Source organism: Pseudomonas sp. Os17 (genome assembly GCF_001547895.1).
Taxonomy (GTDB): domain Bacteria; phylum Pseudomonadota; class Gammaproteobacteria; order Pseudomonadales; family Pseudomonadaceae; genus Aquipseudomonas.
In genome coordinates this window covers 5709299-5819934 of sequence record NZ_AP014627.1, presented here as the reverse complement: position 1 = coordinate 5819934, position 110636 = coordinate 5709299, and the positions used below count along the sequence as shown (strand labels likewise).

Below are 110636 nucleotides of genomic sequence, written 5' to 3'. Positions count from 1 at the left end.
TTTTTCCAGATCCCGCAGGCGTTCTTCCAGGTCTTCGGCGGAGAACTGCCGGGACTGGGCCAGGGCGCCGGCCAGTTCATCGTGGGCATCCTTGGCCGCCAGCAGTTGCTGTTCCAGGACCTTGACGTCATCCACCAGGGCGAAGCGGTGCTTGAGCACCGACAACTCACCGAGCCAGCGCTGGGTGCCGGTGATTTCCCGTTCCAGGCGCATCATTTCCTGGGTGCTGCTGCGCTGGTCGTTCTGCAGCGCGTCCTGCTCATTACGGTAGTGCTCGGCCTGGATGGTCAGCTCTTCCTTGCGCGCGCCGGCGTAGTCCGACCAGGTGCCCAGCAGCGAATCCAGCAGCGGCGACAGGCGGTGCAGCTTGCCCCGCAGAATGTCCCGCTGCTTTACGCCGTTGGCCAGGGCTTCCACCAGAGGGCCGGCGGCCACCAGGGAGTTGTAGTCCTGCTCCATACGCCGCACATCGCGGAAGGCTTCGTCGCAGGCGGCGATGTAGTCGACGCTGCCGGAGCGCAGGCTGTGCTCGAAGGCATCGAGGAACAGCTGCTTGAGCTTGGCCGCGGTGATTTCGCGCATGTGCAGCAGGTTGATGAACAGCGCGCGGAAGGTTTTCAGGCTCTGTTCGCTGGTGGAGCGCAGCGGGATCAGGGTCAGGTCCAGGGGGATCGAGGTGTGGCCGCCCACCAGCAGGCGTCGCAGTTCATCGGGCTTGAGCTCATAGGCCTTCAGGCCCTGGCGCTCCAGGTTGGTGAACAGCTCTTTCTGCCGCAGGCAGGTGTCGTCCTTCTGGTAATGCGCCAGGTCCAGCTGGCCGGCGTAGGCGAAGAACTGGTGGCCGAAGCCGCCGCCCGGGCCGCGTCCGACCACGCCGATCACATGGGGGCCGTGGGGCAGCGAGACTTCCACCAGGATGTAACTGGTGTCGGAGGCGAAGTAGAAGCGCCGGGACTGTTCCAGGCTGTACTTGCCGAAGCTCATGTCCGACATGCGCGCCAGGATCGGGAATTGCAGGGCGTTGATCGACGCCGACTTGCCCAGGTTGTTGGCCCCGTAGACCGACAGCGGCTCTTCCAGGGGGAACAGGCCCAGGCTGTAGCCGGCGGTGTTCAGTAGGGCAAAGCGGCGGATGCCGTAGCGTTCCTTGCTCATGCGTCGAGCTCCTGTTCTTCGGCGATGGCCCGGGCCAGCGCGTCTTCTTCACTTTCTTCGGACTCGTCGAATTCGCTCAGGTCCAGCGGGTCATCGGTCTGCAGCAGTTTTTCGTCGCTGTCGTCGTCCACCAGTACCGGGGTCGGCAGCGGCAGCACGCTGTGCAGGCTGGCGGCCAGGTCGCGGTCCTGCTGCACCGACAGGCAGACATCGAGGAAACGGTGCATCGGCGGCAGGAAGCGGTAGATGCCCGGCTCCTCGGCGGCGAAACCCAGCTGGGTCATGCGGCGCATGATTTTCTCTTCCAGCTCTTCCTGGGTCTGCACTTCGGCCTGGATGAACAGGTCACGGTATTTCTCCAGCAGCGACGGCAGTTCGTCACGGCCGAGGCTGCCGCCATCGAGCACGGCGATCGGGTCGCGGCCCTGGTCGGCCAGGTGCTCCACCAGGATGAAGGTGAACAGCGCCAGGCGCTGCGCGGTCTTGTTCACCTGGGCGGCGGCGTTGTCCGGCACGAAGTAGTAGAAACCCCGGGTGTCGCACACCAGCTCGAAGCCCAGGGCCTTGAACAGAGTGCGGTACTGGTCCTGGAAGTTCGACAGCTGAGCGTACAGCTCCGGGTCGCGGCGGCTGACGTGGTAACCCTTGAACAGCTCGCGGAAGATCGGCGCCAGCTGGGACAGTTCGGAAAGATCAAGATGCATTGGCGTTGCTCGCAGAATGCTCGGCGGCGTCATCGCGGGCCGAGAGCAGGGCGAAGGAGCGCAGGCTGACCTGATGCTCCTGGGTGTGGTAGTCGCGGCGTTCGAGGCGCTCGCGCTTGAAGCGTTTTTCCCGCGACAGGCGCGAGAACCAGTACAGCAGTTCGTCGGTGGCGCCATCCGGCTCCTGGTCCAGCAGCCAGCTCATCAGGTCCGGCATCGGCAGGGCGTCTTCGCAGCGTTCGAGCATTTCCCGAACCGTGCGCGGCGCCTTGGGTGCCAGGCCCTTGTGGGTCTTGTGGGCCTTGGGGAAGCGCGCCGGCTTGGGCTCGAAGCGGGCCAGGGCGTAGACATAGGCTTCCACCTGGCCGGAGCTGCCGAGAAAGGTGCTCTGCGGGCGGGTAAACATCGGCATCGCCGCCTGGGGCACCGCGTCGATGCCCTTGCGCCGGATGGCCGCCAGGGCCAGGGCCGCGCCACGGGTCACGGCGTTGTGCCGGCGGGCTTCCTCACGCAGCGGCAGCAGCAGTTCCCGGGCGTGGCGCAGGGTCAGCTGGGCGCTGGTCTGCATTTCCAGGATCCGCGCGTGGGTGCGCAGCAGCATGTCGTCGTCCACCAGGTGGCCCAGGCGCTGCTGCTCGGTGAGCAGGCGCAGCAGGACGTTTTCCACCTTGCGCACGCCTTGTTCGAAGGCGCCGTCGGCGTTCACCAGCTGGATCATCGGTTCGACGTATTCGTCCCAGGTGGCCAGCACCTCGGCGTAGCGCTGGCGCAGGGGAATCTGCCGGTCGCTGGTCTTGGCCCGCTCGGCCACGGCCACCAGGGCCTGTTCGTCGTTGGCGAGCTTCTTCAGGACATCGCGCACGCGCATGTCCAGCAGCCGCAGCTGGCGCGCCAGGTCGTTGCCGTCGCGCACGTCGAAGGCGTCCTGGATGTACCCGGCCAGACGCTCCAGGTGGCGCAGGTAGGCTTCGATCTCCAGGCACAGGCCCAGGCGGTGCTCACGGCGCAGGTAGGCGAGGAAGTCGTGGATCTGTGCATTGAGCTCGAAACGGTTCGGGCTTTTCGCCACCGGGACCAGGATGTCCAGGCGTATCCATACGTCCAGCAGGTGGGTGATGTCCTGGGGCGTGCTGTCCAGTTGTTGGGCAGCCAGCTGTGAACGCAGTTCGGCAAGACTCAGGGTGCCTTGGTCGAAGTGCTCGCACAGCGGCTCCAGAAGTGCCCAGTGTTCGGCGAGGGCGCGCAAGACGCGCTTGGGTTCGATCATCGGAATGGCCGGCTGGTTGGCAATGAAAAGCGGCGATTGTACTGCATCAGGGGGCCGACGATTCACCCCCGGACCCAGGTATGAGACGGACTGTCGCTTTTGCGCGCAATCAACAGCAGGCGATCTTTGGCGAAGGACGGTAGAATCCCCCACCTCAGTTATCCACAAGTGGCCGACCTTTGCTTATCGAGTCCCGTCGTCGCGCTTATCTGTCCGCCATGCAGGTGGTCAGCTGGCTGCCGCGCAGCGAATTGCCCTTTGCCGCCCCTTCGCGTCCTGAATTGCTGACCTTGCCGGAACCCGAGGTGCAGGCCCCGCCTGCCCCTGTGGTCGAGGCCAAGGCCCCGGCGGCGGCTGCAAGGACCGTCGAACGGCCGAAAATCGAGGTGCCGCGTCCGTCCACCGCGCCTGCAAAGTCAGCCAGCAAGCCAGTGGCCGAGGGCGAAGAAGCCCCGGCCCCGGTGGTCAAGGCGCCGGTGGTACCGCCGCCGCGTTTTGCCTTGCAGTTGCTGCGGGCCGGCCGTTGCCTGCTGCTGGTGGAGTTACCCACAGGCGAAGCCTTCCAGAGCCGCGACCCGGTCTACTTGCTGCTCAAGGACATGCTGCGCGCCGCCGGCCTGCCGGACAGCCCGCAGATCCTCGCCGAGCCGGTGCGCTGGCCGATGCTGACCCGGGGCAACCTCGACCAGGGGCCGGAAGCCGCCCGGGATTTCGTCCAGGCCTTTGTCGGCGTGCGCATCGAAGAGGAGCCCTGCGTCTGCCTGTGGCTGATCGGTCTGCCGGCCGTACGTTTCGCCGGGGAAGCCAACGCCGAATCCTACAACCGTGAACTGCAGGTCGAAGGCCTGGGGTCGGCCTGGGCCTTGCCCGGCCTGGAACTATTAATGGAAGAGCCACAGCGTAAGGCTGATGTCTGGCAAGCCATGCGTCGGCTGATGGCGCGCTGGAAACACACTGATGAGCAGAATGACCGATGAGTGACGCGTTGACCTTCCGTCTGGCCACCGAGGCGGACCTGGATGCCATCCTGAAAATCGAATATGCCGCGTTCAGTCACCCCTGGACCCGGGGCATTTTCATGGATGCCTTCAAGTCCTACGAAGTCTGGCTGATGTTCGAAGGCAGCCAGCAAGTGGGCCACGGGGTCATCCAGGTGATCATCGACGAAGCCCATCTGCTGAACATCACCGTCAAGCCGGAAAGCCAGGGCCGCGGCCTGGGCCTGCGGCTGCTGGAAGAGCTGATGAAGCGCGCCTACCAGAAGAATGCCCGGGAGTGCTTCCTCGAAGTGCGCTCCAGCAACCAGACCGCCTATCGGCTGTATGAGCGTTACGGCTTCAATGAAGTGGGCCGGCGCCGCGACTATTACCCGGCCGTGGGTGGCCGCGAAGATGCCCTGGTGATGGCCTGCACCCTGGTCGACTGAACCTTGAAACGGCACGTGCTGTAGGCGACGGCGCCATTCCCGGCGCTGCATGGCTTGCGGGCCTCTTCGCCAGCAAGCCGGCTCCTGCGGGAGAGGGCGTCATTAAATGTGGCGCCGAACTCAGGGTTTGCCGTCCAGCGGGTCGCGACGTGCCAGTTCGGCTTCATCCAGACCGCTGCCACCGCCAATGTCCGTGGCATCGACAATACTCAAGTCCCAGTCGGCGGGTTTATCGGCCCCGACTTCCCGGGCAGAACGGGCCCCATCCTCGCGGATCAGGGTTTCCGGGCTCAGGTCGTCGTCGCTGGAGCCGTCGCTGGTGAGGCCGGTGCTGCTTGCGGGGCCGGGTTCGTCGTCATCGAAATGCAACTCCTCCATGGACCCCATGCGATCCTGATCATCGTCGATCGGCTCGGGCTGGGGCGCGCTGAAGGGGCGTCGTGATTCGGTCATGGCGATTGCTCATACTTTTAGGGGCTTGCAGGGTGGACCCACAGCCCCGGCGAAGATTCCCCGGCAGGGATAACCGGTATCTGCAGTCATTGGCGTGACCCCGACGGGCACTCGTCTGTCAAAGCTGCGCATCATTCTTGAGGCTTCACAGCATGAACGAACTACAAGATCTGATTGATAACAACGCGCGTTGGGCCGAAGCGATCAAGCAGGAAGACCCGGAATTCTTCTCCAAGCTGGCCCGCCAGCAGACTCCGGAGTACCTGTGGATCGGCTGCTCGGACGCCCGGGTGCCGGCCAACGAGATCGTCGGCATGTTGCCGGGCGACCTGTTTGTGCACCGTAACGTGGCCAACGTCGTGCTGCACACCGACCTCAATTGCCTGTCGGTGATCCAGTACGCGGTGGATGTACTCAAGGTCAAACACATCCTGGTCACCGGCCACTATGGTTGCGGTGGCGTGCGCGCCTCGATGCAGGATCGCCAGTTTGGCCTGATCGATGGCTGGCTGCGTTCGATTCGTGACCTGTACTACGAGCACCGCGAGGCGCTGGCGCAACTGGCCACTGAAGAAGAACAGGTCGACCGCCTGTGCGAGCTGAACGTGATCCAGCAAGTGGCCAACGTCGGCCACACCAGCATCGTGCAGAACGCCTGGCATCGCGGGCAGAGCCTGTCGATCCACGGTTGCATCTACGGGATCAAGGACGGTCGCTGGAAGAGCCTGAACGCGACCATCAGTGGTTTCGAACAGCTGCCACCGCAATATCGCCTGCGTCCCCTCGGCGCGGTCTGAACGCGCCCTGGCCGCTGCGTGAAGGCGCAGCGGCCAGCGGCGGACCTCAGAGGTGCGGCACCTCGGTGCTTGGCGCCGGTGCCGGGGCCTTGAGCTGGTTGAGCTGGGTCTTGACCGGTGCACTGGTGCACTTGGCCGCGGCCTGCTGCTCGGTCAGCTTGCGTACCGAGGTGTAGAACAGCTCGCAGGTCTGCTCTTTCTGGGTCACCTGCCAGGTCTGGGTGCAACTGCTGAGCAGGGTGCTCGGATCTGTTCCCGGCTTGCTGCCCATGCCGGCCTGCCAGCAGGCCGCGCTCAAATCCTGCCCCATGACTTTCAACCCGGCGGCGTCGGCCTTGGCCTCGTCGTTGTCATAGTTGGCCGGGTCCGCCGCGTACCAGATGTAGCTCGGGTGGTTGGCACCCAGGACCGGCACCTTCACCCCTTCGCTGGGGCTGATCTGCGCCAGGCCCAGCACATTCACCGTCACCCCGTATTGCTGCTTGAGCCAGTTACGCACCGGCGCCCCGAAAGCCACCATCGGCAGGGCTGCGCCGCTGGCGTTCTGGCTGACCTGCTTGACCATGCTGGTCTGGTAGCTGTTGAAGTAGCCGTAGACCCCTTCCAGGCTCTTGCCGGCGCTGGAGGGCGCGGCGATCGGCGCGATATCGACGATGGTCTGGTAGGCCGGAGTCTGCTCGGCGGCGATGCCGTTGACGGTGAGCAGCGAAGCCCAGCGGTCGGTGGTGGCCGACTCCAGGTAGTCCTGGTAGTGGGTCAGCGAATAATCCGGCGGGAAGTGCAGCAGCTCCACACTCTTGCGGTTTTCCAGGGCCATGCCCAGGGGCAGGAACAGGTACCAGCTGAAATCCCAGTGACCGTCCTTATTGAGCTGGCTGGCGCCCTTGTAGGCCAGGTCGCCGGCATCCAGCAGGGCGCTCAGGGGCTTGTCGTAGCCCTGGGGCACGCCGCTGATGGAGGCCAGGACCTTGTCGCCGGCGGTTTTCACGCTGACCTTGGCCGCGCTGTAGCCATCGCGCTGCACGCTTTGGGTCAGGTAGTGAGCCACCGTCTCCTCCAGGGTCCAGTTGCGATAGCAGATCACGTTGCAGTTGTTGGGGTAGGCGAAGAGTTGGGTGACGCGCTGGGGGCTGCCCAGGTCGACCTCGACATCGGCCATGACGCTGGTGCTCAACGCGGCGGCCGCCAGGGCCAGGGAGATTCCTGCGAATTTGAACATGCTCAGATCCTTTTCAGCGTGAACCCCTCCACGGGGGCTGTTCATACTGAAACACCGCCGTGGATAGAGAAAGACAGCGGATAAAAAATCTGCCCCCCTTGTGCAGGCCTCAGCCCGGTATCAGCCGGGTCAGCGGGAAGGCCGGGTAGAACACCTGGCAAGCCCGGATGACAGCCACCATCAGCACCAGGAAAACCGGTTGCCAGGGACTGAAATGCGACCAGTGCAAGACGCTCAGCCAGGGATGCTTGAGCCTGAATGCTTCGCTGACATGGCCGATGCGCTTGTGGTGCAGGACGCCGATCAGGGTAAAGCCCAGGTACGTCAGCATCCCCAGCAGGCCGAGCAGGCTGGCGAACAGCGCCAGCAAGGCCAGGAAAGGCACACCGTGGCGCAGCAGTCTTCGAGAAGGAGGCCTGTGCAGCTGTTTCGGTAGCAGGCGTTCGCTCAGCCACAGGTCCAGATCCAAGAAGCGCAGCGCCACGGCGTTCCAGGCGCACAGGGCCGACAATCCGAGCACCGCCACCAGCCAGCCGCACAAGGCCGCCATGATGGCCGCCAGCACCGGTGGGTCGTGGCGTTCCTGAATGAAAAAGAGGGTGAACGCCAGCGCGATGCCGGCCCAGGCCCGCACCCATGTTTCCCCTGTGGTGGAGGGTTGGGGCATGAATTTCTGCCAATAGAACACGTCACTCTGGGGCAGGCGCTCGATCAGTTGCGGAAAGCGCCAGGTCAGGGTCTGCGCCAGCTGCTGGCAGGCTTGCCATTCATTCTGGGTAAAACCGCGGGTGAGATTGCGCTGCTGGCGCGGGGACAGCGGCTTGGCGAGCAGTTGCGCCGCCAGTACCTCAGGTGCCCAGCTGTGTTCCTGCTGCAGCTTGTTTTGCAGGTCCTGGTAGAAGGTTTCCTGCTGACAGCGCTGGACCAACTGGTGCCAGATCCAGGCCGGCTCCGGGATGGCGCCCCGTTGTTCATCCCAGCCGAACGCCTGGCACACCCGTTCGAACAGGGGCACGCTCCACTGTTGCTCGTTGAGTAGCATCAGCACCGTGCTTTGCCATTGCAGGCGGTGATCGAAAATCTGCAGCCACAGCTGTTCGCTGTAGTGGGTCAACTGCGCGAGGAACGCCCGTTCCTGGTTGGCTTGCAGCGGCTCTTCCAGGGTCTGGCGGTAATGCTCCAGCAGGGCATCGACCAGCGAGCACTGTTGCGCGTCGCTCATCGACAGGCTTTGCCAGGGTGTCAGCCATTCCAGATGTTGAACCGCCCACTCAACCAGGGGCGCGCGTTGTTGGGGGTGGCTGCAACAGTGCTCCAGCAGCCGGTTCTGGAAGTCCTGGGCGCAGCGTTGAGCCTGAGCTTGCGTCCAGCGTTGCGGCAGGTTCTCCAGGGTCAGGCCCTTGAGCAGGGCCTGTGCCGGCGTTGGCGCGACAGCGGCTGTTGGCTGCGGCACCAGGGACGGGCTCATCTCAACCAGCCCCGACCAGGCCTGCAGGTTGTCCCCAGGCAGAGCCGCGGCGACGGGCTCGGGACAACCGTCGTCGGCTTCGTCCTCCCGCCAGCGAGCCAGTTGCAGCGCCCGCTCATAAGCCTCGCGCAGGCGCTGGAAGCCTTCGGCATCCTCATCGGGGCGGGTGCTTTTCAGGCGTTTGGCATAGCTGCGCTTGATGCTGCGCTCATCGGCATCGTCCGGCAGTTCCAGCAGGGCCCAACAATCCATGTCGCCGCTCCTCAGTGCCAGTGGCCGTTTTCCAGTCTCTGCAGCTGTTCACTGAGCTGGTTGCGCACTTCGCGGATCTTGCGCTCGTCCTGGGTGTCCAGCACTTGCTGGAACTGCCCGGCCCAGTAGCCGATCTGTTCGCGCAACTCCCCCAGGCTTTCCTGATACAGGCGTTCCAGGCGGGCACTGAGCAAGGTGTTGACCTGCTGGTCGCGGGGATGAACCTTGAGTTGCTCCAGGGCCTTGAGCCGCTCCTGGATTTCTTCCGGGGTCAGCACGCCGGGGTTGTTCTCGATCACCAGGGAACGGCTTTCACCGGTCAGGGGAATGCTCACCTGGGCTTCCAGCAGGCCGTTGATGTCGTAGGTGAAACGCACGTCCAGCGAGACTTCGCCGGCCGGGCGCTTGGGCACCTGCATTTCCAGCTGTCCGAGGGCGACGTTGTCGCGCACCAGGCGGCTCTCGCCCTGGAAGATCTTCAGCAGCACCTGCTCCTGGTTGTCGTGCAAGGTTTGCACGGTCTTGACCCGGCTCACCGGCACCACGCTGTTGCGCTCGATGATCGGCAGGTAATGCCCGCCCTCGATCTGGTTGCCGTACTGCTGGGAGGTTTCGATGCCCAGGGTGTAGGAGCAGACGTCGGTCAGCACCACTTCCTCCAGGGCTGCGGAGCGTGCCTTGAGGGCGGCCTGGACCGCCGCGCCCTGGGCCACCACTTCGTCGGGGTCGAGGCTGATGGACGGAAAGCGCCCGAACAGCCCCGCCGCCAGCTTGCGCACCAGGGGCATGCGGGTGGCGCCGCCCACCAGGAGGATTTCATCCAGGTCGCTGACGCGGATCCGCGCATCGCGCAGCGCCCGCTCGATGGGAGCCCGCAGGCGTTCCAGCAGGGGCGTGTAGAGGGTCGCCAGCTGCGCCTGGGTGATGGTCTGGGTCCATTGCCGGCCATCGACGCGCAGGCTGAACTCGGCGCTGGGCTCCTGGCCCAGGGCACGGCGTACCCGTTCGGCTTCGCGGCGCAGGGCCTGGAGCACGCTCTGGCGCTCGGGAAAGTCCGCCGCCCGGCCTTGCTGTTCGATGAAGTGCTCCAGCAGCAGGCTGTCGAAATCCTCGCCGCCGAGGAAGTTGTCGCCGGCGCTGGCGCGGACTTCCATGACCCCGTCGAACAGCTCCAGGATCGACACGTCGAAGGTGCCGCCACCGAGGTCGAAGACCAGGAACGAGGTTTCCTTGTCGCGCTGGTGCAGGCCGTAGGCCAGGGCCGCGGCGGTGGGCTCGTTGATCAGCTTTTCCACCTTGAGCCCGGCCAGCTCGCCGGCGATCCGCGTGGCCTTGCGCTGGGCGTCGCTAAAATAGGCCGGCACGCTGATCACCGCTTCTTCCACCGGCTCGCCGTAGCAGCGCTCGACGTCCTCCTTGAGGCTCTTGAGCACCAGGGCCGAGAGTTCTTCCGGGCGAAACAGACGATCCCCCAGACGCACTTCGGTGGCGCTGCCCATGTAGCGCTTGAACAGTGCGGTGGTCAGGTGCGGGTGGGTGTGCAGGCGCTCCTTGGCGGCTTGCCCCACCAGGACCCGGCCCTCATCGTCCAGACCCACCACGCTGGGGGTAAGGAGCTGGCCCAGGGCGTTGGGCACCAGCTCGCTGGCGGTGTCGCGCCAGACCGCCACCAGACTGTTGGTGGTCCCCAGGTCGATGCCTACGATCATGACGACGAACTCCCTTTCCAATCGGAAAACTGATGAAACAAATAAGTGGCGCGCAGGATATTACCCGCCGGGTGGATGGGTAAAGTGCGTGATGTCACATGGCTATTATTGGCGCCGTTGCCGCAGAGCCGAAGCCGGTCTTGAGCTTCGGTCCTGCGGGGGCTGGTGGGCCCGTTGCGGGCCCTTCCGGGGTCAGACGTTGAAGTGCAGGGCGTTGGTCAGGTCGCCCATGGGCTTCTGGCCGCGGGCGATCATGGCCTCGTCGCGTTCCTTGATGCCGTCCAGGGTCTCCAGCTGGAACACCCGGGTGATCAGCCGCAGGATCGAGGCGGTGTCATACACCGTGTGATCCACCGTGCCCTTGCGGGCGAACGGCGACACCACCAGTGCCGGAATCCGCGTGCCCGGACCCCAGCGATCGCCCTGGGGCGGCGCCACGTGGTCCCACCAGCCGCCGTTCTCGTCGACGGTGACGATCACCACCATGTTTTTCCATTGCGGGCTTTCCTGCAGCACTTTCAACGCCCGGTCGATGTGCCGGTCGCCGGCGGCCACATCGGCATAGCCAGCGTGCAGGTTGAGGTTGCCCTGGGGCTTGTAGAAGGTCACCGCCGGCAGCTTGCCGGCCTCGGCATCGGCGAAGAACTTGTTGGTGCTCGACTCATCCCCCAGGCCGCCGTCACGCAGGCGCTTGGCGCGCTCAGCCGGATTCTCCGGGCCCTGGCGCACGAAGTAGTTGAACGGCTGGTGGTGGTACTGGAAGTTGGGGATCTTGGGAATCCCGCCGGAGTCCTTGAACTGCTCCAGGGTCGCCTGCCAGGCGCCGCCGTACCAGGCCCAGTCGACGTTCTTCTTCGACAGCTTGTCGCCGATGTGCTCGTGGGTCTGTGGCACCAGCACGCTGGGCAGGTCGGGCTTGGCGTAGTCCGGGCGCTCCGGGTCGCGGATCCAGGTTGGCCAGTAGGGCGGGGCCATGGTGTTGACCGCGTAGCCGTCCGGGGTCAGGGCGCTGGGGCCGAACTGCGGGGCGCCGTCCAGGGCGCTGGCCGGGGATTTGTCCAGGGGCTTGAGGCGGGTGCCCTTGGGGTCGTCGCCCTGCAAGGTGGCGATCTGCGACTTGGCCACCGAGTTGGCGGCGTCCGGGTAGAACGGCACCTTGGCGCTGATCAGGTACTGGTGGTTGAGGAACGAGCCGCCGAAGGCACCCTGGAAGAAGTTGTCGCAGAGCACGAACTCCCGGGCCACATCCCACAGGCGCAGGGAATAGCGGGTCTGGGCGTAGTGGCCCATGGTCAGGGCGCCGGAGTCGGCCCAGGCCACGAAACCGTCGTTCTTGCCGCCGTTGATCTGCATCTGGTTCTGGTAGAACAGGTGCCACAGGTCGCGGGTCACCAGGCCCAGGGGCAGGTCCTCGCCACTGGGGCCCTTGAGGGCGAACGGCGCGTTGGGCAGGTTTTCCTGGAACTGGGTTTCCACCGGGTAGGTGACGCCGTCCAGGGTTTGCGGGCCAACCTGGAGAATGCCGCCCCAGACCGGTGGCAGTTTCGACAGCAGGCTGCCGTCACGGTCGCGCTGCTGGAACGCCTCGGGCTTGAGCGCCGACAAGGGCTTCTCCACCCCGGGGAAATTGGCGAACAGGTTGTTGAAGCTGCGGTTCTCGGCGAACAGCACCACCACGTTCTTCACCTGCTCGCGCAGCGCCTTGTCCAGATCCGCCGGAGACAGCGGCCGTTCCTGCGGTTTGCCCGCCGGCTCGTCGGACTTGGCGCAGGCGCTCAGGGTGGCGCCGACCCCAAGAACGGCAACGCCGCCGAGGAAGCGGCGGCGGCTGGTGTCGGTGGGCTGGTCGGCGGTGGTTTCGGGGAGGTCGCGCTGATCGGTATCGTCGCTCATGTCGGGTCCTTGCTCGTCGATCTGAGAATTCGTTACAAAGTATTTCGGTCGCACGGTAGCAATCGAATATGACGCAAAGGCTACAGGAAAGCTGCAGGAGCCTGCTGGCAAGAGCCTGGAAAAATCTGAGATCCAGGCTCGGGGAGAATGATCCTCAGGCCCGCTGCGGTAGTGCGCAGCGGGCCTGTGGACAGCTCAGGGCATGACCGGCGGCAGGTACGCCAGGGTGGTGCCCAGGGCCCAGAGCAGCACCAGCACCAGGGGCGCATGCACCAGCAGCTGGACGAAGGAAAAACCGATCAGGTCGCGGGCCTTCAGGCCCAGCACCCCCAGCAACGGCAGCATGTAGAAGGGGTTGATCAGGTTCGGCAAGGCCTCGGCGGCGTTGTAGATCTGCACCGCCCAGCCCAGGTGGTACTGCAGGTCATTGGCCACTTGCATCACATAGGGCGCCTCGATGATCCACTTGCCGCCGCCGGAGGGAATGAAGAAGCCCAGCACCGCCGAGTACAGGCCTATCAACAGGGCGTAGGTGTCGTGGGAGGCGATCTGCACGAAGAAGGTCGAGATGTGGTGGGCCAGGGTCTGGCCGTCCACGCCCTTGACCACCGTCATCAGCGCGGCGATCGAGCCGTACAGCGGGAACTGGATCAGCACCCCGGTGGTGGTGGGCACCGCCCGGGCCACGGCGTCGAGAAAGCTGCGTGGGCGCCAGTGCAACAGCGCGCCGGTCATCAGGAACAGGAAGTTGTAGGTGTTGAGCCCGGAGATCGCGGTGATCGCCGGCTTGGTGGCGAACTCGTGGTACAGCCAGCCGGCGGCCAGCAGCGCCAGGAGAATGGTCAGCAGCGGGCTGTACTCCAGCCACTCGCCGGGGCGGGTCCGCGGTTGTGGCTTGGGCATGCTGAAGCTCGGGTCGACCCCGCAGGCCTGGGCATCCCGGGCGCTGTTGGGCCCCGGTGCGGTGGTGTAGGCGACGATCAGCGAGACGACGATCAGGGCCAGCAGCAACACCCCCGACTGCCAGAGAAAGAGGGTCTGGGTGAAAGGAATCACCCCGGTGATGGCCAGGATCGACGGCGGCAGGCTGCCCGGGTTGGCCTGCAACTGCGCGGCCGAAGACGACAACCCCAGGGCCCACACCGCGCCCAGGCCCAGGTAGGCGGCAGCGCCGGCGGCGCGGTAGTCCATGCGCAGTTCGCTGCGTCGCGCTAGGGCCCGTACCAGAAGCCCGCCGAACACCAGGGACAGGCCCCAGTTGAGCAAGGAGGCGACCATGGAAATCAGCGCCACCCAGGCCACGGCCGAACGGCCGTTCCTGGGAAGGCGCGCCAGCTTGTCGATCAGCTTCACCGCCGGCGGCGAGCTGGCCACCACGTAACCGCCGATGACCACGAAGGCCATCTGCATGGTGAAGGGGATCAGGCTCCAGAAGCCGTCGCCGAAGGCCATGGCGGCGTCGGTGGGCTTGGCACCCATGGCCAGGGTGGCCAGGGCGACGATGATCACCGCCAGCGCGGCGAACACCCAGGAGTCGGGAAACCAGCGTTCGGCCCAGTTCGAACAGCGCAGGGCGAAGCGGGCGGAGCGGCTATCTTGAATATCGGCGGCCACGTGAGTACCTCGGGTTTCTTATGTTTATAAGGAGGTCGGCCGCCCCAGGCTGAGGCGGCCGAGAACTGTGCAAGAATGCGGCAATTGCCACGGACTGCAAAGGATTCAACCGACATGTCATTTTCCCCCGAAGAACGCGCCGCACTGCTCAAGGTCAAGGGTGTTGGCCCGACGGTGGTCGGTCGCCTGGAACAACTGGGCATCACCTCCCTGGCCCAGTTGGCCGCCGCCGATGCCCTGGACATCGTGACCCAGGCCTCGGCCCTGGTCGGTTCCAGTTGCTGGAAAAACAGCCCTCAGGCCCGCTCCGCGATCCAGGCGGCCATCGCCATGGCCAAGGGCGCACCTATGGCCCAGGTCGCCAACGACTGATGGTTGTCCCTCGGGACGATTGCATAGACCATGTGCAGCCTTGCTGATTGCCACCCTCCGAGTTGCTTTTATGACCCCTTCCACCGAGTCGTCGCCGGCGCGCTTTTCCCGCGCCGACTACAAGACCCTGGGCCTGGCCGCCCTGGGCGGAGCCCTGGAAATCTACGATTTCATCATCTTCGTATTTTTCGCCCTGACCCTGAGCCAGCTGTTCTTCCCCCCGGAAATGCCCGAGTGGCTGCGCCTGCTGCAAAGCTTCGGAATCTTCGTCACCGGCTACCTGGCCCGGCCCCTGGGCGGCATTCTCATGGCGCATTTCGCCGACCGCCTGGGGCGCAAGAAGGTCTTCAGCCTGAGCATCCTGATGATGGCGCTGCCCTGCCTGCTGATCGGCAGCATGCCGACCTATGCCCAGATCGGCTATTTCGCGCCCTTGCTGTTGCTGGCGCTGCGGGTGCTGCAGGGCGCGGCGGTGGGCGGTGAGGTGCCCAGCGCCTGGGTGTTCGTCGCCGAGCACGCGCCGCGGGCCCATCGCGGCTATGCCCTGGGGTTTCTCCAGGCCGGGCTGACCTTCGGCTACCTGTTGGGCGCGCTGACCGCGACCCTGCTGGCGCGGGTCTTCAGCCCCGAGGAAATCCTCGACCACGCCTGGCGCTATCCCTTCCTGCTGGGCGGGGTGTTTGGCGTGATCGGCGTCTGGCTGCGCCGCTGGCTCAGCGAAACCCCGGTGTTCATGGCGTTGCAGGAGCAGCGCGAGAGCGCCGCCGAGCTGCCCCTGCGCACCGTGCTGCGCGAGCACCGGCTGGCGATCCTGCCGGCGCTGATCCTGACCTGCGTGCTGACCTCGGCGGTGGTGGTGTTCGTGGTCATCACCCCGACCATGATGCAGAAGAGTTTCGGCATGAGCGCCAGCCACACTTTTGCCCTGAGCAGCCTGGGCATTGTCTTCCTCAACATCGGCTGCGTGCTGGCGGGGCTGATCGTCGACCGCCTGGGCGCCTGGCGCACGGTGATGCTCTACAGCCTGCTGCTGCCTTTGGGTATCGCCGTGCTCTACGGTTGCCTGATCAGCGGCGGCACCTGGATCGGCCTGGCCTACGCCATTGCCGGCCTGGGTTGCGGCGTGGTGGGGGCGGTGCCGTCGGTGATGGTCAGCCTGTTTCCCCCGCGGATTCGCGTGTCGGGGATCTCCTTCACCTACAACATCGCCTACGCCCTCTGGGCCAGTACCACCCCGTTGCTGCTGATCGCCCTGATGCCCTGGAGCCCGTGGATCTGCGTGATCTATTGCGCGCTGATGGGCGCGGTGGGCGTGATCAGTGCCGGTTACTTCGGCGGACGCGTGGGCGAGGAGCGGCCGCTGGCGGATGGCGCCTGCGCCGTGGATCAGCATTAGGACTTTTCTTCATCGGCCCGTGAACAAGCGAAACAGCGAGCTAGAGCCTTCGCCAAAAGGCCGGTGAATCCACCCTGAAAACGGGCTGAAAAATGGCTTTCAGCCCTCGGTTTTTTCCCGCTACTCTCTCGGAAAACGCGGCCCGCACCAGGGTTTCCGGGAGCTGTCTTGATTCGTTCGACGCTGTGTTCCTTGCGAAATTTCTCTGCCCTCGACCCGCTGCTGCAAGCGGCGCTGGTGAGCTTTGTGCTGGGGCTGGTGTTTGTCCTGATCGAGGCCTGGAGCAGTACCCTGGTGGACTATGGCCTGGAAGGCGCCAGCCCCGACAGCCTCAGTGCCCGGGTGGTCGCGGTGGAGGCGGGGGCGCTGCTGGTCGAAGACCTCGATAGCGGCGAACGCCAACGCTTGCGCTTGAGCCCCGAGCTGACCCGGCTCCAGGTGCCGCTCACACAACTGTCCGGACAGCCCCTGCTGCTGAGCCACCTGCGGGGTTACCTGCTGGGTTGTACCCGCGACGATCAGCCCTGGTGCGTCGCTCAGTGTGACAGCGCCGAGCTGTGCCAGCAGCGCCTGCGTGAGCGCGAATCCTGCCTGGGCATGCTGGGTTGTGCCTGGCTCGCCAGCCTGGTGTGCCTGCTTGCCCATGGCGTTGGCCGGCGCCCGTTCTACCGGCGTTCGCGGACCTGATGGCGCTTTTGCCGGGCCTGGCAGCGTTGCACATGCCCCGGCAGGCGGCTATTGGGGCAGCAGTTGCTCCAGGTAGCGGGAGCGTTCGTTGCTCAGGCGGGTCACGCAACGGTTGATCAGGGTGACGTGGGCCGGTTTGCCCGGCGCCACTTCGAAGGCCTCCAGCACGCAGGTGCTGTCGCGGTACTTGATCCAGGCCCGTTGCGCGTTCTTCAACTTGCCAAGGTATTCCTGCTCTTGCAGCAGGCTCCTGGGATACAGGTTGTGAACCCGCTCCAAAAGCGCCTGATAGCTCTGATTGAGGGCGTTGTCGGCCCGTTCCTTGTCCTGCTGGGCGCAGCGGTCGACCTGTTCGCTGAGCTCGATGTGGCTGCAGTCCAGCGGGGCGGCCCGGGCTGCAGACGATCCGCCGCCCACCCCGAGCAGCAGGGTCACAGCGAGGCCGAAGATCCAGGGCTGATGATGCATGGCGGTCCCTTCGCGCTGAGAGTGAAGCGGGCATTCTACAGCGCCGCGGTCGATGCAGAAGAGCGCGGCCGCCGCGCCGAGGCTCGTGCTGCCGGGGCCGGGCTCGGGCTTCGGTGCCGGGCCTGCTGGGTACAGCCCGGCCGCAGATGTCCGGCGGATGAGCGCAAGATGACAATTCGCTTATCCAGCCGCGGCCCCACGGACAATCGAACTATCATCAGGCCGACGCTTTTCAGCCACAGGAGCATGTTCCATGGGCGCAGGACACCAACACGGCCAGGCGCGGGCCGGGCATGAGCGCAAGTTGTGGATGGCCCTGGGGCTGACCGCCAGCTTCATGCTCGCCGAAGTCATCGGCGCCTTTGTCACCGGCAGCCTGGCGCTGTTGTCGGATGCCGCGCACATGCTCACCGACACCCTGGCCCTGGCCATCTCCCTGGTGGCGATCCAGGTCGCCAAGCGCCCGGCAGACCGCAAGCGCACGTTCGGCTACGCGCGTTTCGAAATCCTCGCGGCAGCCTTCAATGCCCTGCTGCTGTTCGTGGTGGCGTTCTACATCCTGTTCGAGGCCTGGCAACGCGTGCAGGCCCCGGCCGAGATCCAGTCCACGGGGATGCTGGTGATCGCCGTGCTGGGGCTGATCGTCAACTTGATCGCCATGGGCCTGCTGGCCTCGGCCAGCAGCCAGAGCCTCAACGTCAAGGGCGCGTACCTGGAGGTCTGGAGCGACATGCTCGGTTCGCTGGGGGTGATTGGCGCGGCCCTGGTGATCATGTTCACCGGCTGGGGCTGGGTCGACTCCCTGGTGGCGGCGGCCATTGGCTTCTGGGTGCTGCCGCGGACCTGGAGCCTGCTCAGGGAGAGCATGAACGTGCTGCTGCAAGGCGTGCCGGACGGGGTCGACATCGAGCAGGTGGAGCAAGCCATTCGCGGCGTGCCGGGGATCGGCGATGTGCACGACCTGCATATCTGGGCCCTGACCAGCGGCAAGAACGTGCTCAGCGCCCATCTGGTGGCGCACCTGCCGGGACGGGACGAGCAGGCGATCCTGGCCGAGGTCACCGAGCTGTTGCAGGAGCGCTTCGACATTGCCCACGTCACCTTGCAGGTCGAGCAGGCGGGGTTTCACCAGCAGGTGCATGAACATTGAAGGAACAGTGCATGCGCAGGAGCCGGCGCACCGGCGAACCCGGCCTCGCGCCTCAGTCGCGTTCTTCGAGGACGTAACCCACGCCGCGCAAGGTGTGGATCAGCTTGCGTTCGAACGGGTCGTCGATCTTCGCCCGCAGGCGGCGGATCGAAACTTCCACCACATTGGTGTCGCAGTCGAAGTTCATGTCCCAGACAAAGGAGATGATCTGGGTTCGCGACAGCACCACTCCGCTCTGGCGCATCAGCAGGTGCAGCAGGGCGAACTCCTTGGTGGTCAGGTCGATACGCTGTTTGCCGCGAAAGGCCCGGTGGCGGCTCTGATCCAGCTCCAGGTCGGCGACGCGCAACACATCCGGCACCGGCTTCTGTTCGCTGCGGCGCATCAGGGTGCGGACCCGGGCCAGCAACTCGGGAAACTCGAACGGCTTGACCAGGTAATCATCGGCGCCCAGGTCCAGGCCGCGGATCTTGTCCGCCAGCCGGCCCTGGGCGGTCAGCATCATGACCCGGGTGTTGCTGTTCTGGCGGATCTGGGACAGCACTCCCCAGCCGTCGATCTGCGGCAGGTTGACGTCGAGAATCACCAGGTCGTAGGCGTGCTGACGGGTCAGGTGCAGGCCATCCGCGCCGGTATTGGCGCAATCGACCACATAGCCGCTTTCGGTCAGCCCCTGATGCAGGTACTCGGCAGTTTTGAGTTCGTCTTCGATAACCAGGATTCGCATGCGGGTGAGGTTCTCGGTGAATAAGAGGCAGTAAGGAAAGTTGCTGGAAACGGCGCTGAAGATGGGTAGCGAGTGTGCTCGGTTCCCTGCACCTGGAAGGATCTGAAAGTTGATTGGCGAATGTTTTAAAACGGGCAGTGCACTCGCTTTCAGTGCCCGGATATTAATACAGAACCTTGAGCCAGAGCCTTGGCTAACGGATTTGTAATCTTTGCGCCACCCTGCTGATAACCGGTGAAAGTTACCCTGAGTTGAACTTGAAACTCTTTCTGCCAATGGGCGCAGTGTTGCAGTTTCATATCGGCCGGGGGCCTCTTTGTATATCCCGCGATATGTTCCGCGCCGCTTCGCAGAAACTTTGCCTCACCAGGGGCCGGAACCTGTTATGCCAACTTTCCCGAGAACACCCGCCCGGGCTGCGCCGACCTGCCGCTGGATGCTGTGGCTGGTTCTGGCAGCCGCGCCGCTGAGCGTTGCCCAGGCTGCCGTCCTGAGCCTGGACAGCGCCCTGGCCAAGGCCTTTGCCAACAACCCCGAACTGGCCGCCGCGCGCTGGGAGATCGACATCGCCCAGGGCGCCCGGCAGCAGGCCGGGCTGCTGCCCAACCCGGTGCTCTCGGTGGACGCCGAGGACACCCGCCGGGACTCGCGCACCACCTCGGTCAAGCTCAGTCAGGCGCTGGAGCTGGGGGGCAAGCGTGGTGCCCGGGTGGAGGTGGCCAGTCGTGGCCAGGAGCTGGCCGCCCTGGAGCTGGAGCGGCGCGGCAATCAGCTGCGGGCCGATGTTCTGCAGGCTTACTACGCCGCGCTGCGGGCCCAGGAGCGCACGCAACTGGCCGGGCGCTCGCTGGCCCTGGCCGAACGCGGGGTGAGCGTGGCCCAGGGGCGGGTCAATGCCGGCAAGGCCTCGCCGGTGGAAGCCACCCGGGCCCAGGTGCAACTGGCCGAGGTTCGTCTGGAGCTCAGCCGTGGGCAGATGGAGCAGGACACTGCCTATCAGCAGCTGGCCAGTATCACCGGCAGCGCCGCCACGGACTTCTCGGCGGTGCAGGAGCCTGAACGGGCGCCGAGCACGCTGCCGGCCTCGGCGCAGTTGTTGAGCCGCTTGCCGGAGACTGCGGAGTTGCGCCTGGCGGAGCAGGAAATCGTTCAGCGCGAAGCGTCCCTGGGGCTGGAGAGGGCCCAGCGCATTCCCGATCTGGACGTCAGCATCGGCAGCCAGTACGACGCCGGCGCCCGTGAGCGGGTCAACCTGGTGGGCCTGTCCATGCCGTTGCCGCTGTTCAACCGCAACCAGGGCAACCTGCTCTCCGCCGCGCGCCGCGCCGATCAGGCCCGGGACCTGCGCAACGCCACGGAGCTGCGCCTGCGCAGTGAAACCCGCCAGGCTCTGGAGCAATGGAACACCGCCAGGGGCGAAGTGCAGGCCTTCAACCAGACCATCCTGCCCGCCGCCCAGCGCGCGGTGGACAGCGCCACCCGGGGCTTCGAAATGGGCAAGTTCAGTTTCCTCGAAGTGCTGGACGCCCAGCGCACATTGATCGGCGCCCGCAGCCAGTACCTCGCCGCCGTGGCGCAAACCACCGATGCCCGGGTGCGGATCGAACGCATCTACGGCGACCTCAGCCGCTGGTGAGAGCCGGGCTGCGGGGCCTGGTCTGCCTGCTTGCCCTGCTGGTCAGCGATTGCAGCAGCGTGCCCGGGACGCCACCTGAGGAGCCGCCCCGGCACTGGTGTGTCCATGAATGGCATCGGGCCCTCGACGACTTTTTCTTTTCGCCTACCTCGTAAGGCGCTTCGTGCGCTGCCGAACCTCGATTCTCAGGAGTACCCATGGATAAGAAACGCAGCCTGATAATGGCCATTACCGCGGTGGTGGGGCTGGGAGCGGCGGCCCTGCTGTTGCCGGGCCTGTCCTCCCCCGCGGCGCCTGCCGACGCCAAGCGTGCGGATGTGGCCGAGCCGGCCGGACACGGCGCCGAGGAGCCCGAAGGTCACCTGGAACTCAGCGCCGAGCAGATCCAGGCCGCCGGGATCGAGCTGGCCGAAGCCGGTCCGCGGCAGCTCAAGCGGGTGCTGAGCCTGCCGGGGGAAATCCGTTTCGACGAGGATCGCACCTCCCACATCGTGCCCCGGGCCGCCGGCGTCGTGGAGTCGGTGCAGGTCAATCTGGGGCAGTCGGTCAAGCGCGGCGAGCTGCTGGCGGTGATCGCCAGCCAGCAGGTGTCCGACCAGCGCAGCGAGCTGGCGGCCGCCGGGCGGCGGGTCGAACTGGCCCGTACCACCTTCGAGCGCGAGCGGCAGTTGTGGATCGACCAGATCTCCGCCGAACAGGATTACCTGCTGGCCCGGCAGAACCTGCAAGAAGCGCAAATCGCCCTCAACAACGCCCGACAGAAGATGAATGCCCTGAGTGGCAGCGCCCAGCTGGCGGGGGGCAACCGCTATGAAATGCGCGCGCCCTTTGATGGCGTGGTGGTGGAAAAGCACCTCAGCGTCGGCGAGGTGGTGAGCGAGAACAGTGCGGCCTTCACCCTCTCGGACCTGTCCCGGGTCTGGGCCACCTTCGGTGTGTTCCCCAAGGATCTGGGCAAGGTCCGGGTCGGCCAGCCGGTGAGTGTCAGCTCCAGCGAACTGGGGACCCAGGTCCAGGGACAGGTGGCCTACGTCGGCAGCCTGCTGGGGGAGCAGACCCGGACCGCCACGGTGCGGGTGACCCTGGCCAACCCGAATGACGCCTGGCGTCCGGGGCTGTTCGTCGCGGTGCAGGTGGCCACCGAAGCCTTCGAGGCGCCGGTCAGCGTGCCGCTGAGCGCGATCCAGACCGTGGAAGACCGGCCGTCGGTGTTTGTCCGGGTGGCCGAGGGCTTCCAGGCCACGCCGGTGGTCACCGGCGCCGCCGATGACGGTTTCGTCGAGGTCCGCGAAGGGCTGGCGGCCGGAGCCCGGGTGGCCACCCGCGGCAGTTTCACCCTCAAGTCCGAACTGGGCAAAGGCGCGGCCGACCACGGCCATTGATCGGTCACAGCAGAGAGTGCTTTCCCATGTTTGAACGCATCATTCAATTTGCCATCGAGCAACGCATCATCGTTCTTCTGGCGGTGCTGCTGATGGCCGGCGTCGGCATCGCCAGCTACCAGAAACTGCCGATCGACGCGGTGCCCGACATCACCAACGTCCAGGTGCAGATCAACTCGGCGGCGCCGGGTTTTTCGCCCCTGGAAACCGAACAGCGCATCACCTTTCCCATCGAAACCGCCATGGCCGGCCTGCCGGGCTTGCAGCAGACCCGTTCGCTGTCGCGTTCGGGCCTGTCCCAGGTCACGGTGATCTTCAAGGACGGCACCGATCTGTTCTTCGCCCGGCAACTGGTCAACGAGCGGCTGCAGGTGGCTCGCGAGCAATTGCCTCAAGGCGTGGAGGCGGTGATGGGGCCGATCTCCACCGGCCTCGGGGAAATCTTCCTGTGGACCGTGGAAGCCGAAGACGGCGCGCGCAAGGAGGACGGCACGCCCTACACCCCCACCGACCTGCGGGTGATCCAGGACTGGATCATCAAGCCGCAGTTGCGCAACGTGCAGGGCGTGGCCGAGATCAACACCATCGGCGGCTTCGCCAAGGAGTACCAGATCGCCCCCGATCCCAAGCGCCTGGCGGCTTACCGGCTGACCCTGAATGATCTGGTGACGGCCCTGGAGCGCAACAACGCCAACGTCGGCGCCGGCTACATCGAGCGCAGCGGCGAACAGTTGCTGATTCGCGCGCCGGGACAACTGGCGTCCATCGAGGACATCGCCAACATCGTCATCAGCAGCAGCGACGGCACGCCGATCCGCGTGCGCAACGTCGCCGAGGTGCAGATCGGCCGCGAACTGCGCACCGGCGCCGCCACCGAAAACGGCCGCGAAGTGGTGCTGGGCACGGTGTTCATGCTGATCGGCGAGAACAGCCGCAGCGTGTCCCAGGCGGTGGCGAAAAAGCTCGAAGAGATCAACCGTTCGCTGCCCGCAGGGGTGGTGGCGGTCACGGTCTACGACCGCACCAACTTGGTGGAAAAAGCCATCGCCACGGTGAAGAAGAATCTCTTCGAAGGCGCGTTGCTGGTGATCGTGATTCTGTTCCTGTTCCTCGGCAATATTCGCGCCGCGCTGATCACCGCCCTGGTGATTCCGCTGTCGATGCTGTTCACCTTCACCGGCATGTTCAGCAACAAGGTCAGCGCCAACCTGATGAGCCTCGGCGCCCTGGACTTCGGCATCATCGTCGACGGCGCGGTGGTGATCGTGGAGAACGCCATCCGCCGCCTGGCCCACGCCCAGCAGCACCACGGGCGCATGCTGACCCGCTCCGAGCGCCTGCACGAAGTCTTTGCTGCAGCCAAGGAAGCGCGGCGGGCGCTGATCTTCGGCCAACTGATCATCATGGTGGTGTACCTGCCGATCTTTGCCCTGACCGGGGTGGCCGGGAAGATGTTCCATCCCATGGCCTTCACCGTGGTCATGGCGTTGCTGGGGGCGATGATTCTCTCGGTGACCTTCGTCCCGGCGGCCATCGCGCTGTTCGTCACCGGCAAGGTCAAGGAAGAGGAAAACCTGCTGGTGCGCAGCGCCAAGCGGGGCTACGCGCCGGTGCTGGACTGGGTCATGGGCCATCGTGCGGCGACCTTCGCCCTGGCTGCGGCGATCCTGCTGGGCAGCGCTGTGCTGGCCAGTCGCATGGGCAGCGAATTCATCCCCAGCCTCAGCGAAGGCGACTTCGCCCAGCAGGCCCTGCGGGTGCCCGGCACCAGCCTCACGCAGTCGGTGGACATGCAGCAGCGCCTGGAGAAAACCCTGCTGGCGCAAGTGCCGGAGATCGAGCGGGTGTTTGCCCGCACCGGCACCGCGGAGATCGCCTCGGACCCGATGCCGCCGAATATTTCCGACAGCTACGTGATGCTCAAGCCCAAGGCCCAGTGGCCCGATCCGGGCAAGTCCCGCGAGGCCCTGATCGCCGATATCCAGCGCGCCAGCGCTCGGGTGCCGGGCAGTGCCTACGAGCTGTCGCAGCCGATCCAGCTGCGCTTCAACGAGCTGATTTCCGGGGTGCGCAGCGATGTTGCGGTCAAGGTGTTCGGCGACGACATGAACGTGCTGAACAAGACCGCCAATGACATCGCCGCAGCGTTGCAAGGCTTGTCCGGCGCCTCGGAAGTCAAGGTTGAACAGACCTCGGGGTTGCCGGTGCTGACCATCAATATCGACCGCGACAAGGCCGCGCGTTTCGGCCTGAACGTGGGCGATGTGCAAGACACCATTGCGGTGGCGGTGGGCGGGCGTCAGGCCGGCACCCTGTACGAAGGCGACCGGCGTTTCGACATGGTGGTGCGTCTGTCCGATCAACTGCGTACCGACATCGATGGCCTGTCGCGGCTGCTGATCCCGATACCGGCGAGCGCGGGCACGGGCAACGGGCAGATCGGGTTCATTGCCCTGTCGGAAGTGGCCAGCCTCGATCTGGTCCTGGGGCCCAATCAGGTCAGCCGCGAGAACGGCAAGCGCCTGGTGATCGTCAGCGCCAACGTGCGCGGCCGCGACATCGGCTCCTTCGTCGAGGAGGCCACGGCCTTGATTGCCGGCAAGGTCAAGGTGCCCGCGGGATACTGGACCACCTGGGGCGGCCAGTTCGAGCAGTTGCAGGAGGCTTCCCAGCGCCTGCAAGTGGTGGTGCCGGTGGCGCTGCTGCTGGTGTTCGGCCTGTTGTTCATGATGTTCAACAACCTCAAGGATGGCCTGCTGGTGTTCACCGGCATTCCCTTCGCCCTGACCGGCGGGATCATGGCCCTGTGGCTGCGGGACATTCCGCTGTCGATCTCGGCGGGAGTCGGATTCATCGCCCTGTCCGGTGTCGCGGTGCTCAACGGCCTGGTGATGATCGCCTTTATCCGCAACCTGCGGGAGGAAGGCCGTTCGTTGTCCGTGGCGATTCATGAAGGCGCGCTGACCCGCCTGCGCCCGGTGCTGATGACCGCGCTGGTGGCGTCCCTGGGGTTCATCCCCATGGCCCTGGCCACCGGCACCGGCGCCGAAGTGCAGCGACCCCTGGCCACCGTGGTGATTGGCGGCATCCTGTCGTCCACCATCCTCACCTTGCTGGTCTTGCCGGCGCTGTACCAATGGGCGCACCGCAGGGAAGAGGACTGATCGCGCGCTGCTTCTGGTAGCCGCTGCCGCAGGCTGCGAACGGGCTGGGCGGCACTCCGTCGAAGGGCGCGGGGCTCTTGAGGCTGCTGCGGGTTTGGCGGGAGATCGTCAGGCAAGGTCCTGCGGACCTTTGCGCAGCTTCGCCGTGGCTCAGCAGCGGCTACAGGCTCGGTGGCGATTGGGGATTTGTGTAGCCGCTGCCGCAGGCTGCGAATGGGCTGGGCGGCACTCCGTCGAAGGGCGCGGGGCTCTTGAGGCTGCTGTGGGGTCGGCGGGAGATTGTCAGGCAAGGTCCGCAGGACCTTCAGCGATCCTCACAAGCAGCGCCTGCTTCGCGGTCGTTCGCCGCCTGCGGCAGCGGCTACAGGTGCCAGTCCTGCGGCAATTCCTGGGCAAAAAAAAGCGCCCCATGCGGGACGCTAAAAATTCATCTCTTTCCAAAGGAGCATCAGAAAAAACGCTTCAAGAGATGAATGTGCTCTGTGGGCAACGGCGCTCAGATGTCTTGTGCGGCCGCGTTGGACGATGACGCATCACCGGGGGCTTTGCCGGTGCCGTCGGTGCTGGCGGTTTCCTGGTTGGCATCGCCGTGAATCTGTTCCTGGCTGGCCAGGAAACCTTCACGAACCTGTTGCGGGCGTTCGCCGCCGTCGGCCGCCAGGGCGGTGAAGCTGGTGCTGGCCAGAAGGCCGATCAACAACAATTGGGTTGGGCGCATGGATGGACTCCTGACAAGCTCTCGAGCCGGGGAAAGTCCGGCGGATTTGAGTGTGTCCGGGAGTATAGGGAGGCCAACCTAACGAGAAGGTGAGGCCGATATTACAGTTCTGAAAGGCGCGAGTCTGTGAAGAAGTTTTAACACCGGGCAGGCCGCAACCTGCCCGGCCAGACGCTTTAGAGCAGGGCCAGCGGGTACTCGACGATCAGCCGGAATTCCTCCAGGTCGGATTCGAACTGGCTGGAGCGGATGGTCGCCTGGCGGATGCGCAGGGACAGGTCCTTGAGCGTGCCGTCCTGGAACACGTACTTGGCTTCGATGTCCCGTTCCCAGCGACGTTGATCGGTCAGCGGATCACCCGCCGCGTCGCGGCGCATGTACACCGCGTTGGCGTGGCTGTAGTCGGCGTCGCGGCCTCGGGCGTAGCGGGTCATGAAGGACAGCCCGGGAATGCCGAAGGTCTGCATGTCGAGGTCGTAGCGGACCATCCACGAGCGTTCCTTGGGCGAGTTGAAGTCGCTGTACTGGATCGAGTTGTCGAGAAAGATCGAATCCGACTGGCGCAGGTAGTCGAAGTCGTCATTGCCGTTGTTGCGCTGGTGCGACAGGGCCAGGGTGTGGGCGCCGTAGGTGGCGCCGACCTTGGCGCTCCAGATGTTGTTGTCGAACTCGCCCAGCAGTTTCTTGCCCTCGTCCACGGCCTTGTAATAGTTGAAGCCGCTGAACAGGGTCAGGTCGTCGGACACCGGATAGTTCACCGCCGTGCCGAAGTAGTACTGATCCCAGGCGTCTTTCAGGCGGCTGCTGTAGAGGCTGAAACTCAGGTTGGGATTGAGCTTGTAGTCGCCACCGAAGTAGCCGACCCAGGGCGAGTCGACCTTGCCGGCGTAGAAGGTGGCGAAGCCGTCGCGCATGCCGCTGCTGTCGGGCTGGCTCATGGCGTGCAGGCGCCCGCCCTGCAGGTTGAGGCCGTCGAGGCTGGTGTTTTCCAGGGTCATCCCGCGAAAGCTTTCCGGCAGCAGGCGCGAGTCGCCGTAGTGCACCACCGGGGTCTTGGGGAACACGTCGCCGACTTTCAGCACGGTGTCCAGGGCCCGCAGTTTCACCGCACCGCCGGCCTTGCCATAGCCGTCGGCGGGCTCGTTGTCGTGGTTCACCGGCAGCATGCCGAAGGAGCCACGGCCGCCGCTGCGCCCGCTGCCGGAGTCGAGCTTGAGGCCATACATGGCGAAGGCGTCGATACCGAAGCCGACCGTGCCCTGGGTGAAACCGGATTCGAACTGGCCGATCAGGCCCTGGGCCCAGGCTTCGGAATAACCGTTGCCGGTGGGGCTGGACTGGCCTTTGCGATCGTCGCGGTTGAAGTAGTAATTGCGCAGCAGCAAGTCGAGGCGGCTGCCTTCGACAAAGCCTTCGGGGCGTTCCTCGGCGGCCACGGCGGCCACGGGACAAAGCCCCAGTACCGCGGCGAGCACGGACAGGGACAAGGGGGGATTGATACGCATGGGGTCGCTCCTGAGTGTTGGCAGCTATCAACTTTGATATCGCCAGAGGCGTTCTTATTGGGCTCGACCAACAGGCGTGGTTACGCCCTGAAAGTCGCCGTCGATAGTTGCAAACGGCAGATAACGGCGCGGTGACCCGCTGATTACAATTGTGCAAGAAAGGCTCGTCGACAGGCGTCGGCGGCGGCCCTGAAACCCCGATGAACCGGGGGTTCGATGGCGCACCGGGGCCGCGCGGGCAGGTGCATTACAGATAAGTAATGTGCCCGCGATCATCCTGAAAGGGTCGGTTGCTTATCCTCGTCGCTGTCAACTGGACGAGGAAACTGTCATGAAAGCTGTCAACCTGAGTATCGCCGCGCTGCTGTTGTCCCTCTCTTCCCTGGCCCTGGCCGAAGGCGGTGGCGACCGCACCTTTGCCCGGGCCATGGTGGAGAACCAGAAGGCCATGGAGCGCTATGCGGCGAGTCAGGGCAAGCCGGCGCCGGTGGTGCAGAACTACCGCTACGGCATGGATCTGGATATCGCCAGGGTGGTCAGCGTCACCCCACCGATCAAGTCCTGCAACGTGGTGCCTTCGCGCATGACCTACGAAGACTCCGCCGGCCAGCTCAAGACCATCGAGTATCAGGTCATGGGTCAGTGCCGCAACAACGGCAGCTGATCCATGGGCGGGCTGGCGCGGCCTTCAGTCGTTGCCGGGTTCGGGGTGCAGGGCGACGATCATGTCGACTTCCACCGAGGCATTTTTCGGCAATTGATAGACCCCCACCGATGTGCGGGTGTGCACCCCGGCGTCGGCGAAGATCGAATAGAGCACCTCCGAGGCGCCGTCCGCCACCTCGCTCTGCTGGGTGAAGTCCGCCGCGCTCTGCACGTAGACGTTGATCCGCAGGATGCGCCGGATCCGTTGCAGGTCGCCGAGCATCTGCTTGAGGACCGCCAGGGCCCGCAGGGTACAGATCTGTGCCCCGTGGCGGGCCTGCTCCAGGCTGGTTTCGGCGCCCACCCGGCCGACCACCATCACCTGGTCGTCGATACGCGGGATCTGTCCGCTGACGTACACCTCATCGCCATTGCGCACCGCCGGCACATAGTTGCCGCCAATGCGCATCTCGCCCTCGAAACTGTGTCCGACTCGTGCAGCCTCTTGCTGAAAAAGCGCCTTGCGTGATGCGTCCATAGTCCAACTCCGTCGATCGCCTGGGATTTCCCGATGCCGACTATACGCGCTCCAGGGCGCCGGTAAATCCTCGCTCAAAGTCCCGCAGGCAGGGGCTTTGCCCGCGCTTGAATTATTTTTGTCGGACAAGCCCGGGCTGCTATTAAGAAAAGACTTTCAGGGCCGATGTTAGGCCCACAGCAGCCTATTTTTTATGTCCTCCCGGTGCCTCCCCATGTTCAATAAACGCTTGAAGCAAGAGCTGGCGGCTCTTCGTGAAGAACTCTCGAGCCTTCAGCAAGTGAAGGAAAGTCTTGAAAGCGAGATGCTCGTGATCAATTTGAGCGCCGATGGACGGATTCAATCGGTCAACCACAACTTCGCCCAGGAAATGCTCTACAAGAGCGGCGACCTGCTGGGGCGCTCCCTGGAAGACATCGTTCCGGCCCACGTCAAGCACGACGAATTTCACCAGCGTTTCAAGGCGACCCTGGCCCGGGGCGAGCACTTTGCCGGGGCGGTGCGCCTGCTGCGGGGCAACGGCGAGGAGGCCTGGCTGCGCTCGATCTCCCAGCCGGTCCACGACTCCGAGGGGCGGATCAAGTACTTCGCGATCTTCTCCAGCGACCTGACCCGCACCATCGAGGCTTCCCGGGAGCACGAGAACCTGATCGGCGCCCTGATGCGCTCCACCGCACTGATCGAGTTCGACCTCAATGGCCATGTGCTGATGGCCAATGAGCGCTTTCTCTCCGGCATGGGCTACAGCCTGGCGCAGATCAAGGGCAAGCATCACCGCATGTTCTGTGAGCCCGAGGAGTACAACAGCGCGGCCTACCAGGCGTTCTGGAAACGCCTGAATGCCGGGGAATTCATCGCCGACCGTTTCAAGCGCATCGATGCCCATGGCCGGACAGTCTGGCTGGAGGCGTCCTACAACCCGGTGCTGGACGCCAACAACAAGCTCTACAAGATTGTGAAGTTCGCCACCGTGATCACCGACCAGGTGAATCAGGAACTGGCGGTGGCCGAAGCGGCCAACATTGCCTACAGCACCTCGTTGCAGACCGACAACAGTGCCCAGCGCGGCACCACCGTGGTCACCGAGGCGGTGAACGTGATGCGCGATCTGGCCAAGCACATGCAGGACGCCGGCGAGGGCATCGGCGCCCTGAACGAGCAGTCCCTGGTGATCGGCAGCATCGTCAAGACCATCAGCGGGATTGCCGAGCAGACCAACCTGTTGGCCCTCAACGCGGCCATCGAGGCGGCCCGGGCCGGTGAGCAGGGGCGCGGTTTCGCCGTGGTCGCCGACGAGGTCCGGCAACTGGCTTCGCGTACCAGCAAGGCCACCGAGGAGATCGTCGGCGTGGTCCGGCAGAACCAGGACATGGCCCGTGACGCCGTGGAACTGATGGCCGAAGGCAAGCTGCAGGCCGAGCAGGGCCTGGCCCTGGCGGCGGAGGCCGGCACGGTGATCGTCGAGATCCAGGACGGCGCGCAGAAGGTGGTGAGCGCGGTGGGGCAGTTCGCCAATCAACTGTCCAGCTGAGCCTGGGGCCCCGGTGACGGGGCCCGCTCACCGGGACGGTATGGCTCGGCAGCAGGAATTCTGAGGAGCTTTCCTAGAGAGTCTTAGGAAAATTCTGAAAGGGCGGGCAGGGCGTGGAGAAAGGTCAGCCAGCGCCGATGGCAAGAGAGATCGTTGTATTCACTCTTAGTCTGTCGGTGTATCCATGTTCAATAAACGTCTGAAACAACAGCTTGCCTCACTGAGCGACGAGCTGAGCGCTCTGCAGCAATTCAAGGCCTGCCTGGAAACCCAGGTGCTCAGCATCGAACTGGACAGCGAGGGGGTGATCCGTCGGGTCAACCAGAACTTCACGCGGACCCTGGGCCTGGATGGCCAACAGCTCTGCGGGCAACCCCTGGAGCAGATAGTGTCGAGCCATGCGCAGGCGGTGCAGCTGTATCGCTCTCTCAGGGCAGCCCTGGGACGCAACGAAGGCTACATCGGCCAACTGCGCTTGCAACGTGGCGACGGCCGCGATGCCTGGTTGCATACCTGTGTCCAGCCGATACACGACCAGGCCGGGCATCTCGACCACTTCTCGCTGATCTGCACCGACCAGAGCGCCGCGGTGCAAAGCGCCTGCGAGCATGAAAACCTGATGGCGGCGTTGCTGCGCTCCACCGCGGTGATCGAGTTCGACCTGCAAGGCCGGGTGTTGACCGCCAACCCGCGGTTTCTGGCGTGCATGGGTTACCGCCTCGATGAAGTTCAGGGGCAGAACCACCGTCTGTTCTGTGATCCCGAGGAGTATGAGGGGCCGTCGTATCAGGCGTTCTGGGCGCGCTTGAACGCCGGTGAATATGTCGCCGACCGCTTCAAGCGAATCGACAGCCAGGGCCGGGTGGTGTGGCTCGACGCCTCTTACAACCCGGTGCTGGATGCCAACGGCCACCTATACAAAGTGGTGAAGTTCGCCACCGTGATCACCGAGCAGGTGAACCAGGAACGCTCGGTGGCCGAGGCCGCCGACATCGCCTACAGCATCTCCCGGCAAACCGATACCAGTGCCCAGCGCGGCTCGGCGGTGGTCACCGAGACCCTGGACGTGATGCGTGACCTGGCCAAGTGCATGCAAGAGGCCGGTGACGGTATCGAAGCCCTGAACGAGCAGTCCCTGGTGATTGGCAGCATCGTCAAGACCATCAGCGGGATTGCCGAGCAGACCAACCTGCTGGCCCTCAACGCGGCGATCGAGGCGGCCCGGGCCGGTGAGCAGGGGCGCGGCTTCGCCGTGGTCGCCGACGAGGTCCGGCAACTGGCCTCGCGTACCAGCAACGCCACCGACGAGATCGTCGGCGTGGTCCGGCACAACCAGGACATGGCCCGCTCGGCGGTGGAGCTGATGGCCGAAGGTCGGCAGCAGGCTGAACAGGGCCTGACCCTGGCGGCGGAGGCCGGCACGGTGATCGTCGAGATCCAGGACGGTGCGCAGAAAGTGGTGGACGCGGTGGGGCAGTTCGCCAGTCAGCTGTCCACCTGAGTGGCGTGCCGCAGGTTCAGGCTCCGCGCCCGTGGGCGCGGACCGGCTCAGCGCGGCAAGGGGGCGTGGCACTCGTAGTGCAAGCGGTCGAACCACCGTCCGTGCAGCAGGAAGCTGCGGCGTGAATGGCCGTAGCAGGAGAATCCGGACGTCTCCAGGACCCTGACCGAGCCGAGGTTTTCCGGGCGGGCGTTGGCTTCGATGCGGCTCAACTGCAACTCGCCGAAGGCCCGTTGCAGCACCTGCGCCACCGCCGCCCGGGCGATACCCCGGCCGTTGAATTTGGCGCCCACGCGATAGCCCAGCTCGGCGCAATTGAAGTAGGGGCGCTGCACCCGGTGCAGGTTGATGCGCCCCACCAGTTGTGAATCCTGTCGAATCAGAAACTGATAGCCGCGATCCGCGGCGGCGTCCTGTTGCGCCTGGGCGATGGCCTCGGCGACCCCTTCGGCGCAGTAGTACGCCGCCGGGCGGGCGTTGATCGAGGCTTCGAAAAAGGCGCGGTTTTCTTGTTCAAACGCCAGCAGTTCCTGCCAGTCGTCCAGTTGTGGTGCACACAGGTGCAGGTGGCTCATGGTCCGGGGATCTCAATCCGTTGAAGGCGCTTTCATCTCACGATTGCCTTGTGCGCATCAAGCCTGCAGATGCGGATCGATCAATTCGGCGAACCATTCGATGAACACGTTCAGCCGGCGCGAACGGTGGCGACGGTCGGGGTACAGGGCGCAGATGTCCATCGGCGCCACCGGCAACTGCTGGAGCACCTGCACCAGCTCGCCGCGATCGAGCAGGTGCTGCACGTCGAAACGCGGCACCTGGATCAGCCCCAGGCCCTGGCGACAGCAGGCGATGTAGTTCTCGACGTTGTTGACGATCACCCGGCTGGGCAGCCCCAGAAGGTGCTCGCGACCTTGCAGCAGGTACTCCCAGGGCTGTTCGCGACCGGTGTCCGGGGAGGCGTAACCGATCATCCATTGGCCGTTCTGCAAGTCCTGGGGGGTGTGGGGCTCGCCGTGTTCGGCGAGGTAGGCGGGGCTGGCGCAATTGATCATGGCCAGTTGCCCCAGGGGGCGGGCGATCAGGCTGCTGTCCGCCAGGCTGCCGACGCGGATCGCGCAGTCGATGCCTTCCTGGACCAGATCGATGCTGCGATCGCTGGCGCCCAGGGCCAGTTGCAGGTCGGGGTACTGCGTCAGCCACTGGGGCAGGGCGGGCACGATCAGGCGCCGGGCGATGCGGCTGGGCACGTCGATATTCAAGCGCCCGCTGACATCCACCAGGCGATGGTGGAACAGCTGGTTGAGCTCCGAGGCATCCGCCAGCAGGCGTCGTGCCCGCTCCAGGAGGATGGTGCCATCGGCGGTCAACTGCACCTGGCGGGTGGTTCGGTGCAGCAGCCGGGTGCCGAGGCCGTTCTCCAGTTGCTGCACAGCGGAAGAGACAGTGGCCCGTGGCAGTTCCAGGGCATGGGCGGCCTTGATGAAACTGCCCATGTCGGCCACCTGGATGAACACGCGGTATTGCTCAAGCTTATCCATCGTATGAACGATCCTGGTTCGGGGGACGCCTGACGGCGGTGGAACGCTGCATCGTCCGAGGCGATCGATGCAGCGTCCCGGCAGGCCAATTTACCCCTTGGGCGCCAGGATTACTTGGTGGTGTAGCCGCCGTTGATCAGTAAGGTCTGGCCGGTGATCCACCAGCCTTCGGTCACCAGATGGCGAATGAACGGCACCACGTCCTCGATATCGGTGAGCCCGGTCTTGCTCGACGGCGACAGGGCCGCGGCGCTCTTGTGGTAGGCCACGGCGTCGGCGCCTTCGGCAGGGTAGAAGAACGGCGTGTCCATGGGGCCCGGTCCCACCGCGGTCACCGAGATGCCCCGGGCGCCGAACTCCTTGGCCGCGGCCCGGGTGAAGTGTTCCACCGGTGCCTTGGAACCGCCGTAGGCGGCATAGAACGGGGTGAAGGCCCCCAGCAGCGACGTCACCAGGGTCACCAGCTTGCCGTTGTCCTCCAGGTGCTTGCCGGCTTCCTTGATGAAGAAGAACGCGCTCTTGGCATTGACCGCGAACATCTGGTCGTACTCGTCTTCGCTGATTTCGATGATGGGTTTCTTCAGCACCTTGCCCACGGTGTTGATGGCGATGTCGATCTTGCCGAAGCGTGCCTTGACCTCGCTGAACAGACGCTCCACCGCACCGGCGCGGGTGAGGTCGGCCTGCCAGGCGTGGGCGTCGACCCCCAGGGCCCCGAGCGCCTCCAGGGTGCTCTGGGCATCGGCCTGACTGGCATCGCTGTTGTAGTGCACGGCCACGGCCCTGGCACCGTGGCTGGCCAGATCCCGGGCAAGCAGGCCACCGAGGTTTTTCACCCCGCCGGCGATCAGCACGACTTTGTTGTTCAGGGAATGATCGGCCATGGCATGGCTCCTTCGACAATTGCGGTGAAGGCTGAGTCTAGTGGCTGCCATGGGATTGATAAGCCGTCGACGCCTGGACGGACTGTCCAGAAAAACCGCCCAATTCCTGTGGCTGCACAGGTGGCGGATAGGTCTACAATCGGACTTTTTTCAGGAGCCTGCCATGCCTGCATTTCGTCATCCGGTGCCATTGGAAAAAGCCTACCGCCTGCTCAATCACGGTCCGACCGTGCTGGTCAGTGCCGCCCACGGCGGGCAGCGCAATATCATGGCGGCGGCCTGGGCCATGCCCCTGGATTTCGAGCCGCCGAAAGTCGCCGTGGTGCTCGACAAGTCCACCTGGACCCGGCAACTGCTGGAAGCCTCGGGCACCTTTGTCCTCAACGTGCCCTGCGCCGCCCAGGTGGACATTGTGCAGACCCTGGGCAACAGCTCCGGGCTGGAGCTGCAGCAGGCCGGCAGCGACAAGTTCGCCGCCTATGGCTTGTCCACCTTCACCGGTCAGGCCCTGGAGGCGCCCCTGCTGGAAGGCTGCGTGGCCTGGCTGGAATGCCGGCTTTTACCCGAGCCGCACAATCACCAGCAGTACGACCTGTTCCTCGGGGAAGTGATCGCCGCTCAGGCCGATACCCGGGTGTTCAGCCAAGGGCGCTGGCACTTCGACGGCCAGGATCGGCTGCGCACCCTGCACCATGTGGCGGGCGGGCATTTCCTGACCATCGGCGGCGCGCTCGACGGTCGTCAACTGCCCCAGTCCGGCGACGCCTGAGGCGAGCCGCCGCTACTTTTTCAAGGATTGAACATGCACGAAGTTTTCCAGCGTCTGGTGAACCTGATGGACAGCCATCAGGCCCGTTATCGGGTGATCCTGCACCCGGCCGAAGGGCAATCGGCGCGGGTCGCCGAGATCCGTGGCACCGAGCCGGGCCAGGGGGCCAAGGCCATGCTGTGCAGCCTCAAGGGCACGAGCGATGTGTATGGGCTGGTGATTCTCTCTGGCGACCAGAAGCTCGACATGAAGAAGGTCGGTGCGGCACTGGGGGGCAAGAAGGCCCAGCTGGTCCCGGCGGAGCTGGCCAGGGAACTGACCGGTTGCGTGATCGGCGCCATTCCTCCGCTGAGTTTCGATCCGCGCATTGCCCTGATCGTCGACCCGCCACTGATCGAGCGCTACGCTGAAATCGCCTTCAATGCCGGACGCCTGGATGCCTCCATGGTTCTTGATACTCAGGACTACCTGAGGATCGCCCGGCCGCTGCTGTTGAGCGTGACCCAGGAGACCGAGGGCGTGCAGGTTCCTACCAGCTGACCCGGCCCAGGGCGTCGGCAAAGGCGGTGAGCTTCGGCGAACACTGGCGCGAGGGGGGATACACCAGCGACAGCTGCCGACTGCGCCCGGCCTGCGCGTGCAGCACCGGCAGCAACAGGCCCGCATCCAGGGCATCGCGCACGGCGAACTCCATCAACTGGGCAATGCCGAACCCACCGAGCACCGCATCCACCAGGGCATCGCCGATGTCGAAGATCAGCCGCCCCTGCACCGCCAGGTCCAGGGGCTTGCCCTGGTCCATGAACTGCCAGTCCACCAGCCGGCCGCTGCGCAGATTGCGCACCGTCAGGCAGTTGTGCTGTTGCAGGTCCGCCAGCTGCCGCGGCGTGCCGTGGCGTTCCAGGTAGGCCGGTGCCGCCACGGTGACCCAGCGCAGGGGCGCCAGGGGCCGGGCGATCAGGCGCTGATCCTGGATCAGCCCGGTGCGCAGCACCGCGTCAAACCCTTCGTCGATGAGGTCCACCACCCGGTCGGTCATCACCGCCTCGATGCTCAGCTCGGGATGCTGGGCCGTCAGCTCGCCAATCACCGGCATCACCACCTTGCGCCCGAACAGCGACGGCGTGCTGATCTTCAACATCCCGCTGGGCGAGTCGCGGCGGTCCAGCAGCAGGTGCTCGGCATGGGCCAGCTCCGCCAGTAACGGCGCTGCCCGCTCTACCAGCATCTGCCCGTCCGGGGTCAGGCTGACACTGCGGGTGTTGCGTTGCAGCAGGCGCACGCCGAGCTGTTGCTCCAGGCGCGATATGGCGCGGGACAGGCCGGACTGGGTCAGCCCCAGGTCACCGGCGGCGCGGGTAAAGCTGCGGGTTTCGGCGACCCGGACCAACAGCCGAAGGGCGTTCAGATCCATGATTAAAGTCATTACTGAAAGAGTGAGGGTCGTATTTATCATTTAAAGCGCATCGATGACACTGGCCGCCGCTTATTTCCACACAAGGATTCTCGCGATGTCCGCGACCCCGTTAGCCAAGCCGTCGGGCTGGATGCTGTCACTGCTGGCCACCGCGCAGCTGATCATTGCCCTGGACGCCACCATCGTCTTCGTGGCGTTGCCGGAAATCGGCCTTCGCCTGGGCTTCTCCGCCCAGCAATTGCAATGGGTGGTCAGCGCCTACAGCGTGGCGTTTGGTGGATTCCTGCTGCTGGGCGGACGCGCGGCGGACCTGCTGGGCAAGCGGCGTTTCTACATCGTCGGGCAGTCGCTGTATGCCCTGGCATCCCTGGCCGGCGGCCTGGGTGGCAGCGCGCTGTTGCTGGTGCTGTCGCGGGCGGTACAGGGCGTCGGCGGGGCGATGCTGTTCCCCGCGACCCTGGCCCTGATCAATACCTGGTACGCCGAAGGGCCGGCGCGCAACCGGGCCTTCGCGGTGTGGAGCGCGGCCTCGGCGGCGGGTCTGGCCCTCGGTGCCTTGCTCGGCGGGGTGCTGACCCAGTACTGGGGCTGGGAGGCGGTGTTCCTGGTCAACGTGCCCCTGGCCGGTGCCTGCGCCTTGCTGGCCCGGCGCTGGATTCCCGCCGACCCGCCACGCCAGCGCAGCCGCCAGTTCGACCTGCGCGGCGCGCTGACCGTTACCCTGGGCGGCACCCTGCTGGTGTTTTCCATCGTCCAGGGCCCGGAGTGGGGCTGGAGCGCACCGGGGACCCTGGGTTGCCTGGCGTTGTCCCTGGCCTTGCTCGGGCTGTTCGTGCGCCTGGAACAACGCTGCCGCGACCCGCTGATGCCGCTGCGCCTGCTGGGTTATCCACAGCTGCGCATGGCCATGCTGATTACCGCGCTGTTCATGAGCAGTTTCGGCGTGCAGTACTACTTTCTCAGCCTGTATTTCCAGCAGGTCTATCAGTTCAGCGTGCTGCAGAGCGGGTTGGCGTTCCTGCCCTCGACCCTGCTGTGCACGCTGGGCATCTGGGTCGCGGAACGGGCGCTGCTGCGCGTGGGCCTGCGGGCGACCCTGGTCAGCGGCCTGCTGGCGGGGGCCGTGGGCATTGCCATGATCTACCTGGCCTTGCCCGGCAGCCGCGGTTTTGTCGGGCTGCTGCCGGGCATCGTGGTGATGAGCATTGGCCAGGGCATGACCTGGACTTCAATGTGGGTTTCGGCCGGGCAGGGCATTGCCGCCGCCGAGCAGGGGGTGGCGGCGGGCGTGGCCTCCACCAGTCAGCAGATCGGCGGGGCCCTGGGGCTGGCGTTGCTGGTGTCGCTGGCCAACACCTTGAGCCCGACCGGCAATCAGGCCCATGGCATTGAACTCGCCACCGCCGCCAGTGCCTTGCTGGCCTTGCTCGGAGCCTTGCTGGCGCTGCGCTTGCCTCGGGTGGCGGCCTTGCCCGCCGGTTCGGTGGCCCAGGGCTGAGGCCGGTTCAGTGGGGCCGGGGCAGGTGGCGGCGCACTGCCCACAGCACCCCGGCCAGCAACAGCAGGGCCGCCGAGCTTTGCAGCAGGCTCGGCAGGTGCTGCAGGCTGATGAAGCCGTAGAGCAGGGCGAACAGGGTTTCGAAGACGATCAACTGGCCGCTCAGGGTCAGCGGCAGGCGCCGGGTCGAGGCATTCCACATGCGATTGCCGAACCAGGAGCCGAGCACCGCACTGGACAGGCTCAGGCCCCAGAACAGCAGCCAGCGCTGCTCCCCGGCCTCGACCTGAGTGCCGGGCAGGGCAAGGCCGTCCGCCAGCAGCCAGACCAGGGCGCTCATCAGCCCGGTGGTGATGCCCCACAGGGTCGACCACTGGCTGCTGTTGAAGCGGCTGCCTTTGAGGTAACGGGCGTTGTCGGTGGCGAACCAGGTCCAGCACAGCAGGGCGCCGAAGGCGCAGAGCAGGCCCAGGGCCCGTTGCCCCAGTTCCACGCTGCCGCTGTCGGCGGTGAGCAGGGTGTCCAGGTTGATGCAGCAGATGCCGGTGAACACCAGCAGCAGCGGCCAGCGCAGTCGGCGCAGGGGCAGGGCGTCGGCATCGCCGCGTCCGGCCAGGGTGATGGTCAGTGGCAACAGGCCGACGATCAGCGCAGTGCTGGCCACCCCGGCCCACTGGATGGCGCTGGCCAGCAGCATGAAGTAGACCAGGTTGCCGGTCAGGGCCAGCTTCACCAGCAACGCCACGTCACCCCAGGTCAGGCGCTGCACGAGCTCCCGGGCCTGAGGCACAGCCAGGAGCAGGGAGAATGCACCGTACAGGCTGAAGCGGGCACAGCTGAGCATCAGCGGACTGAACTCCGGCAACAGGCTGGGCGCCACAATGGCCAGGCCCCAGACCGCACCGGCCAAGGCTGCATAAGCAACTCCGCGTTTCATGCACACACTCGCAGCAATTCATCAAAGCGCGCAGCCTAGTCATTGCTGACCGAACGGACAAAGGATATATAGGCACCTACCTATTCTTCTGGGGAATGCCTGATGAGTCGTTTCGCGCGCCATTTGCCGCCGTTGGAAACCCTGGTGACCTTCGAGGCGGTGGGGCGCAACGCCAGCTTCACCCGCGCCGCCACCGAGCTGTGCCTGACCCAGAGCGCGGTGAGCAAGCAGATCCGTGCCCTGGAGCTGTCGCTGAAGACCGAGTTGTTCGAGCGCCAGGCCCGGGGGGTGAAACTCACCGCCAGCGGCGCTTCGCTGTTTGCCGAGGTCAGCACCCAACTGGAAGCCTTGCTGCGCAGCGTCAGCCGCCTGCGGGCCGGGCGCGACGCCAATACCATCACCGTGCAATGCACCCACGCGGTGGCGCAGTTCTGGCTGTTTCCGCGCTTGCTGGCGTTCAACAAGCAGCACCCGGACATCACCGTGAGCATCCACGCCAACAACGACATGGACGAATCCAGCGTGGCCGAGCACGACTTGGCCATTCTGTATGGCGCCGGGCACTGGTCCTCCCTGGTGGCCACGCCGCTGTTCGCCGAGATCGTCTATCCCATCGCCAGCCAACAGCTGGTGTTGCCGGCCATTGGCGAGCTGGCGCAACTGGCCGAGCTGCCCTTGATCCAGCTGGACGCCTCGGCCTGGAACTGCATCGACTGGCGCGACTGGTTCCGCCATTTCGGCCTGGACTACAGCGCGCCGCCGGGCGCCATGGGCTTCAACCAACTGACCCTGATGTTCAGTGCGGTGCAGCAGGGCATGGGCGTGGGCCTGGGCTGGGATTTCATGGCCAGCGAGCGGGTGGCCCGGGGCGAGTTGCAGCGGGTTGGCCAGTGGGCGTTTCGCACCGGTCAGGCGGATTTTCTGGTGCACCCGCGGCACAAGCGCCTGTCTGTCAGCGGCCAGTTGTTTCGCGACTGGTTGGTGGCGCAGGCGAGTGAATGAAGGGCCGGGGCGGCGTGGCCGCCCCGGGGGCACGCTTCAGAGGGTGGCGCGGGGCACGCTGAAGCGGAACTCGCTGCCCTTGCCCGGTTCACTGTGGGCCTCGATCTTGCCGCCGTGGGCCTGGATGATGCCCTGGGTGATGTACAGCCCAAGGCCGGTGCCATTGGGGTTGCCTTCCTTCATGGTCCAGTAGCGGTCGAAGATGAACGGCAACTGGTCGGCGGGAATGCCTTCCCCGCTGTCGCGGACGCTGAAGACGATCTGCTCGCCGTCGGACATCGCCACCACCCCGACCTTGCCCTGCATGGGGGTGAACTTGATGGCGTTGCCCACCAGGTTCGACAGCACCTGGAACAGCCGCTCGGGGTCGGCATGGATGGTCAGCTCCGGCTCGGCGTGAAAGCTGATGTCGATGGCCTTGTCCAGGGCCAGGGGCGCCAGCAGCGAATAGGCCTCTTCGAAGATCTGGCTGACCTCCAGCGGCTGTGGCGCGATGCTGTAGCGCCCGGCTTCGATCTTCGAGGTGTCCAGCAAGTCCTCCAGCAGGTTGTTCATGCGGCTGGCGGCCTGTTGCATGGTGTCGATGGCCGAGGAAATGCGCCGTGAAGTGTGCGGGCCATCGGAGCTGAAGGCCTTCTGCATCATGCCGCAGAGCATGGAAATCACCGTCATCGGGTTGCGCAGGTCGTGGGACACCACCGCCACCAGTTCATCCCGGGCGCGCACCGCCTGTTGTTCCCGCAGCACCTGGCGCGCCAGGTCGTGTTCCAGGGCCGAGCGGCGCAGGTCGTTGGCGGCGAAGCGGTCGCCGTGGCTCCACTTGCTGGAGATCCCGGCCATTTCCACCTTCCAGATCTCGAACGAGGTGCGCGGCCGCAGGCGCAGGCCGGCGTCCGAGTTCTCCAGGTCCAGGGGCTTTTCCGGGTTGCCGCTCCAGTGGATGTTTTCCTTCACCTCCGGGCGGAACCACAGCACGCCGTTATCCACAGGCTTGGGCAGGCTCATGGCCAGGACACCGCTGGCCACCTGTTGATAACTCGCCGCCGGCGGATACAGGCTGGCCAGGTGATGACTGGCGAACACCGCTTGCCCGGTGCCTTTGAGCCAGCGGTACAGGGCACGGATGTCGTCCTGGGGCGGGCAGTTACCGAAGCAGTGCAGCTGTTTGTCCTCGATGATCGCCACGCCGCCGGCCTGGGTCAGGTCCAGCAGCCGTTGTGGCGCCTGGGCCAGGCCGTCGAAGACGCTGCCGGGGGCGTCGCGCATGGCCTGGTCGAGGCTGGCCAGGGCGGCGACTTTCTCTTCCCGCTGCCGGCTCAGGTCCAGGGCTTCCATGGCGCTGATCTGCAACGACAGCACCTGGCCAATGGTCTGGCAGGCCATGCGCAGTTCGTGGGGCACCAACAGCGGCTGGCGGTTGCCGCAGCTGATCAGGCCCCAGAGCTGATCGTCCTTGAGCAGGGAAATGCTCATGGACGACAGCACGCCCATGTTCTTCATGTACTGGCAATGAATCGGCGACACGCTGCGCAGGGTGGCAAAGCTCAGGTCCAGGGGCTGCTGGGTGTCCGGGCGCAGGGGCGGCAGCAGCGGCACCGGCTGGTAGTCGGCGTTGGGAATGATCCGCAGCCAGTTGCTGCGGTACAGCTCGCGGGCCTGCTGGGGAATGTCCGAGGCGGGGAAGAACAGGCCGTTGAACACCTCCATGTCGGGGCGAGTGGCTTCGGCGATCACCTGGCCGTGGCCTTCCTCCTCGAAGCGGTAGATCAGCACCCGGTCGTAGCCGGTCATGGCCTGGATCTCGCTGACGCTGATGGCGTACAGCTCGTGCAGGGTCCTGGCCGCCTGCAGGCGCCGCAGCAGACGCCCGAGGTTGTCGTTCTGCGCCGTGAGTGGCCGGGGCTGATCGGGCTGGATCTCCAGCTCCAGCATCAGCACCCCCTGGTGGCGATGCAGCAGGCCTTCGAAGCGTCGGCCATTGAGCGACAGGTACAGCGCAGGGGCATCGGCCAGCCGCTCCAGTTGCAGCACCTCACGGATGCGTTGGCCGTCCGCGGCCCCCAGCAACTGCTCCAGGGGCTGCCCCGCCAGCGATTCGGCGGGCTGGCCCAGCAGCGCCTCGACGTTGGCACTGATCTGCCGGATGTGCAGTTGCGGTTCGTCCAGGGTCAGCAACACGCCGTGGGGCTGGATCGCCCCCGGGGAGCGGATCGGTTCGTTGGCGCAGTTGGCCAGCAACTGTTCGAAGGTTTGGGAGTCTTGGGGGGTCATAGCAGCACCTCGCGGCGGTCGAGCCAGCGTTCGAAACAGGCAAATGTGGATTGCGCGGCGCTGACCAGGTGTTGGCGTGTGCTCGCGTCTTCGGGCATGCGCCCCAGGTAGTCGAGAAAGTCCTTCCAGCGCCGCCCGGTGGCAGCGCCATAGACATCCAGAAAGGCGCCGCCGTTGTCGGCGTCCAGATCCAGGCGCCGGGCCATTTCCCGGCGCAGGATCTGTCCGCCCAGGGTCGCGCCTTCCAGTACGTAGAGCACGCCCAGGCAAGCCCCGGCGCTGGCCAGGGGCGGCAGTTGCTCACAGCGGGGCAGGGCCTGGATGCTGGCGGCGTCCAAGCCCAGGGCGCGCAGATCAGCGAACAGGGTCGGGGTCTTCAGGCGCTGCGTCGGGTCGTAGCCCGGCGGGATCAGGCCGCTGTCATGCAGGGCCGCCTCCAGGGGCTGATAGAAACCGTAATAGGCCTGGATCAGGCGTCGATACCAGGGCGCATCAAGCCGCTCACAGAAGAACGGCAGGCGTTGCTCCAGGGCAACGTGCAAGGTCGCGGTGCCGGTGCGCAGGTCTTGAAGCAGGGTGGGGGTGGTGCTGGCGTGATGCGGTGTCGGCATGCAGGGATCAGGGGTCGCAACAGGTAGTGGACGCGCCATGGGCGTCATCAAAGGCCGGGACCAGGCTGGCATCCCCGCGATAGAGCCATCGCACAGAAAAAATCGGAGCGTCACTTTACCCGTGCTGGTTCCCTCGACGTAGGGTTTTTGGTACGCCGTCGGTCGGTCAGCAGCGAAGATGGAGTGGCGTGTCAGAGCGTCTGACCTCGCCGGTGCGGTGGAAATTCCCTTTTCCACCTTGCAGATTCAGGCCAGGGTCAGATCCAGACGTCGTTCTGTGCCGTGCGTTCGCCGCCTTGATCGCCGGTATTGAGCACGCCCTTGGGCTCGATCAGCAGCAGTTTGACTTCCTGTTCGGCCCAGGGCTTGTGCTCGACGCCCTTGGGCACCACGAACATCTCGCCGCTGCCGATGGACACCCGACCGTCACGAAAGTCGATGTACAGCTGGCCGTCGAGGACGATGAAGGTTTCGTCGGTGTCGGCGTGGCTGTGCCAGACGAACTCCCCTTGCAGCTTGGAGATCTTGAACTGGTAGTCATTCATCTCGGCGATCACCTTGGGGGTCCAGTGTTCGCTGAACAGGCCGAGCTTGTGCTGGAAATTGATGCTCTGGTAGGCGTTTTGCGTGGTTGGGTTTGGCATGTTGCGGTCCACATCAGTGATGAATGAGCACTGAGGGTAAACAGCCGGCGGGGTTGGTTTCTTGAACGATCGTGTGTGGCTCAGCGGCCGAGCATCTTCAGCCAGCGCGCCGGAGGCAGGCCGTAAGCCTGGCGGAACTGCCGGGTCATGTGGCTCTGGTCGGAAAACCCGGCGATCAGCGCCGCTTGGGTCAGGGACTGGCCCTGGACCAGCAGGGCGCGGACCAGGTCCAGGCGGCGCATGCTCAGGTAGCGATAGGGGCTGGTGCCGAACAGCAGGCGAAAGTCCCGGGACAGGCTCCAGCGGTCGCGCCCGCTGTGGGCCTCCAGTTCGTCCAGGGTCAGGGTCCGGGCCAGGGCACTGTGGATGTACTCCCGGGCCCGTTCCGCGGCGACATAGTCCAGGCGCTGGCGGGGGCGGGCGACGCCGGACACGCTGTTCAGGGCGTGGGCCAGGTCGAACAGGGCGTCTTCCTGCTCCAGCGGATCCAGGGGGGTGTCGAGTCCGCGCAGCAAGGCGTCGGTGGCGGCGGACAGCCGCGGATCGTTGGACAGGCCACCGGCAATGAACGGCAGGGGCCGGCCACCGAGGATCTGCTGGATCAGCGCGGGTTCGACATACAGCATGCGGTAGTGGAAGCCGTCGTGGGTGCCGGCTTCGCCGTCGTGGGCCTCATCGGGGTGCAGGACCATGGTCGCGCCGGGCAGGCTGTGGCGCCAGCCACCGCGGTACTGGAAGCTCTGCACCCCGCGCAGGGTCCGGCCGATGGCGTAGGTGTCGTGGCGGTGCATGTCATAGCCATGGCCGGCGAAATACGCCTCGATGCGCTCCAGGCCCCGGGCGGGTGGCGCACGGTGAACCCAATCGGTGACAGCGGTGGGTTTGGCCATGGAACGGTCCTGATGGATGAAGCCGAGGGCGGTACGTTAACTCAGGGGCGCGCTGGCTGTCTTGCCCCTCGGCTCACGCCGTGGCAGTTCTACCGGAAGAAGGGGGGGCCTTGCAGGATGGATCAGGCGCAGCGCGGCGGCCGACGGCTTGAGCAGGATTGCGAGGCCAATCGGTGGTTGCCTGGGCAGGCGCGAGTGGAGTAGCGTCGTTCACCCGGATCCCCTTCATGGCCACCTGCGCTCATGCACGTCTCATACCTGGTTTACCTCGCCCCGCTGTTGTCGCTGGCCCTGCTCTGGAGCGTGGCGGTGATCACCCCAGGACCGAACTTTTTCACCACAGCACAACTGGCGGCGAGCTGCTCGCGGCGCCATGGCCTGTTTGCCTCCCTGGGGGTGGCCAGCGGCACCGTGCTCTGGGGGCTGGCGGGAGGCTTGGGCATCAAGTCGCTGTTCAGCGCGGCGCCGGCGCTGTTCGTGTTGTTCAAGGTCGCCGGTGGCTGTTACCTGATCTACCTGGGACTCAAGCAGTTCAAGCGCAAACCGGCCCTGGATAATCCAACCGCCAATGGCGCGGTCCATGCTGAGCGCAGCCTGTTCTCGGCCTACCGGCTGGGCTTTCTCGGCAACATGACCAACCCCAAGTCGGCGCTGTTCGTGGCCACCATCTTTGCCACGTCGATGCCGGCCTCCCCGCCACCTCTGCTGCTGGGACTGGCGGTGCTGACCATGGCCGGCCTGTCGCTGTCCTGGTACTGCTGCGTGGCGCTGTTTTTCGCCAGCAGCCGGGTGGCCGGGTTCTACGCCCGGGCCCGTCGCTGGCTGGACCGTCTGGCTGGTGGTTGTTATGTGCTGTTTGGCGGGCATCTGCTGGCCAACCGTTGAGCGGCCGGCGCCTTGCGCTGGCCAGGATACGCCCCCCAACAAGGACGACCCGTCCCCGTATCAGGAGACTGAACATGGCTGTTGTTTTTCGCCCGGTAGCAGAGGCGGACATTGCGCGGATCTGCAGTTTCGTGGGCAATCCCCAGGAGTTGTATTTCTTCTTTCCTGCCGCCACCTGGCCGCTGACCCACGAGCAACTGCGCGACTCCATCGCCCAGCGCAGCGACTCGACGGTGATCGAGTTGGATGGGCAGGTGGTGGGCTTTGCCAACTTCTATCGCTGGGCCAGTGGCGGCACCTGCACCATCGGCAATGTCATCGTCGACCCAGAGGTGCGCGGCGCGGGCCTGGGAGCGCAACTGATCGGGCAGATGATCCATATCGCTCGCAGCAAGCACCAGGCCAGCGAGGTGACGCTGTCCTGCTTCAACAGCAATGTGGCGGGCTTGCTGTTCTATCCGAAGCTGGGTTTTGTGCCGTTCGCCATCGAAGAGCGCAAGAACAAGGAGCAGGAGCGGGTGGCGTTGATCCATTTGCGCTACAGCCCCAGCTGAAACCAAGAGAACCGTCAGCGAACATTTTTTTAACGGAAACCATTCATGAGCAAGTTGCGGGTCGGAATTATTTTTGGTGGCCGTTCGGCCGAACACGAAGTGTCGCTGCAGTCGGCGCGCAATATCGTCGATGCCCTGGATCGCACGCGCTTCGAGCCGGTGCTGATCGGCATCGACAAGCAGGGGCACTGGCACCTCAACGACACCTCGAACTTTTTGATCAACCAGGAAAACCCGGCGCTGATCGCCCTCAACCAGTCCAACCGCGAGCTGGCGGTGGTGCCGGGCAAGGCCAGCCAGCAATTGGTGGAAACCAGCAGCCAGGAGCTGTTGGGGCATGTGGATGTGATCTTCCCGATCGTCCACGGCACCCTGGGTGAAGACGGTTGCCTGCAGGGCCTGCTGCGCATGGCCGACCTGCCTTTTGTCGGCTCCGATGTGCTGGGTTCGGCGGTGTGCATGGACAAGGACATCAGCAAGCGCCTGCTGCGCGACGCCGGGCTGGCCGTGACCCCGTTCATCACCCTGACCCGGGCCAGCCGCAGCCGCTACGGTTTTGCCCAGGCCCGGGAGGCGCTCGGCCTGCCGCTGTTCGTCAAGCCGGCGAACCAGGGCTCCTCGGTGGGGGTGAGCAAGGTCGATAACGAGGCCGATTACGACGCCGCGGTGGAGCTGGCCCTGGGGTTTGATCACAAGGTGCTGGTGGAATCCGCGGTGCGCGGGCGGGAAATCGAATGCGCGGTGCTGGGCAATGACCAGCCGATCGCCAGTGGCTGCGGCGAGATCGTGGTCGGCAACGGTTTCTATTCCTACGACAGCAAGTACATCGACGCAGACGCGGCCCAGGTGCTGGTGCCGGCGGACATCAGCGTCGAGCACAGCGAACGCATCCGCGCCCTGGCCATCGAGGCGTTCCAGGTCTTGGGCTGCTCCGGGCTGGCCCGGGTCGATGTGTTTCTCACCGACGACGGTGAAGTGCTGATCAACGAAATCAACTCGCTGCCCGGGTTCACCCGCATCAGCATGTACCCCAAGCTATGGCAGGCCGCCGGCATGCGTTACAGCGAGCTGGTGAGCCGCCTGATCGAGCTGGCGCTGGAGCGCCATGCCGAGCGGCAAGGTCTGAAAATCAACCGCTGAAGCGGATCATCGTGTTTAAGGACGTGACGAATGAGTTCGGCAACAGAAGCCTCGGTCTACCTTTTTTCCTACGGCACCCTGCAAGACAAGGCGGTACAGCTGGCCAACTTCGGCCGTGAGTTGAGTGGCAGCACCGATGCCATGCTCGGCTATGAACAGAGCTGGGTGGAAATCACCGATCCCGAGGTTTTGGCCGCCAGTGGCAAGACCCATCACCCGATCCTGCGCCCGGGGGCGGCGGACAGCGCGCCGATTGCCGGCACGGTGTTTCAGATTACCCCCGAGGAACTGGCAGCGGCCGACCGCTATGAAGTCGCCGACTACCAGCGGGTCAGCGTGACCCTGGCCTCCGGGATCCAGGCCTGGGTCTACGTCAGCGTCTGAGTTCCGGGGTCACTCCGGCGGCAGCATCACCCCGAGACAGGCCAACACCAGCACCACGGCCCCGAGCGCGCAGAGCACATAGTTGAGCGGGGTGAAACGGGCGTTGCTGCGGCCTTCGGGGTCGCCGGCGGCGGCATTCAGGCCGCGCTGGCCCAGCCAGGTGACCCACGCCAGCACCGGTAGCAGCGCCAGGCTGGCGATGTCGGTTACCGGGTAGCCGATGTTCTTGCGTGACAGCGCATCCACCACGTTGTTGACGATCAGCCCCACCACAAACAGGGTCGCCAGTTCACCGGGTCGCCAGTCATGGCTGCGGCCGTCGCGCTTGAGCTGTGCATCGGCTTCGCGGTACAGCGCATGGGTAAAGAAAATCGCGAAGAACGCCCGGGCCACCGGCCACAACTCCTGGCCGCTGGCGTGCCTGAACTGATGCCAGTTCTTATAGGCCCAATACAGCTGGTAGATACCGAAGGTGAGGATGTACAGGGTCAGGAACTTGACCTTGGACACCACATAGAAGGGTTGTGGCGCCGTGTGCGCCGAAGGGGCGACCAGATCCGCCTGGGGCGGGGCATAGAGATTGTCAGACACGGGCACTCCTTGGGTTGGGTCTGAGGCGGGAGGCAACGTTAGCTCAGGTAGCTGGCCAAGCACCAGTACGGTCTCGATGGCCGACGAGGGCCGGGTTCAGGCCCGGGGCGGATCTGCCGGTCGAACGTAGTGAATATCCCATTCACTTTCGCCTACCTGAACAAAACCCAGGCGTCGATAAAATCGATTTGAGTCACTGCCGCGCAACGCATCCAGGTGGATGGGCAATTGTTCTCTGGTGGAGCGCTGTAAAAGCGGCTCCAGGGCCTGGGCACCGATGCCCCGCCCCTGGAATTGCGGCATGACGTACAGGTGCTGCAGTCGCAGATGATCCTCGTGTGATTCGCTCTGGATAAAGCCCACGGGCTGTCCGTCACTGAGGATGAAGTGGCAGCGCTCGGCCGCGAAGCTTGCGGCAAAACGCTCCCGGGCCCGCTGTGGGTCGAAGCGACCCAGGCGCTCAAGGCTGTCGCGCATGGCCGCGATGCGCATCTGGACCAGGGTTTCCAGGTCGGTCAGAGAGGTCGGCAGTAGCGCAAAGCCGAGGCTCATGTGCGGCCGATCCAGGAGTACTGGAAGGCCTTGGCTTCACCCCGATGCATGCGTCGGCGATAGCTGGCCAGGGTCGGGGTCGAGCAGTAGGTGCACAGCTCGCTGATTTCGATCTGCTCGTCCTCGATGCCGGCGGCCTGCAGCAGGTACACCGCATAGCGGCTCAGGTCGAACCACAGGGAGTCGGCCTGGGTCGGCTGTGGCGGGGGAATTTGCGGGGGCAGCCGCGGGGCCGGCTGCTGGCGACTCCAGGGCGCTTGCGCAGCGGGCCACAGCGGATCCTGAGTGGCGGACAGGGTGTCGATGAAGTCGGCGCTGACTTCATAGCAGCAGGGCTTGATCGACGGGCCGATGGCCACTCGCAATTGCCGTGGGGCGATGCCCTTGCTGGCGAAGTGTTGCAGCACATTGGCGATGATCCCGCCGTGCAGGCCTTTCCAGCCACCATGCACGGCCGCCACCCAGGAGCCGTCGTCGCTGCTGACCAGCAACGGCAGGCAGTCGGCGGTGACCACCGCGATGGGCCGGCTGGAATGGGTGAGGACCGCATCGCCGCGAATGATCCCGCTGGGCAGGGTGGTGCTGGCGTGCACCACCTCGCCACTGTGGACCTGCGAGCAGAAGAACAGGTTGGCCGGCAGGGCAGCGCCCAGGGTCGAAAACTCATGACGGATGCCGGGTATCTGGTTCAACACAGCTGCCTGGAAACTCATCGGGCCTTCGCTCGGTAACCTGGGAATGGCTGCAGAGCATAGCGGTATCCGAGGCACTTTTGCTGACAGACCGCGCTGCAAAGGCAGCGCCAGACCAGCGGTTGCCTGTGGGGCGGCCCGCCTTGCGGATGTTTCAGGCCTTGAGCGGGATGTACAGCTCCACCACGCTGTCCGGGTGCATGGGCCCCAGGAAACGCTCGCCGGTGTATTCGAACTCCACCGCTTCGATCGGCATCATCCCGGCGGCGGGCAGCCATTCGCTGTAGGCGGCGCGAAAGGTTTCCGGCAGGGTGGCCACGGTGCCGTGATGCTCGACCCGGGCGTAGTGGCGGGCGGGGATGTCCAGCTCGACCATGCCCGGCACCAGGGGCGCATCGGCGGCCACCGGCAAGCCGGCGACATAGCGCCACTGGCCGTCTTCCAGGGGCTGGCAGATGCCGTAGGTGCCCACCGGCTCGGCCAGGCGCTGGATTTCCTGCTCCCGGGGTTCGAAGCGTTGCCAGAGCTCGGCGATGGAGCCCGGGTCATCCTGCTGCCAGGCCATGCCGATGATCCGTTGCCGGGCCAGGAACACCTTCTGCGGCGTCTGCGGGGCAGGGATCTGGCGCTGTGGCTGGGCCAGGTAGCGTTGCAGGTGACCCAGCACTTTCTGGCTGCGGGCAATCTCGCTTTCCAGCTGCCGGGCATGCTCCTGCAGCGACTGCTGCATGTGCAGCACGCTGTCCAGGCCGCCCTGGTCCGCCAGCGTGCGGATGTCTTCCAGGGACATGCCCAACTGCCGCAGCCAGACGATGCGGCCCAGGGTTACGATCTGTTCCGGGCTGTAGTAGCGGTAGCCGTTGTCCCGGCCGGTGAGGGCCGGGGTGAACAGGCCGATGCTGTCGTAATGGCGCAGGGTCTTGGTGGTGAGGCCGTGGCAGCGGGCCATTTGTCCGATGGTGAGCATGGAGCGTCCTTGGTGGTGTTGGGTTGCCAGGCAGGTTGGGCCTTTACCCAAGGGCAAGCTCAAGCCCGGCAGTGATGCTCAGGACGACTTGTTCGGCTTGATCAGGCTTTCGGCCGGGATGCCGAACAGTTGGTGCAGTTTCCAGATCATCGGCAGGGTCAGCGCGCGCTTGCCGTTGAGCACCTCGTAGACGCGGTTGGTGCGGCCGATGGCGGGTGCCAGGTCGGCGGCGGACAAGCCGGATTGCTCCATGCGGAACTTGATCGCCTCGATCGGGTTGGGCAGGTCCAGGGGAAACTGCCTGGCTTCGTACGCCTCGATCAGGGTGATCATCACGTCGAAGTAATCGCCTTCAGGTGTCCCGGGCTGCGGCTCGTTGTCGAACAGGGGCGAGACGCTTTGCAGCGCGGCGCGGTAGTCCTGGTCGGTGTGGATAGGGCGGATGTTCATCTGGGTTACTCCATGTCTACGCTGTCGGCATCAATGGCGTCGTACTGCCGGTGGGTGCCTACGAACTTGATGTACAGCGCGCCGAAACGATAGGCCACGGCAACGACCAGTCGATACTCGTTGCCCTTGATGTTGAAGACCACCCTGCGGCTTTTGAGAATGCTCGCGTTGCGATACTGGTCCTTGATTTGCGCAGGGTTGGACCACTCGGCATTCCTTGCTTCATCGACCCAAGCCAGTAAAGGCTGCTCTGCATCCGGGTACTTCTCCCAGAAGGCCTTCAACTGACTGACTGCAATAATTCTCATGGCGCGATCCTAGTCCCGTGATGGGACTTAAACAAGTCGCTGAGTGCGTCAGGCGACGTACGGGCAGATCGTTGGATCTGCCCGCGCCGGCGACGTCGGCTCAGGGACGATCAGGTCATGCAGAGAGCGTGGCGTGCACGTCGTCCATCAGTGCCTTGCCCATCTCTGCCAGGTGGTGTGCCGCCCAAGCATAGCGGTCGCAGCCCGGCTCCATGGCCGCCTCCAGGGTGAATTGCTTTGCCAGATGCAACAGCGCCGAGGCGTGCTCCAGGGCATCGCTGATCGGCACGTCGGCATTCACGCGAAACAGCGGATGCAGGTGTTCGCCGCAATGGGAAAAGCGGATTTCACCGAGGGTGGTCAGGGGCGATTGAGTGGTCATCGGGCACCTCCGGTTTTGTGTGACGGGAGGTGTGGGGAAGACGGATTTCGAGTGTGATGCATGGTGACGACTCCTTTCGTATTGGGAACCACCACCGTCTGCCGCCAAGCAGATTTGGGTGGCGGATTGCACAAGGTTGGCGGACCGGCACGAAAGGAACCGGCACCCCCGAAGGGGTCCCTGCGCAATCCGCCATGACACAGAAATGCGGGCACAAAAAAAGCGCCTGCATTCGTGTTTTGGCGCTATTGCGCCTTTCGTGGTTCGGGCCGCCAAGCCCGTTCGCTGATGTTGCAGCGACGGGCGAAGGATAGCGAGGTGGGGAGGGTGTCGCAACGGCATTGCTGCGACTTTATGTGAACCGACCTGTAGCCGCTGCCGCAGGCTGCGAACGACCGGAGGTCGCAGCGATCTCCCTGGCGCCGAAGGCCCTTCGGTCCTTGTCGCAGCCTGCGGCAGCGGCTACAGAGGTTGTGCCAGCACCTCACGAAATACATCGGGCCTGAGCATCGCGATATGCAGCAATGAACGGGCCGCTCCGGAAGGCGAGCGCCGACCTTGCTCCCACTCTTGAAGGGTCCTTACCGACACGCCAAGCAGTTGGGCAAACTTGGGTTGTGACAACCCGGTTTTACCGCGGGCTTCGGCGGCCTTGGTGAGTGGAATGCTGTGGGTATTGCCGTGACGGCCGGCTTTGACATCGATGATCGCGTCCAGAAGCTCCTGGCCGATATTGCGCTTGGCATCACGTGCCAATAGTTCTTCTTCAGTAAGGGGCATGATTCATCTCCTTCGCGATTCTGCGCAGAACAGGCGCTGGAATGTTTTCGGTAGCGCCTTTGCCATAGATCACCAACGCAACCAGGGCTCCGCATGCGAGCTGGGTGGTATAGATGACCCGCACCGAGCCACTTTTTCCACGTCCATCAACGCTCCATCTGATTTTCCTGCAACCGCCAGAACCCGGAATGACAACGCCGGACTCCGGGTCGTTGGCAAGAAACGTCATGAACGCTCCACGCTCTTCTTCGGACCAGTAATCGGGCCAGAGTCTGGAAAACAGCGGAGATTCTATGATCGTCAGCATGCGGGAGGATTCTACGTCTTTGACGTACCTTGCGGCAATGGTGAGTGCTAGGAGATGACTCCTGAAAGATTAAGAACGTGGAGTTGCAACGCCAATGAGCGGAGTCCTGATTTCCAGTCAGCCCATTCGCTTTCTTGTGTGTGATCCATGCCTTCGATGTCACCTTTTGCATGACCTGAAACTCGGGCAACTCTGCTCAGTGCGGCTCTATGATCCAGAGCAGCTAACTCAAGCTTCCAACACCTTCGCCATCTCACTGGTCGCGGCCCAACCCAGCCCCTGATACAACGGCTTGCCGGCCTCGGTCGCATGCAGTACGGCAAAGCCCAGCCCGCGCTGGCGGAACTCGGCCTGTGCCAGTTTCATCAGCGCCGACGCCAGGCCGCGGCGCCGGTAGGCCGGTTCGACGTAGACGTTGAGCACATAGCCGCGCTGATCCTGGGTCGGATGGGAAGGGTGGGGCGGCCAGTCGATGCTCATCAGGCCGATGCTGGCCACGCTCTGCTCGGCGTCCATCAGGGCGAAGCCGTAGTAGCGGCCGTCCTCCAGGCGTTCGCGCAACCAGGGGCGAAAGTGCTCGGTCATCACCTGCAAGGTGCAGAGGTCCTGGCCGGCATCGAGAAACATCGCCTGGCGATGGCGGCAGATCAGTTCAAGGTCCTGGGGTATCAGGGGTCGTGGGCTCAGGCCCGGGAGATCAAGGTTGGCGGCAATTTCGTTCATCGTCGGTTCCTCGGTGGACAGGGACGATGCTAGGGCAGATCCCCGGGCCGGGTCAGACACAGACCGCGGCGAAATTTTGCATACAGTGCCCCGGGGCTCTGCCCACAAAAAAGGGCCAGCCTCACGGCCAGCCCTCGGGTTCATCCGATAACCCTCAATCCCCCAGCGCTTCCCCTTCGCGCCGTGGATCGGCGCCGCCGGCCCAGGAGGCCTTGCCCTGGGCATCACGCACACGAACGATGGCCTGGGTGCCGCTGGTCATGTCGATCTCGTTGACCTCATGTCCCCGAGCTTGCAGTGCCTGCTTCAGGGCCGGGCTGAACTGGCCTTTCTCCAGTTCGGTGGGGCCGTTGCGGCTGCCAAAGTTGGGCAGGCCGACGGCGGCTTGCGGGTCGAGGTTCCAGTCGAGCATGCCCACCAGCGACTTGGCCACGTACTCGATGATCTGCGAGCCGCCCGGGGAGCCGACGCTGGCCAGCAGTTCGCCGCTGGCGCGGTCGAAGACCAGGGTCGGGGCCATGGACGAGCGCGGGCGCTTGCCCGGTTCGACGCGGTTGGCCACCTTCTGGCCGTTTTCCTCGGGGATGAAGGAGAAGTCGGTCAGCTGGTTGTTGAGCATGAAGCCCTGGACCATCAGGTGCGAACCAAAGGCCGCTTCCACCGTGGTGGTCATGGACACCGCGCCCCCTAAGTCATCCACCGCCACCACTTGTGAGGTGGAAATGCGCATCGGCGAACGGTCCGGGGCGTAGGCCACCTGGATGCCCCGGGGCTGGCCCGGCTCGGCCTTGCCCAGGCTGCGCTCGCTGATCAGCGCGGCGCGCCGGGCCAGGTAGTCCGGGGCGATCAGGCCGGCCACCGGCACGGGCACAAAGTCGCTGTCGGCCACGTACAGGCCGCGGTCGGCGTAGGCCAGGCGCTCGGCTTCGGCGATTAGGTGCACCGCTTGCGGCGCAGGCTCAAGGCCGGCCGGCAGGTTGGTTTGCTGCGGCTTGAGGTTGGCCAGGGCATAGCGCGGGTCGCGTTGTTCCAGGGCTTGCAGGGTGCCGAGGATCTGCGCCACCGCCACGCCGCCGGAAGAGGGCGGCGGCATGCCGCACACCTGCCAGCGCTTGTAGTCGCTGCACAGCGGCGCGCGCTCCTTGGCGCGGTAGCCTTGCAGGTCATTGAGCGACAGGCTGCCGGGGTTGGCGTGGCCCTGGACCTTGGCGACGATTTCTGCGGCCACCGGGCCTGTGTACAGGGCGTCCGGGCCTTCCTGGGCGATGCGTTTGAGCACCGCGGCCAGCTGTGGATTCTTCAGTAAGGTGCCCACGGCTTTCGGCGTGCCGTCGGCATTGAGGAAGTACGCGGCCATGTCCGGCGAGCGCGCCAGGAACGGGTCGGCGCTGATCATGGTGTGCAGCCGTGGCGAGATAGCGAAGCCTTGCTCGGCCAGGCGGATCGCCGGTTCGAACAATTGCGCCCAAGGCAGGCGCCCGTGTTTCTGGTGGGCCATTTCCAGGGCCCGCAGCACGCCCGGGGTGCCCACCGAGCGTCCACCAATCTGCGCCTGAGGGAAGGGCATCGGCTTGCCGTCCGCCTGCAGGAAGAGTGTCTCGGTGGCGCCAGCGGGTGCGGTTTCCCGGCCGTCATAGGTGCGCACGGCCTTGCCGTCCCAGAGCACGATCATCGCGCCGCCGCCAATCCCCGAGGACTGCGGCTCCACCAGGGTCAGCACCGCTTGCATGGCAATCGCCGCGTCGATGGCCGAGCCGCCTTGGCGCAGCATCTCGCGTCCGGCTTCGGCGGCCAGCGGGTTGGCGGCGGCCGCCATGTGTTTGTCGGCGTGCCGGGTCTGCATGTCGGTGCGGTAGCCCGAAGCGATTTCCGGAGCGGCAGGCAGGGCAGTGGAAGAGGGCGGGTTGTTACAGGCGCTGAGGCTGAGGGCGGCGGCCAGCAGGCCGAGGCTGAGGAGTCGGGGGTGACGGGGAGGGAAGATCGAGAACACGCGTTGAGCTCCGTTCACTGGGAAATGAGGTGTCGTCCGTGGAGGGGAATGTACAGCAGTGGCACCGACAGCAGGGCCGGCAGGTGGCCATGACCGTGCGCTGGGCCAGTGGCAAGGCGCTGCTCAGCGGCCCTGTACATAGGGTCGCAGGCAGGCGTGCACCCGGCCACCGATTGATCTGAGTCAGGGCGGCTGGGGGAGGTTGGGCACATGGTGCAGCAAACCATAAGCCTGATGAGAGGACGCCATGCACGGTTGTAAGTGGTTACTTGTGTTCGGATTGCTGTTGGGGGGCGAGGTACGGGGCGAGACGCCGAGCGAGCCGATCCTGCCGGTGCAGCCGGCGAAGATCACCGATGTGGCCAAGGTGGAGTTGGGCAAGCAGTTGTTCTTCGACCCGCGCCTGTCCAAATCCGGTTTCATCTCCTGCAACTCCTGCCACAACCTGAGCATGGGCGGCAGCGACAACCTGCCCACCTCCATCGGTCACAACTGGCACCAGGGGCCGATCAACTCGCCCACGGTGCTCAACTCCGGCCTGAGCTTTGCGCAGTACTGGGATGGCCGCGCGGCCACGCTCCAGGAACAGGCCAGCGGTCCGATCACCAACCCGGGGGAGATGGGCTTTACCCATGAACTGGCGGTGGAGGTGCTGCGCTCCATTCCCCAGTACCGGGCATCGTTCAAGCGCGTGTATGGCAACGATGAGATCAGCTTCGACGACGCCACCAACGCCATTGCCGCCTTCGAAGCCACCCTGGTGACGCCCAATGCGCCGTTCGACCGCTGGCTCAAGGGCGACAAGGCGGCCATCAGCCCCACCGCGCTCAAGGGCTACCAACTGTTCAAGTCCATCGGCTGCGTGGCCTGCCACAACGGCGAAGCGGTGGGCGGTGGCTCGTTCCAGAAAATGGGCATGATCGAACCCTACGTCACCCAGAACCCGGCCCAGGGCGTGGCCGGGCTGACCGGCAAGGACGCCGACCGCATGCTGTTCAAGGTGCCGACCTTGCGCAACGTGGCGCTGACCTACCCTTACTTCCATGACGGCGCTTACTGGACGCTGGAAGAGGCGGTGGACGTGATGGCCCGGCTGCAACTGGGGCGCAAGCTGGGCACCGAGGAGGTCGGCCAGATCGTGGCCTTCCTTGAGACCCTGACCGGCGATCAACCGGACTTCAAGCTGCCGATCCTGCCGCCGTCCTCGGCGCAGACACCGCGTCCACAACCCTTCAACTGACCTGGGTGGAAAAACCGCAGCGTGCTGCGGTTTTTCCGGAAAGGCCAGGCATGCGGCATTCAGGTCTGCCGGGAAGGGCGCTCTGTTGTCATGAAAAAACGGCTGGATAATAATGAGAGATATTATCATTAGCGACGGTCAATCATGGACGCAGGGGTCAAGGCTTCAATATCGCTGGAGATCGAAGATCTGTATGGCGCCCACCACGGCTGGTTGAAGGGCTGGTTGCGCAGCCGCACCGGCAACTGTGCCGATGCCGCAGACCTGGCCCAGGACACCTTCGTGCGGATGCTGTCGCTGCGCCAGTTGCCGGCACTGCGAGAGCCCCGTCATTACCTGGCGACCATCGCCCGCGGCCTGCTGATCGACAAGGCGCGCCGCAGAGTTCTGGAACAGGCCTATCTGGAGGCTTTGGCGGCACGTCCGGAGCCTCAGGACATTTCACCTGAAACCCATCATTTGATCATCGAGTCATTGCTGGCCATCGATGCCTTGCTCGACGGACTGGGCACGCGCACCCGGCAGATTTTCCTCATGGTGCAGCTGGACGGCCTGAGCTATGTGCAGGTCGGGCGGCAGTTGGGGGTGTCGGTGACCACCGTCAAGAATCATCTGGGCAAGGCACTGCTGCAATGCATACAACTGATGGACGATTGAACGTGCCGTCGCCTCCTCCCCTGGACAAGGCCCACCTGCAGGCAGCGGTGGACTGGTACCTGGTCCTCAACGATCAACAGGTCAGCGCGGCGCAGCAACAGGCCTGGCAGCAGTGGCTTGGCGCCGATGCGCAACATGCGCGAGCCTGGGCCCGGGTGCAAAGGCTGCAACAGCAGTTGCGTGGGGTCCCGCAGGATATTGCCTTGCCGGTCTTGTCGGAAATGGGCATCCAGCGCCGCCAGGGCCTCAAGGTACTGCTGCTGATGGCTGGCGGCTCGGCGTTGCTGGGCGGCTATCGGCTGTCTCCCTACAGCGCCGACTTCGCCACGCGCACCGGCCAGCGCCGGGAAGAGCTGCTGGCCGACGGCACGCGGCTGCACCTCAATACCGATACCCGGGTCGACGTTGCCTACAGCCATGAAGAACGGCTGATCTTCCTGCGTCAGGGCGAGATCCAGGTCACCACGGCCGCAGACCGGGCCCCGGCGCGTCCTTTGCTGGTGGTAACTGCCCATGGCCGCATCCGGGCCCTGGGCACCCGTTTCGATGTGCGCCTGGAGCCGGCCTTCAGCCAAGTATCGGTTCAGCAACATGCGGTGGAGGTGCGCCTGAACGATGATCCGCAACATGCCCGGAGGGTCGCCGAAGGCCAGGCGCTGACCTTCGGCTCCGGGCAGATGGGTGCCCTGCGGGTGGCGGACAATGCCGAGAGTGCCTGGGTCCGGGGCCAGTTGGTGGCGCTTGACTGGCGACTGGCGGATTTCATCCGTGAGCTGGGTCGTTACCGCCCTGGCTACCTGGGGTGTGCGGATGAAGTTGCGCAACTGCGCATCAGCGGGGCCTTCCGCCTGGATGATATCGATGGGGTGCTGGCCAACCTGCCATTGTCGTTGCCGGTGAGGGTGCGCCGGTTTTCCAGGTACTGGGTGCGTGTGCAAGCGTGACGGGCGAATGGTCGCTTGAAGAAAAATCGTCAATGCGCCTTGCCGATTCCGCCTGGCGTTCGGCTCATCAGTAGAGCGGTCAATCAGCCGCCTTTACTGCTATGGCATAGGACGCGTACATGAGCCACCGGAGTCGTTTCACCCAGGCCGCCTTGCGGCGCAGTTTCAATCGCAAGGCGTTGAGCATCACCCTTGGCACGCTGCTGGCGGCCACCTGTGTTGCGCCGTTGGCCCTGGCCCAGGAGGCGGTGGGCGAAGCGCAGGAATTCAACATTGCGCCAGGGGCACTGGGTACTGCGCTCAGCGAGTTTGCCGCGGCCAGCGGGGTTACCCTGTCCTTTGGCTCCAGTCAGACCCAGGGGCTCGTTACCCAGGGGCTCAAGGGCCATTATTCCTTCAGTCAGGGCGTGGCGCAGCTGTTGGCCGGCAGTGGCTTGCAGCTGCGCCAGGAAGGCCCGGCGCGCTATACCCTGGTCAAGTTGCCGACGGGGGCGGCGCTGCATCTGGGGCCGACCCAGATCACCGGCGTGTCTCTGGGTACCACCACCGAAGACACCGGTTCCTACACCACCGGTGCCATGCAGACGGCCACCAAGCTGGCCCTGTCGATTCGCGAGACTCCACAGTCGGTGACCGTGGTCACCCGCCAGCGCATGGACGATCAGAACATGCAAAGCCTGGAGGATGTGCTCAAGAGCACCCCGGGCATTTCCATCACCAAGGACGGACCCCAGCGGCCGATTTTCTATTCGCGGGGTTTTGAAGTACAGAACCTCATGGTCGATGGCCTGGCCAACGACATGTCGCATTACCTGAGCCGGGACATGAGCACTGCGGCCGACACTGCGATCTTCGATCGGGTCGAAGTCATGCGTGGCGCCGCTGGCCTGATGCAGGGGACGGGCAGCCCCTCGGCGGCGATCAACATGGTACGCAAGCGGCCCACTGCCGCACCGCGTCTGAGCATCACTGCCAGTGCCGGCAGTTGGGACAATTACCGCAGCGAAATCGATGCCTCCAGTGCCCTCAATGACAGTGGCACGTTGCGCGGGCGCCTGGTGACTGCCTACCAGAGCAAGAACAGTTTCCAGGACGTGGCCGATGCCGAGCGTTCGGTGTTCTACGGCATTGTCGAGGCCGACTTGAATGACAACACCACGCTGACCGTGGGCGCTACCAATCAGGCGTCGCACACCACCACGACCTGGGGCGGGCTGCCTGCGGCGATTGACGGCCGGCACCTACCCCTGTCGCGCTCGGCCTACCTGGGCAGTGACTGGGAGTACTGGGATCAGAACAACGTCACGGCCTTTGGTCGCCTGGAGTACCGCTTCGACAACGCCTGGAAATTGTTGCTGTCGGCCAGCAAGTCCTGGTCCGACTTGCAGATGCTCGGTTCGATGACCGAGCGTTTCGGCGCCGATTTCGACGAGTTCGGCCAGTACGTCGGTCAGTACCACTACAAGGATCAGCAAGGCAGCTACGACCTCTTCGCTTCCGGGCCGTTTGCCCTGTTCGGGCGTGAGCATGAGCTGGTGGTGGGGGCCAGTCAGCGTGAGCTGGCCTTTCGCGGCAAGGGCAATTTCCAGGACAACGAGACGCGGACCAACATCTACCGTCCCGATCCCCATAGCGTGCCCAAGCCGCAGATGGACCTGGATTACTGGCGCCAGGAGCGCAACTCCGAGCTGAAAAGCTTCTACCTCACCTCACGTTTTAGCCTCGCCGAGCCCCTGACCCTGATTCTGGGCGGTCGCCTGGACTGGTACGACTACGATGTGGATACGCGCTTTGCCGGGGTGCGCACCGCCTCCAGCACCGACTACAAGGTCACCCGCAACCTCACCCGCTATGCCGGCATGGTCTACGACCTTGACGCCCATCACTCGGTGTATGTCAGCTACACCGATGTCTTTAGCCCACAAGCGGAAGTGGACAGCTCCGGTGGCTTGATCAAGCCCGTAGTCGGCAAGAACTACGAGACGGGCATCAAGGGCGAATACTTCGAGGGGGCCCTGACCGCCAGCGCTGCGGTGTTCAGGATCGACCAGGTCAATCGCGCCAAGCAGGTGGTCAGCGCTCAGTGCTCCAGCCTGCAGTGCTACGAAGCCAGCGGCGAGGTGCGCAGCGAAGGTATCGAGCTTGAGGTCAACGGTAAGCTGGCGCCGGGTTGGGAGTTGGGGGCGGGCTACACCTATGCCCAGGCCAAGTATCGCAAGGACAGCAACGAGGACAATGTCGGCCGCCTGTTCGACACCGATATTCCACGTCACGTGTTCAAGGCCTTTACCACTTACCAACTGCCGGGAGACTTGCATCGTTGGACTGTGGGCGGGGGGCTCTATAGCCAGAACCGGATCTACAACAAGGATGTGAATTTCTACGACTCGGGCACGCCGATGTACGTCGAACAGAAAGGCTATGCCCTGGTGGACCTGATGACTCGCTATCAGGCGTCCGAACACCTTGAGTTTCGGCTTAACCTGAACAACGTCTTCGACAAGAAGTACTACCAGAGCATCAGCACCAATACCTACTACGGCAATGACATCTATGGTGAACCGCGCAATGCCATGGTGACGGTGCGATGGTCGCTGTAGCGGGTCATGGCTCGAAGGGAGCCATGACCACCCCTGTGCGGGGGCTGTGGTGTTGCGTGGTTAGTCTTTCACCTGCCAGGCGTTAGCTCCGGCCGCCGCCTTGAACTTGGCGCGGTTTTCCGGCGTGGCCGGCGGTTCGGAATCACCGAAGATTGCTTTCAACCAATGGCCGTCGGTGGGGTTGGGGAAGAGGATGAACTTGCGCCCGAACTGCTGCTTGTCCTCGGTCATCAGGCTGCTGCGCTGTTTGACGTCGGCTACGTAGTACTTGCGTTTGAAGTCGTTGAGGTTGTCGCCCAGCATCAGCACCACGTTGTGGTCCTTGGCGATTTCCTGCTGCCGTGGCTCCTTGTTGGAGCTGTCGCGGTACACCGTCAGGTGCTGTTCATCGGCGTAGGGCAACTGGTTCTTGCGCAGGTTGGCCAGAGCGTAGTCGTAGGTCTTTTCGCCCTGGTCGCGGCTGGTGACGTAGAACACCTCGACGCCTTTGGACTGGGCGTACTTGAGGAATTCCACGGCGCCCGGAGTGGCCACCGGGCCATTGTCCGCGACCCACTTGTCCCAGGCCTCGTCGTCGAAGAACTCTTTCCCCGAATTGATCATGTAGCCCCAGTAGCTGTTGCTGCTGAGCACGGTGTCGTCGACGTCGCTGATGATCGCCAGCGGCCGGTCGCCGGCCTTGTGCTCCTGCAGGGCACGGTCCAGTTGCAGGCGGGCGATGTTGAAGCCCTGGTAGTACAGCGCCTCGAATTCGGCGGCGGTCTGCTTCCAGGCCACGGCGGCGGTCAACAGGTTGGAAGGCGGGGTAGGTGCCTGTTCGGCGAAGGCTGGAGTACAGGCGATTGCCAGAAGCGAGAACAGCCAGGGGGCGACTGAAGTTGCGTGGTTTTTTATTGTCATTATCGAGCCCTTGAAGTGAGGATGGCGCAGCTCTCACACACACTGCCGGAGTGTTCTATCCCAGCCAGTGGCGGTGCTCAATGCGGGTGTCGCGTTTGTGGATCAATGCGGCGTAATCCCCGGTACTTTTTCGCAGGCATAAAAAAACGGCTTACCTTGCGGTAAGCCGTTTTTAGTACTTGGTGGCTACACAGGGACTTGAACCCCGGACCCCAGCATTATGAATGCTATGCTCTAACCAACTGAGCTATGTAGCCAAGTGGCGCGCATTATTCGCTCGGAACGACGATGCGTCAAGCGTTTTTATAAAAAAATTATCTACGCTATCAACCGTTTATCCCTTCCCCCCCGAAATCAGTGGCGATGGGCAGCGCTGGAACCAGCGGCTGGCCTGTTCGTAGGCGTGTGCCAGTTGCAGGACGGCGAAGTCGGCCTGGTGCTTGCCGATGATCTGCAGGCCCATGGGCAGGCCGTCGGCGTTGAAGCCGGCCTGCACGCTGGCCACCGGGCAGCCGGACAAGGTGCCGGGAATCACCACCTCCATCCAGCGGTGATAGGTGTCCATGGCCGCGCCTTCGATGCTGCACGGCCAAGGGGTGTGCTTGTCGAAGGGGAAGACCTGGGCGCTGGGCAGCAGCAGGTAGTCGAAGCGTTCGAACAGCTTTGAAATGGCGCGGTACCAGTCGCTGCGAATCACCGAGGCGTCGAAGACCTGGCTGGCGGACAGCTTTAGGCCGTTTTCCACTTCCCAGATGGCTTCTGCCTTGAGCTGTGAACGCTTGTGCGGGTCGGCATAGGCGCTGCCCAGGGACCCGGCGACCATCCAGTGGCGCAAGGTGCGCCAGCTGCTCCACAGGCGCTCGGGGGTGAAGTCCGGGCTGGCCGGTTCGACGCTGCAGCCCAGGCTGCGGAAATCGCCCAAGGCCTTTTCACAGAGTTCCAGCACACCTTTTTCCATCGGCAGGTAACCGTTGAAGTCCCCCAGCCAACCCAGGCGCGTGCCCTTGAAGTCGCGCTCCAGTGGCGCGGCGAAGCCCTGGCCCGATTCGGCGATGGACAGCGGTGCCCGTGCATCGCCGCCGGCCTGCACCGACAGCAGCAGCGCTGCGTCGCGCACGCTGCGGGCCATGGGGCCTTCGTAGCCGAGCTGGTCGATGAACAGGTCGCTGCTGTCGTCGAAGGGCACCCGGCCCTGGGACGGTCGGAAGCCGAAGATGTTGTTGAAGGCCGCCGGGTTGCGCAGCGAGCCCATCATGTCGCTGCCGTCGGCCACCGGCACCAGGTGCAGGGCCAGCGCCGCGGCGGCGCCGCCACTGCTGCCGCCGGCGGTCTTGCTTGGGTCATAGGCGCAGCCAGTGGCGCCGAACAGCGGGTTGTAGGTCTGCGAGCCGAGGCCGAACTCCGGGGTGTTGCTCTTGCCGATAATGATCGCCCCGGCGGCCTTGATCCGTTCCACCATGATGCCGTCGCGCTCGGGGATGAAATCCCGGTACAGCGGCGAACCCAGGGTGGTGCGGATGCCCTGGGTCAGGGACAGGTCCTTGATCGCGTGGGGCAGGCCGTGCATCCAGCCGCGATAGTCGCCACGGGCCAGTTCGGCGTCGCGCTGGTCGGCCTGGGCCAGCAGGCTGTCGGCCGGTTGCAGGCTGACCAGGGCATTGACCATAGGGTTGTAGCGCTCGATGTGGGCAAGGTAGGTCTGCATCACTTCCCGGCAGGAAACCTGACGCAGGCGGATACGCTCGGCGAGTTCATGGGCCTGGAGCAGGACCAGCTCGCTGGGGGGATTGGCGATCATGGCAGGGGCCTTTCAAACGGCTTTAGAAACGCCCCGGCATCCAGGCCGGGGCGGCAGAAGTCAACGCAGGTCAGCGCATCAGGTTGGTCCACAGGCGGTCGGCGAGGCGGATCGCGCCTTCGCCGCAGGTCTGGCTGAAGACCACCTTGGTGCCCTCGGGAATGTGCAGCTCGGGAGCATCCTTCAACCCGGCGTCGAGGAAGGGTTCGACGCCCTTGATCGGGCTCTGGTGCTTGAGGAAGTTCTGGGTCATGGCGGCGTTCTCAGGCTGGCTGAGGAAGGCGATGAAGGCCTTGGCGTTCGCCGGGTGCTTGCTGCCCTTGGGGATGACCATGTTGTCCACCCAGGCCAGGACGCCTTCTTTCGGGTAGAGGTATTTCAGGCTGGGCTTCATCTCCCGGGCGCGCATCGACGAGCCGCCCCAGAACATCGACATGTCGATTTCCCCGGCCGCGAGGTTCTCGCGGATCGCCCCGGCCTTGGAGCTGTAGGTCTTGACGTAGGGCTTCTGCGCCTTGAGCAGGCCCAGGATCTGCTGCATCTGCTTGGGGTCTTCGCTGCACAGCGGAATGTTCAGGTACAGGCTGGCCATGTCGATCACTTCGCTCACCGAGTCGAACATGTTGATCCGCCCCTGCAGCTCTGCCGGCGGCTCGTAGAGCACCTTGTAGCTGTCGCTCGGGCCTTTGTAGCGTTCGCCGTCGAGCACCACGCTGGTGGTGCCCCAGATGAAGGGCACCGAGTAGGCGCCTTCAGGGTCCCAGGTGGGCTTTTTCAGGTTGTCGACCACGCCGGCGTAGTAGGGCTGCTGGGCCGGATCGAAGCGCTCCAGCAACTGCTCCTGGATCAGGATCGGAATGAACTGGTGGGACGGGATCGCCACGTCATAACCGGTGCCGCCCTGCTTCAGCTTGGCCAGCAGGGTTTCGTTGGAATCGTAGGAGTCCACCGTGACCTCGATGCCGGTCTGCTTCTGGAACTTGGCGAGAATCTCCGGCGAAAAATAGCCGCTCCAGCTCACGACGTTGAGTTTCTCGGCGGCCTGCACCGCCAGTGGCAGGCTCAGCAGCAGCGAGGTTCCCAGACTTGCGATCAACTTGCTCATGGCATTTCCCCAAGGTCAGTGGACGGTTCAAGGGTGTTTCTTGCTCAACAGGTAAGAGAGGCTGACGAACAGCACCGAGACGCCGAGGATCAGCGTCGACACAGCGTTGACGTCGGGTGTCACGCCCATGCGCAACAGGCCGAAGATGAAGATCGGCAGGGTGGTGGTGCCCGCCTGGGACACCATCATTGAGATCACGAAGTTATCCAGGGAGACAATGAAGGCCAGCATCAGCCCGGAGACGATCCCCGGCATCAGCAGCGGCAGGGTCACCTTGCGAAAGGTGCGCCAGGGGCCGGCGTACAGGTCCGCGGCGGCGTGCTCCAGGGACAGGTCCATGTCGTTGAGGCGGGCGCGGATCGGCAAGTAGGCGAAGGGGATGCAGAACACCGTGTGGGCGATGATCAGGTTGCCGTAGCCCAGGGACAGCCCCAGGGTGGAGAACAGTGCCAGGGTGGCCACGCCGACGACGATTTCCGGTAGCACCAGGGGCAGCATGATGGCGCCCATGGACAGTTGCAGGCCCTTGAACTTCGCTCCGCGTGAGGTGCCCAGGGCCGCCAGGGTGGCAATCGCCGTGGCCGCCATGCTGGCGCACACGGCGATCAGCAGGCTGTTGCCCGCCGCCTGGCGCAGGGCCTGGTTGGCAAACGCTGCGCGGTACCAGTCGAGGCTGAAGCCGCTCCACACCGTGGCCGACTGGTTGGCGTTGAAGGAGAACACCACCAGCACCAGGATCGGCGCGTAGAGGTACAGGTAGAACAGGAAACTGAAGCCGCCGAAGCCGGGAAAGTCCTGGACGCCTGGGCCGTTGCGTTTGAACAGGCGGATCATCATGCGCCCTCCTGAAGGGTTCGCTGGCGTTGGGCGCGCAGGGTGTAGACGGTCAGTACCAGCATCACCGCGGCCATCAGCACCAGCGACAGGGCGGCGCCGAAGGGCCAGTTACGAGCGTCGCTGAACTGGCGGAAGATCAGGTTGCCGAGCATCATCCGGGTGCCGCCCCCCAGCAGTTCCGGGGCGATCATCGCCCCCAGGCAGGGCACGAAGGTCAGGATCGCCCCGGCGAAGATCCCCGGCTTGGCGATTGGCAGCACCACCTTGCGCAAGGTGCGCCAGCGTCCGGCGTAGAGGTCCTGGGCCGCTTCCAGCAGGCGGATATCCATCTTTTCCAGGGTGGCGTAGATCGGCAGCACCACGAAGGGCGCGTAGGTGTAGACCAGCCCCAGCAGCACCGCGCCGTCGGTGTACAGCAACTGCAACGGTTCGTGGATCAGCCCCAGGTCCATCAGGCTGTTGTTGATCACCCCGGTGTTGCGCAGCAGCAGGATCCAGGCGTAGGTGCGGATCAGCAGGTTGGCCCAGAACGGCACAGTGATCAGGAAGATCAGCAGGCCCCGGCGCTGCACCGGTTGCATGGCCAGCCACACCGCCACCGGAAAGCCGATCAGCAGGGTGATGAGGGTGGTCAGCCCGGCGATGCCGATCGAGCGCAGGGCAATCAGCAGGTAGGAGTCGGTGAAGGCCAGGCTGTCATCCAGTTGCCGTTCGAACAACAGGGCGGTGTAGGCGTCGCTGCTAAAAACCTTGTTCACCCCGCCGTAGGGGTTGGCTTCCATCAGCGAATAGCCGATGACAATGAGGATCGGCACGATCAGGAACAGGCCGATGGCAATCAGCGCCGGGCTGACTCCGAGAACGCTGCGCAAGGCCTTGCGCCGTTCCAGGTGCTGGGAAATCGATGAGGCGTGCATGGCGAATCCTCGTGGTCAATCCAGCAGGACGCTGGCGCTGCCGCGTTCGAACAGCAGCCCGGCATGGCTGCCCACGCTCAGGCGCGGATGCTGTTCGAGGCTGTTGGGCGTGCGCACGGTCAGACGCGTGCCGTCGCCGAGGCTGACCTGGTATTGCAGGTCGGTGCCCAGGTAGATCTGCGCCTCGATGCGGCACGCCAGGGCCCCTTCCACGGCTTCGCTGCGCAGGTGCAGGCGCTCCGGGCGCACGGACAGGGTGACCTGCTGGTCGACCTTGACCCCGCTGCACGGTTGCGCCGGCAGGGCTTCTCCGGCGGGCCCGCTGAACCAGGCCAGGCCGGCCTCGATACGCTTGACCTGGGCCTGGATGAAGTTGGTTTCACCGATAAAGTCGGCGACGAAGCGATTGCGCGGCTGCTCGTAGATCTCTTCCGGGCGGCCCACTTGCTGCACCTCGCCTTCGGACAGGACGGCGATGCGGTCGGACAGGGTCAGGGCTTCTTCCTGGTCATGGGTGACGAAGATGAAGGTGATGCCGGTCTTGGCCTGGATCGCCTTGAGTTCTTCGCGCATGGCCTGGCGCAGCTTGAGGTCCAGGGCCGACAGCGGTTCGTCCAGCAACAGCACCTTGGGATGGGGCGCCAGGGCCCGGGCCAGGGCGATGCGTTGCTGCTGGCCGCCGGAGAGCTGGTTGGGCTTGCGCCCGGCGAAGCGCTCCATCTGCACCAGGGCCAGCATCTCGCGCACCCGTTCGGCGATCTGCGCCTTGCTTAGCACCTGGCCCATGGGCCGCGACTCCAGGCCGAAGGCCAGGTTCTCGGCCAGGGTCATGTGGGGGAACAGCGCGTAATGCTGGAACACGGTGTTCACCGGACGCTCGAAGGGCGGCCGCTCGGCGATGTTCTCGCCGTAGAGGAGGATCTCGCCCTGGGTCGGGAATTCGAAGCCGGCGATCATCCGCAAGAGCGTGGTCTTGCCGCAGCCGGAGGGCCCCAGGAGGGTGAAGAATTCGTTGTCGCGGATGTCCAGGTCGATGTGCTTCAGGGCCACCGGGCCGCTGTGTGGATCGCCGTAGACCTTGCGCACCGAGCGGATGGACACCGCCAGTGTTTGCAGCGAATGCAGGGCATTCATGCCTTACCTCCGATTCCCCCATGGGCTGTCGTGCAGGCCATGGATATTGTTTTTCTTAGGGCAGGATCGAGATGTGTTCGGATGCGTGGGAAGCCTGTTTTTAGCGGCTTTTCGCGGGTTCTTATGGTTCTGCTGGGGCTGATTATCAGTGAGGGGTTGCGGGGGCGAAACATCAATTTTAACATACCAGCTGTTAAATAATTTAATAGCATGGGCGGGCTAAACCATGGCCGAACAGCGTTTGCCACCGTTGAATGCGGTGCGGGCTTTTGATGCCGCGGCCCGCCTGGGCAGCTATGTCGAAGCGTCCAGGTCGCTGCATGTCACCCAGCCGGCCATCGGCCGTCATGTGAAGCTGCTGGAGGACTGGCTCGGCGTGCAGTTGTTCGAACGCACTTCGCGCGGGGTGATCCTGACCCCGGCGGGGGAGAAGTACCACCGCAAGATCGCCGCGGCCCTGCAGTTGATCATCGAGGCCGGGCGCGAAGCCCAGCCCAGGACCGCCGAGCGCTGGCTGCGGATCATGGTGGTGCCGGGGTTTGCCAAGCGCTGGCTGACCCCGCGCCTGGAGGCGCTGCGCCATGTGCGCCCGGGCCTGAAGTTCGCCATCGAACCGAATTCGACCTTCACCGAAGTCGACGCCAAGAGTGCCGACCTGGGGATCGCCTACGGCCTGGACGGGCAGTACCCCGAATCGCGGGTCAGCCTGATCTGCCCCCGGGTGTTCCCCATCTGCACCCCGGCCTACCTGGCCAGCATCGAGGCGATCCGCGAGCCGGCGGACCTGGCCCGCCACGCGCTGATCCACTTCGATGACGGCGAGTGGTGGAACCTGTGGTTCGCCGCCAATGGCCTGGATATCCACCTCACGTCCGACCTGATCTACGTGAACAACGACCACGCCCTGTCGGTGGCCGAAAGCGGCGGCGGCATTGCCCTGGCCAATGAAGTGCTGGTGCGCGAGGAGCTCAAGGCCGGCACCCTGGTGCGGGTGCTGGACGATCAGGTGAAGCTGGAAAGCTACCGCGTACTGACCCCGGACGCTGAATGGTCCGAGGATGTGGAATGGTTTATCCAATGGCTCAAGGCCGAGCTCGAGGCGGACTTCCCCGAGGCTCGGCTGAAGGCTTGAGGACCTTCGGCGTCAGGCCAGTTGGAAGCGCCCGGTGTTGACGCTCAGGGCCCGACTGCCCTGGTTCAGGCTGTCCGCGGCCAGGTTCACTGCCCGGGCCCCCTCTAGCAGGCGCACCGCCGCCTGATCCACGTGCTGGATGTTGCTGCTGACTTCATCGGCGGTGCAGGCCTGTTCTTCCACGGCGGTGGCGATCTGCGCCAGGGTGTCGCTGACCCCTTGCACTGCATCGGCGATCTCCACCAGGCGCAGGCCCAGGCCGGTCACCGACTGGGCGTCGCTCTGGGCCTGGCCGCAAGCGGCCTCCATCAGGCTTACCGCTTCATTCACCGTGCTGCGCAGGCTGTCCACGGTGGCGGCGATCTGCGCCGTGGACGACTGGGTGCGTTGCGACAGGCTGCGCACTTCGTCGGCGACCACGGCAAAGCCCCGGCCCTGCTCCCCGGCGCGCGCCGCTTCGATGGCGGCGTTCAGCGCCAGCAGGTTGGTCTGCTCGGCCACGCCGCGAATGGTGTCCACCACCAGCTGGATCTGCTGCCCTTGCTCGCTGACCCGGCCCAGGGCGGCCGCGGTGTCGTTCAGGCGCTGGTTGAGTTGCTGGATGCTGGCGGTGGTGCGCTGGCTGTCTTGGCTGCTGTCGCTGGCGATGCGTCGGGTCTGCTGGGCACTGTCGGAGGCCTGTTCGCAGCTCTGTGCGACCCCCTGGGACGTGGCGGCCAGTTGCGTGGCGGCGGCGGCAATCTGGCTGATCTGCTGTTGCTGGGCCTCGACTTCGCTCAGGGCGCCACTGGCGTGCTGGTTGAGGCTGCGCACCGCATCCCCCAGTTGCAGGGTTTCGTGATCCACCCCTTGCAGGCTGCCACGCAGTTGCACCACGGCCACGTTCAGCGCGGTGCTGATCAGCGCCAGCTCATCGCGGCCCTGTACCGGCACTTGCAGGCACAGATTGCCATCGCGCAGGGCTTCGGCCAGCAGGGTGATGCCGCTGGCGCTGCGGCGGATCGAGGCTTGCAGGCAGACGAACAGGTACAGCGCGGCGAGCACCAGGCAGCCCAGCACCGTGGCCACCAGGATCAGCTGGCGCAGGGCCGAACCCTGGTAGTGCTCCAGGCGACTGTCGAGGGCGCCGAGGGAGTCCTGGCGCAAGCTCGCCAGCTGGCCCAGCAGGGCGTCGAGGCCTTGTTCGAAGGGTTCCGGCTTGAGGTTGATGTTGCCGGCGAACAGGCCGTCGTCCAGCACTTTCAACTGTTCATCCAGCTGCTTCAGGCTGTCGTGATAGCGCCCGGCCCAGGCTTGCAGTTCGCTGGGCAGGCGGGCTTCCAGCAGGCTGCCGGTCTTGCTCAGTTGTTCTCGGGCATCGCCGATGCGGCTGCGCAAGTCCCGCAGTTGCAGACGGCTTTGCAGGGTGAACTGGCCCGATACCACCGAGGCTTGGCCAACCGCCGCCAGGCGCCCGACCCGCTCGATCAGGTCCGGGGCATGCTGGGTGGCAATTTGCGTCAACAGGTAGGTCTCCAGCCAGGGGGCCAGGGTCAGGCGGCTGTCCATGGCGATCTGCTCACGCAGCGCCTGCAGGGCGCCGAGGGCTGAAGTGAAGCGTTCGTAGCCGTCCGGCCACCAGCCGACACTGGCCAGGCTTTTCGAGTCCAGCCCTTGCAGGCTGCCTTGCAGCGCTCGGTAGCGAGCGAGGGTGTCGTCCTCGGCGCCGGCCTGGTGCAGGGCATTGCCCAATTCTTCGCTGGCCTGGAGCAGGCCGGGCTGGACCGCATCGAACGCCGCCACCGCGGCGAGGGTCGCCGGCGTCGGCTGGCGGTTGGTCTCGGTGGCGCGCCAGCGGGCGGCCCGATCACGCTGCGCGGTCAGCAGGTTGTCCAGGGTATCCAGGGCTTGCAGTTGGCGGATCCCGGAACGTTCGGTGGCCATCAGGCCAAGCCTGTCGCGGTAGTCCTGGCCGATCATCCACAGACTGCCCAGCAGCGGCAGGATGAACAGCAGAAACAACAGCTGGAATTTGCGAGCGAAGCCAAAACGCCCCAACAACGCCATGCCCGGTGCCAGAAATAGATGCATGCACTACTGCTCCTTTGGGCACCACGCACCATTGGCGTGCGGTCGAGGCGGCTGGCCCGGACCCTGTGCCCTCGTAAAATCGCCTCGGAAAGTGTGCAACCGGCGCCAGGATCCTGCCGGCGCTGTAGCGTTACTTCCCATTTTCGCCACCCTGGGTAAGGGCGTCGGGTTGGTGTGGCGGCAGGAGCAAGATTCAGACCATGGCGATGGGCTATCAGTCGGCTGGGCAAAGTCGTTAGCAAGCTAATGGGATGGCGCGAGCGCACTGAAAAATGGCACATTGGCGCACCTGCCCCTGTGCACCCACCCGTTGTACGGAAAATCCTATGGCTAGCAGCAACCCTCAGACCGTCGCAACGACGGCTTCTTCTGCTTCGCAAAGCAGCCCCCTGGTCCTGCGCATCATCGGTGCGGTGGCCCTGGCCCATTTGATCAACGACCTGATCCAGGCGGTGTTGCCGGCGATCTACCCGATGCTCAAGAGCAACTATGGCCTGAGCTTCACCCAGGTCGGCCTGATCACCCTGACCTTCCAGCTCACGGCCTCGCTGTTGCAGCCCTGGGTCGGCTTTTACACCGATCGGCGGCCGCTGCCGTTCCTGTTGCCGGCGGGCATGATCTGCACCCTGATCGGCATCCTGATGATGTCCCAGGTCGGCAGCTTTGCCCTGATCCTGCTGGCGGCCGCGTTGATCGGCATCGGCTCCTCGACCTTCCACCCGGAAGCCTCGCGGGTCGCCCGGCTGGCGTCCGGCGGACGCTACGGCCTGGCGCAGTCGAGCTTTCAGGTCGGCGGCAATGCCGGCACCGCGTTCGGCCCCTTGCTGGCCGCGGCGATCATCATTCCCTACGGCCAGGGCAATGTGGCCTGGTTCGGCCTGTTCGCGCTGTTTGCCCTGGTGGTGCTCTACGCCATCAGCCGCTGGTACGCCAACCACCTGCGCCTGCACAAGCTCAAGCAGGGGCAGGCAGCCACGCACGGCCTGTCGAGGAAGCGGGTGATCGGCGCCCTGGTGGTCCTCGGGCTGCTGGTGTTCTCCAAGTATTTCTACATGGCCAGTTTCACCAGCTACTTCACCTTCTACCTGATCGAGAAGTTCGACCTGTCGGTGGCCAGCTCGCAACTGCACCTGTTCCTGTTCCTTGGCGCGGTGGCGGCGGGGACCTTCTTCGGCGGGCCGATCGGCGACAAGATCGGGCGCAAGGCGGTGATCTGGTTCTCGATCCTCGGGGTGGCACCGTTCACCCTGTTGCTGCCCCATGTCGACCTGTTCTGGACCAGCGTCCTCAGCGTGGTGATCGGCTTCATCCTGGCCTCGGCGTTCTCCGCCATCGTGGTCTACGCCCAGGAACTGGTGCCGGGCAACGTCGGCATGATCGCCGGGGTGTTCTTCGGCCTGATGTTCGGTTTTGGCGGGATCGGCGCGGCGCTGCTGGGGCACCTGGCGGACCTCCATGGCATCGAGTACGTGTACTACCTGTGCTCGTTCCTGCCGCTGTTCGGGGTGTTGGCGATCTTCCTGCCGCGTACCCGCAAAGCCTGACGCGCGGTTGTTCGACGCGTAAAAAAAAACGCCCGGGGCCATGCTCCGGGCGTTTTCGTTTCAGCGCAGTGCTAGTTGAGGCGTCGCTGCCTGCGGCCTCAGTGCAGGCTTTTCAGGTAGGCAATCAGGTGCTGCCGGCTCTGTGGATCGGACTGGCCGGGAAACATCATGTTATTGCCCGGCACCAGGGTCGCCGGGTTGCTCAGCCAGCGCTCCAGGCTGGCGTCGTTCCATTGCAGGCCAGCGCCTTGCAGGGCGCTGGAATAGCTGAAGCCCGGGGCCTGGCCGCTGGCCCGGCCAAAGACTTGGTGCAGGCTGGGGCCCATCAGGTGTTTGCCGTTCTCGGTGCTGTGGCAAAAGCCGCATTGGGCACTGAACAGGGCCTTGCCGAGGACCGCGTCGCCGTCGGCCAGGGCCAGTGGCGCGGCCAGCAGCAGCGCCTGGGCTGCGAGCAGTGGGGTGTACTTCATGGGTTTTCCTGTGGTTCAAGGGGCCCCGTGGCGTGCTGCCGACGGGGCGTGTCAGCGACTTAGAAAGGGTTGGCCAGGTCGATCCCGGACTTGCCCGGGGCAAGGATGTTGTTCGGGTCCAGGGCGCGCTTGATGGCGTGCTCGACCTTGCGCTTGACCGGGCCGTAGCTCTGCGCCACCCGCTCCTGGAAGGCGGTGTTGACCCGGTACACGGCATAGCCTTGCTGTTCGAACGCATCCAGCAGTTCGGCGAAGCAGGCGTTGGCGCGGTGGGTTTCCTCCGGGTTGCTGCGGTCGTACAGCACGTCGATCACGTGGTGCATGTCGCGCCAGCCGACGATGAATTCGCCCACGTAGTCCAGGCCGTGCTTGTTGAGGATCCGCTTGGCCAGGGCCTGCTGCTTGTTGCACTCGCTGCCGCGGGCCTGGCTCACCGGCGCGAACCACATCGAGCCACCGCCGCCGCGCCAGTTGTACAGGCCGAATTCCTGCAGGTTGGGCACCCCGGACATCAGTTGCGAGCGGTACAGGAAGGGTTGGGTCGTGCCGGCTTCCTCCTGGGTGACGAGGCGTCCCTTGCCCAGGGCCTTGAGGGCCTGATTGACGATCTTCCAATTGACGTCCACCTGCTCCTGGGTGCCGTACAGGGCGGCGTAGACGTTCCAGGCACCGAGGTTCTTGTCCTTCTGGATCTGCTTGAGGATCGCCTCGGAGGTGGCGCCCGGCTCTTGGGTGTAGTCGGCGCGGCGGGTGTTGCAGGTGGCGGCCTCCCACAGCACGCCGGCGATCACCACCGAGTTGGGAATCACCTGGGCGATGCGCAGCGGGCGGATGAATTCGACGATCTCGGCGATGTCCGACTCGTTCTCGAACTTGATCTCGAACGGCTTGAACACCGGTGGCTTGGGCATTAGCCAGAAGCCCATCTTGGTGCAGATGCCGTAGTTGGCCTGGGTGAACATGCCGTCCAGGGTCGGGCCGTAGCCCCACTTGAATACTTGCCAGGCGTTGTCGCCTTTGACCCCGCCCATGCCGGTGCGATAGACGTCGCCGTTGGCCAGCACCACCTCCATGCCGCACTGCATGAGGAAGTGTTCGCCGTAGGGGGTGTAGCCGACGCCGCGGTCCATGGTGTTGCCCAGGGGACCGGCGATGGCCGAGGGCGCAGAGAAGGACAGCATCAGCGGCAGGTTGTGTTCCTGGATGTAGTCGTAGAGCTGCTGGTAGGTGACTCCGGGCTCCACCAGCGCGGTGCACAATTGCGGGTCGACGTGGAGGATCTTGTTCATTTTCTTCAGGTCGAGAATCACCTGGCCGCGCTGGCCGGGCGCTGCCGAGCCGTAGCCGAAGTTGCGGCCGGTGGAGATGGTCCAGACCGGAATCTTGTGCTCGTTGCAGATCTTCACCACCCCCTGCACCTGCTCGACGCTGGTGGCGGTGACGGCGGCCGAGGGCATGTGCTCGGCGGTGTCCACCGCCATCATGATCTTGGTGTAGGGCACCAGCTGGTCGTCCTTGACCAGCACGTTCTCGTCCCCCAGCAGGGCACGGAACTGGGCGATGGCCTGGTTGAAGCGGGCTGCATTCACGCCCCGGGGCAACAGTGGCTTCTGGGTTTGCTCAGTCATTGGATCAGCTCCTTCAAGCCTCAATCGAGAACGAAACGAAATGGCCGCTCAATGGCACGGCCCGGGGGCTGGCCAACGGCGCCTGGCCGAGACGGCCGCTGGCCAGTTCGGCCAGGCTGTAGCCCAGGGTGGCGGCCCATTGTTCGGCGCTGCGTGGGTCGCGAGCGCGGGCGCCGGCCTGGAACGCCGGCTGTGCCAGCAGGCGCTGCTCGCTGAGGCTGAAACCGGCGCCACAGGCGTTCAGTTGCAGGCCCAGTTGCAAGGCGCAGCCATGGGCGGCCGTGGTGCCCAGCAGTTGGTGGCGCGAGGTCCGCGCATCGCTGTGGTGCTGGCCGAGCCATTGCACTCGGGCTCCGGCGCTGCGGGCCTGGTCGAGCACCAGCGCGGCGCTGGCATCGTCCAGCAGGCCGATGATGCGTTGCCGCTGGCCACTGCCCAGGCGTTGTTGCAGCGCCTGGATCGACGCCAGGCTGGCCTCCCAGCGTTGCACGCTGACCTGGCGCGCCACCGAGCTGGCGTTGATTCCCTGGACGAAAGCCGAGTCGGCGACGGCGGGGCTGACCAGGGCCAGGGTGGGCAGGCGCCTGCCCGCGGACGGGCCCAGTACGCCGTTGGCCAGGCTCAGGCCCGGGCCGGTCACTGCGACGCTGGCCAGACCGCCCAGGGCCATGCCCTTGAGCAACGCGCGACGTTCAATGTTCATGGGCGTCTCCTCAGGGTTGGGCGGCCGTGGCCGGGGCTTTGGAGATGTAGTCGGCGACCTGCTGCAAGGCGTTGTCGTCGATGAACGACGCCGGGAAGGCCGGCATCGCGCGAAAGCCGTTGCGCACCACCGCGGTGATGTAGGGCGTTGGCAGTTGGCGTCCCTTGATCTGCGGGCCGACGTTCTTTTCGTGGCAGTGGCCGCAGACCTTGGCGTAGACGTTTTCACCGCTTTTCCAGACGCCGTCGCCATCGGCGGCGGCCGTTGTCGCCAGCACCGCCAGGGGCAGGCTCAGGCACAGGGCAAGGCTTCGTTTCACAGTTGGGCTGTCAAGGAGCGAGGACATTGCGTACTCCGTATTGTTATGGGGTGATTCGGTGGACAGGCGCCCTGTTCAGAACGGATAGGGGCGCGGTGTGTGTTGCAGGGTGATCCAGTGGTCGGTGGTGAATTCATCGATTGCCCAGTCGCCGTTGAAGCGGCCCAGGCCCGAGTTCTTTTCACCGCCAAAGGGCGCGTTGGGCTCGTCGTTGACGGGCATATCGTTGACGTGGCTCATGCCCGCGTGCAGGCGTTGGGCGAACTGCACGCCACGCTCCGGGTTGGCGCTGAACACCGCGCTGGACAGGCCGTATTCACTGGCATTGGCCAGCTCCAGGGCGTGCTCGGCATCCCGTGCGCTCTGGATGCCCACCAGGGGGCCGAAGATTTCTTCGCGGGCAATCTCCATGTCGGCGCGGACGTCGCCGAACACGTGAGGTGGCAGCACGTTGCCCGAAGCCGGGCCACCCACTAGCAAGGTCGCGCCTTCGCTCAGGGCCAGGCTGATCTTGTCTTGCAGACCGGCCAGCTGTTTGTGGTTGATCACCGGGCCGACCACCGTGGCCGGCAGATTCGGGTCGCCATGGGGCAGGGCCTTGACCCGTTCGACAAAGCGTTGGGTAAAGGCTTGCAGCACTGGCTGTTCGACGATGATGCGGTTGATCGCCATGCAGATCTGCCCCTGGTGCAGGAACTTGCCCACCACCGCGGCGTTCACCGCCTGTTCCAAGTCGGCATCGGCCAGGACCACGAACGGGCTGTTGCCCCCCAGTTCCAGGGCCACATGCTTGAGGTGCGCGCCGCCACTGGCGATGCGCCCGATGTTGCGGCCGACCTGGGTCGAGCCGGTGAAGGAAATGAACGCCGGCACCGGGTGCTCGACAAAGGCATCGCCGATTTCCGCCCCGGTGCCGACCACCACGCTGAGCACCCCGGCGGGCAGGCCGGCTTCCTCGAAGATCCGCGCCAGCAGCAGGCCGCCGGTCACCGGGGTGTCGCTGGCGGGCTTGATCACCACCGCGTTGCCCAGGGCCAGGGCCGGCGCCAGGGAGCGGGCGCTCAGGTGCAGGGGGAAGTTCCAGGGGCTGATCACCCCGATCACCCCCAGGGGCTTGCGGTAGACGCGGCTTTCCTTGCCGGGGACGTTGGAGGCGACGATCCGCCCGTGGACCCGGCTGGGCAGGCTGGCCGCTTCGACGATGATGGCGCGGGCCGCGCCCCATTCGATCTGCGCCTTGATCCGGGTACTGCCGGACTCGCGGACCAGCCAGCCGATGATTTCCTCGCGGCGCTCATCGAAGATCCGCGCGGCGTTGAGCAGCACTTGGCTGCGTTGGGCAGGCGCGCTGGCGGCCCATGGGGCCTGGGTCTGGCGGGCCTTGGTGTAGGCCTGGTCGAGGTCCTGGCGGTTGGCCAGGCTGATCTGCAGCAGGCATTGCTCGGTGAACGGGTCGAGGACGGCCAGCGCTTGGCCGCTGCTGCCGGCGCGCCATTGTCCGGCGATGGGCTGCAGTTCCAGGTGTTGATAGGCAGGTCGAGTCGCAGTCATGGGGTGCTCTCTTGTTCGTGGCCATGGCTCGGCTGTCAGCAATCAAGCCGATGGCGTTTGAGGGTAGGGATGGGGGCCCGCCAGGGCGGCGTTTCAGCCGAGACGGGCTGCGTTGCGCAATGGGCCGTGGCGCAGGCGTGAGGGGCAGGGCGGGGGAGGCGCGAGGAAGGCAGAAAGCATGGCAAGGTCACCTGTTGTCTTGTTATGGATGAGCGTCTGCCTGTGCATAACAACTATCGTGCCACGGTCGTTTTTCGTGAAAATATTGTTTTAAAACAATTAGTTAGATGATTGTCCAGGTTGCCGGGAGGGCCGTCGTGCGGGGCGCGCTGCGGAAATTTATGCAGAGAAGTCGCAAGGGCGTCGAAAGCTCGGCACTCCCGGGGCGCCTGCGGAAACTGTGCGGTTACCGGCCAGAATCTGCGCATCGCCTGCGGCCAGGAGGGACGGCGATTGACCCGGCAAAGCGCCGGGGCATACTGCAAGGCCCCTGAGCTGCCTGTTGATTGCCCATGACTCGTTCTCCTTCCAGCCAGCCCGGCCGTCCTGCGGATGAAGACTTCCTCAAGCAGATGCTGGGGCGGCAAAAGCGCCTGATCGTCGATCGCACCAGTCAATTCGAGGCCAGCGGCCTGCCTTCGGCCGAGCAACTGGCCGAGACCGTGGCCTTTGCCCCCCAGGACGGCAGCATCTGGCTGTGTGGACAGCGGATGATGCTGATGCAGGGGTCGGCGTTCGGCTCGATCCGTCGTGAATTGATCGAGGCCCTGGGCTTCGACAAGGCCCGTGGCCTGATCACGCGCATCGGCTGGCAGGCCGGGGCCCGGGACGCGGCCCAGGTCAGCGAGCAGTGGCCGGACGGCGATCACGCCAGCCTCTACAGCGCCGGGCCGCGTCTGCACATGCTCGAAGGCATGGTCAATGTCGAGGTGGTGCGCTTCGAGATCGACTCCAGCATCGGCCATTTCTATTCGGAGTTTCTCTGGCACAACTCCTTGGAAGACGACGAGCACATCGCCGCCTATGGCCTGGGCGGCGAGCCGGCGTGCTGGATGGAGATCGGCTATGCCAGTGGCTACGCCTCGTCGCTGCTGGGGCGGCTGGTGGTGTTTCGCGAGTTGGAATGCCGCTCGATGGGGCAGCCGGCCTGTCGGATTGTCGGCAAGCCGGCGCAGCTGTGGGAGGACATCGACGTCGACCTGATGTACCTCGATCCGGGGGATTTTCTCAGCCGCAGCGCCTATGCCTCGGGGGTACAGACCCAGGTCGCCGAGCTACCGGTATCGCCCGGCGAACAGCAATTGGTCGGCATCTCGGCGGCCTTTGTGGCCGCCAGCCAGTTGTTGCAGCGGGTGGCGCCGACCCAGGCCACGGTGCTGCTGACCGGAGAGTCGGGGGTGGGCAAGGAGTTGTTCGCGCGCAATCTGCATCAGGCCAGCCGCCGTCGGCAGCAGCCCCTGGTGGCGCTGAACTGCGCGACCCTGCCGGAAAACCTGGTGGAGGCCGAGCTGTTCGGCGTCGAGCGGGGGGCCTTTACCGGCGCCGACCGTTCGCGGCCGGGGCGCTTCGAGCGGGCGCATGGCGGCACCCTGTTTCTTGATGAGATCGCCACCCTCAGCCTTTCGGCCCAGAGCAAGATCCTGCGGGCCTTGCAGGAAGGCGAGATCGAGCGGGTGGGGGGCAGCGAGCCGCTGCGGGTGGATGTGCGAGTGATCGCGGCGACCAACCTCGACCTGCGGCGCGAAGTGGAGGCCGGGCGCTTTCGTGAGGACCTGTTCTATCGCTTGAATGTGTTTCCCATTCATCTGCCGCCCCTGCGCGAGCGCCGTGAAGACATTCCCCTGCTGCTGAGTTACTTCCTGCACCGCTTCAGCCAGCGCCACGGGCGTCAGCCGGCGGGTTGCAGCACGCGCTTGGTGAATGCGCTGCTGACCTACCGCTTCCCCGGCAATATCCGCGAGTTGCAGAACCTCATCGAGCGCGGCGTGATTGCCGCCGGCGACGGTGAAATCATCGATGTGGTGCACCTGAGCGAAGCGGGAACGCCCCTGGCGGGGGTTGCCATTGGCTTGAACGCCGACGGGCGCCTGTCACCACCGACGCTGCGTGAACCAGCGCCCTCTTCAGCGGCGGCCAGCTCGGCTGAGGCGCCGCTCGAGGAGCCGGAGCTGGCCAGCCTGCAGGCCTTTCTCTCCGGCCGGGCGCCGGCTTTGAGCACCTCGCTGGAAGAGATCGAATTGCGCCTGGTGCATCTGGCCCTGGAGCGCTCCGGGGGCAACATCACCGCGGCGGCGCAGATGCTCGGCATGAGTCGGGCTCAGGTCAGCTATCGCCTCAAGGGCCGTTGAACCGGCCCGCTGCTGCGTTTCGGCAACAGCGGGCGCGGCGTTCGGCGGTGCAGGGGGCGTTGATTCAACGGGGGTTGATTCAGCGTCTGTCGATTCAGAGCGCGGTGGTGAATTTCAGCCAGTAGGTCTGACCCTCGGCGCGGTTGCGCACCGCCGATTCGTCCTGCCATTTGGCGCTCAACGACCAGCCGCTCTTGCTGCGAAATTGCACCGCCGGGCCGATGGAGAACGAGCGTCCGCGATTGCCATCACTGGCTTGCACCTGGGCCGCGGCGGCGCAATCGGTGACGCTGCACTTGTCGTCGCTGATCTGCTGATAGGCGTGCCCGCCGACGCCGATCACCCAGCCGTTGCCCAGCCCCCAGCCGAGACTGTAGTCGGCGTGCAGCTCGCGTCCGGACTGATAGTGGGTGGCGCGGTTTTCGAAGTTGTAGTCGTGCATCAGGCGCACATCGGCGTTGAAACCCTGCGGATCGGTGTAGGTCATGGCATACACCGCTTGCACGGTGTAGTAGTGGTTGCCCAGGTTGATCAGGTCGTCCTTGTCGTATTCGCCGCCGCTGGGCAACACGAAATCGACCCCCAGGGCACTGTGGAACTTGTCGCTGTGATGAAAGCCCAGCACCGGGCCGAGGTGGGCGTCGCCTATCCCGCGCTTGTGATCGTGGGGGCCGTTCTTGATGTTCAGGCGCATGTCGTTGAGGGGCAGCAGGGCGTGGAAACCGAGATTGCCCCCCAGCACTTCTTGCTCGGTCACCCAGACAAAACGTGGCACCACGCTGGTGACGCGCAAGTCGATGCTGGCCGCGCGGTGACCCGCGTTGTCCCGCAGGCTGTCGGCCAGGTAGTTGCCGACGAAGACCTGGGCATAGGTGCCGGGCGGCGGCAGGATGCCCATGCCGTAGAGTTCGATGCCCATGGGCCAGGAGGACACGCCGCCTTCGCTGGCTTGCACCCATGAGGTGTGGGCGCCAAACAGCAGGCTGGAGGTGAGTGCAAGAACGCGCAGGCGCGAGGAGGTCTGATGCATGAGAAGGTCTGCCTTATTGTTATGGGAGCGCTGGCAGGAGGAGGGCTCCTGAGGCGCTGGCAGAGCGTCTCAACTAGCGTGCCAATTCTTTTATTTTTAATTTATCGTTTTAAATCAATCACATATAAGAATTCGCGACGGTATTGGCGAGGGCCGTCGGCGGCGTGTGGCGAGATTTGTTAAGAGAAATCGGCGAGCTGCACAAAACTCGCGTCGGCTCAGCGGCTGCCGGGGGCTTGCCCGGCACTCTGGCGAAAGGCATTGGGCGACTGGCCGCTGAGGCGCTTGAAGAAGCGCGAGAAGTAGGTCGGGTCGCTGAACCCCAGGTTGTCCGACAGCTGGCTGATGCTGATGTTGGTGTAGATCAGCCCGCGCTTGGCTTCCAGCATCAGGCGCTGGTGGAGCATCTGCAGCGCGCTCTGCCCGGCCAGTTCCCGGCACAGGGTGTTGAGGTGCACGCTGGACAGGCCGATGCGATGGGCCAGGGATTCCACCGTGGGGTGTTCCTGATAGTGGCGCTCCACCAGCTTGATGAAATGCCCCAACAACTGCTGATTGCGCTCGCCGCGGTTGCTCGGCGGGGTGTTCTGCTGGCCACGGCGACTGATCCACACCACCAGCACGTTGACCAGCGAATGCAGCAACAGGTCGCGGGCCGCGGCGCTGCCTTCGTATTCATCCATCAGCGCCTTGAACAGGGTGTTGAGGCTGTGGCGGTCACGGCCCACCGGGTAGCAGGCGCAAGACGCGAGTACGGCCAGGGGCGCGCCCAGTTGCGCTTCCAGTTGGGCCACTAGAGGCGCGCCCAGGGTCAGCACGTAACCCTGGATGTTTTCCGAGAACTGAAAGCCGTGGACCATCAGCGGCGGCACCACCTGGATCGATGCTTCGCGCACGTCCTGGCGCCGTCCCTCGACTTCCACCAGGGCCTGGCCGCGCTGCACATAGAGCAACTGGTAGAGGTCGGCGTGACGGTGCGGCTTGATCTCCCAATGGTGCAGGCTGCTGCGCTTGGGGATGGATTCGCAGTGCAGCAGGTCCGGGGTCGGCCAGGCCTGGTTTTCCCCATAGAGCTTGAACACCGGGATGCTGGAGCGGCTGGCTTTCATCGGAGGCGACCTGTCGCGACGGGGTGGCTGGAGTGCTCGATAATCGAACGCTGTTTGCAAAAGTGCATTTTTACGTTGGTTTATCACCATTTACTGCGATTTTTGTCGGCAAAAATGCAGGGGTACAACAATAACCATAAATTCCGGATTTCGCCTGCACGGTGACTGGAATGCCCTTGAGAGACGACAACAATGAAAACTCAGGTTGCGATTATCGGCGCTGGACCTTCCGGCCTTCTGCTGGGCCAACTGCTGCACAAGGCCGGCATCGACACGGTGATTGTCGAGCGCCAGACCCCGGATTACGTGCTCGGCCGCATCCGCGCCGGGGTGCTCGAACAGGGCACCGTGGACATGCTGCGTGAGGCCGGTGTGGCCCAGCGCATGGACGCCGAAGGCCTGGTCCACGAAGGGGTGGAACTGTTAATGGGCGGCAAGCGCGTGCGCATCGACCTCAAGGCCCTGACCGGTGGCAAGACGGTGATGGTCTACGGCCAGACCGAAGTCACCCGTGACCTGATGGAGGCCCGCGCTGCCTGCGGGGCGCCGATCATCTACTCCGCGGACAAGGTGCAGCCCCATGACATGAAGGGCGCACAGCCCTACCTCACCTACGAAAAGGACGGCCAGCAGCACCGCATCGATTGCGACTACATCGCCGGCTGCGACGGTTTTCATGGCGTGGCGCGCAAGAGCATTCCCGAGCAGGTGCTGACTCACTACGAGCGCGAGTACCCCTTCGGCTGGCTGGGCCTGTTGTCCGATACGCCGCCGGTCAACCACGAGCTGATCTACGGCCAGCATGAGCGCGGCTTTGTGCTCTGCAGCCAGCGCTCCCTGACCCGCAGCCGTTACTACCTGCAGGTGCCGCTGAGCGACAAGGTCGAGGACTGGTCCGACGAACGCTTCTGGAACGAGCTCAAGGCCCGTCTGCCGACGGAGGTGGCGGCGGATCTGGTGACCGGGCCGGCGCTGGAGAAAAGCATCGCGCCGCTGCGCAGCTACGTGGTGGAGCCGATGCAGTACGGCAAGCTGTTCCTGGTCGGTGATGCCGCGCACATTGTCCCGCCCACTGGCGCCAAGGGCCTGAACCTGGCGGCCTCCGACGTGTGCTACCTGTACCGGATCCTGGTCAAGGTCTACCGCGAAGGGCGTACCGAACTGCTGGACAAGTACTCCGAGCTGGCCTTGCGCCGGGTGTGGAAGGGCGAGCGTTTCAGCTGGTTCATGACCAACCTGCTGCACGATTTCGGCGAGCAGCAGGACGCCTGGGACCACAAGATGCAGGAGGCCGATCGCGAGTATTTCCTCAATTCCCACGCGGGCCTGGTGAACATTGCCGAGAACTATGTGGGCCTGCCTTACGAAGACGTCTGCTGAGCCTTCGGCGGTATCGGCATCGGCCTTGTCATCGCTCGCGAAAGGGGGTGGTGGCGGGGCCGTGTTTGCACAGGGGCATGGGCCGAAAGGTATCGGTCGAGAAACATTCCTATTTCTAAATGATATTTATTAGCATTACACTTCGATCCCCTCTCCCTTGATGCACCACCAAGGTGCATTGAATCGACAAGGATCGTTTGTCATGAAAGTCAGCTCCTGCCTGTTCCATTCGCTTCTGCTCAGCGCCGGTGTCGGCCTGTTGCCTCCGCTGGCGCAGGCCGGCGCGACGCCAGAAGAGACCAAGCCGGCGCCGTTGGAACTGGACACTGCGTTTGTCACCGCTACCGGTGGCGCCACGGACCTCAAGGATGCTCCGGCCAGCGTCAGCGTCATTACCCGTGAGGAAATCGAGCGCCAGCCGGTCTACGACCTCAACACCCTGCTGCGCCGGGTGCCGGGTGTGACCGGTGGTTTCGGCCCGGTGGGCGAGCAGTCGAAGATCAAGCTGCGGGGCCTGGACGACAAGTACACGCTGATTCTGGTGGACGGCAAACGGGTCGGCAGCTCCGCCGACCTGAGTTATCGCCGCGACCTGGCGCGCCAGGACCTGAACTGGATCTCGCCGAACATGATCGAGCGCATCGAGATCGTGCGGGGGCCGATGTCATCGTTGTATGGCTCGGACGCCATGGGCGGGGTGATCAACATCATCACGCGCAAGGTCTCGCGCACCTGGACCGGTTCGGCCAGCACCAACATCACCGTGCCCAAGGACTCCGACCGGGGCCAGACCACCCAGTACAGCGTGAATGCGGCGGGCCCGTTGACCGAGTCCCTGGGCCTGCGCCTGGGCGCCAACGTGACGCGGCGGGCGGCGGATGAGGTCGCGGCGCGGCGCGATGCCCAGGGCGATTTCATGTACGACGACGGCGCCGGCGGCTCCAAGGACCAGAGCGTCAATGCCCTGCTGGACTGGCAGATCAACGAAGCGCAGAGCCTGTCCTTCGAGGCGGTGCATGGCGTTGAGCATGCCTGGTCATCGAAGAAGACCTTTGGTGATTGGGACGAAACCATTGGTGGCGCCTTCGGCCCCAGCCGCCTGACCCGCGACAGCTACATCCTGTCCCACAGCGGCGACTGGAGTTTCGGCACCTCCAAGCTCGATGCCTACCTGAACAAGTACCGCAACGACCTGGACGTGGGTAAGGCCAACTCCGAAGAAAAGATCGTCGAAGGCAGCCTCAACATGCCCTTCGAACTGCTGGTGGACCAGCGCCTGACGCTGGGCGGGCAATGGAAGCGTGAGGAACTGACCAACACCAACACCCTTGGTACCGTGCCCGTGGATTACCAGGGCACGCCGGTCAATGGCTCGACCTTGAAGGGCGATTATTCGGCGGCCTTTATCGAGGATGAACTGTTCCTGCTGGACAACCTGTCCCTGACCCTGGGCAACCGTTTCGACCACAGCGACAAGTACGGCAACCACAACAGTCCGCGGGCTTACGTGGTCTATCACCCGCATCCGGACTGGACCGTGCGCGGCGGTGTGTCCAAGGGCTTTCGTGCGCCGAGCCTGAAGGAAGGCAGTGCAGGTGCGGCGACCGAGTCCGGAGGCCGTGGTTGTGGTTCGTTGCGTCCGTTGGGTTATGGCGGCGGCAGTTGCTGGATGGCGGGCAACCCGAACCTGACACCGGAAACCAGCACCAACAAGGAAATCGGCCTGTCGTTCGATCATGACGGCTGGGAGGCCGGCCTGACCTACTTCCACACCGACTTCACCGACAAGATCGAATACGGCCCGCTGGGCCAGTACCAGGGCCGCTGGTGGACCATGCTGGAAAACGTCGACAAGGCCCGCACCCGTGGCTGGGAAGGCACCGCCCGGGTGCCGCTGGGGGATTCCGTGACGTGGCGCACCAACGCCACCTACATGCTGGAAAGCCGGAACCTGAGCACCGGCGAAGATCTGATCAGCTCGCCCAAGCTGTCGGCATTCAGCGCGCTGGACTGGCAGATCAACGACCGTTTGAGCACCGAACTGTCGGCGCAGCACGTTGGCAAGCAGCGGGGTTTGGGCAATGACTTCGTGCAGTCCTACACCACCTACGACCTGACGGCGAATCTGGCGGTGACCCAGTGGCTGACCCTGAACGGCGGGGTACAGAACCTGATGGACAAGGACCTGCGGGACGGATCGACCAACTTCTACGTGCCTGGACGGGCGTTCTTCGCGGGGGCGACCACTTACTTCTAGGCCGCTGGATGGGGCAGGGGAGTCAGCCCCATTGCCGGGCAATGGGGCTGAAGGGTGGGCAGGTTAATCCGCACGTCGAGGCTGCAAGGGCCGTGACTGAAGGGATGCCTGCGCGGGAATCAGCAATATGGCCACCCGCGAATACATTTAGATGCCGGCTACTCTTTTTCAGGTCTTGATGCGTGGTTTGCCAGCCGTCCGGCGGATCAGTCACCCAGAGAGCGAATCACGGACTGTCAAATCATCAAGGCTCAATTGCTTTAGTGGACGTATACCGCTCGCCCGTGTCACCCAACTTCGAACGCATTTGAACCACGCCGGACTCTTTGTTCCCGCAGGCGGCGTATGCCATCGGCCGCCCCGCAAGAAAAAAACAAGAGTGACTGGAATCGCGCATTTTTAAACATTTTCAATCATTTTCATTGTTTAACCATATATAGAGTGGTTGCTTGCATGGCGAACTATTTGCGCCAGGTCGAATCAGCAATCGACTGTTCCTGCTATCGACGAAGTTGTTTTTAGTTGAATAAAACTGGAGAACTAATATGTCCGTCAATCTTGTCATCAGCTTCAATGTCAAAGAAGAAAAGCTGCAATCGTTCAAGGACATCATGAACGACGTTAAGCTCAATCTGCCGAAGGTGGACGGTTGCCAAACAGTCAGGATCCTCAACCACTTGGAAGATCCACTCGCGTTCACGCTGGTGGAAGCCTGGGATTCGCGGGAAGTGCACGGCGCCCACGTCGAGCAGATGATCTCGAGCGGTCAGTGGAGCCTTATCGTCGAGCATCTGAGCAGTGCGCCGGTCAGCGGTTACTTCAGCGAAGTTTGATGGCGTAACGTCAGCGGCAGGGCGTGTGCGACGACTCCGGCGCCATCTTGGGCAGGCATGCGCTACTGGCTGTTATGTGTTTTCTGCTATTTTCCCCAACTCCTGTTCCGTCCCGAACGTCCTGGCCGTTTGGACAGCAGTATGTCGCGCTGCTGGATAGCGCCCTGTGCAAATGGGGCGGCCCATTTGTTGAGAAACCATAGCAATGACACTCGAAGTAGTACCGGCGGCGCTTTATTCGATGCGCAACGTAAAGCCGATCCTCGCTGACGGTCGTTCGTCCATCCTGCATAAAACCCTTGAAACGAACCTGGAAAACAAGGCGATCTATATCGCCACGCCGTTGATCGTCTATATAAAGCAGGGCAAGCAGATTATTCGCGACTATGACGCCATGGCCCATGTCGTCGACGAGAATCATCTGATATTCCTCTCCAAAGGTGTTTACACGGTATCGGACTACGTTACCGGCAACGATATCTTCGAGGCGCTGCTGTTGTTTTTTGACGACAAGCTGATCGCCAAATACCTGTCGAGCGCGGCCGGTGCAGGCAACTTGCACGCCGACGGCCTGCAGAAAAGCGTGCACGGCACTTATACCCTGCACGCTAACGAACAGATTCGGCGTTATATCGACTCTCTGAACTATGTCTACAAGGGCGCGGAGGGTTCCGACGCGTTGCTGGAGTTGAAACTGCTCGAACTACTGCACCTGATCGCTATCCGGGACAAGTCCTTGCGTTTCCTGCGTGAGCTGTCCTGCGGCGGCAGCCATAAGCGCCGGCCGATCACCGACTTCATGGAGCAGTACTATTCCCACAAGCTGAAGATTGAAGACTATGCCCTGCTGACTGGACGCAGCGTGTCGACCTTTATTCGCGACTTCAGGCGCAGCTACGACACCACCCCGAACCGCTGGATCATCGAAAGAAAACTCGATATCGCGCATCAACTGCTGACGGCTAGAGATTATTCCGTCACCGACGCGGCTGTGGAGGTGGGATATGAAAATACCTCCCACTTCATCAAGGCCTACAAGCAACGCTACGGTGTCACGCCGAAGAAAGCCAAGACCTACGCGGCGCAACTGTAGCCCGACAAGGCCCAAGCCCCCCAAAACGCATGCACCTGCGCAGTCGTCTGTTGCGTAGGGGGCAGGAGCCTCATGCACGCTGTAGAAACGAAGAAGCCCCGAAAATCGGGGCTCCCACGGGGTTTTCAGGCGTCTGAGGCAATCCGCAGACATCTCCTGAAAGGCTATCCAGGTTTTACACGTTGAAGCGGAAGTGCATCACGTCGCCATCCTTGACGATGTATTCCTTGCCTTCCAGGCGCCATTTACCAGCTTCCTTGGCACCGGCTTCACCCTTGAACTGGATGAAGTCGTTGTAGGCGATGACTTCGGCGCGGATGAAGCCTTTCTCGAAGTCGGTGTGGATCACGGCGGCCGCTTGTGGCGCGGTGGCACCGACACGCACGGTCCAGGCGCGAACTTCCTTCACCCCGGCGGTGAAGTAGGTCTGCAGGTTGAGCATTTCGTAGCCAGCGCGGATCACTCGGTTCAGGCCAGGCTCTTCCAGGCCCAGGGCCTCGAGGAACATGTCCTTTTCTTCGCCGTCTTCAAGCTCGGCGATTTCCGCTTCGATCTTGTTGCACACCGGCACCACCATGGCGCCTTCTTCTTCGGCGATGGCCTTGACCACGTCCAGCAGCGGGTTGTTCTCGAAGCCGTCTTCGGCAACGTTGGCGATGTACATCACCGGCTTGGTGGTCAGCAGGTGGAAGCCGCGGATGATCAGCTTCTCATCGCTGCTCATGTCCTTCATCAGGCTGCGGGCCGGCTTGCCTTCGGTGAAGTGGGCGATCAGTTGCTCCAGCAGGGCTTTCTGGGCCACGGCATCCTTGTCGCCGCCCTTGGCATTGCGAGCGACTTTCTGCAGCTGTTTCTCGCAGCTGTCGAGGTCGGCGAAGATCAGCTCCAGGTCGATGATCTCGATGTCGCGCTTGGGGTCGACGCTGTTGGACACGTGGATCACGTTGTCGTCTTCGAAGCAGCGGACCACGTGGGCAATGGCATCGGTTTCGCGGATGTTGGCCAGGAACTTGTTACCCAGGCCTTCACCTTTCGAGGCACCGGCCACCAGGCCGGCGATGTCGACGAACTCCATGGTGGTCGGCAGCACGCGCTCCGGCACGACGATCGCCGCCAGGGCGTCCAGGCGCGGATCGGGCATCGGCACGATACCGCTGTTGGGCTCGATGGTGCAGAAGGGGAAGTTCTCGGCCGCGATCCCGGACTTGGTCAGGGCGTTGAACAGGGTGGACTTGCCGACGTTAGGCAGGCCGACGATGCCGCAATTGAATCCCATGGTGTATTCCCCGAGGAGTAGAGTCAGGCCTTCTGGCTGTGCAGGTTTTTCATCGCGCGGTTCCATTCACCGGCGAAGATATCCGGCAGCACGCCGAGGGCAAAATCGATGCTGGCATCGAGTTTTTCCTGTTCGGCGCGTGGCGCACGACCCAGGACAAAGTTTGAAACCATACTGGCAACACCTGGGTGGCCGATGCCGAGCCGCAGGCGGTGAAAGGTATTCTGATTGCCGAGCTGCGCGATGATGTCCCGCAGTCCGTTGTGCCCGCCATGCCCGCCGCCGGTCTTGAGCTTGGCGACGCCGGGAGGCAAGTCGAGTTCGTCGTGGGCCACCAGGATTTCTTCCGGCTTGATGCGGAAGAAGCCGGCAAGCGCCGCCACGGCCTGGCCGCTGCGGTTCATGTAGGTGGTGGGAATCAACAGACGAATGTCCTGACCCTGGTGACTGAAGCGCCCGGTCAGGCCGAAATATTTGCGATCGGCGACAAGGTTGACACCTTGTTTCTCGGCGATGCGCTCAACAAAAAGGGCCCCTGCGTTATGCCGGGTCTGTTCGTATTCGGCGCCTGGATTACCCAGGCCAACGATCAGTTTGATGGCAGTCACGATAGGGGCCCTTCTTTGGAGTGGTGGATAACATCGCCGCAACCGGTGCTACGGCGAAAGGGGACGACAAAAGCTTGGTTGCCTTGCGGCAAACTTCGCGTTCTCGCCCGCTTTCTCGCTACGTTCCAGTCCGCGATGTGTTCCGCTCAACTCCGGCGTCAGAGTGAATTACTCTGCTGCGCCTTCTTCTTTCTCAGAAGCAACACGTGGTGCGTAGACGTTGGCTACTGCCAGGTCGTTGCCGTGCGCCAGAGCAACAAACTCAACGCCTTTAGGAGCGGTGAGGTTGGACAGGTGGATCACGGTGCCGATGTCGGTCTCGGTCATGTCGACTTCGATGAACTCAGGCAGGTCTTTCGGCAGGCAGGAAACTTCGATCTCGGTGGTAGCGCGGAAGATTTCGCCGCCTTTCTTGATCGGTGCCGCTTCGTTGATCAGGTGCACTGGAACCATGGCGGTCAGTTTCTGACCGGCAACTACGCGTACGAAGTCAGCGTGCAGCACGTGGCCTTTGGCAGGGTGACGTTGCAGGGCCTTGATCACGACGTTCTGCTTGGTGCCACCAACGTTCAGCTCGATGATGTGGCTGTAGGCAGCTTCGTTTTCCAGCAGCTTGGCCACTTCTTTGGCCAGCATGCTGATGGACTCAGGGGCTTTGTCGCCACCGTAGACTACAGCTGGAACCAGGCTTGCGAGACGACGCAGGCGGCGGCTCGCACCTTTCCCCAGGTCGGAACGCAGTTCAGCATTCAGAGTAAAATCGTTCATGTTGTATCTCCAAAATAACCACACTCGCCCCAGCGTTTGCGACCAGCGCTAAAGGCGATATGGGCAAAAAAGCCCCGTCCCAACAGAAGTTGGGACGGGGCGCTTTTCGTCATCGGGATGTTTTACCGGGGACTAGCCCCTAGCGGAACATCGCGCTGATCGATTCTTCATTGCTGATGCGGCGGACCGCCTCGGCAACAACCGGTGCGATATCCAGTTGGCGGATACGCGCACAGGCTTGTGCTGCAGCGGACAGCGGGATGGTGTTGGTCACCACCAGCTCGTCCAGCACGGAATTTTCAATGTTTTCGATGGCCCGGCCCGACAGCACAGGGTGTGTGCAGTAGGCAAAGACCTTGGCTGCGCCATGCTCTTTCAGGGCCTTGGCCGCGTGGCACAGGGTGCCGGCGGTATCGACCATGTCATCGACCAGAATGCAGGTGCGTCCTTCGACGTCGCCGATGATATGCATCACTTCGGAGTGATTGGCTTTCTCACGACGCTTGTCGATGATCCCGAGATCAACGCCCAGGGACTTGGCCACGGCACGTGCACGCACGACGCCGCCAATGTCCGGGGACACGATCATCAAGTTTTCGAAACGCTGGTCTTCGATGTCATCCACCAGAACCGGGGAGCCGTAGATGTTATCTACCGGAATATCGAAGAAGCCCTGAATCTGGTCAGCATGCAGATCAACCGTGAGAACACGGTCGATGCCGACTACGGTAAGCATGTCAGCGACGACTTTCGCGCTGATAGCCACACGTGCGGAACGCGGACGGCGATCCTGACGGGCATAACCAAAATAAGGAATAACAGCAGTGATACGAGTCGCTGAGGAGCGGCGGAAGGCATCAGCCATCACGACGAGTTCCATCAGGTTATCGTTGGTCGGAGCGCAAGTCGGCTGAATAATGAAAACGTCTTTACCGCGGACATTTTCATTGATCTCGGCAGTAATTTCGCCGTCGGAGAATTTTCCAACAGAGATGTCACCGAGAGGGATATGCAGCTGACGTACTACACGCCGAGCCAGATCGGGGTTAGCGTTCCCCGTAAAGACCATCATCTTGGACACGCGCAGTACCTGAAGGCTGAGGGTATACCTGGATGAATATAGGAAAATGGCAGGGGCGGCTGGATTCGAACCAACGCATGGCAGGATCAAAACCTGCTGCCTTACCGCTTGGCGACGCCCCTGTATCTGTTGCTTCGAGTACCTGATACTCGATTCCTTTAGAGCAGACCTTGCAGCTTGCGATGCAACATCGAAACGTTGCTTCCTTTTGCTACAAACCCTGTAAGGGTCTCTGTAAGAAGGGCCGAGACTTTATCAGCTTCAGCTTTGCTTGGGAAGCCCCCAAACACACAACTTCCAGTTCCAGTCAGTTTTGCTTCGGTAAATTTACCTAGCAAATTCAATGCGTTACGTACTTCTGGGTAACGCCTTGCGACTACCGGAAGGCAGTCATTTCTGCTGTTTCCCTTGGGAACGGGGCGCACTTTAATGGGCGGAGTGTCACGTGTCAACAGCGGATCTGAAAAAATTTCTGCTGTACTTACAGACACTTGCGGGACCAGTACCAGATACCAGGGTTCTTCCGGAAATTCAGGGCTGAGTTTTTCCCCTACGCCTTCGGCGAACGCTGCGCGGCCGCGTACGAAAACCGGAACGTCGGCCCCCAGGGTCAATCCCAGTGCCGCGAGGCGGTCTTCATCCCAGCCCAGTTGCCAGAGATGATTCAGACCCAGCAGGGTTGTGGCGGCGTTGGAGCTGCCGCCGCCGATGCCGCCGCCCATGGGCAGGATCTTGTCGATCCAGATATCGATGCCCTGGGTGCAGCCGGATTGTTCCTGCAGCTTTTTCGCCGCCTTGACGATCAGGTTGCTGTCGTGGGGCACCCCCGGGAAGTCGGTGTGCAGGCGAATGACGCCGTCGTCACGCAGGGCGAAGGTGATTTCATCGCCGTAGTCGAGGAACTGGAACAGGGTCTGCAGCTCGTGATAACCGTCTTCACGGCGACCGAGGATATGCAGCATCAGATTGAGCTTGGCCGGGGAGGGCAGGGTCAGTTTTTCCATGCTCGGTCACTGCCCCAGCTTGCGCGGCTGCCATTCCTTGATCACCAGGGTGACGTCAAGGTCGCTGCCATGCAGTTTGATGCGTTCGGGCAGCCAGTAGCCGTTCTGCTCGGAATAGCTGCTGTATTCCACTTGCCAGCCATCCTGTTCCAGGCTGGCCAGGTGGCTGTCGCCGTCCAGGGTCAGGCGGCTCTTGCTGTCGGGGGCGGGCAGGCCACGAACCCACCAGGCCAGGTGAGAAACCGGCAGTTTCCAGCCGAGCTGTTCTTCAAGCAGGGTTTCCGGGCTGGTGGCTTCATAGCGGCCCTGGTTGGCCACTTCCAGGCTGACCTGGCCGGGGCGCCCGGTCAGGCGAGCCGCGCCGCGACCCAGCGGGCCGGAGAGGCGGATGTCGTAATAATCCTGGCGTTGCAGCCAGAACAGCGTGCCGCTCCCGGAATCCTTGGGCGCGCGGATGCCGATCTTGCCGTTGATCTGCCAGCCATCGAGGCCGGTCAGCTGATCCTTGTGCTGGCGCCATTGGGCGGGGTTGCCCTGGCCCTGGACTGATTCACGGGCGCCAAAGCCGGCGCAGCCGGCCAGCAGGGCGATGAAGCTGAAAACAATGAAGTGGCGCAAAAACATGGTCTTAAAGAGTCTCTGATCCGGTCAGGCGTTTGATGGTGTCGCGCAGGACAGGGCTATCGGGCTGGTCCTTGATGAACTTGCTCCAGATCTGCTTGGCCTCGCGCTGCTTGCCGTTGTTCCACAGCACTTCGCCCAGATGCGCCGCGACTTCCTGGTCGGGGAAGCGTTCCAGGGCCTGGCGCAGCAGCCGCTCGGCCTCGTCGAGGTTGCCCAGGCGGAAGTTCACCCAGCCCAGGCTGTCCATGACCGCCGGGTCGTCCGGGGTCAATTGGTGGGCCTGTTCGATCAGCACCTTGGCTTCGGCGTAGCGGGTGGTGCGGTCCGACAAGGTGTAGCCCAGGGCATTCAGGGCCATGGCGTTGTCCGGCTCGCGCTGGATGATCAGGCGCAGGTCTTTTTCCAGTTGCGCCAGATCATTGCGTTTTTCCGCCTGCATGGCGCGGGTGTAGAGCAGGTTCACGTCATCGGGATATTGCTGCAGGGCTTGCTGGATGGCTTTCCAGGCCCGGTCCCCCTGATTGTTCGCCGACAGGGTTTCGACTTCGACCAGGTACAGCTGGATGGCGTAGTCGGGCTGGGCATCGCGGGCGGCTACCAGGCGTTTTTGCGCCTCGTCGGTACGACCGTTGCTCATCAGGATATCGGCCTGGCGCAGTTGTGCCGGCAGATAGTCGTTGCCCGGGCCGACCTGGGCATACTCGATCAGCGCCCCTTGCGGATCGTTCAGTTCTTCGGCGATCCGTCCCAGGTTCAGGTGGGCGGAATCTTCGTGGCTTTCCCGGGCAATCAGGTCTTCCAGGTAGCCCTTGGCCTCTTCCCAAGCCTTGGCTTCCAGGCACACCAGGGCCAGGGAGTAACGCAGTTCGTCATCTTCCGGATACTGCTGGACCAGGCTGGAGAACTGAGTCTTGGCGTCCTCCATGCGGTCCTGCTCCACCAGCATGCGGGCGTAAGTCAGGCGCAGGCGCTTGTCATCCGGGTACTTGCGGATGCTTTTTTCCAGCAGTGGCAAGGCTTCCTTGCCGCGGTTCAGGCTTTGCAGCAGGCGGGCACGCAGCAGCAATGGCGCGACTTCGCCGTCTTCCGGCGGGTTCTGCTCCAGCAGGGTCAGGGCATCCTTGGCGTCGCCGTCCTGTTGCATCAGCAGGGCCTTGCCGAAGATCAGCTGGCTGTTGTGCGGGTGTTTCTGCAGCAGCCGGTCGAAGCTTTTCATCAGGCCGTTGCGGGTGTCCTGGTCGGTGTCGGCAGCCGACAGCGCCAGAAAGTCGAAATGGGTGTCGCCCTTGCCCTGCAGGACCTTCTCCATATAAAGCAAGGAGTCGTCATAACGACCGGCGCGGGCCAGCTGGATGGCGGCAGCCCGTTGCGCTTCCAGGTCGTCGGGGGCGTTCTTGGCCCAGATCAGCGACGTGTCCAGGGCCGCCTGATCGGCGCCCAGGTATTCGGCGATGCGAAAGGCTCGCTCGGAAATCCCCGGATCCTGGGTGTTGATGGCCTGGGTCACGTAGTTGTCCAGGGCAATGTCGAAACGATTGCGCTGACCCGCCAGCTCAGCGCTCAGCAGGCTGAAGATGGTGTCTTCACTGAACGAGGAATAAACCTTGGGCTTTTCAGGGGCGGGGGTGCTGTCTTCCACCGGCGACGTAGCGTCCGATGAAACGGGAGCCAGTGATTGGCAACCGCTGAGGAAGACAAGGGCGAGGAGCAACGCGGAGGATCTATTCATATAGGAAGAGGGCGACTAACCTGCGGTCGGATCATCATGACACAAGCCTTCGGTCAAACATAACCGAGACTCAACGGGATGCCAGAACAGAGGCAGTCTATTAGGACAATAGTCGGCGGTAGTTGTTCTGCGTCTGTCGAAGTAGGACAATTGCCGGCTTCTCGACATCATCAGCGACCTTGAATGGCCTTCCTTGCACTCGGTATTAACCACAAGACTGCTTCTGTAGACGTCCGCGAGCGCGTGGCCTTTACCCCTGAGCAGTTGGTTGAGGCCTTGCAGCAGCTCTGCCGACTCACCGACAGCCGCGAAGCTGCGATCCTCTCCACCTGCAATCGCAGTGAACTCTATGTAGAACAGGATCATCTTTCTGCGGATGTGGTGCTGCGCTGGCTGGCGGACTATCACCACCTGAGCCTAGACGAGCTGCGCGCCAGTGCCTATGTGCATGAAGACGATGCGGCAGTTCGTCACATGATGCGGGTGGCCTCGGGCCTGGATTCGCTGGTGTTGGGCGAGCCGCAGATCCTGGGGCAGATGAAGTCCGCCTACGCCGTGGCCCGTGAGGCCGGCACCGTCGGTCCGCTGCTGGGTCGGCTGTTCCAGGCCACCTTCAGCGCCGCCAAGCAGGTACGGACCGATACCGCCATCGGCGAGAACCCGGTGTCCGTGGCGTTTGCCGCGGTAAGCCTGGCCAAACAGATTTTCAGCGATCTGCAGCGCAGCCAGGCGTTGCTGATCGGCGCGGGCGAGACCATTACCCTGGTGGCCCGGCACCTGCATGACCTGGGGGTCAAGCGCATCGTCGTGGCCAACCGCACCCTGGAGCGCGCCAGCCTCCTGGCGGAGCAGTTCGGCGCCCACGCGGTGTTGCTATCGGACATTCCCCAGGAGCTGGTGCACAGCGATATCGTCATCAGTTCCACCGCCAGCCAGCTGCCGATCCTTGGCAAGGGCGCAGTGGAAAGCGCACTGAAGCTGCGCAAGCACAAGCCGATTTTCATGGTGGATATCGCCGTTCCCCGGGACATCGAGCCTGAAGTCGGCGAGTTGGACGACGTTTACCTCTATACCGTCGATGACCTGCACGAAGTGGTCGCGGAAAACCTCAAGAGCCGTCAGGGCGCGGCCCAGGCCGCCGAGGAGCTGGTGAACATCGGCGCCGAGGACTTCATGGTGCGCTTGCGGGAATTGGCGGCGGTGGACGTGCTCAAGGCCTATCGTCAACAGAGCGAGCGCCTGCGTGACGAAGAACTGCAGAAGGCTCTGCGCCTGTTGAGCAATGGCTCCAGCGCCGAGGACGTACTGGCCCAACTGGCCCGTGGCCTGACCAACAAACTGCTGCACGCGCCGAGCGTGCAGCTGAAAAAGCTGTCCGCCGAAGGTCGCCTCGATGCGCTGGCCATGGCTCAAGAACTCTTTGCCCTCGGTGAGGGCTCATCGGATAAAACCCCGTAATGAAAGCGTCACTGCTCAGTAAGCTGGACATTCTCCAGGATCGTTTCGAGGAACTGACCGCCTTGCTCGGCGATGCTGAGGTCATTTCCGATCAGGCCAAGTTCCGCACCTACTCCAAGGAGTACGCGGAAGTCGAGCCGATCGTTGCCTCCTACAAACAGGTACTCAAGGTCCAGGCCGATCTCGAAGGCGCCCAGGCGCTGCTCAAGGACAACGACCCGGACCTGCGGGAAATGGCCGCCGAGGAAGTGCGCGAGGCCAAGGAGCAACTGGCCGAGCTGGAAAGCGCCTTACAACGCATGTTGCTGCCCAAGGACCCCAACGACGGGCGCAACGTGTTCCTGGAAATCCGCGCCGGCACTGGCGGTGACGAGGCGGCGATCTTTTCCGGCGACCTGTTCCGCATGTATTCGCGCTACGCCGAACGGCGTGGCTGGCGGCTGGAGATCCTCTCGGAAAACGAGGGTGAGCACGGCGGCTATAAGGAAGTCATTGCCCGGGTCGAAGGCGAGAACGTCTACGGCAAGCTCAAGTTCGAGTCCGGCGCGCACCGTGTGCAGCGCGTGCCGGCCACCGAATCCCAGGGTCGCATCCACACCTCTGCGTGCACCGTGGCGGTGCTGCCCGAGCCGGACGAACAGGAAGCCATCGAGATCAACCCGGCGGACCTGCGCATCGATACCTATCGCTCCTCGGGCGCCGGCGGCCAGCACGTGAACAAGACCGACTCGGCGATCCGCATCACCCACATTCCTTCGGGGATCGTGGTGGAGTGCCAGGAAGAGCGTTCCCAGCACAAGAACCGGGCCCGGGCCATGTCCTGGCTGTCGGCCAAGCTCAACGACCAGCAGACCAGCGCCGCGGCCAATGCCATCGCCAGCGAGCGCAAGCTGCTGGTGGGCTCGGGGGATCGCTCCGAGCGCATCCGCACCTACAACTTCCCCCAGGGCCGGGTCACTGACCACCGGATCAACCTGACCCTGTATTCCCTGGACGAAATTCTCGCCGGGGGCGTCGAGGCAGTGATTGAACCGCTGCTGGCCGAATACCAGGCCGATCAACTTGCGGCATTGGGTGAGTAAATGACCATCATCGCCAGCCTGCTGCGCGCAGCTCAATTACCCGATTCGCCGACGCCGCGCCTGGATGCCGAGCTGCTCCTGGCGGCGGCCCTGGGCAAGCCCCGCAGCTTCCTGCACACCTGGCCGGAACGCATCGTGCCCAGCGAAGCCGCGCTGCTGTTCGCCGAGTACCTGCAACGACGTCGGTCCGGCGAGCCGGTGGCCTATATCCTCGGGCAACAGGGCTTCTGGAAGCTGGATCTGGAAGTGGCACCGCACACCCTGATTCCGCGCCCCGACACCGAGCTGCTGGTGGAGGCGGCGTTGGAACTGCTGCCAGCGACCCCGGCCAAGGTCCTCGACCTGGGCACCGGTAGCGGCGCGATCGCCCTGGCCCTGGCCAGCGAGCGTCCGGCCTGGAAGGTTACGGCCGTGGACCGGGTGCTGGAAGCCGTGGCCCTGGCCGAACGCAACCGCCAGCGCCTGCAGCTGGACAACGTCACGGTGCTCAGCAGCCACTGGTTCAGCGCGGTCGAGTCCCAGCGTTTCCACTTGATCGTCAGTAATCCTCCCTACATCGCCGAGGCCGATCCTCATCTGGCGGCCGGCGATGTGCGTTTCGAACCCGAAAGCGCCCTGGTGGCGGGCAAGGACGGTCTGGACGATCTGCGCCTGATCGTCGACCAGGCCCCGCAGCACCTGGAAGCCGGTGGCTGGCTGATGCTCGAGCATGGCTACGATCAGGCTGGCGCGGTGCGCGAATTGTTGACGGCCCGGGGGTTCATCGAAGTCCACAGCCGCATCGACCTGGGTGGTCATGAACGCATCAGCCTCGGGTGCCTGCCGTGCTGACCGATCAGGAGCTGTTGCGCTATAGCCGGCAGATTCTGTTGCAGCACGTCGACATCGATGGCCAGTTGCGCCTCAAGCAGAGCCGGGTACTGATTGTCGGCCTCGGCGGCCTTGGTGCCCCGGCGGCGCTGTACCTGGCCGCGGCCGGGGTCGGCGAGCTGCACCTGGCTGACTTCGACAGCGTGGACCTGACCAACCTGCAGCGCCAGATCATCCACGACAGCCAGAGTGTCGGGGTCAGTAAGGTGGATTCGGCCATCAGCCGGCTGTCCGCCCTCAACCCGGAAATCCGCCTGGTGCCCCATCGCCAGGCGCTGGACGTCGACAGCCTGGCCGCCGCCGTGGCCGCGGTGGACCTGGTGCTTGATTGCTCCGACAACTTCAGTACCCGCGAGGCGGTGAACGCCGCGTGCGTGGCGGCCGGCAAGCCCCTGGTCAGCGGTGCGGCGATTCGCCTGGAAGGGCAGTTGTCGGTGTTCGACCCGCGCCGCCCGGAAAGCCCTTGCTACCACTGCCTGTACGGGCATGGCAGCGAAGCCGAGCTGACCTGCAGCGAGGCCGGAGTGCTCGGTCCGCTGGTGGGCACCGTGGGCAGCCTGCAGGCGCTGGAAGCCCTGAAGCTGCTGGCCGGGTTTGGCGAGCCTCTGGTGGGTCGACTGTTATTGATCGATGCCCTGGGGACGCGCTTTCGTGAACTGCGCGTCAAGCGTGATCCCGGTTGCAGCGTTTGCGGAGTTCAGCATGAGTGAAGCGCCCGTGGCGGTGTTCGATTCCGGTGTCGGCGGTCTGTCGGTACTGGCGGAAATTCAGCGCCTGCTGCCCAACGAATCACTGCTGTACTTTGGCGATTGCGGGCATATTCCCTACGGCGAAAAGACCCCGGAGTTCATTCGTCAGCGTTGTGCCCTGATGGCGCGTTACTTCCGCGAACAGGGCGCCAAGGCCCTGGTCCTGGCCTGCAACACCGCCACCGTGGCCGGCGTGGCCGATCTGCGCCGCGATTACCCGGACTGGCCCATCGTCGGCATGGAGCCTGCGGTCAAGCCCGCTGCGGCGGCGACCCGCAGCGGGGTGGTCGGGGTGCTGGCCACCACCGGCACCTTGCAGAGTGCCAAGTTCGCCGCCTTGCTCGATCGCTTCGCCGCGGATGTGAAAGTGGTCACCCAGCCCTGTCCCGGCCTGGTGGAAATGATCGAAAACGGCGACCTCGACAGCAGCGCCCTGCGGCAACTGTTGCAGGGCTATGTCGAACCGCTGCTGGCGGCCGGCTGCGACACCATCATCCTGGGGTGCACCCACTATCCGTTTCTCAAGCCGGTGCTGCTGCAGATGCTGCCGCCCCACATCAGCCTGATCGACACGGGCGGCGCCGTTGCCCGGCAGTTGCAACGCCTCTTGGACGAGGGCGAGCTACGGGCCCGGGGCCCGGCCCGGGAGACTCGTTTCTGGACCAGCGGCGACGTCCCGCACTTTGTCCACGTGTTGCCGCTTTTGTGGAAAGGCCCTGCTAGCGTTCAGCGTTTCGAGTTGTGAAAAAACCTGAAAAACCCTCGACCGTAGCTGAACTTCCGAGCGCGCGCAGGCTTCTATAACTTTTCCAGAAGGTTGTACAAGACCATAGGTAACCGTTGAAAAAGGACGTTCCTGATGAAGCGACTGTTGTGTTTGGCCGCGCTGGCGGCCGGGTTGTTGGGGCACAGTTTTTCCGCGCAGGCGGCCGGAGTCGAGTTCTCCGTGGGACAAACCGGCGATTCGACCCAGACCTACCGCCTGGGTATGCAATGGGACTGGGACAAGAGCTGGCTGCAAAGTGATGTCGGTCGCCTGACTGGGTACTGGAGCGGCGCCTACACCTATTGGGATGGCGACAAGAAATCGAGCAATCACAGCCTGTCGTTTTCGCCGGTACTGGTCTATGAGTTCGCCGGGGCCCGCGTCAAGCCTTACATCGAGGCGGGGATCGGGGTGGCAGCCTTTGCCCACACCGAGGTCGAGGACAACAAGCTCGGCTCATCCTTCCAGTTCGAAGACCGCATCGGTTTCGGCCTGCGTTTCGCCGGCGGGCATGAAGTCGGGATCCGCGCCACCCATTACTCCAACGCCGGGATTCAAACCCCCAACGACGGTATCGAAAGCTACGCGCTGCATTACACGATGCCGCTCTGAGACCGCTATCAGCGATACGCCGTGGCGATTCCCCGGCGTTCGCTCAAGCAATCGGCCTCTCCCAGCTCGAACTCGCGACAGATCAGTGGCCGCAGCTCATAGATGCTGCAGCGCATGCTGTCGCGGTCCAGGGCCGCGCACCAGCCGTCGTCCAGGCGGCGCATGACTTCGCCGCCCCAGTCGTCGGTGTCGATAAAGCGTTCGGGCACCCCGGTGTCGGTGATCAGCATCACTTCCAGCTGGCAGCAGCAGGCGGCGCAGGTCGAGCAACTGATGGCCGGTTCGGGGACGGGGACAACGGGAATGGTGATCATAGGCGCGCAGTGTAAGGCAGTCGGCCCCTGCTGTGGGAAAGCCCGGACGGACGCTCAGTCCGGGATGGCTGCCTGCGGTTCTTCCGCAGTGGGGCGTGCGAGCACGTGCAGCAGCGGCAGCAGCATGCTCCACAGCAGTCCCAGCCCCAGCAGGGTTGGCCACAGGCCAAAGGCAAAGCTCACTCCGGCCAGGCGGCCCCCGGCGTAATAGGACAGCGGTCCGCACAGTGCGCCAACCAGGCAGGTCAGCCACCAGGGCCGGGCGGTCCACGCCAGGCAGTGGCGCAGAGTGGTTCCCAGCAAGGCCCAGAGCACGATCAGCCACAGGGGAATCAGCAGGCTCACTTGCTGGAACTGGAACACCCCCAGCCAGTGCAGGAAGCTGTCCAGGGTAATGCCGGTCAGGGCGACCCCGAAAATCATCCGGCCTTCCGCGGCCCAGCTGCCGATCCAGCGAAAATGCGCCAGCAGGATCGCCACCCCCAGCAGCAGCCAGGCGCTGTCGCCGGACAGCACACAGATGAACCAGCCCAGCTGGAACAGCAGGGCGTTGGCCAGTTGTTTACGCATCGAAACGTCCCAGCAGGGGTTGCGGCACCGCCGAGGGTTTGGCCAGAAGCATTTGCGCGGTGCCGATGCTGCGCTCCAGGAAACCGCCTTCGCAGTAGCACAGGTAGAACTCCCACAGGCGCAGGAAGTACGCGTCATAGCCCAGCTCGCTCAGGCGGCCGTGGGCGCGGCGGAAGTTCTCGTGCCACAGGCGCAGTGTGCGGGCGTAGTGCAGGCCGAAATCCTCCATGTGCAGCAGGTTCATGTCGGTGTCGCGGCTGACCACTTCGAGCATCTTGTGCACGCTGGGCAGGGCGCCGCCGGGGAAGATGTAGCGCTGGATGAAGTCCACGCCGTTCTTCGCCTGTTCATAGCGCTGGTCACGGATGGTGATGGCTTGCAGCAGCATCAGGCCGTTGCTTTTGAGCAACTTCGCGCACTGCTGGAAGTAGGTGGGCAGGAAGCGGTGGCCCACGGCTTCGATCATTTCGATGGACACCAGCTTGTCGTAATGCCCGTCCAGGTCGCGATAGTCCTCCAGCAACAGGGTCACCCGGTCCTGCAGGCCGGCGGCGTCGATGCGCTGGCGGGTATAGGCGAACTGTTCCTTGGACAAGGTGGTGGTGGTCACGCGGCACCCGTAGTTCTGCGCCGCATACAGCGCCATGCTGCCCCAGCCGGTGCCGATCTCCAGCAGGTGATCCTCGGGCTTGAGCGCGAGTTTCTGGCAGATGCGCTCCAGTTTGTTCAACTGGGCCTGCTCCAGGCTGTCGTCCTCGCTGCGAAATTGCGCGGCCGAATACATCATCGTGGGGTCGAGAAACTGCTCGAACAGCTCATTGCCGAGGTCGTAGTGGGCGGCGATGTTTTTCTGCGAGCCCTTGCGCGTGTTGCGATTGAGCCAGTGCAGGCCGCGTACCAACGGCCGGCCGAGTCGCGCCAGGCCGCCTTCCATGGCATCCAGCACGTCCAGGTTGCTGACGAAGACGCGGATCACCGCCGTCAGGTCCGGGGTGCTCCAGTAGCCGTGGATGAACGCTTCGCCGGCACCGATCGAGCCGCTGCTGGCCACCAGCCCCCAGGCGCTGCTGTCGTGGATATGGATCTCACCCACCAAGGCCGCCGTGCGGTCGCCGAAGACCAGGCGCTCGGCATTTTCGATGACCAGCAATTGGCCGTGCTTGAGGTGCGCCAGTTGCCGCAGCACGCCGCGACGCAACAGGTTGGCGGTCAGGCTGTGGGTGCTGAACAGGGTATTTCTGGCCGATACGCTAGAGGATTTCATGGCGGCGATCCTTGGGTTGTACAGCGGCTGTGCGATAGGCGCCGTCGGCGGCCTCATGGGGAAAGAAGGTGATGCCCTTGGCGGTCAGGCGCAGGGCCTGCCAGTAGATGGCCAGGCAGGTCTTGGCGGTCATCCATGGAAAACTGCGCAGGTACTGGTGCAGGCTGCGGCGATCCAGGGCCTGGCGCTGCAGGCTGAGGGTGGCGTCGAATACCTTCAGATCACCCTGCCAGTCGGCCATGTGTACCCCGAGCCGCTCGGCTGGTGGGCTGAAGCTCATGCGGTACTCAAGGTCCCGGGGCAGGAACGGTGACACATGAAAGGCCTTGGCCACGGCGAAGTGCTGGTGCTCGGGAGCCGTGGCACTGTCCGGGCGGGCCGGCAGCACATAGTGATAACGCTCGCGCCACGGGGTGTTGGTGACTTCACAGAGAATCGCCGCCAGTTGCCCGTCGGCCTCGAAGCAGTAGAAGAAACTCACCGGATTGAACGCCAGGCCCCAGCTGCGCACCTGGGTCAACAGGCGCACTGCGCCGCCCGGCACATGGCCGATGGCCGCGGCCACTTGCTGGCGTACCGCGTCGATCAGGCGCATGCCCTGGCCGGTGAAGTCTTTCAGGTAATCGCTTTCGCGGAAGGCGAAGGGGGCGAAACGGCTGCGGCCCGCCAGGGGCGAGAGTCCCAGCACCGCCTCCTGCTCGTCCAGGTCCAGGTACAAGAGGCCGATCCGATAGCGGAAGGCATGGTCCTTGGGGGCGAAGCGCCGGTGGCTGATCCAGCCGCTGTACAGGGCACTGTTCACAGTTGTTCACCAAAGGCCTGGGCCACGCGCAACGCACTGACCACGCCGTCTTCGTGAAAGCCGTTGGCCCAGTAGGCGCCGCAGTAGAAGCTGTGCTGGGCGCCTTGCAGCTCGCTCCAGCGGGCCTGGGCCGCCACCGCTTCGAGGCTGTACTGGGGGTGGGCGTAAGTGAAGCGGGCAAGGATTTGCGTCGGGTCGATGACCGCGGTCTGGTTGAGGCTGACGCAGAAGGTGGTGTCGCTCTTCAGGCCTTGCAGGATGTTCATGTCGTAGGTCACGGCGGCGGCTTTGTCGCCGCTGGCGTCCAGGCGGTAGTTCCAGCTGGCCCAGGCCAGGCGCCGGCGGGGCAGCAGCCGGGTATCGGTGTGCAGTACCACGTCATTGTCGGCGTAGGGCAGGGCCTGGAGAATCTCCCGCTCGGCCCGGCTGGGGCTGGCCAGCAGTTGCAGGGCCTGGTCGCTGTGACAGGCGAACACCACCTTGTCGAAGCGTTCGCTGCCGGCGGCGCTGTGGATCAGCACGCCGGTTTCGTCGCGCTCGACCCGTTGCACCGGGCAGTCGAGTCGGATGTGCTGGCGGAACGAGGCGGTCAGCGGTTCGATATAGCGGCTTGAGCCGCCTTCGATCACGCACCACTGGGGACGATTGTTCACCGACAGCAAGCCGTGGTTCTTGAAGAAGCGCACAAAGAACTGCAAGGGGAAACCGAGCATCTGCACCCGTGACATCGACCAGATCGCCGACCCCATGGGCACGATGTAGTGCTGGATGAAACGCTCGCCATAGCCCTGGTTTTTCAGGTAGTCGCCAAGGGTGGTGTCGGCGGCGATCCGTTGCTGCTGCAGATCGAGCAAGGCGGCTTTGTTGAAGCGCAGAATGTCCCGCAGCATGCCCCAGAACCCGGGCGACAGCAGGTTGCGCCGCTGGGCGAACAGGCTGTTGAGGTTGTTGCCGTTGTACTCCAGGCCCGAGGCCGGATCGCACACTGAGAAGCTCATCTCGGTGGGTTTGAACTTGACCCCGATCTGGCCCAGCAGGCGGATGAAGTTGGGGTAGGTCCAGTCGTTGAAGACGATGAAACCGGTGTCCACGGATTGGGTTTCGCCGTTGTGGCTGACCTCCACGGTGTGGGTGTGACCGCCGATCCAGCTGCCGGCCTCGAAGACCCGGATGTCATGGCGACGGTTGAGAACGTAGGCGCAGGTCAGGCCGGCGATGCCGCTACCGATAATGGCGATTTTCACGATGCACTCCCCGTGCGGGCCAGGCGTTTGGCGATGGCCAGTTGCAGGCGGCCGGGCAGCCAGGACAGCAGCTTGAGGCCGAAGATGAACGGGGCGGGGAAAGCGATCTCCAGATCCCGGTGTGACAGACGCTTGTGGATATGTCGGGCGGCCTTGGCGGCGGGCCAGCTCATGGGCATGGCAAAGTCGTTGCGCGCGGTCAGCGGGGTATCGACGAAGCCCGGGCTGACCACGGTGACGTCGATGCCCTCGGCGGCCAGGTCGATGCGCAAGGATTGCAGCAGGTAACGCAGGGCGGCCTTGGAGGCGCCGTAGGCGCCGGCTCGGGGCAGCGGCAGATAGGTCACGGAACTGGCCACGCCCACCAGGTGGGGCTGATTGCCGGCCCGCAACAAGGGCAGTGCGGCTTCGATGCAATAGCCGGCGGACAGCAGGTTGCTGTTGAGCACACGCTGGATCAGCGCCGCGTCGAATTGCTGCACGTCGATGTATTCACAAGTGCCGGCATTGAGAATCGCCGTGTCCAGGGCGCCCCAGGCCTGGGCGATGCGCTTGCCGATCTCGCGCACCTGCAGGGCGTCGGTGAGATCGCCGGGCACCACCAGCACCCGACCCGGATACCGCTGGGCCAGGGCCTCCAGGGGCTCGCGCGAACGGGCGCTGACGGCCACTTGGGCGCCAGCCTTGAGCAGCTCTTCGGCCAGCGCCGCACCGATGCCGCTGCTGGCACCGGTGAGCCAGATTCGCCGTGGCATTGCCGGGTTCATCCGAGCCTCCTTTTCAACCAGGCGATCACCGCGCCGAGTACCGGCAGGTGTTCATAGAGCAGCGCGCCGGCGTCGAAATAGTCGCGATGCCGATAAACCTTCTCGTCACGCCAGTGCAGGTGCGAGCAGCCGGCGACCCGGACCAGTTGGCCAGCGCGCAGGCGCGGGTGGCGGTAGCTCATGGTCCAGCGCAGGTAGCCCTGGCCTTCGCCGCAGGTGTCGATGCCGTGGAAGTCGAAGCGCAGCTCGCTGACATTGGCGTACAGCTCGGCGAAGTAGTGCTGCAGGCGCGGCAAGCCATTGACCTCGTGCAGCGGGTCGGTGAACTGGATGTCCTCGCTGTAGAGCTGATCCAGGCGCTGCAGGTTGTGCTTGTCGAGGCTGGCGAAGTCCCGGGCGAAGCGCTGGAGGAAGTCAGTCATGGGAACCTCCCGCGTCCGGCCGCGCAGGCAGGGCCTTGAAGGCGGCGAGGGCGCGATCCCGGGACATGGCCAGGTCGACCATGGGCGCCGGGTAGTCGGCGACTGCGAACAGGCCGCCCATGGCCCCCGGGTTGTGGATATCCTTTTTGTTCAACCCCGCCAGTTGCGGCAGCCAGTGCTTGATGAAGCGTCCTTCGGCATCGAAACGTTCCGACTGGCTCACGGGGTTGAAAATGCGGAAGTACGGCGCGGCGTCGGTGCCGGTGGAGGAACTCCATTGCCAGCCGCCATTGTTCGCCGCCAGGTCGCCGTCGATCAGGTGGCGCATGAAGAAGCGCTCGCCTTCACGCCAGTCGATCAGCAGGTTCTTGGTCAGGAACATCGCCACCACCATTCGCAGGCGGTTGTGCATCCAGCCGGTCTCCAGCAGTTGGCGCATGGCGGCGTCGATGATCGGCAGGCCGGTGCGGCCTTCTTGCCAGGCCGCCAGGTCTTCGGGGGCGTCGCGCCAGGCCACCGCCTCGGTTTCCGGGCGGAAGGCGCGGTGCCGGGAAACCCGTGGGTAACCCACCAGGATGTGTTTGTAGAACTCGCGCCACAGCAGTTCGTTGATCCAGGTGACGGCGCCGGGATTGCCGCTTTCGAACTCTCCCTGGTTGCAGCGCAAGGCGGCGTGCAGGCATTGCCGCGGCGAGATCACTCCGGCGGCAAGGTAGGGCGAAAGCTGGCTGGTGCCGGGCTTGGCCGGGAAGTCGCGTTCGCTCTGGTAGTAGTGGATCTGCTCGTCGGTGAACTGTTCCAGGCGGCCCAGGGCCTGATCTTCGCCGGCCGGCCAGAGGTCGCGCAGTGATTGGCTGGGGGACGGGAAGCCGTCGATATGACGGGGCACGGGATCGGCCTGGATCGACAGCGGCAATTGCGCCTTGGGGCTGGCGACCAGGGCCGGCAGTGCGCTGTGCAGGCGGCTGTAGCAGACCTTGCGGAACTGGCTGAATACCTGGAAGTAGCCGCCGCTCTTGGTCAGCACGCTACCGGGCTGGAACAGCAGTTGATCGAGGTGGCCCTGGACGCTGATGTCGGCCTCTTCCAGAACCCGGGTCACCGCGGCGTCGCGACGGCTTTCGTGGATCCCGTATTCCTGGTTGAAATGCAGCATGCGTACCTGCAGTTGCCGGCACAGTTCCAGCAGGACCTGGGGCGCCTGGTCCCAGGTGGCGGCGCTGCGGATCAGCAGGGGGATGTTCAGGCGGCCCAGGGCCTTGCTCAACGACTGCAGATTGCGCAGCCAGAAGTCGACCTTGCACGGCGCATCGTCGTGGGCCTGCCACTGCTCCGGGCTCAGCAGGTACACCGCTACGGTCGGGCCACGCTGGGTGGCGGCGCAGAGGGCGGTGTTGTCATGTAGGCGCAGATCGCTGCGCAGCCAGATCAATTGCATGCTGATTCCCGGTTCAGAAGAGTCCTCGCTCGAGCAGCGCCTGGCAGGCCGTTATCGGGTCCTGGGCCAGGTGCAGATCGGCGATTTCAGAGAGACATACGGACCACTCGGCGGGATGGATGCACACCGCGGGTCCGGCGATGAATTTTTTGCAGCCGATGCCGTTGAGCAGCCTGGGCAACTGCGCAGGGTTGAGAGCCTTGCTTGAATACAGCAGCAGGCCCCGGGCCTGCAGGCGTTCGACGGCCAGGGCCAGTTCGGCGCCGGGCAGTGGCCAGTCGAAGACTTCCACCGGGCAATCGGCGCTGCTGGCCAGCCAGGCGGTCAGCCACAGGTGGGGTTCCAGCGGCAGGTCCGACTGGTTGACCAGCAGCAGCGGTGGGGCCTGCAGCTGTCGATTGTTGTGGTAGATCCGTGCCCCCAGCTTGCTGCGCAGCCAGGAGTAGAAGAACACCTGCTCCATCTGGCTGCCGAACTGACCCTGCCAGCGCTGCTCCAGTTCTGCCAGCAACGGCATCAACAGGTGCTCGCACAGGGTGCGCGGCGGATACAGGGCCATGGCCTGGTTGAAGGTGTCGTCGACCTTGCGCTCGGCCAGTTGGCTGATCGCCAGGCTCAGGGTCTGGCGCAGGCGCTGCCAGTCGTTCTCGGCCGGTGTGCTGGCGCTTGGGGCGCTGTCCAGCAGGTGCTTGACCTGGCTGACCGCCACCCCGCGATTGAGCCAGGTGAGGATGGTGAGAATTTCCTGCACCTGCTCCTGGGAGTACAGGCGGTGGCCCTTTGGGGTGCGCAGGGGCACGATCAGTCCGTAACGGCGCTCCCAGGCGCGCAGGGTGACGGCGTTGACCCCGGTCTGGCGCGCCACTTCGCGAATCGGCAGCCAGCCTTCATCCAGGGCGCGCCGGTAGTGGGCGCTGTTGTCTTCGGCCTGTTGATCGAGTGCTTTCATGGCTCAGATCGCGTTGCGCAGGCTGAGGTTTTCCGGGTGCGGCTGCAAATACAACTGCTGGGCGATGTAGGGATCGGGGTGCTGGCGGAAGTGGTGCTTGAGCAGGGTCAGGGGCACCACCAGAGGCACGATGCCGTGACGGTACTGACCAATGACATGCTGCACTTCCTGCTTGTCCGCGCTGCTGATGGCTTGCTTGAGGTAGCCGCTCAGGTGCTGCAGCACATTGCTGTGGGTGCCGCGGGTCGCGCATTTGCTCAGCGCCGCCATCAGCTCGCTGAAATAGCGCGGGCCGATCAGGCTCGGATCGCTCTTGCCCATGCTGCCCAGCAGATTGCCCAGGGTCTTGTACTGCACCGGGTGATGGGCCATCAGCAGGTATTTGCAGCGCGAGTGGAAGTCCGTGAGGGCGCGGCGAGTCAGGCCCTGCTTGAGCAGCGCCTGCCAGTCGCGATAGACGTAGACCCGAGTCAGGAAGTTTTCCCGCAGCACCGGATCGTTCAGGCGCCCGGCTTCTTCCACTGGCAGATCGGGATGTTTCTGACAGAACGCCTGGGCATAGATGCCGCGACCGCCGTTGCGATGGGGAATGCCGTTGGCCTGGTACACCTTGACCCGCTCCAGGCCGCAGGAGGGCGAGTTCTGCATGAAGATGTAGCCGCAGATGTCATCGACCTCGGCCGCCATGCGCTCGCCATATTCGGCCAGGGGCAGGGTGACGTCCAGGCTGGGGTCCACGGTGCCCACGGCCCGCGGCTGCTCGGGGTCGCCGACCAGTCGGATAGGTTCGCGGGGGGTACCCATGCCAATAGCGACTTCCGGGCACAGGGGCAGGAAGTCGAAGTGTTCGCTGAGGACTCGGCTGCACAGCCGGGACTCTTTGTGTCCACCGTTGTAGCGGACTTCCACACCCATCAGGCAGGCGCTGATGGCAATTTTCGGCTTGGCGGACATGCTGCAACCTCCAGGGCTTACCTGTACAAAAACCTGACGTTGTACAACTTGTCTTCATCATAGAATTAAAGTTGTACAAGTCAAATTGTTTGTATAGGTATTGCCCTGCGGTTGCGCCGGTTACCGCCAGCCCATTCGCCACTCGCTGTCGTTTTGGAGGGTTTGCCAGCTCAATCGCTGGCAGCGTCGGGTGAGCACCGCTTGCAGTTCGATGTCCAGCACGGTGCCTTCTTCATCGCAGAAGAGTTCGGTGACCAGAAAGTGCTTTTCGCGGCGCTGCGGATGGGCTGCCGTCCATTTCGACAGCAGCAGTTTGCGTGGGTTGAGTCGATTCACTGCAGGCTCTCGTGCAGCCGGCGTGCGGCCTCCTGGCCACTGAGCCAGGCGCCTTCGACCCGACCGGAGAGGCACCAGTCGCCGCATGCATACAGCCCCAGGTCGGCGTCGGCCAGGGCGCCCCATTCATGGCTGGTGGCCGGGCGGGCGTAGAGCCAGCGATGGGCCAGGCTGAAGGTCGGGGCGGGCATGACGCTGTGCAGCAGCTCGGCGAAGGCCCCGTGCAATTGTTCGGTCACGGCCTCCTTGGAGAGGTCGATGTGCTGCCGACTCCAGGTGCTGGTGGCATGCAGGATCCAGGTGTCGAGGTGGCTATCGCGTCCAGGCTTGCTGCGGTTGCGGGCCAGCCAGTCCAGTGGACTGTCCTGGACGAAGCAGCCCTCCATCGGGGTTTCCAGTGGGGTATCGAAAGCCAGGGCCACGGCCCAGGTGGGGTCCATTTTCACCCCGGCGGCCACCCCGGCGAGCTTCGGCGCGGCGGCCAGCAAAGCGGTGGCTTGCGGCGCCGGCGTGGCAATCACCACATGGCTGAAGGGGCCGTGGGTAAAGCCTTCGGCGTCCTGCAGGTGCCAGTGCTGTTCGCCACGGAAGACCTCGGTGATGCGGCAGGCGAAGTGCACTTCGAGGTCGCCGATCAGGGCGCGGGTGATGGCGCTCATGCGTGGCGTGCCGACCCAGCGGGTCTGCTCATCGGGGGAGGGGCTGAGCTGGCCGCCGTGGGAGTTGTAGAGTTGCGGTGCCCATTCGGCGACCCAGCCCTTGGCTTGCCAGCGCTGGACTTCGGTGACGAAACGACGGTCCCGGGCGGTAAAGTACTGGGCCCCCAGATCCAGGCTGCCGGCATCGCTGCGCTTGCTCGACATGCGTCCACCGCTGCCGCGGCTTTTGTCGAAGAGTTGGATGCTGTGCCCGGCATCTCGAAGTGCCTGGGCGGCGGAGAGTCCGGCGATGCCGGTACCAATGATTGCGATGGGTACTGTCATAGGGGCCTCGTTTACCAGTCTGTACAGATTACGCCGCTACTAAAACCTGTACAATATTGTTTTTTGGTATAGCTTTCGGCGTCATCGGTTGTGCAGGTTGTCTATCGTTAAGTCACAGCCTGTCCGATTGAAAAGATCCCTGCTTATAAAAATAGACTAGTGATTCGGGTAAAACGCCACGCGAGGAAGATGTCATGCATATATTGCTGACCGGCGGTACTGGTTTGATCGGGCGTGCGCTGTGTCGTTACTGGCAGGCCCAGGGTCACCAATTGAGTGTATGGACGCGCCATCCCGAAAAAGTGGCCGCTCTGTGCGGCCCTCAAGTGCGGGCCATCAGAACTTTGCAAGAGCTGGACCAGGCGCCGCTGGATGCGGTGATCAACCTGGCCGGCGCCCCGATCGCCGATCGGCCCTGGACCCATAAGCGCAAGGCGCTGCTGTGGGGCAGCCGTATTGCCCTCACCGAAACCCTGCTGGCCTGGCTCGAAAGTCGCCAGAGCAAGCCCAAGGTCCTGGTTTCGGGATCGGCGGTGGGCTGGTACGGCGACGCAGGGGAGCGGGAACTGAGCGAGGATTCGCCGCCGATCAATGAAGACTTTGCCAGCCAGCTGTGCATTGCCTGGGAAGAAACGGCCCAGCGTGCCGAAGCCATGGGGGTGCGTGTGGTGCTGGTGCGCACCGGTTTGGTGCTGTCTGCCGAGGGCGGCTTTTTGTCGCGCCTGCTGCTGCCATTCAAGCTGGGACTGGGTGGTCCTATCGGTAGCGGCCGGCAGTGGATGCCGTGGATTCATATCGACGACCAAATTGCCCTGATTGATTTTCTTGTGCATCAGGATGAGGCACGGGGTCCTTATAATGCCTGCGCGCCGAAGCCGGTGCGCAACCGCGAATTCGCCAAGAGCCTGGGGCGGGTGCTGCACCGTCCGGCGCTGATGCCGCTGCCGGCCTTTGTCTTGCGCCTGGCCCTGGGTGAGTTGTCGTTGCTGTTGCTGGGTGGCCAGCGTGCCGTTCCCGCGCGTTTGCTGGAGGCGGGATTCACTTTCCAGTTCACTGATTTGTCCGCGGCCCTGGACGATATTGCCAGCCGCCTTTGAAATAGGACGTTGCATGACCGATCACGCGTTGCTCCTGGTCAATCTCGGTTCGCCGGCCTCCACTTCGGTGGCGGATGTGCGCCGCTACCTCAACCAGTTCCTCATGGACCCCTATGTCATCGACCTGCCCTGGCCGGTGCGGCGGTTATTGGTGTCGCTGATCCTGATCAAGCGCCCGGAGCAGTCGGCCCATGCCTACGCCTCGATCTGGTGGGAGGACGGTTCGCCGCTGGTGGTGCTCAGCCGCCGCTTGCAGCAGGTGATGAGCGAGCAGTGGAAGCAGGGCCCGGTAGAGCTGGCGATGCGTTACGGCGAGCCTTCGATCGAGTCGGCGCTGCTCAAGCTGGTGGCCCAGGGACAGAAGAAAATCACCCTGGCTCCGCTTTATCCACAGTTCGCCGACAGCACCGTGACCACGGTGATCGAGGAGGCCCGGCGCGTGGTGCGCGAGCGCAAGCTGGATGTGCAATTGAGCGTGCTGCAGCCGTTCTACGATCAGCCTGAGTACATCGAGGCCCTGGCGGCCAGTGCCAGACCCTACCTGGCCCAGGAGCATGATCATCTGCTGCTGAGCTTCCACGGTCTGCCGGAGCGGCACCTGACCAAGCTCGACCCTACCGGTCAGCATTGCTTCAAGGATGCCGACTGTTGCCGCAACGCTTCTCCCGCGGTGTTGGCCACCTGTTACCGCGCCCAGTGCCTGCGAACGGCATCGGCCCTGGCCGAG

General features: G+C 64.2%; 107 protein-coding genes, 2 tRNA genes and 2 pseudogenes (2 of these 111 running past the window's edge). 42 read left to right on the top strand and 69 right to left on the bottom strand.

Features of this window, described 5'->3' with window-relative positions; translation table 11 throughout:
* The 3 genes in view from mksF to mksB are tightly spaced (each overlapping or abutting the next) and all read right to left on the bottom strand, a layout consistent with a single transcriptional unit that may run on beyond the window.
* Positions 1 to 1155: the start of an Mks condensin complex protein MksF gene (gene mksF, locus POS17_RS25710; RefSeq protein ID WP_060841106.1), read on the bottom strand. Its footprint begins 1689 nt before the window's first position; only the first 1155 of its 2844 coding nucleotides appear in the window; its start codon is at positions 1153 to 1155; its stop codon lies beyond the left edge, outside the window.
* The gene (gene mksE / locus POS17_RS25705; protein ID WP_047285462.1) at positions 1152 to 1859 is read right to left on the bottom strand and encodes an Mks condensin complex protein MksE; all 708 of its coding nucleotides are present in this window, start codon (positions 1857 to 1859) and stop codon (positions 1152 to 1154) included. The genes mksF and mksE overlap by 4 nt, the downstream gene beginning before the upstream one ends.
* The gene (mksB, locus tag POS17_RS25700) at positions 1849 to 3126 is read right to left on the bottom strand and encodes an Mks condensin complex protein MksB (RefSeq protein WP_060841105.1); all 1278 of its coding nucleotides are present in this window, start codon (positions 3124 to 3126) and stop codon (positions 1849 to 1851) included. Before mksB ends, mksE begins: the two co-directional genes overlap by 11 nt.
* 179 nt (positions 3127 to 3305) lie before the next feature.
* On the opposite strand from mksB, the gene POS17_RS25695 reads away from it, so the two are divergent.
* The gene (locus POS17_RS25695; protein WP_082729930.1) at positions 3306 to 4103 is read left to right on the top strand and encodes an energy transducer TonB; all 798 of its coding nucleotides are present in this window, start codon (positions 3306 to 3308) and stop codon (positions 4101 to 4103) included.
* The gene (rimI, locus tag POS17_RS25690; protein WP_016963566.1) at positions 4100 to 4552 is read left to right on the top strand and encodes a ribosomal protein S18-alanine N-acetyltransferase; all 453 of its coding nucleotides are present in this window, start codon (positions 4100 to 4102) and stop codon (positions 4550 to 4552) included. Before POS17_RS25695 ends, rimI begins: the two co-directional genes overlap by 4 nt.
* 120 nt (positions 4553 to 4672) lie before the next feature.
* On the opposite strand, the gene POS17_RS25685 is transcribed toward rimI, so the two are convergent.
* Positions 4673 to 5005: a hypothetical protein gene (locus POS17_RS25685; RefSeq protein ID WP_060841103.1), complete on the bottom strand. Its 333-nt coding sequence runs from the start codon at positions 5003 to 5005 to the stop codon at positions 4673 to 4675.
* Between the two features lie 152 nt (positions 5006 to 5157).
* Here POS17_RS25685 and can point away from each other — a divergent pair, with 152 nt between their 5' ends.
* Complete coding sequence (can, locus tag POS17_RS25680) at positions 5158 to 5802, top strand: carbonate dehydratase (RefSeq protein ID WP_060841102.1); 645 nt, start codon at positions 5158 to 5160, stop codon at positions 5800 to 5802.
* 46 nt (positions 5803 to 5848) lie between these two features.
* On the opposite strand, the gene POS17_RS25675 is transcribed toward can, so the two are convergent.
* The 5 genes from POS17_RS25675 to POS17_RS25655 all read right to left on the bottom strand — a co-directional run bounded on the left by POS17_RS25675 (position 5849) and on the right by POS17_RS25655 (position 13957).
* Positions 5849 to 7021, bottom strand: a complete 1173-nt coding sequence (locus POS17_RS25675; protein WP_060841101.1) for a hypothetical protein — start codon at positions 7019 to 7021, stop codon at positions 5849 to 5851.
* A 109-nt stretch (positions 7022 to 7130) separates the two neighbouring features.
* A complete protein-coding gene (locus POS17_RS25670; RefSeq protein WP_060841100.1) occupies positions 7131 to 8741 on the bottom strand; it encodes a J domain-containing protein in 1611 nt (536 codons plus the stop codon).
* A gap of 11 nt (positions 8742 to 8752) precedes the next feature.
* The gene (locus tag POS17_RS25665) at positions 8753 to 10450 is read right to left on the bottom strand and encodes a molecular chaperone HscC (RefSeq protein ID WP_060841099.1); all 1698 of its coding nucleotides are present in this window, start codon (positions 10448 to 10450) and stop codon (positions 8753 to 8755) included.
* Between the two features lie 192 nt (positions 10451 to 10642).
* Positions 10643 to 12343: an acid phosphatase gene (locus tag POS17_RS25660; protein ID WP_060841098.1), complete on the bottom strand. Its 1701-nt coding sequence runs from the start codon at positions 12341 to 12343 to the stop codon at positions 10643 to 10645.
* A gap of 195 nt (positions 12344 to 12538) precedes the next feature.
* Positions 12539 to 13957 (bottom strand): short-chain fatty acid transporter, encoded by a 1419-nt coding sequence (locus POS17_RS25655; protein ID WP_060841097.1) that lies wholly within the window; start codon positions 13955 to 13957, stop codon positions 12539 to 12541.
* Positions 13958 to 14071: 114 nt separating this feature from the next.
* Here POS17_RS25655 and POS17_RS25650 point away from each other — a divergent pair, with 114 nt between their 5' ends.
* From POS17_RS25650 to POS17_RS25640, 3 genes are all read left to right on the top strand, one after another.
* Entirely contained in the window at positions 14072 to 14329 is a 258-nt protein-coding gene (locus tag POS17_RS25650; protein WP_060841096.1) for a Pathogenicity locus, read from the top strand.
* Positions 14330 to 14399: 70 nt separating this feature from the next.
* The gene (locus POS17_RS25645; protein ID WP_060841095.1) at positions 14400 to 15725 is read left to right on the top strand and encodes an MFS transporter; all 1326 of its coding nucleotides are present in this window, start codon (positions 14400 to 14402) and stop codon (positions 15723 to 15725) included.
* 168 nt (positions 15726 to 15893) lie between these two features.
* Complete coding sequence (locus POS17_RS25640; RefSeq protein ID WP_060841094.1) at positions 15894 to 16412, top strand: hypothetical protein; 519 nt, start codon at positions 15894 to 15896, stop codon at positions 16410 to 16412.
* Positions 16413 to 16460: 48 nt separating this feature from the next.
* Here the strand turns inward: POS17_RS25640 and POS17_RS25635 are convergent, their stop codons facing one another.
* Complete coding sequence (locus POS17_RS25635) at positions 16461 to 16880, bottom strand: lysozyme inhibitor LprI family protein (protein ID WP_060841093.1); 420 nt, start codon at positions 16878 to 16880, stop codon at positions 16461 to 16463.
* 253 nt (positions 16881 to 17133) lie between these two features.
* On the opposite strand from POS17_RS25635, the gene POS17_RS25630 reads away from it, so the two are divergent.
* Entirely contained in the window at positions 17134 to 18030 is an 897-nt protein-coding gene (locus POS17_RS25630; protein ID WP_060841092.1) for a cation diffusion facilitator family transporter, read from the top strand.
* Positions 18031 to 18082: 52 nt separating this feature from the next.
* Here the strand turns inward: POS17_RS25630 and POS17_RS25625 are convergent, their stop codons facing one another.
* Positions 18083 to 18757 carry a heavy metal response regulator transcription factor gene (locus tag POS17_RS25625; RefSeq protein ID WP_060841091.1) on the bottom strand — a complete coding sequence of 225 codons (675 nt, stop codon included), beginning with the start codon at positions 18755 to 18757 and terminating at the stop codon, positions 18083 to 18085.
* 385 nt (positions 18758 to 19142) lie between these two features.
* Here POS17_RS25625 and POS17_RS25620 point away from each other — a divergent pair, with 385 nt between their 5' ends.
* The 3 genes from POS17_RS25620 (at position 19143) to POS17_RS25610 (ending at position 24939) form a co-directional block, all read left to right on the top strand.
* Positions 19143 to 20393, top strand: a complete 1251-nt coding sequence (locus POS17_RS25620; RefSeq protein WP_060841090.1) for a TolC family protein — start codon at positions 19143 to 19145, stop codon at positions 20391 to 20393.
* A gap of 197 nt (positions 20394 to 20590) precedes the next feature.
* Positions 20591 to 21775: an efflux RND transporter periplasmic adaptor subunit gene (locus tag POS17_RS25615; protein ID WP_060841089.1), complete on the top strand. Its 1185-nt coding sequence runs from the start codon at positions 20591 to 20593 to the stop codon at positions 21773 to 21775.
* 26 nt (positions 21776 to 21801) lie between these two features.
* Positions 21802 to 24939: a CusA/CzcA family heavy metal efflux RND transporter gene (locus tag POS17_RS25610; RefSeq protein WP_060841088.1), complete on the top strand. Its 3138-nt coding sequence runs from the start codon at positions 21802 to 21804 to the stop codon at positions 24937 to 24939.
* A gap of 496 nt (positions 24940 to 25435) precedes the next feature.
* Here the strand turns inward: POS17_RS25610 and POS17_RS25605 are convergent, their stop codons facing one another.
* Together POS17_RS25605 and POS17_RS25600 are read right to left on the bottom strand one after the other, a co-directional pair.
* Complete coding sequence (locus tag POS17_RS25605; protein ID WP_060841087.1) at positions 25436 to 25657, bottom strand: hypothetical protein; 222 nt, start codon at positions 25655 to 25657, stop codon at positions 25436 to 25438.
* Positions 25658 to 25833: 176 nt separating this feature from the next.
* Entirely contained in the window at positions 25834 to 27162 is a 1329-nt protein-coding gene (locus POS17_RS25600) for an OprD family porin (RefSeq protein WP_060841086.1), read from the bottom strand.
* Between the two features lie 331 nt (positions 27163 to 27493).
* Between POS17_RS25600 and POS17_RS25595 the strand changes: the two genes are divergently transcribed.
* Positions 27494 to 27826, top strand: a complete 333-nt coding sequence (locus tag POS17_RS25595; protein WP_060841085.1) for a DUF2790 domain-containing protein — start codon at positions 27494 to 27496, stop codon at positions 27824 to 27826.
* 24 nt (positions 27827 to 27850) lie between these two features.
* Here the strand turns inward: POS17_RS25595 and POS17_RS25590 are convergent, their stop codons facing one another.
* Positions 27851 to 28345, bottom strand: coding sequence for a RidA family protein (locus tag POS17_RS25590; protein ID WP_060841084.1), 495 nt, complete (start codon positions 28343 to 28345; stop codon positions 27851 to 27853).
* A gap of 193 nt (positions 28346 to 28538) precedes the next feature.
* Between POS17_RS25590 and POS17_RS32865 the strand changes: the two are divergent.
* The 4 genes and pseudogenes from POS17_RS32865 to POS17_RS32850 form a co-directional block, all read left to right on the top strand.
* A pseudogene (locus tag POS17_RS32865) lies at positions 28539 to 29330 on the top strand (PAS domain-containing protein); the annotation flags it as partial.
* 114 nt (positions 29331 to 29444) lie between these two features.
* Positions 29445 to 29876 carry a methyl-accepting chemotaxis protein gene (locus POS17_RS32860; RefSeq protein ID WP_442963176.1) on the top strand — a complete coding sequence of 144 codons (432 nt, stop codon included), beginning with the start codon at positions 29445 to 29447 and terminating at the stop codon, positions 29874 to 29876.
* 184 nt (positions 29877 to 30060) lie between these two features.
* Positions 30061 to 30786: pseudogene (locus POS17_RS32855) on the top strand (PAS domain-containing protein); the annotation flags it as partial.
* On the top strand, positions 30769 to 31377 hold the full coding sequence (locus POS17_RS32850; RefSeq protein ID WP_442963175.1) for a methyl-accepting chemotaxis protein: 609 nt from the start codon (positions 30769 to 30771) through the stop codon (positions 31375 to 31377). The pseudogene POS17_RS32855 and the gene POS17_RS32850, both read left to right, overlap by 18 nt.
* A 47-nt stretch (positions 31378 to 31424) precedes the next feature.
* On the opposite strand, the gene POS17_RS25575 is transcribed toward POS17_RS32850, so the two are convergent.
* The 3 genes from POS17_RS25575 to POS17_RS25565 all read right to left on the bottom strand — a co-directional run bounded on the left by POS17_RS25575 (position 31425) and on the right by POS17_RS25565 (position 33799).
* Entirely contained in the window at positions 31425 to 31952 is a 528-nt protein-coding gene (locus POS17_RS25575; RefSeq protein WP_060841081.1) for a GNAT family N-acetyltransferase, read from the bottom strand.
* A gap of 57 nt (positions 31953 to 32009) precedes the next feature.
* Positions 32010 to 32915, bottom strand: coding sequence for a LysR family transcriptional regulator (locus POS17_RS25570; protein ID WP_047306094.1), 906 nt, complete (start codon positions 32913 to 32915; stop codon positions 32010 to 32012).
* Positions 32916 to 33025: 110 nt separating this feature from the next.
* Entirely contained in the window at positions 33026 to 33799 is a 774-nt protein-coding gene (locus tag POS17_RS25565) for an SDR family oxidoreductase (RefSeq protein ID WP_060841080.1), read from the bottom strand.
* A gap of 163 nt (positions 33800 to 33962) precedes the next feature.
* Here POS17_RS25565 and POS17_RS25560 point away from each other — a divergent pair, with 163 nt between their 5' ends.
* Complete coding sequence (locus POS17_RS25560; RefSeq protein ID WP_060841079.1) at positions 33963 to 34568, top strand: flavin reductase family protein; 606 nt, start codon at positions 33963 to 33965, stop codon at positions 34566 to 34568.
* 33 nt (positions 34569 to 34601) lie between these two features.
* Positions 34602 to 35108, top strand: a complete 507-nt coding sequence (locus tag POS17_RS25555; protein WP_060841078.1) for a YbaK/prolyl-tRNA synthetase associated domain-containing protein — start codon at positions 34602 to 34604, stop codon at positions 35106 to 35108.
* Here the strand turns inward: POS17_RS25555 and POS17_RS25550 are convergent.
* Positions 35098 to 35982, bottom strand: coding sequence for a LysR family transcriptional regulator (locus tag POS17_RS25550; protein WP_060841077.1), 885 nt, complete (start codon positions 35980 to 35982; stop codon positions 35098 to 35100). The genes POS17_RS25555 and POS17_RS25550 overlap by 11 nt on opposite strands.
* Before the next feature lie 97 nt (positions 35983 to 36079).
* Between POS17_RS25550 and POS17_RS25545 the strand changes: the two genes are divergently transcribed.
* Entirely contained in the window at positions 36080 to 37483 is a 1404-nt protein-coding gene (locus POS17_RS25545) for an MFS transporter (protein ID WP_060841076.1), read from the top strand.
* A 7-nt stretch (positions 37484 to 37490) separates the two neighbouring features.
* On the opposite strand, the gene POS17_RS25540 is transcribed toward POS17_RS25545, so the two are convergent.
* Positions 37491 to 38420: a DMT family transporter gene (locus tag POS17_RS25540; protein ID WP_060841075.1), complete on the bottom strand. Its 930-nt coding sequence runs from the start codon at positions 38418 to 38420 to the stop codon at positions 37491 to 37493.
* Positions 38421 to 38522: 102 nt separating this feature from the next.
* Here POS17_RS25540 and POS17_RS25535 point away from each other — a divergent pair, with 102 nt between their 5' ends.
* Positions 38523 to 39422 carry a LysR substrate-binding domain-containing protein gene (locus POS17_RS25535; protein WP_060841074.1) on the top strand — a complete coding sequence of 300 codons (900 nt, stop codon included), beginning with the start codon at positions 38523 to 38525 and terminating at the stop codon, positions 39420 to 39422.
* A 36-nt stretch (positions 39423 to 39458) separates the two neighbouring features.
* Here POS17_RS25535 and POS17_RS25530 read toward each other — a convergent pair whose 3' ends face one another.
* From POS17_RS25530 to POS17_RS25515, 4 genes are all read right to left on the bottom strand, one after another.
* A complete protein-coding gene (locus tag POS17_RS25530; RefSeq protein WP_060841073.1) occupies positions 39459 to 41693 on the bottom strand; it encodes an ATP-binding protein in 2235 nt (744 codons plus the stop codon).
* Positions 41690 to 42304 (bottom strand): biliverdin-producing heme oxygenase, encoded by a 615-nt coding sequence (locus POS17_RS25525; protein WP_060841072.1) that lies wholly within the window; start codon positions 42302 to 42304, stop codon positions 41690 to 41692. Before POS17_RS25525 ends, POS17_RS25530 begins: the two co-directional genes overlap by 4 nt.
* Before the next feature lie 257 nt (positions 42305 to 42561).
* Positions 42562 to 42948 (bottom strand): cupin domain-containing protein, encoded by a 387-nt coding sequence (locus POS17_RS25520; protein ID WP_060841071.1) that lies wholly within the window; start codon positions 42946 to 42948, stop codon positions 42562 to 42564.
* Between the two features lie 80 nt (positions 42949 to 43028).
* A complete protein-coding gene (locus POS17_RS25515) occupies positions 43029 to 43838 on the bottom strand; it encodes an AraC family transcriptional regulator (RefSeq protein ID WP_060841070.1) in 810 nt (269 codons plus the stop codon).
* 243 nt (positions 43839 to 44081) lie between these two features.
* On the opposite strand from POS17_RS25515, the gene POS17_RS25505 reads away from it, so the two are divergent.
* From POS17_RS25505 to POS17_RS25490, 4 genes are all read left to right on the top strand, one after another.
* Positions 44082 to 44723 (top strand): LysE family translocator, encoded by a 642-nt coding sequence (locus POS17_RS25505; protein ID WP_060841068.1) that lies wholly within the window; start codon positions 44082 to 44084, stop codon positions 44721 to 44723.
* 74 nt (positions 44724 to 44797) lie between these two features.
* A complete protein-coding gene (locus tag POS17_RS25500; RefSeq protein ID WP_060841067.1) occupies positions 44798 to 45277 on the top strand; it encodes a GNAT family N-acetyltransferase in 480 nt (159 codons plus the stop codon).
* A 45-nt stretch (positions 45278 to 45322) separates the two neighbouring features.
* On the top strand, positions 45323 to 46417 hold the full coding sequence (ddlA, locus tag POS17_RS25495; protein ID WP_060841066.1) for a D-alanine--D-alanine ligase: 1095 nt from the start codon (positions 45323 to 45325) through the stop codon (positions 46415 to 46417).
* Positions 46418 to 46447: 30 nt separating this feature from the next.
* Positions 46448 to 46801 carry a gamma-glutamylcyclotransferase family protein gene (locus tag POS17_RS25490; RefSeq protein ID WP_060841065.1) on the top strand — a complete coding sequence of 118 codons (354 nt, stop codon included), beginning with the start codon at positions 46448 to 46450 and terminating at the stop codon, positions 46799 to 46801.
* A 9-nt stretch (positions 46802 to 46810) separates the two neighbouring features.
* Here the strand turns inward: POS17_RS25490 and POS17_RS25485 are convergent, their stop codons facing one another.
* From POS17_RS25485 to ggt, 11 genes are all read right to left on the bottom strand, one after another.
* On the bottom strand, positions 46811 to 47392 hold the full coding sequence (locus POS17_RS25485; protein WP_060841064.1) for a DUF4234 domain-containing protein: 582 nt from the start codon (positions 47390 to 47392) through the stop codon (positions 46811 to 46813).
* Positions 47393 to 47488: 96 nt separating this feature from the next.
* Entirely contained in the window at positions 47489 to 47944 is a 456-nt protein-coding gene (locus POS17_RS25480; protein WP_060841063.1) for a GNAT family N-acetyltransferase, read from the bottom strand.
* Complete coding sequence (locus POS17_RS25475) at positions 47941 to 48657, bottom strand: polyphenol oxidase family protein (protein ID WP_060841062.1); 717 nt, start codon at positions 48655 to 48657, stop codon at positions 47941 to 47943. Before POS17_RS25475 ends, POS17_RS25480 begins: the two co-directional genes overlap by 4 nt.
* Positions 48658 to 48790: 133 nt before the next feature.
* Entirely contained in the window at positions 48791 to 49603 is an 813-nt protein-coding gene (locus tag POS17_RS25470; RefSeq protein ID WP_060841061.1) for a MerR family transcriptional regulator, read from the bottom strand.
* Between the two features lie 78 nt (positions 49604 to 49681).
* Positions 49682 to 50053 carry a helix-turn-helix domain-containing protein gene (locus POS17_RS25465; RefSeq protein WP_060841060.1) on the bottom strand — a complete coding sequence of 124 codons (372 nt, stop codon included), beginning with the start codon at positions 50051 to 50053 and terminating at the stop codon, positions 49682 to 49684.
* Positions 50054 to 50058: 5 nt separating this feature from the next.
* Positions 50059 to 50361: a type II toxin-antitoxin system HigB family toxin gene (locus tag POS17_RS25460; RefSeq protein ID WP_060841059.1), complete on the bottom strand. Its 303-nt coding sequence runs from the start codon at positions 50359 to 50361 to the stop codon at positions 50059 to 50061.
* Positions 50362 to 50476: 115 nt separating this feature from the next.
* The gene (locus POS17_RS25455) at positions 50477 to 50743 is read right to left on the bottom strand and encodes a DUF3077 domain-containing protein (protein ID WP_060841058.1); all 267 of its coding nucleotides are present in this window, start codon (positions 50741 to 50743) and stop codon (positions 50477 to 50479) included.
* Positions 50744 to 51205: 462 nt separating this feature from the next.
* A complete protein-coding gene (locus POS17_RS25450; RefSeq protein ID WP_053153790.1) occupies positions 51206 to 51523 on the bottom strand; it encodes a helix-turn-helix domain-containing protein in 318 nt (105 codons plus the stop codon).
* Positions 51510 to 51830, bottom strand: coding sequence for a transcriptional regulator (locus POS17_RS25445; protein ID WP_172682028.1), 321 nt, complete (start codon positions 51828 to 51830; stop codon positions 51510 to 51512). Before POS17_RS25445 ends, POS17_RS25450 begins: the two co-directional genes overlap by 14 nt.
* A 228-nt stretch (positions 51831 to 52058) precedes the next feature.
* On the bottom strand, positions 52059 to 52553 hold the full coding sequence (locus tag POS17_RS25440; protein ID WP_060841057.1) for a GNAT family N-acetyltransferase: 495 nt from the start codon (positions 52551 to 52553) through the stop codon (positions 52059 to 52061).
* A 154-nt stretch (positions 52554 to 52707) separates the two neighbouring features.
* Positions 52708 to 54543 (bottom strand): gamma-glutamyltransferase, encoded by a 1836-nt coding sequence (ggt, locus tag POS17_RS25435; protein ID WP_060841056.1) that lies wholly within the window; start codon positions 54541 to 54543, stop codon positions 52708 to 52710.
* A gap of 247 nt (positions 54544 to 54790) precedes the next feature.
* Here ggt and POS17_RS25430 point away from each other — a divergent pair, with 247 nt between their 5' ends.
* The 4 genes from POS17_RS25430 (at position 54791) to POS17_RS25415 (ending at position 59984) form a co-directional block, all read left to right on the top strand.
* Positions 54791 to 55783 (top strand): cytochrome-c peroxidase, encoded by a 993-nt coding sequence (locus POS17_RS25430; protein WP_060841055.1) that lies wholly within the window; start codon positions 54791 to 54793, stop codon positions 55781 to 55783.
* A gap of 144 nt (positions 55784 to 55927) precedes the next feature.
* On the top strand, positions 55928 to 56440 hold the full coding sequence (locus tag POS17_RS25425; protein WP_060841054.1) for a sigma-70 family RNA polymerase sigma factor: 513 nt from the start codon (positions 55928 to 55930) through the stop codon (positions 56438 to 56440).
* A gap of 2 nt (positions 56441 to 56442) precedes the next feature.
* Positions 56443 to 57384 (top strand): FecR domain-containing protein, encoded by a 942-nt coding sequence (locus POS17_RS25420; RefSeq protein ID WP_231978981.1) that lies wholly within the window; start codon positions 56443 to 56445, stop codon positions 57382 to 57384.
* A 119-nt stretch (positions 57385 to 57503) separates the two neighbouring features.
* The gene (locus POS17_RS25415) at positions 57504 to 59984 is read left to right on the top strand and encodes a TonB-dependent siderophore receptor (protein WP_060841052.1); all 2481 of its coding nucleotides are present in this window, start codon (positions 57504 to 57506) and stop codon (positions 59982 to 59984) included.
* 60 nt (positions 59985 to 60044) lie between these two features.
* On the opposite strand, the gene POS17_RS25410 is transcribed toward POS17_RS25415, so the two are convergent.
* The 7 genes from POS17_RS25410 to POS17_RS25380 form a co-directional block, all read right to left on the bottom strand.
* A complete protein-coding gene (locus POS17_RS25410; protein WP_060841051.1) occupies positions 60045 to 60884 on the bottom strand; it encodes a 5'-nucleotidase, lipoprotein e(P4) family in 840 nt (279 codons plus the stop codon).
* A 180-nt stretch (positions 60885 to 61064) separates the two neighbouring features.
* Positions 61065 to 61141, bottom strand: a tRNA-Met gene (locus POS17_RS25405).
* Positions 61142 to 61218: 77 nt separating this feature from the next.
* Positions 61219 to 62682, bottom strand: a complete 1464-nt coding sequence (locus POS17_RS25400; protein ID WP_060841050.1) for an amidase — start codon at positions 62680 to 62682, stop codon at positions 61219 to 61221.
* A gap of 70 nt (positions 62683 to 62752) precedes the next feature.
* A complete protein-coding gene (locus POS17_RS25395; protein ID WP_060841049.1) occupies positions 62753 to 63787 on the bottom strand; it encodes an ABC transporter substrate-binding protein in 1035 nt (344 codons plus the stop codon).
* A gap of 27 nt (positions 63788 to 63814) precedes the next feature.
* Positions 63815 to 64624, bottom strand: a complete 810-nt coding sequence (locus tag POS17_RS25390) for an ABC transporter permease (RefSeq protein ID WP_060841048.1) — start codon at positions 64622 to 64624, stop codon at positions 63815 to 63817.
* Positions 64621 to 65541, bottom strand: a complete 921-nt coding sequence (locus POS17_RS25385; protein WP_060841047.1) for an ABC transporter permease — start codon at positions 65539 to 65541, stop codon at positions 64621 to 64623. Before POS17_RS25385 ends, POS17_RS25390 begins: the two co-directional genes overlap by 4 nt.
* Positions 65542 to 65556: 15 nt before the next feature.
* Complete coding sequence (locus tag POS17_RS25380) at positions 65557 to 66675, bottom strand: ABC transporter ATP-binding protein (protein ID WP_060841046.1); 1119 nt, start codon at positions 66673 to 66675, stop codon at positions 65557 to 65559.
* Between the two features lie 226 nt (positions 66676 to 66901).
* Here POS17_RS25380 and POS17_RS25375 point away from each other — a divergent pair, with 226 nt between their 5' ends.
* A complete protein-coding gene (locus tag POS17_RS25375; RefSeq protein WP_060841045.1) occupies positions 66902 to 67807 on the top strand; it encodes a LysR substrate-binding domain-containing protein in 906 nt (301 codons plus the stop codon).
* 12 nt (positions 67808 to 67819) lie between these two features.
* Here the strand turns inward: POS17_RS25375 and POS17_RS25370 are convergent, their stop codons facing one another.
* On the bottom strand, positions 67820 to 69877 hold the full coding sequence (locus POS17_RS25370) for a methyl-accepting chemotaxis protein (RefSeq protein ID WP_060841044.1): 2058 nt from the start codon (positions 69875 to 69877) through the stop codon (positions 67820 to 67822).
* A gap of 326 nt (positions 69878 to 70203) precedes the next feature.
* On the opposite strand from POS17_RS25370, the gene POS17_RS25365 reads away from it, so the two are divergent.
* On the top strand, positions 70204 to 71421 hold the full coding sequence (locus POS17_RS25365) for an MFS transporter (protein ID WP_060841043.1): 1218 nt from the start codon (positions 70204 to 70206) through the stop codon (positions 71419 to 71421).
* A gap of 98 nt (positions 71422 to 71519) precedes the next feature.
* Here the strand turns inward: POS17_RS25365 and POS17_RS25360 are convergent, their stop codons facing one another.
* From POS17_RS25360 to POS17_RS25340, 5 genes are read right to left on the bottom strand one after another with little or no spacing between them, the layout of a single operon-like run.
* Complete coding sequence (locus POS17_RS25360) at positions 71520 to 71891, bottom strand: c-type cytochrome (RefSeq protein WP_060841042.1); 372 nt, start codon at positions 71889 to 71891, stop codon at positions 71520 to 71522.
* Positions 71892 to 71950: 59 nt separating this feature from the next.
* A complete protein-coding gene (locus tag POS17_RS25355; RefSeq protein ID WP_060841041.1) occupies positions 71951 to 73519 on the bottom strand; it encodes an FAD-binding oxidoreductase in 1569 nt (522 codons plus the stop codon).
* Between the two features lie 13 nt (positions 73520 to 73532).
* Positions 73533 to 74222, bottom strand: coding sequence for a hypothetical protein (locus tag POS17_RS25350; protein ID WP_060841040.1), 690 nt, complete (start codon positions 74220 to 74222; stop codon positions 73533 to 73535).
* A gap of 10 nt (positions 74223 to 74232) precedes the next feature.
* A complete protein-coding gene (locus POS17_RS25345; RefSeq protein WP_060841039.1) occupies positions 74233 to 74568 on the bottom strand; it encodes a c-type cytochrome in 336 nt (111 codons plus the stop codon).
* 48 nt (positions 74569 to 74616) lie between these two features.
* Positions 74617 to 76092, bottom strand: coding sequence for an aldehyde dehydrogenase family protein (locus POS17_RS25340; protein ID WP_060841038.1), 1476 nt, complete (start codon positions 76090 to 76092; stop codon positions 74617 to 74619).
* Positions 76093 to 76604: 512 nt separating this feature from the next.
* Between POS17_RS25340 and POS17_RS25335 the strand changes: the two genes are divergently transcribed.
* A complete protein-coding gene (locus POS17_RS25335) occupies positions 76605 to 78440 on the top strand; it encodes a sigma-54-dependent Fis family transcriptional regulator (protein WP_060841037.1) in 1836 nt (611 codons plus the stop codon).
* 94 nt (positions 78441 to 78534) lie between these two features.
* Here POS17_RS25335 and POS17_RS25330 read toward each other — a convergent pair whose 3' ends face one another.
* On the bottom strand, positions 78535 to 79470 hold the full coding sequence (locus tag POS17_RS25330) for a SphA family protein (RefSeq protein WP_060841036.1): 936 nt from the start codon (positions 79468 to 79470) through the stop codon (positions 78535 to 78537).
* A gap of 218 nt (positions 79471 to 79688) precedes the next feature.
* Positions 79689 to 80579, bottom strand: a complete 891-nt coding sequence (locus POS17_RS25325) for a helix-turn-helix domain-containing protein (RefSeq protein ID WP_060841035.1) — start codon at positions 80577 to 80579, stop codon at positions 79689 to 79691.
* A 192-nt stretch (positions 80580 to 80771) separates the two neighbouring features.
* Between POS17_RS25325 and pobA the strand changes: the two genes are divergently transcribed.
* The 4 genes from pobA to POS17_RS25305 all read left to right on the top strand — a co-directional run bounded on the left by pobA (position 80772) and on the right by POS17_RS25305 (position 86142).
* A complete protein-coding gene (gene pobA / locus POS17_RS25320; RefSeq protein WP_060841034.1) occupies positions 80772 to 81959 on the top strand; it encodes a 4-hydroxybenzoate 3-monooxygenase in 1188 nt (395 codons plus the stop codon).
* 202 nt (positions 81960 to 82161) lie between these two features.
* The gene (locus tag POS17_RS25315) at positions 82162 to 84216 is read left to right on the top strand and encodes a TonB-dependent receptor domain-containing protein (RefSeq protein WP_060841033.1); all 2055 of its coding nucleotides are present in this window, start codon (positions 82162 to 82164) and stop codon (positions 84214 to 84216) included.
* 545 nt (positions 84217 to 84761) lie between these two features.
* A complete protein-coding gene (locus POS17_RS25310; RefSeq protein ID WP_060841032.1) occupies positions 84762 to 85049 on the top strand; it encodes a putative quinol monooxygenase in 288 nt (95 codons plus the stop codon).
* Between the two features lie 205 nt (positions 85050 to 85254).
* Entirely contained in the window at positions 85255 to 86142 is an 888-nt protein-coding gene (locus POS17_RS25305) for a helix-turn-helix transcriptional regulator (protein WP_060841031.1), read from the top strand.
* A 175-nt stretch (positions 86143 to 86317) separates the two neighbouring features.
* Here the strand turns inward: POS17_RS25305 and ychF are convergent, their stop codons facing one another.
* The 8 genes from ychF to POS17_RS25265 form a co-directional block, all read right to left on the bottom strand.
* Positions 86318 to 87418, bottom strand: coding sequence for a redox-regulated ATPase YchF (ychF, locus tag POS17_RS25300; RefSeq protein WP_016967414.1), 1101 nt, complete (start codon positions 87416 to 87418; stop codon positions 86318 to 86320).
* A 23-nt stretch (positions 87419 to 87441) separates the two neighbouring features.
* Entirely contained in the window at positions 87442 to 88026 is a 585-nt protein-coding gene (gene pth, locus POS17_RS25295) for an aminoacyl-tRNA hydrolase (RefSeq protein ID WP_060841030.1), read from the bottom strand.
* Positions 88027 to 88194: 168 nt separating this feature from the next.
* A complete protein-coding gene (locus tag POS17_RS25290; RefSeq protein WP_060841029.1) occupies positions 88195 to 88794 on the bottom strand; it encodes a 50S ribosomal protein L25/general stress protein Ctc in 600 nt (199 codons plus the stop codon).
* A 139-nt stretch (positions 88795 to 88933) separates the two neighbouring features.
* Positions 88934 to 89875 (bottom strand): ribose-phosphate pyrophosphokinase, encoded by a 942-nt coding sequence (locus POS17_RS25285; protein WP_003171603.1) that lies wholly within the window; start codon positions 89873 to 89875, stop codon positions 88934 to 88936.
* A gap of 47 nt (positions 89876 to 89922) precedes the next feature.
* Positions 89923 to 89997, bottom strand: a tRNA-Gln gene (locus tag POS17_RS25280).
* A gap of 36 nt (positions 89998 to 90033) precedes the next feature.
* The gene (gene ispE / locus POS17_RS25275) at positions 90034 to 90879 is read right to left on the bottom strand and encodes a 4-(cytidine 5'-diphospho)-2-C-methyl-D-erythritol kinase (protein ID WP_060841028.1); all 846 of its coding nucleotides are present in this window, start codon (positions 90877 to 90879) and stop codon (positions 90034 to 90036) included.
* Positions 90880 to 90885: 6 nt separating this feature from the next.
* The gene (lolB, locus tag POS17_RS25270) at positions 90886 to 91503 is read right to left on the bottom strand and encodes a lipoprotein insertase outer membrane protein LolB (protein WP_060841027.1); all 618 of its coding nucleotides are present in this window, start codon (positions 91501 to 91503) and stop codon (positions 90886 to 90888) included.
* Positions 91504 to 91507: 4 nt separating this feature from the next.
* A complete protein-coding gene (locus POS17_RS25265; protein WP_060841026.1) occupies positions 91508 to 93232 on the bottom strand; it encodes a tetratricopeptide repeat protein in 1725 nt (574 codons plus the stop codon).
* 183 nt (positions 93233 to 93415) lie between these two features.
* Here POS17_RS25265 and hemA point away from each other — a divergent pair, with 183 nt between their 5' ends.
* From hemA to POS17_RS25235, 6 genes are all read left to right on the top strand, one after another.
* A complete protein-coding gene (gene hemA, locus POS17_RS25260; protein WP_016965522.1) occupies positions 93416 to 94690 on the top strand; it encodes a glutamyl-tRNA reductase in 1275 nt (424 codons plus the stop codon).
* On the top strand, positions 94690 to 95772 hold the full coding sequence (prfA, locus tag POS17_RS25255) for a peptide chain release factor 1 (RefSeq protein ID WP_060841025.1): 1083 nt from the start codon (positions 94690 to 94692) through the stop codon (positions 95770 to 95772). The genes hemA and prfA overlap by 1 nt, the downstream gene beginning before the upstream one ends.
* Positions 95773 to 96603, top strand: coding sequence for a peptide chain release factor N(5)-glutamine methyltransferase (prmC, locus tag POS17_RS25250; RefSeq protein WP_060841024.1), 831 nt, complete (start codon positions 95773 to 95775; stop codon positions 96601 to 96603). It abuts the gene before it with no gap.
* Entirely contained in the window at positions 96597 to 97352 is a 756-nt protein-coding gene (locus tag POS17_RS25245; protein WP_060842014.1) for a molybdopterin-synthase adenylyltransferase MoeB, read from the top strand. Before prmC ends, POS17_RS25245 begins: the two co-directional genes overlap by 7 nt.
* Positions 97345 to 98136 (top strand): glutamate racemase, encoded by a 792-nt coding sequence (gene murI / locus POS17_RS25240; protein WP_060841023.1) that lies wholly within the window; start codon positions 97345 to 97347, stop codon positions 98134 to 98136. The genes POS17_RS25245 and murI overlap by 8 nt, the downstream gene beginning before the upstream one ends.
* A gap of 114 nt (positions 98137 to 98250) precedes the next feature.
* Positions 98251 to 98769, top strand: a complete 519-nt coding sequence (locus POS17_RS25235) for an acyloxyacyl hydrolase (protein WP_060841022.1) — start codon at positions 98251 to 98253, stop codon at positions 98767 to 98769.
* Positions 98770 to 98777: 8 nt separating this feature from the next.
* Here the strand turns inward: POS17_RS25235 and POS17_RS25230 are convergent, their stop codons facing one another.
* The 12 genes from POS17_RS25230 to POS17_RS25175 all read right to left on the bottom strand — a co-directional run bounded on the left by POS17_RS25230 (position 98778) and on the right by POS17_RS25175 (position 108812).
* The gene (locus POS17_RS25230; RefSeq protein ID WP_047306050.1) at positions 98778 to 99083 is read right to left on the bottom strand and encodes a YkgJ family cysteine cluster protein; all 306 of its coding nucleotides are present in this window, start codon (positions 99081 to 99083) and stop codon (positions 98778 to 98780) included.
* 54 nt (positions 99084 to 99137) lie between these two features.
* Positions 99138 to 99653 carry a DUF2878 domain-containing protein gene (locus POS17_RS25225; RefSeq protein ID WP_060841021.1) on the bottom strand — a complete coding sequence of 172 codons (516 nt, stop codon included), beginning with the start codon at positions 99651 to 99653 and terminating at the stop codon, positions 99138 to 99140.
* Positions 99646 to 100917: an SAM-dependent methyltransferase gene (locus POS17_RS25220; protein ID WP_060841020.1), complete on the bottom strand. Its 1272-nt coding sequence runs from the start codon at positions 100915 to 100917 to the stop codon at positions 99646 to 99648. Before POS17_RS25220 ends, POS17_RS25225 begins: the two co-directional genes overlap by 8 nt.
* Positions 100904 to 101719: a DUF1365 domain-containing protein gene (locus POS17_RS25215; protein WP_060841019.1), complete on the bottom strand. Its 816-nt coding sequence runs from the start codon at positions 101717 to 101719 to the stop codon at positions 100904 to 100906. The genes POS17_RS25220 and POS17_RS25215 overlap by 14 nt, the downstream gene beginning before the upstream one ends.
* Positions 101716 to 102963 carry an NAD(P)/FAD-dependent oxidoreductase gene (locus POS17_RS25210; RefSeq protein ID WP_060841018.1) on the bottom strand — a complete coding sequence of 416 codons (1248 nt, stop codon included), beginning with the start codon at positions 102961 to 102963 and terminating at the stop codon, positions 101716 to 101718. Before POS17_RS25210 ends, POS17_RS25215 begins: the two co-directional genes overlap by 4 nt.
* Positions 102960 to 103730: an SDR family NAD(P)-dependent oxidoreductase gene (locus tag POS17_RS25205; RefSeq protein ID WP_060841017.1), complete on the bottom strand. Its 771-nt coding sequence runs from the start codon at positions 103728 to 103730 to the stop codon at positions 102960 to 102962. The genes POS17_RS25210 and POS17_RS25205 overlap by 4 nt, the downstream gene beginning before the upstream one ends.
* Complete coding sequence (locus tag POS17_RS25200; RefSeq protein WP_060841016.1) at positions 103727 to 104152, bottom strand: nuclear transport factor 2 family protein; 426 nt, start codon at positions 104150 to 104152, stop codon at positions 103727 to 103729. The genes POS17_RS25205 and POS17_RS25200 overlap by 4 nt, the downstream gene beginning before the upstream one ends.
* A complete protein-coding gene (gene phrB / locus POS17_RS25195; RefSeq protein WP_060841015.1) occupies positions 104145 to 105590 on the bottom strand; it encodes a deoxyribodipyrimidine photo-lyase in 1446 nt (481 codons plus the stop codon). The genes POS17_RS25200 and phrB overlap by 8 nt, the downstream gene beginning before the upstream one ends.
* 13 nt (positions 105591 to 105603) lie before the next feature.
* The gene (locus POS17_RS25190; protein ID WP_060841014.1) at positions 105604 to 106539 is read right to left on the bottom strand and encodes a MerR family transcriptional regulator; all 936 of its coding nucleotides are present in this window, start codon (positions 106537 to 106539) and stop codon (positions 105604 to 105606) included.
* A 3-nt stretch (positions 106540 to 106542) separates the two neighbouring features.
* Positions 106543 to 107493: a YbgA family protein gene (locus POS17_RS25185; RefSeq protein WP_060841013.1), complete on the bottom strand. Its 951-nt coding sequence runs from the start codon at positions 107491 to 107493 to the stop codon at positions 106543 to 106545.
* A 120-nt stretch (positions 107494 to 107613) separates the two neighbouring features.
* Positions 107614 to 107829, bottom strand: a complete 216-nt coding sequence (locus POS17_RS25180) for a TIGR02450 family Trp-rich protein (RefSeq protein ID WP_015636962.1) — start codon at positions 107827 to 107829, stop codon at positions 107614 to 107616.
* Complete coding sequence (locus POS17_RS25175; RefSeq protein WP_060841012.1) at positions 107826 to 108812, bottom strand: NAD(P)/FAD-dependent oxidoreductase; 987 nt, start codon at positions 108810 to 108812, stop codon at positions 107826 to 107828. Before POS17_RS25175 ends, POS17_RS25180 begins: the two co-directional genes overlap by 4 nt.
* 194 nt (positions 108813 to 109006) lie before the next feature.
* Between POS17_RS25175 and POS17_RS25170 the strand changes: the two genes are divergently transcribed.
* Positions 109007 to 109909 (top strand): TIGR01777 family oxidoreductase, encoded by a 903-nt coding sequence (locus tag POS17_RS25170; RefSeq protein WP_060841011.1) that lies wholly within the window; start codon positions 109007 to 109009, stop codon positions 109907 to 109909.
* 13 nt (positions 109910 to 109922) lie between these two features.
* On the top strand, positions 109923 to 110636 hold the 5' portion of the coding sequence (hemH, locus tag POS17_RS25165) for a ferrochelatase (RefSeq protein ID WP_060841010.1). The gene runs 312 nt beyond the window's last position; the window shows 714 of its 1026 coding nt (coding positions 1-714); the start codon lies at positions 109923 to 109925; its stop codon lies beyond the right edge, outside the window.

What these genes read in the sequence shown, in the direction of transcription:
- mksE (WP_047285462.1), bottom strand. Translation starts at nt 1,859, where the DNA reads ATGCATCTTGATCTTTCCGAACTGTCCCAGCTGGCGCCGATCTTCCGC.
- mksB (WP_060841105.1), bottom strand. Translation starts at nt 3,126, where the DNA reads ATGATCGAACCCAAGCGCGTCTTGCGCGCCCTCGCCGAACACTGGGCA.
- rimI (WP_016963566.1), top strand. Translation starts at nt 4,100, where the DNA reads ATGAGTGACGCGTTGACCTTCCGTCTGGCCACCGAGGCGGACCTGGAT.
- POS17_RS25685 (WP_060841103.1), bottom strand. Translation starts at nt 5,005, where the DNA reads ATGACCGAATCACGACGCCCCTTCAGCGCGCCCCAGCCCGAGCCGATC.
- can (WP_060841102.1), top strand. Translation starts at nt 5,158, where the DNA reads ATGAACGAACTACAAGATCTGATTGATAACAACGCGCGTTGGGCCGAA.
- POS17_RS25675 (WP_060841101.1), bottom strand. Translation starts at nt 7,021, where the DNA reads ATGTTCAAATTCGCAGGAATCTCCCTGGCCCTGGCGGCCGCCGCGTTG.
- POS17_RS25670 (WP_060841100.1), bottom strand. Translation starts at nt 8,741, where the DNA reads ATGGATTGTTGGGCCCTGCTGGAACTGCCGGACGATGCCGATGAGCGC.
- POS17_RS25665 (WP_060841099.1), bottom strand. Translation starts at nt 10,450, where the DNA reads ATGATCGTAGGCATCGACCTGGGGACCACCAACAGTCTGGTGGCGGTC.
- POS17_RS25660 (WP_060841098.1), bottom strand. Translation starts at nt 12,343, where the DNA reads ATGAGCGACGATACCGATCAGCGCGACCTCCCCGAAACCACCGCCGAC.
- POS17_RS25650 (WP_060841096.1), top strand. Translation starts at nt 14,072, where the DNA reads ATGTCATTTTCCCCCGAAGAACGCGCCGCACTGCTCAAGGTCAAGGGT.
- POS17_RS25645 (WP_060841095.1), top strand. Translation starts at nt 14,400, where the DNA reads ATGACCCCTTCCACCGAGTCGTCGCCGGCGCGCTTTTCCCGCGCCGAC.
- POS17_RS25635 (WP_060841093.1), bottom strand. Translation starts at nt 16,880, where the DNA reads ATGCATCATCAGCCCTGGATCTTCGGCCTCGCTGTGACCCTGCTGCTC.
- POS17_RS25630 (WP_060841092.1), top strand. Translation starts at nt 17,134, where the DNA reads ATGGGCGCAGGACACCAACACGGCCAGGCGCGGGCCGGGCATGAGCGC.
- POS17_RS25625 (WP_060841091.1), bottom strand. Translation starts at nt 18,757, where the DNA reads ATGCGAATCCTGGTTATCGAAGACGAACTCAAAACTGCCGAGTACCTG.
- POS17_RS25620 (WP_060841090.1), top strand. Translation starts at nt 19,143, where the DNA reads ATGCCAACTTTCCCGAGAACACCCGCCCGGGCTGCGCCGACCTGCCGC.
- POS17_RS25615 (WP_060841089.1), top strand. Translation starts at nt 20,591, where the DNA reads ATGGATAAGAAACGCAGCCTGATAATGGCCATTACCGCGGTGGTGGGG.
- POS17_RS25610 (WP_060841088.1), top strand. Translation starts at nt 21,802, where the DNA reads ATGTTTGAACGCATCATTCAATTTGCCATCGAGCAACGCATCATCGTT.
- POS17_RS25605 (WP_060841087.1), bottom strand. Translation starts at nt 25,657, where the DNA reads ATGCGCCCAACCCAATTGTTGTTGATCGGCCTTCTGGCCAGCACCAGC.
- POS17_RS25600 (WP_060841086.1), bottom strand. Translation starts at nt 27,162, where the DNA reads ATGCGTATCAATCCCCCCTTGTCCCTGTCCGTGCTCGCCGCGGTACTG.
- POS17_RS25595 (WP_060841085.1), top strand. Translation starts at nt 27,494, where the DNA reads ATGAAAGCTGTCAACCTGAGTATCGCCGCGCTGCTGTTGTCCCTCTCT.
- POS17_RS25590 (WP_060841084.1), bottom strand. Translation starts at nt 28,345, where the DNA reads ATGGACGCATCACGCAAGGCGCTTTTTCAGCAAGAGGCTGCACGAGTC.
- POS17_RS32860 (WP_442963176.1), top strand. Translation starts at nt 29,445, where the DNA reads ATGCGCGATCTGGCCAAGCACATGCAGGACGCCGGCGAGGGCATCGGC.
- POS17_RS25575 (WP_060841081.1), bottom strand. Translation starts at nt 31,952, where the DNA reads ATGAGCCACCTGCACCTGTGTGCACCACAACTGGACGACTGGCAGGAA.
- POS17_RS25570 (WP_047306094.1), bottom strand. Translation starts at nt 32,915, where the DNA reads ATGGATAAGCTTGAGCAATACCGCGTGTTCATCCAGGTGGCCGACATG.
- POS17_RS25565 (WP_060841080.1), bottom strand. Translation starts at nt 33,799, where the DNA reads ATGGCCGATCATTCCCTGAACAACAAAGTCGTGCTGATCGCCGGCGGG.
- POS17_RS25560 (WP_060841079.1), top strand. Translation starts at nt 33,963, where the DNA reads ATGCCTGCATTTCGTCATCCGGTGCCATTGGAAAAAGCCTACCGCCTG.
- POS17_RS25555 (WP_060841078.1), top strand. Translation starts at nt 34,602, where the DNA reads ATGCACGAAGTTTTCCAGCGTCTGGTGAACCTGATGGACAGCCATCAG.
- POS17_RS25550 (WP_060841077.1), bottom strand. Translation starts at nt 35,982, where the DNA reads ATGGATCTGAACGCCCTTCGGCTGTTGGTCCGGGTCGCCGAAACCCGC.
- POS17_RS25545 (WP_060841076.1), top strand. Translation starts at nt 36,080, where the DNA reads ATGTCCGCGACCCCGTTAGCCAAGCCGTCGGGCTGGATGCTGTCACTG.
- POS17_RS25540 (WP_060841075.1), bottom strand. Translation starts at nt 38,420, where the DNA reads ATGAAACGCGGAGTTGCTTATGCAGCCTTGGCCGGTGCGGTCTGGGGC.
- POS17_RS25535 (WP_060841074.1), top strand. Translation starts at nt 38,523, where the DNA reads ATGAGTCGTTTCGCGCGCCATTTGCCGCCGTTGGAAACCCTGGTGACC.
- POS17_RS25530 (WP_060841073.1), bottom strand. Translation starts at nt 41,693, where the DNA reads ATGACCCCCCAAGACTCCCAAACCTTCGAACAGTTGCTGGCCAACTGC.
- POS17_RS25525 (WP_060841072.1), bottom strand. Translation starts at nt 42,304, where the DNA reads ATGCCGACACCGCATCACGCCAGCACCACCCCCACCCTGCTTCAAGAC.
- POS17_RS25520 (WP_060841071.1), bottom strand. Translation starts at nt 42,948, where the DNA reads ATGCCAAACCCAACCACGCAAAACGCCTACCAGAGCATCAATTTCCAG.
- POS17_RS25515 (WP_060841070.1), bottom strand. Translation starts at nt 43,838, where the DNA reads ATGGCCAAACCCACCGCTGTCACCGATTGGGTTCACCGTGCGCCACCC.
- POS17_RS25505 (WP_060841068.1), top strand. Translation starts at nt 44,082, where the DNA reads ATGCACGTCTCATACCTGGTTTACCTCGCCCCGCTGTTGTCGCTGGCC.
- POS17_RS25500 (WP_060841067.1), top strand. Translation starts at nt 44,798, where the DNA reads ATGGCTGTTGTTTTTCGCCCGGTAGCAGAGGCGGACATTGCGCGGATC.
- ddlA (WP_060841066.1), top strand. Translation starts at nt 45,323, where the DNA reads ATGAGCAAGTTGCGGGTCGGAATTATTTTTGGTGGCCGTTCGGCCGAA.
- POS17_RS25490 (WP_060841065.1), top strand. Translation starts at nt 46,448, where the DNA reads ATGAGTTCGGCAACAGAAGCCTCGGTCTACCTTTTTTCCTACGGCACC.
- POS17_RS25480 (WP_060841063.1), bottom strand. Translation starts at nt 47,944, where the DNA reads ATGAGCCTCGGCTTTGCGCTACTGCCGACCTCTCTGACCGACCTGGAA.
- POS17_RS25475 (WP_060841062.1), bottom strand. Translation starts at nt 48,657, where the DNA reads ATGAGTTTCCAGGCAGCTGTGTTGAACCAGATACCCGGCATCCGTCAT.
- POS17_RS25470 (WP_060841061.1), bottom strand. Translation starts at nt 49,603, where the DNA reads ATGCTCACCATCGGACAAATGGCCCGCTGCCACGGCCTCACCACCAAG.
- POS17_RS25465 (WP_060841060.1), bottom strand. Translation starts at nt 50,053, where the DNA reads ATGAACATCCGCCCTATCCACACCGACCAGGACTACCGCGCCGCGCTG.
- POS17_RS25460 (WP_060841059.1), bottom strand. Translation starts at nt 50,361, where the DNA reads ATGAGAATTATTGCAGTCAGTCAGTTGAAGGCCTTCTGGGAGAAGTAC.
- POS17_RS25455 (WP_060841058.1), bottom strand. Translation starts at nt 50,743, where the DNA reads ATGACCACTCAATCGCCCCTGACCACCCTCGGTGAAATCCGCTTTTCC.
- POS17_RS25450 (WP_053153790.1), bottom strand. Translation starts at nt 51,523, where the DNA reads ATGCCCCTTACTGAAGAAGAACTATTGGCACGTGATGCCAAGCGCAAT.
- POS17_RS25445 (WP_172682028.1), bottom strand. Translation starts at nt 51,830, where the DNA reads ATGCTGACGATCATAGAATCTCCGCTGTTTTCCAGACTCTGGCCCGAT.
- POS17_RS25440 (WP_060841057.1), bottom strand. Translation starts at nt 52,553, where the DNA reads ATGAACGAAATTGCCGCCAACCTTGATCTCCCGGGCCTGAGCCCACGA.
- POS17_RS25430 (WP_060841055.1), top strand. Translation starts at nt 54,791, where the DNA reads ATGCACGGTTGTAAGTGGTTACTTGTGTTCGGATTGCTGTTGGGGGGC.
- POS17_RS25425 (WP_060841054.1), top strand. Translation starts at nt 55,928, where the DNA reads ATGGACGCAGGGGTCAAGGCTTCAATATCGCTGGAGATCGAAGATCTG.
- POS17_RS25415 (WP_060841052.1), top strand. Translation starts at nt 57,504, where the DNA reads ATGAGCCACCGGAGTCGTTTCACCCAGGCCGCCTTGCGGCGCAGTTTC.
- POS17_RS25410 (WP_060841051.1), bottom strand. Translation starts at nt 60,884, where the DNA reads ATGACAATAAAAAACCACGCAACTTCAGTCGCCCCCTGGCTGTTCTCG.
- POS17_RS25400 (WP_060841050.1), bottom strand. Translation starts at nt 62,682, where the DNA reads ATGATCGCCAATCCCCCCAGCGAGCTGGTCCTGCTCCAGGCCCATGAA.
- POS17_RS25395 (WP_060841049.1), bottom strand. Translation starts at nt 63,787, where the DNA reads ATGAGCAAGTTGATCGCAAGTCTGGGAACCTCGCTGCTGCTGAGCCTG.
- POS17_RS25390 (WP_060841048.1), bottom strand. Translation starts at nt 64,624, where the DNA reads ATGATGATCCGCCTGTTCAAACGCAACGGCCCAGGCGTCCAGGACTTT.
- POS17_RS25385 (WP_060841047.1), bottom strand. Translation starts at nt 65,541, where the DNA reads ATGCACGCCTCATCGATTTCCCAGCACCTGGAACGGCGCAAGGCCTTG.
- POS17_RS25380 (WP_060841046.1), bottom strand. Translation starts at nt 66,675, where the DNA reads ATGAATGCCCTGCATTCGCTGCAAACACTGGCGGTGTCCATCCGCTCG.
- POS17_RS25375 (WP_060841045.1), top strand. Translation starts at nt 66,902, where the DNA reads ATGGCCGAACAGCGTTTGCCACCGTTGAATGCGGTGCGGGCTTTTGAT.
- POS17_RS25370 (WP_060841044.1), bottom strand. Translation starts at nt 69,877, where the DNA reads ATGCATCTATTTCTGGCACCGGGCATGGCGTTGTTGGGGCGTTTTGGC.
- POS17_RS25365 (WP_060841043.1), top strand. Translation starts at nt 70,204, where the DNA reads ATGGCTAGCAGCAACCCTCAGACCGTCGCAACGACGGCTTCTTCTGCT.
- POS17_RS25360 (WP_060841042.1), bottom strand. Translation starts at nt 71,891, where the DNA reads ATGAAGTACACCCCACTGCTCGCAGCCCAGGCGCTGCTGCTGGCCGCG.
- POS17_RS25355 (WP_060841041.1), bottom strand. Translation starts at nt 73,519, where the DNA reads ATGACTGAGCAAACCCAGAAGCCACTGTTGCCCCGGGGCGTGAATGCA.
- POS17_RS25350 (WP_060841040.1), bottom strand. Translation starts at nt 74,222, where the DNA reads ATGAACATTGAACGTCGCGCGTTGCTCAAGGGCATGGCCCTGGGCGGT.
- POS17_RS25345 (WP_060841039.1), bottom strand. Translation starts at nt 74,568, where the DNA reads ATGTCCTCGCTCCTTGACAGCCCAACTGTGAAACGAAGCCTTGCCCTG.
- POS17_RS25340 (WP_060841038.1), bottom strand. Translation starts at nt 76,092, where the DNA reads ATGACTGCGACTCGACCTGCCTATCAACACCTGGAACTGCAGCCCATC.
- POS17_RS25335 (WP_060841037.1), top strand. Translation starts at nt 76,605, where the DNA reads ATGACTCGTTCTCCTTCCAGCCAGCCCGGCCGTCCTGCGGATGAAGAC.
- POS17_RS25330 (WP_060841036.1), bottom strand. Translation starts at nt 79,470, where the DNA reads ATGCATCAGACCTCCTCGCGCCTGCGCGTTCTTGCACTCACCTCCAGC.
- POS17_RS25325 (WP_060841035.1), bottom strand. Translation starts at nt 80,579, where the DNA reads ATGAAAGCCAGCCGCTCCAGCATCCCGGTGTTCAAGCTCTATGGGGAA.
- pobA (WP_060841034.1), top strand. Translation starts at nt 80,772, where the DNA reads ATGAAAACTCAGGTTGCGATTATCGGCGCTGGACCTTCCGGCCTTCTG.
- POS17_RS25315 (WP_060841033.1), top strand. Translation starts at nt 82,162, where the DNA reads ATGAAAGTCAGCTCCTGCCTGTTCCATTCGCTTCTGCTCAGCGCCGGT.
- POS17_RS25310 (WP_060841032.1), top strand. Translation starts at nt 84,762, where the DNA reads ATGTCCGTCAATCTTGTCATCAGCTTCAATGTCAAAGAAGAAAAGCTG.
- POS17_RS25305 (WP_060841031.1), top strand. Translation starts at nt 85,255, where the DNA reads ATGACACTCGAAGTAGTACCGGCGGCGCTTTATTCGATGCGCAACGTA.
- ychF (WP_016967414.1), bottom strand. Translation starts at nt 87,418, where the DNA reads ATGGGATTCAATTGCGGCATCGTCGGCCTGCCTAACGTCGGCAAGTCC.
- POS17_RS25290 (WP_060841029.1), bottom strand. Translation starts at nt 88,794, where the DNA reads ATGAACGATTTTACTCTGAATGCTGAACTGCGTTCCGACCTGGGGAAA.
- ispE (WP_060841028.1), bottom strand. Translation starts at nt 90,879, where the DNA reads ATGGAAAAACTGACCCTGCCCTCCCCGGCCAAGCTCAATCTGATGCTG.
- lolB (WP_060841027.1), bottom strand. Translation starts at nt 91,503, where the DNA reads ATGTTTTTGCGCCACTTCATTGTTTTCAGCTTCATCGCCCTGCTGGCC.
- POS17_RS25265 (WP_060841026.1), bottom strand. Translation starts at nt 93,232, where the DNA reads ATGAATAGATCCTCCGCGTTGCTCCTCGCCCTTGTCTTCCTCAGCGGT.
- hemA (WP_016965522.1), top strand. Translation starts at nt 93,416, where the DNA reads ATGGCCTTCCTTGCACTCGGTATTAACCACAAGACTGCTTCTGTAGAC.
- prfA (WP_060841025.1), top strand. Translation starts at nt 94,690, where the DNA reads ATGAAAGCGTCACTGCTCAGTAAGCTGGACATTCTCCAGGATCGTTTC.
- prmC (WP_060841024.1), top strand. Translation starts at nt 95,773, where the DNA reads ATGACCATCATCGCCAGCCTGCTGCGCGCAGCTCAATTACCCGATTCG.
- murI (WP_060841023.1), top strand. Translation starts at nt 97,345, where the DNA reads ATGAGTGAAGCGCCCGTGGCGGTGTTCGATTCCGGTGTCGGCGGTCTG.
- POS17_RS25235 (WP_060841022.1), top strand. Translation starts at nt 98,251, where the DNA reads ATGAAGCGACTGTTGTGTTTGGCCGCGCTGGCGGCCGGGTTGTTGGGG.
- POS17_RS25230 (WP_047306050.1), bottom strand. Translation starts at nt 99,083, where the DNA reads ATGATCACCATTCCCGTTGTCCCCGTCCCCGAACCGGCCATCAGTTGC.
- POS17_RS25225 (WP_060841021.1), bottom strand. Translation starts at nt 99,653, where the DNA reads ATGCGTAAACAACTGGCCAACGCCCTGCTGTTCCAGCTGGGCTGGTTC.
- POS17_RS25220 (WP_060841020.1), bottom strand. Translation starts at nt 100,917, where the DNA reads ATGAAATCCTCTAGCGTATCGGCCAGAAATACCCTGTTCAGCACCCAC.
- POS17_RS25205 (WP_060841017.1), bottom strand. Translation starts at nt 103,730, where the DNA reads ATGAACCCGGCAATGCCACGGCGAATCTGGCTCACCGGTGCCAGCAGC.
- POS17_RS25200 (WP_060841016.1), bottom strand. Translation starts at nt 104,152, where the DNA reads ATGACTGACTTCCTCCAGCGCTTCGCCCGGGACTTCGCCAGCCTCGAC.
- phrB (WP_060841015.1), bottom strand. Translation starts at nt 105,590, where the DNA reads ATGCAATTGATCTGGCTGCGCAGCGATCTGCGCCTACATGACAACACC.
- POS17_RS25190 (WP_060841014.1), bottom strand. Translation starts at nt 106,539, where the DNA reads ATGAAAGCACTCGATCAACAGGCCGAAGACAACAGCGCCCACTACCGG.
- POS17_RS25185 (WP_060841013.1), bottom strand. Translation starts at nt 107,493, where the DNA reads ATGTCCGCCAAGCCGAAAATTGCCATCAGCGCCTGCCTGATGGGTGTG.
- POS17_RS25175 (WP_060841012.1), bottom strand. Translation starts at nt 108,812, where the DNA reads ATGACAGTACCCATCGCAATCATTGGTACCGGCATCGCCGGACTCTCC.
- POS17_RS25170 (WP_060841011.1), top strand. Translation starts at nt 109,007, where the DNA reads ATGCATATATTGCTGACCGGCGGTACTGGTTTGATCGGGCGTGCGCTG.